Source organism: Cobetia sp. 10Alg 146, from assembly GCF_029846385.1.
GTDB lineage: Bacteria > Pseudomonadota > Gammaproteobacteria > Pseudomonadales > Halomonadaceae > Cobetia > Cobetia marina.
This window is the reverse complement of record NZ_JARWKT010000008.1, coordinates 57,672-173,014: the sequence shown is the minus strand read 5'-3', so window position 1 is coordinate 173,014 and position 115,343 is coordinate 57,672. Positions and strand designations below refer to the sequence as shown.

101 protein-coding genes and 1 pseudogene (2 of these 102 cut by a window edge) are annotated in these 115,343 nt (G+C 59.2%); 58 read left to right on the top strand and 44 right to left on the bottom strand.

Features of this window, described 5'->3' with window-relative positions; translation table 11 throughout:
* The 5 genes from QD172_RS14445 to glmS all read left to right on the top strand — a co-directional run.
* A protein-coding gene (locus tag QD172_RS14445) for a glycosyltransferase (RefSeq protein ID WP_167592981.1) crosses the window boundary here: on the top strand, positions 1 to 165 show its 3' portion. Its footprint begins 1,074 nt before the window's first position; 165 of the gene's 1,239 nt are visible here — the last part of the coding sequence; its start codon lies beyond the left edge, outside the window; the stop codon is at positions 163 to 165.
* Complete coding sequence (locus tag QD172_RS14440; RefSeq protein WP_077374105.1) at positions 158 to 913, top strand: glycosyltransferase family 2 protein; 756 nt, start codon at positions 158 to 160, stop codon at positions 911 to 913. Before QD172_RS14445 ends, QD172_RS14440 begins: the two co-directional genes overlap by 8 nt.
* A 43-nt stretch (positions 914 to 956) precedes the next feature.
* Entirely contained in the window at positions 957 to 1,823 is an 867-nt protein-coding gene (locus QD172_RS14435; RefSeq protein WP_167592982.1) for a glycosyltransferase family A protein, read from the top strand.
* A gap of 265 nt (positions 1,824 to 2,088) precedes the next feature.
* Complete coding sequence (locus tag QD172_RS14430) at positions 2,089 to 3,435, top strand: UDP-glucose/GDP-mannose dehydrogenase family protein (RefSeq protein ID WP_141392678.1); 1,347 nt, start codon at positions 2,089 to 2,091, stop codon at positions 3,433 to 3,435.
* A 223-nt stretch (positions 3,436 to 3,658) separates the two neighbouring features.
* Positions 3,659 to 5,611 (top strand): glutamine--fructose-6-phosphate transaminase (isomerizing), encoded by a 1,953-nt coding sequence (gene glmS, locus QD172_RS14425; protein WP_279856119.1) that lies wholly within the window; start codon positions 3,659 to 3,661, stop codon positions 5,609 to 5,611.
* A 124-nt stretch (positions 5,612 to 5,735) separates the two neighbouring features.
* On the opposite strand, the gene QD172_RS14420 is transcribed toward glmS, so the two are convergent.
* Together QD172_RS14420 and QD172_RS14415 are read right to left on the bottom strand one after the other, a co-directional pair.
* Positions 5,736 to 6,032 (bottom strand): hypothetical protein, encoded by a 297-nt coding sequence (locus QD172_RS14420; protein ID WP_279856118.1) that lies wholly within the window; start codon positions 6,030 to 6,032, stop codon positions 5,736 to 5,738.
* Positions 6,032 to 6,793 carry a sulfite exporter TauE/SafE family protein gene (locus QD172_RS14415; RefSeq protein WP_167592983.1) on the bottom strand — a complete coding sequence of 254 codons (762 nt, stop codon included), beginning with the start codon at positions 6,791 to 6,793 and terminating at the stop codon, positions 6,032 to 6,034. Before QD172_RS14415 ends, QD172_RS14420 begins: the two co-directional genes overlap by 1 nt.
* Before the next feature lie 500 nt (positions 6,794 to 7,293).
* Between QD172_RS14415 and QD172_RS14410 the strand changes: the two genes are divergently transcribed.
* From QD172_RS14410 to QD172_RS14335, 16 genes are all read left to right on the top strand, one after another.
* On the top strand, positions 7,294 to 8,298 hold the full coding sequence (locus QD172_RS14410; RefSeq protein ID WP_077374088.1) for a glycosyltransferase family 2 protein: 1,005 nt from the start codon (positions 7,294 to 7,296) through the stop codon (positions 8,296 to 8,298).
* Positions 8,295 to 9,476 carry a glycosyltransferase family 4 protein gene (locus QD172_RS14405; RefSeq protein WP_279856117.1) on the top strand — a complete coding sequence of 394 codons (1,182 nt, stop codon included), beginning with the start codon at positions 8,295 to 8,297 and terminating at the stop codon, positions 9,474 to 9,476. Before QD172_RS14410 ends, QD172_RS14405 begins: the two co-directional genes overlap by 4 nt.
* Positions 9,477 to 9,589: 113 nt before the next feature.
* Positions 9,590 to 10,699 carry a glycosyltransferase family 4 protein gene (locus QD172_RS14400; protein WP_279856139.1) on the top strand — a complete coding sequence of 370 codons (1,110 nt, stop codon included), beginning with the start codon at positions 9,590 to 9,592 and terminating at the stop codon, positions 10,697 to 10,699.
* A gap of 1,041 nt (positions 10,700 to 11,740) precedes the next feature.
* On the top strand, positions 11,741 to 12,031 hold the full coding sequence (locus tag QD172_RS14395) for a hypothetical protein (protein WP_279856116.1): 291 nt from the start codon (positions 11,741 to 11,743) through the stop codon (positions 12,029 to 12,031).
* A gap of 27 nt (positions 12,032 to 12,058) precedes the next feature.
* Positions 12,059 to 13,192, top strand: coding sequence for a polysaccharide export protein (locus QD172_RS14390; protein ID WP_205700481.1), 1,134 nt, complete (start codon positions 12,059 to 12,061; stop codon positions 13,190 to 13,192).
* Between the two features lie 5 nt (positions 13,193 to 13,197).
* The gene (locus tag QD172_RS14385) at positions 13,198 to 15,417 is read left to right on the top strand and encodes a polysaccharide biosynthesis tyrosine autokinase (RefSeq protein ID WP_084208242.1); all 2,220 of its coding nucleotides are present in this window, start codon (positions 13,198 to 13,200) and stop codon (positions 15,415 to 15,417) included.
* Positions 15,418 to 15,471: 54 nt separating this feature from the next.
* Complete coding sequence (locus QD172_RS14380; RefSeq protein WP_279856114.1) at positions 15,472 to 16,782, top strand: exopolysaccharide biosynthesis polyprenyl glycosylphosphotransferase; 1,311 nt, start codon at positions 15,472 to 15,474, stop codon at positions 16,780 to 16,782.
* Positions 16,783 to 16,878: 96 nt separating this feature from the next.
* A complete protein-coding gene (locus QD172_RS14375) occupies positions 16,879 to 18,021 on the top strand; it encodes a DegT/DnrJ/EryC1/StrS family aminotransferase (protein WP_077374068.1) in 1,143 nt (380 codons plus the stop codon).
* A gap of 3 nt (positions 18,022 to 18,024) precedes the next feature.
* Positions 18,025 to 18,858, top strand: a complete 834-nt coding sequence (locus QD172_RS14370; protein ID WP_279856113.1) for a WbqC family protein — start codon at positions 18,025 to 18,027, stop codon at positions 18,856 to 18,858.
* Positions 18,849 to 20,327: a lipopolysaccharide biosynthesis protein gene (locus QD172_RS14365; RefSeq protein WP_084208244.1), complete on the top strand. Its 1,479-nt coding sequence runs from the start codon at positions 18,849 to 18,851 to the stop codon at positions 20,325 to 20,327. The genes QD172_RS14370 and QD172_RS14365 overlap by 10 nt, the downstream gene beginning before the upstream one ends.
* Positions 20,317 to 21,438 (top strand): glycosyltransferase, encoded by a 1,122-nt coding sequence (locus tag QD172_RS14360; RefSeq protein ID WP_077374058.1) that lies wholly within the window; start codon positions 20,317 to 20,319, stop codon positions 21,436 to 21,438. The genes QD172_RS14365 and QD172_RS14360 overlap by 11 nt, the downstream gene beginning before the upstream one ends.
* Entirely contained in the window at positions 21,435 to 22,451 is a 1,017-nt protein-coding gene (locus tag QD172_RS14355; RefSeq protein WP_077374054.1) for a phosphoribosyltransferase family protein, read from the top strand. Before QD172_RS14360 ends, QD172_RS14355 begins: the two co-directional genes overlap by 4 nt.
* A gap of 52 nt (positions 22,452 to 22,503) precedes the next feature.
* The gene (locus QD172_RS14350) at positions 22,504 to 23,301 is read left to right on the top strand and encodes a glycosyltransferase family 4 protein (protein ID WP_279856112.1); all 798 of its coding nucleotides are present in this window, start codon (positions 22,504 to 22,506) and stop codon (positions 23,299 to 23,301) included.
* A gap of 8 nt (positions 23,302 to 23,309) precedes the next feature.
* Entirely contained in the window at positions 23,310 to 24,428 is a 1,119-nt protein-coding gene (locus QD172_RS14345; protein WP_077374048.1) for a hypothetical protein, read from the top strand.
* A 118-nt stretch (positions 24,429 to 24,546) separates the two neighbouring features.
* Positions 24,547 to 25,719, top strand: a complete 1,173-nt coding sequence (locus QD172_RS14340; protein WP_084208247.1) for a glycosyltransferase family 4 protein — start codon at positions 24,547 to 24,549, stop codon at positions 25,717 to 25,719.
* An 859-nt stretch (positions 25,720 to 26,578) separates the two neighbouring features.
* Complete coding sequence (locus QD172_RS14335; protein ID WP_279856111.1) at positions 26,579 to 27,685, top strand: glycosyltransferase family 4 protein; 1,107 nt, start codon at positions 26,579 to 26,581, stop codon at positions 27,683 to 27,685.
* A gap of 28 nt (positions 27,686 to 27,713) precedes the next feature.
* Here the strand turns inward: QD172_RS14335 and QD172_RS14330 are convergent, their stop codons facing one another.
* The 3 genes from QD172_RS14330 to QD172_RS14320 form a co-directional block, all read right to left on the bottom strand.
* A complete protein-coding gene (locus tag QD172_RS14330; protein WP_176494388.1) occupies positions 27,714 to 28,970 on the bottom strand; it encodes an FAD-dependent oxidoreductase in 1,257 nt (418 codons plus the stop codon).
* Positions 28,971 to 29,171: 201 nt separating this feature from the next.
* Positions 29,172 to 29,744, bottom strand: coding sequence for a 4-carboxymuconolactone decarboxylase (locus tag QD172_RS14325; protein ID WP_084208250.1), 573 nt, complete (start codon positions 29,742 to 29,744; stop codon positions 29,172 to 29,174).
* Positions 29,745 to 29,808: 64 nt separating this feature from the next.
* Positions 29,809 to 31,137 carry an aspartate aminotransferase family protein gene (locus tag QD172_RS14320; RefSeq protein ID WP_279856110.1) on the bottom strand — a complete coding sequence of 443 codons (1,329 nt, stop codon included), beginning with the start codon at positions 31,135 to 31,137 and terminating at the stop codon, positions 29,809 to 29,811.
* A 165-nt stretch (positions 31,138 to 31,302) separates the two neighbouring features.
* Here QD172_RS14320 and QD172_RS14315 point away from each other — a divergent pair, with 165 nt between their 5' ends.
* From QD172_RS14315 to eat, 4 genes are all read left to right on the top strand, one after another.
* Complete coding sequence (locus tag QD172_RS14315) at positions 31,303 to 32,235, top strand: MurR/RpiR family transcriptional regulator (protein WP_279856109.1); 933 nt, start codon at positions 31,303 to 31,305, stop codon at positions 32,233 to 32,235.
* Positions 32,236 to 32,530: 295 nt separating this feature from the next.
* Positions 32,531 to 33,937: an ethanolamine ammonia-lyase subunit EutB gene (locus QD172_RS14310; RefSeq protein WP_084208253.1), complete on the top strand. Its 1,407-nt coding sequence runs from the start codon at positions 32,531 to 32,533 to the stop codon at positions 33,935 to 33,937.
* Positions 33,934 to 34,821: an ethanolamine ammonia-lyase subunit EutC gene (gene eutC / locus QD172_RS14305; protein WP_279856108.1), complete on the top strand. Its 888-nt coding sequence runs from the start codon at positions 33,934 to 33,936 to the stop codon at positions 34,819 to 34,821. Before QD172_RS14310 ends, eutC begins: the two co-directional genes overlap by 4 nt.
* A 72-nt stretch (positions 34,822 to 34,893) precedes the next feature.
* The gene (gene eat / locus QD172_RS14300) at positions 34,894 to 36,312 is read left to right on the top strand and encodes an ethanolamine permease (RefSeq protein WP_279856107.1); all 1,419 of its coding nucleotides are present in this window, start codon (positions 34,894 to 34,896) and stop codon (positions 36,310 to 36,312) included.
* A gap of 93 nt (positions 36,313 to 36,405) precedes the next feature.
* On the opposite strand, the gene thiE is transcribed toward eat, so the two are convergent.
* Both thiE and thiM read right to left on the bottom strand, forming a co-directional pair.
* Positions 36,406 to 37,029, bottom strand: coding sequence for a thiamine phosphate synthase (gene thiE, locus QD172_RS14295; RefSeq protein WP_279856106.1), 624 nt, complete (start codon positions 37,027 to 37,029; stop codon positions 36,406 to 36,408).
* On the bottom strand, positions 37,019 to 37,858 hold the full coding sequence (thiM, locus tag QD172_RS14290) for a hydroxyethylthiazole kinase (RefSeq protein WP_191237381.1): 840 nt from the start codon (positions 37,856 to 37,858) through the stop codon (positions 37,019 to 37,021). Before thiM ends, thiE begins: the two co-directional genes overlap by 11 nt.
* Before the next feature lie 379 nt (positions 37,859 to 38,237).
* On the opposite strand from thiM, the gene QD172_RS14285 reads away from it, so the two are divergent.
* Complete coding sequence (locus QD172_RS14285; protein ID WP_279856105.1) at positions 38,238 to 39,326, top strand: endonuclease/exonuclease/phosphatase family protein; 1,089 nt, start codon at positions 38,238 to 38,240, stop codon at positions 39,324 to 39,326.
* Between the two features lie 162 nt (positions 39,327 to 39,488).
* Here QD172_RS14285 and yghX read toward each other — a convergent pair whose 3' ends face one another.
* Complete coding sequence (yghX, locus tag QD172_RS14280) at positions 39,489 to 40,376, bottom strand: YghX family hydrolase (RefSeq protein WP_176494380.1); 888 nt, start codon at positions 40,374 to 40,376, stop codon at positions 39,489 to 39,491.
* Between the two features lie 220 nt (positions 40,377 to 40,596).
* Between yghX and QD172_RS14275 the strand changes: the two genes are divergently transcribed.
* The 3 genes from QD172_RS14275 to QD172_RS14265 all read left to right on the top strand — a co-directional run bounded on the left by QD172_RS14275 (position 40,597) and on the right by QD172_RS14265 (position 41,742).
* A complete protein-coding gene (locus QD172_RS14275) occupies positions 40,597 to 40,773 on the top strand; it encodes a hypothetical protein (protein WP_157109441.1) in 177 nt (58 codons plus the stop codon).
* Positions 40,774 to 40,954: 181 nt separating this feature from the next.
* The gene (locus QD172_RS14270) at positions 40,955 to 41,368 is read left to right on the top strand and encodes a Lin0512 family protein (RefSeq protein WP_279856104.1); all 414 of its coding nucleotides are present in this window, start codon (positions 40,955 to 40,957) and stop codon (positions 41,366 to 41,368) included.
* On the top strand, positions 41,365 to 41,742 hold the full coding sequence (locus QD172_RS14265) for a Lin0512 family protein (RefSeq protein ID WP_279856103.1): 378 nt from the start codon (positions 41,365 to 41,367) through the stop codon (positions 41,740 to 41,742). Before QD172_RS14270 ends, QD172_RS14265 begins: the two co-directional genes overlap by 4 nt.
* Before the next feature lie 144 nt (positions 41,743 to 41,886).
* Here QD172_RS14265 and QD172_RS14260 read toward each other — a convergent pair whose 3' ends face one another.
* The gene (locus QD172_RS14260) at positions 41,887 to 42,918 is read right to left on the bottom strand and encodes an HlyD family secretion protein (protein WP_279856102.1); all 1,032 of its coding nucleotides are present in this window, start codon (positions 42,916 to 42,918) and stop codon (positions 41,887 to 41,889) included.
* Between the two features lie 22 nt (positions 42,919 to 42,940).
* A complete protein-coding gene (locus QD172_RS14255) occupies positions 42,941 to 44,479 on the bottom strand; it encodes an MFS transporter (RefSeq protein ID WP_279856101.1) in 1,539 nt (512 codons plus the stop codon).
* Between the two features lie 124 nt (positions 44,480 to 44,603).
* Between QD172_RS14255 and QD172_RS14250 the strand changes: the two genes are divergently transcribed.
* Positions 44,604 to 45,353, top strand: coding sequence for an IclR family transcriptional regulator (locus QD172_RS14250; protein ID WP_279856100.1), 750 nt, complete (start codon positions 44,604 to 44,606; stop codon positions 45,351 to 45,353).
* Positions 45,354 to 45,503: 150 nt separating this feature from the next.
* Here QD172_RS14250 and QD172_RS14245 read toward each other — a convergent pair whose 3' ends face one another.
* Both QD172_RS14245 and QD172_RS14240 read right to left on the bottom strand, forming a co-directional pair.
* Positions 45,504 to 46,199: a haloacid dehalogenase type II gene (locus QD172_RS14245; RefSeq protein WP_279856099.1), complete on the bottom strand. Its 696-nt coding sequence runs from the start codon at positions 46,197 to 46,199 to the stop codon at positions 45,504 to 45,506.
* A 289-nt stretch (positions 46,200 to 46,488) separates the two neighbouring features.
* A complete protein-coding gene (locus QD172_RS14240; protein ID WP_077373992.1) occupies positions 46,489 to 47,007 on the bottom strand; it encodes a lactoylglutathione lyase family protein in 519 nt (172 codons plus the stop codon).
* Positions 47,008 to 47,228: 221 nt separating this feature from the next.
* Here QD172_RS14240 and QD172_RS14235 point away from each other — a divergent pair, with 221 nt between their 5' ends.
* Complete coding sequence (locus QD172_RS14235; RefSeq protein ID WP_077373989.1) at positions 47,229 to 48,104, top strand: LysR family transcriptional regulator; 876 nt, start codon at positions 47,229 to 47,231, stop codon at positions 48,102 to 48,104.
* 26 nt (positions 48,105 to 48,130) lie between these two features.
* On the opposite strand, the gene QD172_RS14230 is transcribed toward QD172_RS14235, so the two are convergent.
* The 5 genes from QD172_RS14230 to QD172_RS14210 all read right to left on the bottom strand — a co-directional run bounded on the left by QD172_RS14230 (position 48,131) and on the right by QD172_RS14210 (position 52,291).
* Entirely contained in the window at positions 48,131 to 49,099 is a 969-nt protein-coding gene (locus tag QD172_RS14230) for a LysR substrate-binding domain-containing protein (protein ID WP_279856098.1), read from the bottom strand.
* 234 nt (positions 49,100 to 49,333) lie between these two features.
* Positions 49,334 to 49,810 carry a GFA family protein gene (locus QD172_RS14225; RefSeq protein WP_279856097.1) on the bottom strand — a complete coding sequence of 159 codons (477 nt, stop codon included), beginning with the start codon at positions 49,808 to 49,810 and terminating at the stop codon, positions 49,334 to 49,336.
* A gap of 124 nt (positions 49,811 to 49,934) precedes the next feature.
* On the bottom strand, positions 49,935 to 50,261 hold the full coding sequence (locus tag QD172_RS14220; RefSeq protein WP_279856096.1) for a gamma-glutamylcyclotransferase: 327 nt from the start codon (positions 50,259 to 50,261) through the stop codon (positions 49,935 to 49,937).
* Positions 50,262 to 50,522: 261 nt separating this feature from the next.
* Entirely contained in the window at positions 50,523 to 51,122 is a 600-nt protein-coding gene (locus tag QD172_RS14215) for an HD domain-containing protein (protein ID WP_271303273.1), read from the bottom strand.
* Positions 51,122 to 52,291 carry a TauD/TfdA family dioxygenase gene (locus tag QD172_RS14210; protein WP_279856094.1) on the bottom strand — a complete coding sequence of 390 codons (1,170 nt, stop codon included), beginning with the start codon at positions 52,289 to 52,291 and terminating at the stop codon, positions 51,122 to 51,124. The genes QD172_RS14215 and QD172_RS14210 overlap by 1 nt, the downstream gene beginning before the upstream one ends.
* A 638-nt stretch (positions 52,292 to 52,929) precedes the next feature.
* Between QD172_RS14210 and QD172_RS14205 the strand changes: the two genes are divergently transcribed.
* Together QD172_RS14205 and QD172_RS14200 are read left to right on the top strand one after the other, a co-directional pair.
* Entirely contained in the window at positions 52,930 to 54,258 is a 1,329-nt protein-coding gene (locus QD172_RS14205) for a maltoporin (RefSeq protein ID WP_279856093.1), read from the top strand.
* 135 nt (positions 54,259 to 54,393) lie between these two features.
* Positions 54,394 to 55,488, top strand: coding sequence for a MalM family protein (locus QD172_RS14200; RefSeq protein ID WP_279856092.1), 1,095 nt, complete (start codon positions 54,394 to 54,396; stop codon positions 55,486 to 55,488).
* Positions 55,489 to 56,587: 1,099 nt separating this feature from the next.
* On the opposite strand, the gene QD172_RS14195 is transcribed toward QD172_RS14200, so the two are convergent.
* Complete coding sequence (locus QD172_RS14195) at positions 56,588 to 56,767, bottom strand: hypothetical protein (protein ID WP_279856091.1); 180 nt, start codon at positions 56,765 to 56,767, stop codon at positions 56,588 to 56,590.
* A 239-nt stretch (positions 56,768 to 57,006) separates the two neighbouring features.
* On the bottom strand, positions 57,007 to 59,133 hold the full coding sequence (gene betT / locus QD172_RS14190) for a choline BCCT transporter BetT (RefSeq protein ID WP_279856090.1): 2,127 nt from the start codon (positions 59,131 to 59,133) through the stop codon (positions 57,007 to 57,009).
* A 428-nt stretch (positions 59,134 to 59,561) separates the two neighbouring features.
* Between betT and QD172_RS14185 the strand changes: the two genes are divergently transcribed.
* Positions 59,562 to 60,491 (top strand): LysR substrate-binding domain-containing protein, encoded by a 930-nt coding sequence (locus tag QD172_RS14185; protein ID WP_279856089.1) that lies wholly within the window; start codon positions 59,562 to 59,564, stop codon positions 60,489 to 60,491.
* Positions 60,492 to 60,778: 287 nt separating this feature from the next.
* On the opposite strand, the gene QD172_RS14180 is transcribed toward QD172_RS14185, so the two are convergent.
* The 7 genes from QD172_RS14180 to QD172_RS14150 all read right to left on the bottom strand — a co-directional run bounded on the left by QD172_RS14180 (position 60,779) and on the right by QD172_RS14150 (position 68,747).
* Positions 60,779 to 62,551, bottom strand: a complete 1,773-nt coding sequence (locus QD172_RS14180; protein ID WP_279856088.1) for a GMC family oxidoreductase — start codon at positions 62,549 to 62,551, stop codon at positions 60,779 to 60,781.
* 13 nt (positions 62,552 to 62,564) lie between these two features.
* Positions 62,565 to 63,953 carry a cytochrome c gene (locus QD172_RS14175; protein WP_279856138.1) on the bottom strand — a complete coding sequence of 463 codons (1,389 nt, stop codon included), beginning with the start codon at positions 63,951 to 63,953 and terminating at the stop codon, positions 62,565 to 62,567.
* 133 nt (positions 63,954 to 64,086) lie between these two features.
* On the bottom strand, positions 64,087 to 64,812 hold the full coding sequence (locus QD172_RS14170) for a gluconate 2-dehydrogenase subunit 3 family protein (protein WP_136938576.1): 726 nt from the start codon (positions 64,810 to 64,812) through the stop codon (positions 64,087 to 64,089).
* 866 nt (positions 64,813 to 65,678) lie between these two features.
* The gene (locus QD172_RS14165; RefSeq protein WP_279856087.1) at positions 65,679 to 65,864 is read right to left on the bottom strand and encodes a DUF2188 domain-containing protein; all 186 of its coding nucleotides are present in this window, start codon (positions 65,862 to 65,864) and stop codon (positions 65,679 to 65,681) included.
* Between the two features lie 377 nt (positions 65,865 to 66,241).
* Complete coding sequence (locus tag QD172_RS14160; RefSeq protein ID WP_279856086.1) at positions 66,242 to 67,252, bottom strand: methylenetetrahydrofolate reductase; 1,011 nt, start codon at positions 67,250 to 67,252, stop codon at positions 66,242 to 66,244.
* Positions 67,249 to 67,713 (bottom strand): methylenetetrahydrofolate reductase C-terminal domain-containing protein, encoded by a 465-nt coding sequence (locus QD172_RS14155; RefSeq protein ID WP_279856085.1) that lies wholly within the window; start codon positions 67,711 to 67,713, stop codon positions 67,249 to 67,251. Before QD172_RS14155 ends, QD172_RS14160 begins: the two co-directional genes overlap by 4 nt.
* A gap of 152 nt (positions 67,714 to 67,865) precedes the next feature.
* Positions 67,866 to 68,747: a LysR family transcriptional regulator gene (locus QD172_RS14150; RefSeq protein WP_279856084.1), complete on the bottom strand. Its 882-nt coding sequence runs from the start codon at positions 68,745 to 68,747 to the stop codon at positions 67,866 to 67,868.
* A gap of 114 nt (positions 68,748 to 68,861) precedes the next feature.
* On the opposite strand from QD172_RS14150, the gene QD172_RS14145 reads away from it, so the two are divergent.
* From QD172_RS14145 to QD172_RS14120, 6 genes are all read left to right on the top strand, one after another.
* On the top strand, positions 68,862 to 70,328 hold the full coding sequence (locus QD172_RS14145; protein ID WP_279856083.1) for an aldehyde dehydrogenase family protein: 1,467 nt from the start codon (positions 68,862 to 68,864) through the stop codon (positions 70,326 to 70,328).
* A 9-nt stretch (positions 70,329 to 70,337) separates the two neighbouring features.
* Positions 70,338 to 71,339 (top strand): dipeptidase, encoded by a 1,002-nt coding sequence (locus tag QD172_RS14140; protein WP_279856082.1) that lies wholly within the window; start codon positions 70,338 to 70,340, stop codon positions 71,337 to 71,339.
* Positions 71,340 to 71,458: 119 nt separating this feature from the next.
* On the top strand, positions 71,459 to 73,075 hold the full coding sequence (locus QD172_RS14135) for a BCCT family transporter (RefSeq protein ID WP_215823124.1): 1,617 nt from the start codon (positions 71,459 to 71,461) through the stop codon (positions 73,073 to 73,075).
* 1 nt (position 73,076) lies between these two features.
* The gene (locus tag QD172_RS14130) at positions 73,077 to 74,876 is read left to right on the top strand and encodes a hypothetical protein (RefSeq protein ID WP_279856081.1); all 1,800 of its coding nucleotides are present in this window, start codon (positions 73,077 to 73,079) and stop codon (positions 74,874 to 74,876) included.
* Positions 74,873 to 75,667 (top strand): DUF3726 domain-containing protein, encoded by a 795-nt coding sequence (locus QD172_RS14125; protein WP_279856080.1) that lies wholly within the window; start codon positions 74,873 to 74,875, stop codon positions 75,665 to 75,667. The genes QD172_RS14130 and QD172_RS14125 overlap by 4 nt, the downstream gene beginning before the upstream one ends.
* Before the next feature lie 99 nt (positions 75,668 to 75,766).
* Positions 75,767 to 76,150, top strand: coding sequence for a RidA family protein (locus tag QD172_RS14120; protein ID WP_054556192.1), 384 nt, complete (start codon positions 75,767 to 75,769; stop codon positions 76,148 to 76,150).
* Between the two features lie 167 nt (positions 76,151 to 76,317).
* Here the strand turns inward: QD172_RS14120 and QD172_RS14115 are convergent, their stop codons facing one another.
* From QD172_RS14115 to QD172_RS14095, 5 genes are all read right to left on the bottom strand, one after another.
* Complete coding sequence (locus QD172_RS14115; RefSeq protein WP_279856079.1) at positions 76,318 to 76,530, bottom strand: DUF2474 domain-containing protein; 213 nt, start codon at positions 76,528 to 76,530, stop codon at positions 76,318 to 76,320.
* A gap of 11 nt (positions 76,531 to 76,541) precedes the next feature.
* The gene (gene cydB / locus QD172_RS14110; protein WP_279856078.1) at positions 76,542 to 77,549 is read right to left on the bottom strand and encodes a cytochrome d ubiquinol oxidase subunit II; all 1,008 of its coding nucleotides are present in this window, start codon (positions 77,547 to 77,549) and stop codon (positions 76,542 to 76,544) included.
* Between the two features lie 17 nt (positions 77,550 to 77,566).
* Entirely contained in the window at positions 77,567 to 78,982 is a 1,416-nt protein-coding gene (locus QD172_RS14105) for a cytochrome ubiquinol oxidase subunit I (protein ID WP_279856077.1), read from the bottom strand.
* Between the two features lie 579 nt (positions 78,983 to 79,561).
* A complete protein-coding gene (locus QD172_RS14100) occupies positions 79,562 to 80,983 on the bottom strand; it encodes a PLP-dependent aminotransferase family protein (protein WP_279856076.1) in 1,422 nt (473 codons plus the stop codon).
* A 136-nt stretch (positions 80,984 to 81,119) separates the two neighbouring features.
* Positions 81,120 to 81,566 carry an Lrp/AsnC family transcriptional regulator gene (locus tag QD172_RS14095; RefSeq protein WP_279856075.1) on the bottom strand — a complete coding sequence of 149 codons (447 nt, stop codon included), beginning with the start codon at positions 81,564 to 81,566 and terminating at the stop codon, positions 81,120 to 81,122.
* Between the two features lie 133 nt (positions 81,567 to 81,699).
* Between QD172_RS14095 and QD172_RS14090 the strand changes: the two genes are divergently transcribed.
* From QD172_RS14090 to QD172_RS14080, 3 genes are all read left to right on the top strand, one after another.
* Complete coding sequence (locus QD172_RS14090) at positions 81,700 to 82,650, top strand: arginine deiminase-related protein (protein WP_279856074.1); 951 nt, start codon at positions 81,700 to 81,702, stop codon at positions 82,648 to 82,650.
* A 187-nt stretch (positions 82,651 to 82,837) separates the two neighbouring features.
* Positions 82,838 to 84,385 carry an alanine/glycine:cation symporter family protein gene (locus QD172_RS14085; protein ID WP_279856073.1) on the top strand — a complete coding sequence of 516 codons (1,548 nt, stop codon included), beginning with the start codon at positions 82,838 to 82,840 and terminating at the stop codon, positions 84,383 to 84,385.
* 185 nt (positions 84,386 to 84,570) lie between these two features.
* Positions 84,571 to 85,614: an ornithine cyclodeaminase gene (locus tag QD172_RS14080; RefSeq protein ID WP_279856072.1), complete on the top strand. Its 1,044-nt coding sequence runs from the start codon at positions 84,571 to 84,573 to the stop codon at positions 85,612 to 85,614.
* A 140-nt stretch (positions 85,615 to 85,754) separates the two neighbouring features.
* On the opposite strand, the gene QD172_RS14075 is transcribed toward QD172_RS14080, so the two are convergent.
* Positions 85,755 to 86,114: a hypothetical protein gene (locus QD172_RS14075; RefSeq protein WP_279856071.1), complete on the bottom strand. Its 360-nt coding sequence runs from the start codon at positions 86,112 to 86,114 to the stop codon at positions 85,755 to 85,757.
* Between the two features lie 27 nt (positions 86,115 to 86,141).
* Here QD172_RS14075 and zigA point away from each other — a divergent pair, with 27 nt between their 5' ends.
* Positions 86,142 to 87,410 (top strand): zinc metallochaperone GTPase ZigA, encoded by a 1,269-nt coding sequence (gene zigA / locus QD172_RS14070; protein ID WP_279856069.1) that lies wholly within the window; start codon positions 86,142 to 86,144, stop codon positions 87,408 to 87,410.
* 123 nt (positions 87,411 to 87,533) lie between these two features.
* Here the strand turns inward: zigA and QD172_RS14065 are convergent, their stop codons facing one another.
* Complete coding sequence (locus QD172_RS14065) at positions 87,534 to 88,136, bottom strand: NAD(P)H-dependent oxidoreductase (protein WP_200017211.1); 603 nt, start codon at positions 88,134 to 88,136, stop codon at positions 87,534 to 87,536.
* Between the two features lie 373 nt (positions 88,137 to 88,509).
* Entirely contained in the window at positions 88,510 to 89,055 is a 546-nt protein-coding gene (locus QD172_RS14060) for an EamA family transporter (RefSeq protein ID WP_279856068.1), read from the bottom strand.
* A 104-nt stretch (positions 89,056 to 89,159) separates the two neighbouring features.
* Between QD172_RS14060 and QD172_RS14055 the strand changes: the two genes are divergently transcribed.
* Positions 89,160 to 89,642, top strand: coding sequence for a MarR family transcriptional regulator (locus QD172_RS14055; protein ID WP_279856067.1), 483 nt, complete (start codon positions 89,160 to 89,162; stop codon positions 89,640 to 89,642).
* Between the two features lie 47 nt (positions 89,643 to 89,689).
* Here the strand turns inward: QD172_RS14055 and QD172_RS14050 are convergent, their stop codons facing one another.
* Positions 89,690 to 90,541 (bottom strand): metal ABC transporter permease, encoded by an 852-nt coding sequence (locus tag QD172_RS14050; RefSeq protein ID WP_279856066.1) that lies wholly within the window; start codon positions 90,539 to 90,541, stop codon positions 89,690 to 89,692.
* Positions 90,541 to 91,374 (bottom strand): annotated as a pseudogene (locus QD172_RS14045) (metal ABC transporter ATP-binding protein). The gene QD172_RS14050 and the pseudogene QD172_RS14045 overlap by 1 nt, the downstream one beginning before the upstream one ends.
* A gap of 132 nt (positions 91,375 to 91,506) precedes the next feature.
* Between QD172_RS14045 and QD172_RS14040 the strand changes: the two are divergent.
* The 6 genes from QD172_RS14040 (at position 91,507) to QD172_RS14015 (ending at position 97,316) form a co-directional block, all read left to right on the top strand.
* On the top strand, positions 91,507 to 92,454 hold the full coding sequence (locus QD172_RS14040; protein WP_279856065.1) for a zinc ABC transporter substrate-binding protein: 948 nt from the start codon (positions 91,507 to 91,509) through the stop codon (positions 92,452 to 92,454).
* 92 nt (positions 92,455 to 92,546) lie between these two features.
* Entirely contained in the window at positions 92,547 to 92,975 is a 429-nt protein-coding gene (locus tag QD172_RS14035) for a DUF4440 domain-containing protein (protein WP_279856064.1), read from the top strand.
* 140 nt (positions 92,976 to 93,115) lie between these two features.
* Entirely contained in the window at positions 93,116 to 94,015 is a 900-nt protein-coding gene (gene folE2 / locus QD172_RS14030) for a GTP cyclohydrolase FolE2 (RefSeq protein ID WP_279856063.1), read from the top strand.
* Between the two features lie 413 nt (positions 94,016 to 94,428).
* Complete coding sequence (locus tag QD172_RS14025) at positions 94,429 to 95,403, top strand: TRAP transporter substrate-binding protein (protein WP_279856062.1); 975 nt, start codon at positions 94,429 to 94,431, stop codon at positions 95,401 to 95,403.
* Between the two features lie 3 nt (positions 95,404 to 95,406).
* Entirely contained in the window at positions 95,407 to 96,036 is a 630-nt protein-coding gene (locus QD172_RS14020; protein WP_144727211.1) for a TRAP transporter small permease subunit, read from the top strand.
* Positions 96,033 to 97,316, top strand: coding sequence for a TRAP transporter large permease (locus tag QD172_RS14015; RefSeq protein ID WP_084208291.1), 1,284 nt, complete (start codon positions 96,033 to 96,035; stop codon positions 97,314 to 97,316). The genes QD172_RS14020 and QD172_RS14015 overlap by 4 nt, the downstream gene beginning before the upstream one ends.
* A gap of 263 nt (positions 97,317 to 97,579) precedes the next feature.
* On the opposite strand, the gene QD172_RS14010 is transcribed toward QD172_RS14015, so the two are convergent.
* Together QD172_RS14010 and QD172_RS14005 are read right to left on the bottom strand one after the other, a co-directional pair.
* Positions 97,580 to 97,771, bottom strand: coding sequence for a hypothetical protein (locus tag QD172_RS14010; protein ID WP_279856061.1), 192 nt, complete (start codon positions 97,769 to 97,771; stop codon positions 97,580 to 97,582).
* A 42-nt stretch (positions 97,772 to 97,813) separates the two neighbouring features.
* Complete coding sequence (locus tag QD172_RS14005; protein ID WP_279856060.1) at positions 97,814 to 98,188, bottom strand: hypothetical protein; 375 nt, start codon at positions 98,186 to 98,188, stop codon at positions 97,814 to 97,816.
* A gap of 1,015 nt (positions 98,189 to 99,203) precedes the next feature.
* On the opposite strand from QD172_RS14005, the gene QD172_RS14000 reads away from it, so the two are divergent.
* The 7 genes from QD172_RS14000 to QD172_RS13970 all read left to right on the top strand — a co-directional run bounded on the left by QD172_RS14000 (position 99,204) and on the right by QD172_RS13970 (position 108,771).
* Entirely contained in the window at positions 99,204 to 100,517 is a 1,314-nt protein-coding gene (locus QD172_RS14000; RefSeq protein ID WP_279856058.1) for an O-antigen ligase family protein, read from the top strand.
* A gap of 297 nt (positions 100,518 to 100,814) precedes the next feature.
* Positions 100,815 to 102,329, top strand: coding sequence for a CDP-glycerol glycerophosphotransferase family protein (locus QD172_RS13995; RefSeq protein ID WP_279856057.1), 1,515 nt, complete (start codon positions 100,815 to 100,817; stop codon positions 102,327 to 102,329).
* Between the two features lie 336 nt (positions 102,330 to 102,665).
* Entirely contained in the window at positions 102,666 to 103,112 is a 447-nt protein-coding gene (locus tag QD172_RS13990; RefSeq protein WP_279856056.1) for a hypothetical protein, read from the top strand.
* A 9-nt stretch (positions 103,113 to 103,121) separates the two neighbouring features.
* Entirely contained in the window at positions 103,122 to 105,599 is a 2,478-nt protein-coding gene (locus QD172_RS13985; protein ID WP_279856055.1) for a CDP-glycerol glycerophosphotransferase family protein, read from the top strand.
* A gap of 6 nt (positions 105,600 to 105,605) precedes the next feature.
* Positions 105,606 to 106,064, top strand: a complete 459-nt coding sequence (locus QD172_RS13980; protein ID WP_347882035.1) for an adenylyltransferase/cytidyltransferase family protein — start codon at positions 105,606 to 105,608, stop codon at positions 106,062 to 106,064.
* Positions 106,065 to 106,119: 55 nt separating this feature from the next.
* Positions 106,120 to 107,469, top strand: coding sequence for an undecaprenyl-phosphate glucose phosphotransferase (locus QD172_RS13975; protein WP_127734907.1), 1,350 nt, complete (start codon positions 106,120 to 106,122; stop codon positions 107,467 to 107,469).
* 18 nt (positions 107,470 to 107,487) lie between these two features.
* Positions 107,488 to 108,771 carry a hypothetical protein gene (locus QD172_RS13970; RefSeq protein ID WP_279856054.1) on the top strand — a complete coding sequence of 428 codons (1,284 nt, stop codon included), beginning with the start codon at positions 107,488 to 107,490 and terminating at the stop codon, positions 108,769 to 108,771.
* Between the two features lie 98 nt (positions 108,772 to 108,869).
* Here QD172_RS13970 and QD172_RS13965 read toward each other — a convergent pair whose 3' ends face one another.
* The 6 genes from QD172_RS13965 to QD172_RS13940 form a co-directional block, all read right to left on the bottom strand.
* Positions 108,870 to 110,456 carry an aldehyde dehydrogenase (NADP(+)) gene (locus QD172_RS13965; protein ID WP_279856053.1) on the bottom strand — a complete coding sequence of 529 codons (1,587 nt, stop codon included), beginning with the start codon at positions 110,454 to 110,456 and terminating at the stop codon, positions 108,870 to 108,872.
* Positions 110,453 to 111,505 (bottom strand): amidohydrolase family protein, encoded by a 1,053-nt coding sequence (locus QD172_RS13960; protein WP_279856052.1) that lies wholly within the window; start codon positions 111,503 to 111,505, stop codon positions 110,453 to 110,455. The genes QD172_RS13965 and QD172_RS13960 overlap by 4 nt, the downstream gene beginning before the upstream one ends.
* 43 nt (positions 111,506 to 111,548) lie before the next feature.
* Positions 111,549 to 112,484 (bottom strand): YncE family protein, encoded by a 936-nt coding sequence (locus QD172_RS13955; protein WP_279856051.1) that lies wholly within the window; start codon positions 112,482 to 112,484, stop codon positions 111,549 to 111,551.
* 104 nt (positions 112,485 to 112,588) lie between these two features.
* The gene (locus tag QD172_RS13950) at positions 112,589 to 113,635 is read right to left on the bottom strand and encodes a DctP family TRAP transporter solute-binding subunit (protein ID WP_191237337.1); all 1,047 of its coding nucleotides are present in this window, start codon (positions 113,633 to 113,635) and stop codon (positions 112,589 to 112,591) included.
* Between the two features lie 77 nt (positions 113,636 to 113,712).
* Positions 113,713 to 114,993, bottom strand: a complete 1,281-nt coding sequence (locus QD172_RS13945; protein WP_084208304.1) for a TRAP transporter large permease subunit — start codon at positions 114,991 to 114,993, stop codon at positions 113,713 to 113,715.
* On the bottom strand, positions 114,990 to 115,343 hold the 3' portion of the coding sequence (locus QD172_RS13940) for a TRAP transporter small permease (RefSeq protein WP_169477190.1). Its footprint extends 297 nt past the window's final position; only the last 354 of its 651 coding nucleotides appear in the window; the start codon falls outside the window, past its right edge; it ends in the stop codon at positions 114,990 to 114,992. Before QD172_RS13940 ends, QD172_RS13945 begins: the two co-directional genes overlap by 4 nt.

The window sequence follows — 115,343 nt, the reverse complement described above, 5'->3', positions numbered from 1 at the left end:
GCACGCGAGAGCTTTGCCCACTACAGCCGTGATGCGGTGCTGCCGGACTATCAACGCCTGATCACGCGCCTGGTGCCAGCCGATTCGCGCCAGCGCGCATTCGTGAACGGCGTCAGCGTCAGTGGATCCCACTCGCCTCATTCCAAGGAGAAGGCCCATGGCTGATGTGTCCGTCATCATGCCCAACTACGGCTATGACCGCCGCCTGCATGCCGCCGTCGATTCCGTGCTGGCCCAGAGCGAGCCGGTGCGCGAGATCCTGATCAGCGACGATGCCTCACCCGATGGTGCCGCCGCGCGACTGCGCGAGGATTTCGCGGCGCTGGAGACCGGCGACGTCGAGATCCGCATCCTCGAGACCGACACCAACGGCGGGCCGGGGCGTGCCCGCAACCGTGCCATCGCCGAGGCCCAGGGCCGCTACATCGCCTTCCTGGACGCCGATGATGCCTGGCTGCCGGAGAAGATCGAACGCCAGATCGCCTTCATGCAGGAGACCGGCGCCGGACTGTCCTACACCGGCTACGAGATGGTGGATGAGCAGGGCAACCATGTCTCCCACTTCGCACCGCCGGCGCGTCTGACGCGTGACGACATGCTGCGCTCCAACTCCATCGGCTGCCTGACCGCCATCTATGACGCGGGGCGCTTCGGGCGTTTCTACATGCCGACCATCCGCAAGCGTCAGGACCTGGCGCTGTGGCTGATCATCATCGGTCAGCTGGGCCCGGCGCAGGGCATGCCCGAGCCGCTGGCGCGTTACACGCGTCGCGAGAGCAGCGTGTCCTCCAACAAGTTCAAGGCCGCCGCCTACCAGTGGCGTCTGTATCGTGAGGTGCTGGGGATGGATGTGATCAGCGCCAGTCGCAACTTTGTCCATTACGCGGTGAACGGTTATGCAAAACATCGTTGATGAAACTATCTCCGTCGATCCCGCTCGTCATGCAGGCCGCCCCATGCAGGAATCCCGTGCTCGTGTGCTGAAGCATCAGCGTCAGGTGGAAGACAGTGCCCGTCGCCAGGTGCCGGAACTGACCTTCCTGATCTCGACTCTGGATGCCGGGATCTACAGCGTGCCGCGTTATGACGAGCTGCCCGGTGCCCGCTTCCTGATCGTGCATCAGCTGTCGGAAGCCCACCAGGACGAGGCGCAGCGCGATATCTTCCGCGAGTACGTGCTGGCCCATTTCGACAGCCGTTTCGAGTATCTGGCGGTCGCGGGGCGTGGTCTCTCCAAGAGCCGCAACATCGCGCTGGCGGCCTGCCCGACACGCTACGCCTACATCCTGGACGACGATGTCCAGCTGCATCCCCAGGCCGTGTCGCTGGTGATGGAAGCCTTCACCTGTACCGAGGCGGCGGCGATCAGCTTCCCGCACGTCAAGGCCTTCCCCTTGCACGAACGGGACCCGGATCGTCCGGCACCGCCGGTCGCCTTCAAGGCCCACACCCTGATGTCACTGGCTCGCGTGCGCTCGGTGGACATGGCGCTGGATCTCTGCCAGTTCCATGCCCGCTTCGATGAGCAGTTCGGGCTGGGCACCGACCAACCCTCCGGCGAGGAATTCATCGTGATGAGCGATGCTCGCCGTCAGGGCGCGCGCCTGATGCGCGCCAATCTGGGCATCGTCGCCCATGCGGGGGTCACCTCCGGCAGCGACTTCTACAGCTCGCCCGCCAAGGCGCGCACCAAGGGACGGATGTTCGCCCGGGTCACTGGCAGTCGCTTCTCGCCGCTGGCACTGGCCTTCCTGGTTCGCAAGGCCCCGATCGCCTTCAAGCGCGGCTATCTGGCGACCTTCGTCGGCAATTTCTTCCGCTAGTCGCCCGCGCGACACACACGTACGCCCGAATCGGCATGGGCAGACGCCGATGGATGGCAGTCTCTGCGCTTTTCTCTCTCCCCACTGACGTTGCCCGTCAGTGGGTTGGGTAACGTCACGCCGGATTCGGGCCGAGGGGCGATCTGTCAGTGGTTCACGGTCTCCCTGCAGTGGAGATCCGCCCCGACCGGTATCGCTCATGCATCGCTTTGGCGCATTGCGTTCACACTCGAGATGGCCGTCAGGCCAACAAGGATGACATTCAATGAAGATCACGATTTTCGGAAGCGGTTATGTAGGCCTGGTCACCGGTACCTGCCTGGCCGATGTGGGACATGATGTGGTGTGCATGGACGTGGACGCCGCCAAGATCGAGCGCCTCAAGCAGGGCGAGATTCCCATCTACGAGCCGGGACTCGAGAGCATGTTGCTGCGCAACGTGGAGGCCGGCCGTCTGAGCTTCACCACCGACGCCCGCGAGGCCGTCGCGCACGGCGTGCTGCAGTTCATCGCCGTGGGCACGCCGCCGGATGAAGATGGCAGTGCTGACCTCAAGTACGTGCTGGCGGTGGCCGAGAGCATCGGTGAGTACATGGATGACTACAAGGTCATCATCGACAAGTCCACCGTGCCGGTGGGCACGGCAGACCGCGTGCACGCCCGCGTGGCTGAAGTGCTCAAGCACCGCGGCGTGAGCGTGGATTTCGATGTCTGCTCCAACCCGGAATTCCTCAAGGAGGGCGCGGCGCTGGAGGACTTCACGCGTGGGGCCCGCATCGTGGTCGGCACCGATTCCGAGAAGGTGCGCGAGCGCATGCGCGAATGCTACGCCCCCTACAACCGCAACCATGAAAAGCTGATGTTCATGGATGTGCGCGCCGCCGAGCTGACCAAGTACGCCGCCAACGCGATGCTGGCCACCAAGATCAGCTTCATGAACGAGATCTCCAACCTGGCCGAGCGCCTGGGCGCGGATATCGAGGAAGTGCGCCGCGGGATCGGCAGTGATCCGCGCATCGGCTACCACTTCATCTACCCGGGCTGTGGCTACGGTGGCTCCTGCTTCCCGAAGGATGTCCAGGCGCTGGCGCGTACCGCCAGCCAGATCGGCTATGAGGCCGAGCTGCTCACCGCGGTGGAATCCGTCAACAAGCGTCAGAAGGTCACGCTGTTCGAGAAGCTGTCACGTGCCTTCGATGGCGATCTCGCCGGCAAGACCATCGCCGTCTGGGGGCTGGCCTTCAAGCCGAACACCGATGACATGCGTGACGCGCCGAGCCGCACGCTGATGGAAGCGCTGTGGGCGGCGGGTGCCAAGGTGCAGGCCTATGACCCGGAATCCATGCGTGAGACACGCCGCATCTACGGCGAGCGCGATGATCTGGTGCTGGTGGCGGATCGCATCCAGGCGGTCAAGGGCGCGGATGCGCTGGTGATCTGCACCGAGTGGAAGGAATTCCGCACGCTGGATGCCGGCTGGCTCAAGACCCAGCTGGCCTTCCCGGTGGTGGTGGATGGCCGCAACCTCTTCGAGCCGTCCGCCATGAAGTCTGCCGGCCTGATGTATTACGCGGTCGGCCGTGGCGACACCCTGGCGCTGACGCGCGACTGACCCAGGCGGCGGCCTGCGACACGTGATGTGGCAAGCCGTCGTCGCGGCATCCCGACTCAGTCTTTGACTCAGCCCTCTGGCTCAGTTCTGTGGCTCAGTTCTCTGACTCAGCCTCTCGGCAAGGCGGTCGCGTCCGTGACCTCTGCAAGGGCACCGCCTTGCCCCCCATTCGTTCGAACCGCTCCGTGCCTGGCACGGGGCGGCAGCAGACAAGGAGCTTTCCATGTGTGGCATCGTTGCCGGCCTGGCTCAGCGTGACATCAGCAAGATTCTCATCGAGGGGCTGCATCGCCTCGAATACCGGGGTTATGACTCCGCTGGCGTGGCCGTGATCGACCCCGCCGGTGAACTGCGCCGTGCGCGTGCCGTCGGCAAGGTCCGCGCGCTGGAGGACGAGCTGCGTGAAGCGCCGCTGTCCGGTGCCATCGGCGTCGCCCATACCCGCTGGGCCACCCACGGGCGTCCGGCCCAGCACAACGCGCACCCGCACCTCTCGAGCGAGCGCGTGGCCGTGGTGCACAACGGCATCATCGAGAACCACGAGGCGCTGCGCCGTGAGCTGGAGCAGGAGGGCTATGACTTCACTTCCGAGACGGACACCGAGGTGGTCGCGCATCTGGTCGACCGCGAACTGCGCGCTGGCCGTGCGCTGCCGGAGGCGGTCAATGTGGTCACCGCGCGTCTGGATGGCGCCTTCGCGCTGGCGGTGATGGAACAGCAGAATCCCGAGCTGCTGGTCGGCGCCCGTCAGGGTAGCCCGCTGGTCGTGGGTGTGGGAATCGAGGAGCACTTCATCGCTTCTGACCCGCTGGCACTGCTGCCGGTCACCGACCGCTTCATCTATCTGGATGAGGGCGACATGGTGGCCATCAGCCCGAGTGGCATCCAGGTGCTGGAACGCGGCGCCGAGCAGGATGAGCTCACGCCGGTGACCCGCGAAGTGGTGCGCTATGAGCACAGCGTCGAAGCGGCGGGCAAGGGTGAGTATCGCCACTTCATGATGAAGGAGATCATGGAGCAGCCCACCGTGCTGTCGCGTACCCTGGCCGAGCGTCTCGACCCGCAGGGCGTGCGCCTGGAGGCCTTCGAGGTCTCGCGCCATTCCTTCCTGGCCGCGGATGATGGCGCTGAGAAGGGCAGGGAAGTCGTCGATGTCGAGCGACTGACGCAGCTGCTGGCCGATGTGCGTCAGGTGCAGATCATCGCCTGCGGGACCAGCTATCACGCCGGCATGGTGGCGCGTTACTGGCTGGAAGAGGTCGCCGGCATTCCGGCGCAGGTCGAGGTGGCCTCGGAGTTCCGTTACCGCGAGCGTGTCGCGGCACCGGGCACGCTGTTCATCACCCTGTCGCAGTCCGGCGAGACCGCCGACACGCTGGCGGCCCTGCGGGATATCCAGAAGCTCAACCGCGAGGGGCCGCAGGCAGGGCATTACCTGGCGAGTCTGGCCATCTGCAACGTGGCGGGAAGCTCGCTGGTTCGTGAGTCGGATCTGTCACTGCTGACCCATGCCGGGCCGGAGATCGGGGTGGCTTCCACCAAGGCCTTCACCACCCAGCTGGTGGCGCTGATGCTGACCACGCTGGCCCTGCGCCAGAGCCGTCGACAGCCGCAGGACGAGGAAGATGACCTGCTCTCGCGTCAGCTGCTGATGCGTCTCAAGGACCTGCCGCATGTCATCGAACAATCGCTGGGGCTGAACGGGGAAATCGCCCAGTTGGCCGAGAAGTTCATGCATCGCCATCACACCCTGTTCCTCGGGCGCGGCAGCCAGTACCCGATCGCGATGGAGGGTGCGCTCAAGCTCAAGGAAATCTCCTATATCCACGCCGAAGCCTATGCGGCGGGTGAGCTCAAGCACGGCCCGCTGGCCTTGATCGATGAGGACATGCCGGTGGTGGCGGTCGCGCCGATGGATGACCTGATGGAGAAGCTGAAGTCCAACCTTCAGGAAGTCCGCGCGCGTGGCGGCCAGCTGTTCGTGTTCGCCGACCCGGAAGTCAGCCTCAAGGCCGGTGAGGGCGTGCACGTCGTCACCGTGCCGGGGGTGTGTCGCTTCCTCGCGCCGATCGTCTATGCAGTCCCGCTGCAGCTGCTGTCCTATCACGTCGCCGTGCTCAAGGGCACCGATGTCGATCAGCCGCGCAATCTCGCCAAGAGTGTCACGGTAGAGTGATCCCGCGCGGGCACTGAGTCGTGGCTCGCATGAAGACGAAAGGGACTGCCCATGGGCAGTCCCTTTTTTCGTGTGCGCGCATCATGCCGCCGGCGGTTGCCTGACGCTGCCTGCTTGATGCAGCTCAGCCCGGCAGGCCCCATGACGACAGACGGCGCCACCAGCTGCGCCGCCCGGCTGTGGTGTCCGTCTCGCAGGTGTCCGGGGGCTCGGGGGTGGGACCCTGATGACGAATGCAGAAACGATCTCCCCCCGGCCCCGTGATCCAGCGTGAACTGCCTGAGCTGACACGCCCCGCCTTGACGTCATCGTCGAGTTTCCTGCCCGCGGCCTTGATGGCCTCCAGTGTGCCTGGCGCCAGTTCGATGAAGCCTTCCTCTCCCGGCGCTTCCTCGACCTGTGACGGTGGAATCTCGCGCATCAGATCAACCCCTTGAGGATCAGATTGCCACTGGAGACCAGCAGGATGGCGTAGGCCACCTGGCGCAGGTGGTGGTCACTGAGCGGGGGTGGGAAGCGGCGTGCGAGCTCCGTGAAGGCGATGACCACGAACACGCCTGCGGCACCGATCATCAGCAGTTCACTCAGGTGCTCGCCGGCGCGTCCGGGAGAGATGATCGAGAGTCCCATGCGCATGGCGCCCCCGACCAGAAAGACAGCGAACAGGGTGCAGCGGATCGCCACCAGCGTCATCGGCTGGCGGTAGAGCATTACCACCAGCGGCGGCCCGTTGGCGGCGAACAGCCCGCCCATCAGGCCCGAGAGCCCGCCGGCGGCATGGAAGTGCCAACGGGGAGACAGCGTCTCACGCGGCTTGGGTTGCATCAGCAGCGCCAGGCAGGCGATGAGGATCACGCATCCCAGCAGCATGCCGAGCAGGGGCGCGCGCTCCTCTCCCAGCCAGGTGGCCAGGTAATAGCCGACCGGCAGCAGCGGTAGGCTGGTGACCAGCAGTCGCCGCGCGAGGCGCAGGTCGATTTCTCGCCAGTGACCCCGCAGTGCCATGCAGTTGTTGAACAGGCTCAAGAGGGCGCAGAGCAGGGCGGCGCTCTCGATGGGCAGGACATCGAGAGTGGCCAGCAGGCCCATGACGATGAGCCCGAAGGCAAAGCCGGTGAGGGTCTGGATGTAGCTGGCCAGTGCCAGGCTCAACAGGATGGCAGCGAGTTGCCAGAGGGTCATGGTGACTCCGTTGGGTGGCCCCGTTCGGCGCGAGGGAAGGGTGGAGGCATTGCGCTGCCATGATAGCGCGGGCCAGCCGCAAAAGGGCGACAGTCTCGTGGCGGCCAGCCGGCGAGGGTGAGTCATGTGAGCTTTCGCGGATGAAGCGTGTCAGCAGCTCGGCCCATCCTGCTCAAACTTGCATAGGTAATTTAGTGGTCTTGAATTGCTTAGCTTACGCATGAGATGCAAGGAGTTTGCGACATGAGCCCTCATGAATTCGGTTTTTGGCGACATGTCGCCTTGTTTGAATATCAGCAGCTTATTAGTCTGTGGTGAACAAGGGGGCATGAAGTGTCGCCATTTGCGGCCACATGATGTCGCTGGTGGCTTGGGCCGGGCTTTGGCAGGGCAAGCCAGCCGACAGATTCATTGGCCTCCTTGCTTGATGCCTGGCAGTGATGAACACGGCCTGAGCGTGAGCCCCTGATGGACAAGCACCGCCACATGGATATCCGGGCATGGAACGCAACGCAGCACAATCTCCTTTCTTCACCATCGTGACGCCGAATCACAATTCGGGTGACGGGCTCGAGCGCTGCATCGCCAGTCTCGCGGCCAACGACACCGCTTACGAACACATCATCATCGATGATGCCTCTTCGGATGATTCCTTTCTGCGGGTGGAGCGCAGTCACGCCGCCCGGCCCCCGACCTCATTGGTACTGCGCCGCAATGCCGAGAATCTCGGGCCCGGGCCGACCCGCAATCATGGCCTGAGTCTGGCACGTGGCCGCTATGTGCTGTTCTGCGATGCGGATGACACCTTCGTGGCCGGCGCCCTGGATACGCTCAAGGCGCAGATCGTGGCCTTCGATTGCCCGCAGGTGGTGGTGTTCCGTTATTGCCTGCAGGGGCCACAGGGAGAGCGGGAGAGCACGCCACTGTGCAGCCAGCCCCTTGAGCGCACCCAGATGCAGGCCTTCACCGATTTCATGCACGACCGCATCGTCTCCGCTCCCTGGGGCAAGGCGATCCGTGCCGATCTCGCCTGCGCCCTGAGCTTTCCTGACCTTCCTGTTTCCCAGGATGGTCTCTACAACCTCGAGCTGTTCGGTCGGGCGGCACGCGTGCTCTATCTGCCCCAGGTGCTGTATCGCTTCGACAAGCGCAGCGACGGTTCTCTGACTCGCAAGCCCTTCGGCAATCGCGAGCTGGCCCGATTTCACCGCAGCTGGCAGGTGTTCGATTCCCGCTACCGCGAGCAGTTCGCGGCCGCCCACGGCCTGGCACTGCTGGAGATTCGCGCCCTGCGCTTCGTCGGTGTGAGCTTCATCATGCGCCAGGCCATCAACAAGACCCACGACGATGACCAGGTGAGGCAGGTGGTGATGTCTCAGCTGCGCCAGTCATCCTGGGCGGCATTGCGTCAGCTGTCGTTGAAGGAAAAGGCGTTGCTGATGAGCTATGCGTTCAGTCCTTCCCTGTCCCGGCAATTGATTCGGCGGAGCCAATACGCGTCATGAGCACTCGCAAGCATATCCTGTTCTACACCGGCGCCCAGTCGCGCACCGGCGGCACCGAGCGTGCCTGCGCCGATACCGCCAACATGCTGGCAGCCAGCGGTGACTATCAGGTGGAGGTGGTCAGCGAGCATGGCCCTGCCGACAGCCCCTATCCCCTGCACGAGGATATCGTGCATGAATCGCTGTATCCAAAACGTCAGCATCTGGGAGCGTTGCGCGGCGTGCTGCTGTTCCTGCGGCTTTTCTGGATGGTGCTGCGCAAGCGACCGGACGTGGTGATCGTGGTCGAGAGCATCGGTTTCCTGCCATTCTTGCTGCCCAGCTATCTGCTGCGGCGCACGCGCTATCTCTGCTGGGAACACTTCAATGCCACCTCGGATCTCGGCGTGCCACGGCGCAATGTCGCGCGGCGTCTCGCGGCCAGGCGGGCCGATCGTATCGTGGTGCTTTCCCATGAGGACCGCGAATACTGGGAGCAGCTGCTCCCCCAGTCCACCGAGCGTCTGAGCGTCGTGCCCAACCTCAATCCGCTGGAGCACGAGATCCTCCAGCGTCAGGCCCGGCTGCAGGACGCCGCCGCCGCGCCGCCCGCAGTGGCGCCTTCTGAGACCGTCGCGCCGAAGGTGGCGGTGGCGGTGGGGCGTCTGACGCACCAGAAGGGCTTTGATCTGCTGCTGGAGGCCTGGGCGGCGATTCCCCCCGAATCGCGTGATGGCTGGGTGCTGCGCATCGTCGGCGAGGGTGATGCACGCGAGGCGCTGGAGGCACAGGCGGAGCGGCTTGGTATCACGCGCCAGCTTCAGATGCCCGGCCAGTGCAGCGACATCCTGCGCGAATACGCCGCGGCAGACCTGTTCGTGCTGTCGTCACGCTTCGAAGGCTTCGGGCTGGTACTGGTCGAGGCGCTCAGCTGTGGCGTGCCCTGCATCAGCTTCGCCTGCCCGGCCGGGCCTCGCGAGATCCTCAAGCATGGCATCAATGGCTATCTGGTCGAGCAGGGCAATGTGGCAGCGTTCAGTCAGCAGCTGGGCGCCGTGCTCGGTGATGATGAAGTGCTTGCGCGCCTGCGTGCCAATGTCGATTACGGCCTGGAGCGGTTTTCGCGCCGTACCGTCGAGGCCAGTTGGCAGGCCGTGCTGGAGGGACTGGAAGCCCCGGCACTGCTACGTGTCATCTGAGCTGAGTCAGGCACCAGACATGTGATTTGCGAGCCCTCCTTTCGGGGCTCGCGTTCGCGCTATCGGATACGAATCTTCAGGTACGAAAGCAGGAGGCTATCGCCGTGAGAATCATGCATGTCATCTCGACCCCCGCATCAGGAGGTGCCGAGGTCTACGTCAAGGACCTGAGCCTTGCCATGGTCGCGGCGGGGCACAGCGTTCATGTCACGTTTCTGGAAACCGCTGAGCAGTGCGGGCGAGATCTGGACTATGAAAGGCACTTCCTGGCCCAGCTGAATCAGGCGGGCATCAGTCATTCGTTTCTGGGCGCCGACACGCGTCGCCGTCCCTGGCGGGGCGGCACGCGGCTGCGCGCGGAAGTGAATCGATTCGCCCCGGATGTGGTGCATTGCCATCTCTACTACGCGCTGATGTTCGCCTTCCTGCTGCCACGAAAGCTTGCGGTGATCATGACCGTGCACAGTATCGAGCTGGGGGCGCCCAACTGGCTGTTTCGACTGTTCGATCGTCGCGTCAGCGCCTATGTCGGCATCTGTCACGCCTGCACGCGCAAGCTTGCGCCGCTGGTCAGGCGGCCGGTGGTCCAGATCGACAATGCCGTCTCGGGGGCACGCCTCAAGCACAGCGGCTGGCAGATGACGGCGCTGGATACCCCGGTGAAGCTGGCAGCCATCGGACGTCTCACCGAAGCCAAGCAGTATCCCTTGATGCTCGAGAGCTGCCGCCGCCTCAAGGCACAGGGGTTGAATGTCACGCTCAGCATCGCCGGGGAGGGGCCGCTCAAGGCCGAGTTGGTCACGCAGATCCGTGACGCCGGGCTCGAGGATCAGGTCACCTTGCTGGGCAACATCTCGGATGTGGCGGGGCTTCTGGCCTCATCGGACATCTTCCTGATGTCGTCTGCCTGGGAAGGACTGCCGATCTCGCTGCTGGAAGCCACGCTGAGCGGGCTGCCGGTGCTGGTCACCAACGTCGGTGGCTGCGCAGAAGTCGTGCATCGGGTCGGCAACGGGCTGGTGGTGGATGAGCAGACGCCGGCGCGCTATGCCGATGCTCTCACCCGCCTGGTGGCTGACGAGGAGCTGCGACGCAGCTGTGCGCGCAACGCGCGACGCCACGGCGGCAGCTACCACATCAACACGGCGCTGGCCGGGCATCTGGAGCTCTACACCAGCCGGCTGCAAGGCGAGCTGGATGCGGCACCCGAAGTCTCGGTCTGAACGCGCAGGGCGAGGGTGGCGAATGGGAGAAGAGTGCGCATGGGGCCCTGCGGGGCTGAAGAATGGGCCTGAGGTGCGGACCTGAAAGGTGCGCTTGAAAAGCGGGCTTGAGATGCGGGCTTGAGATGCGGGGCCTGGCGCTGGACATGGCAGTCAGAAGAGTGGGCAATCGATGCGATGATCGGTTGCCCTTTTTCTTGTCCTGGAAATGGGGAATGGCGCTATGCGGCCACCTGAATGAGACGTCTCATGCCAGATGATGGGGAGTGCTGGGTCATGAGGTTCATGCGGATGTCAGTCAGGTGTGGCATCAGGATGAGTGGCTCTCAGCGGTTGGCGATTCATTCATGTCATCGCTCTACTAATACTTGAGATGAGAGAAAGCAGTCTAAAGTGAAGTGCGGCAATACAATCGTCGTGAAAGAGAGTTTACGCCTTGCTGTTGTGGTCGATTAATTTATTATCAAGTCCGTAATCAGACATTGAAAATCAAGCAGATCGCCACCTCATGAAATATCGATGATGTCACGCCGATTAAGACGTGATTATTCACGATTCATCGTAGATGAGAGGGCGATTTGATGATGGTCAAGTGCCGAATCCATCACGAAATCCCTGTGACGTTCTGATCGCTGCTATCAGTCTCGATGGCGCCAGTTCGTGGCATGGGAGAAGAGAATGGAAAGGCCGACAGGAAGTCAGGCAGGTACGAACTGGTCGCAAGTTGCTGTATTTCATTGTGTCTCACCACTCCAGAATACGTGAATGTCATCTTCTCCTGGTGCCGGATGCAGAGGGTTCGCCCTTGCTAATCCGGTGATGCAATGCGGAGATTGACGTTTCACGATTCACCCAGGCCTTCTCGTGATGCGTTGTTGATACTCGGGAAAGTGTCGAGAGATCTCTGAAATACCGGCGAAAATGAGTCCTCATTTTCGTTCTGATGCCCTCCTGTAATGGCTGATCACGCTATCAGTCATCCTTCAATGACGATACTGATGATGTCGAGCATGAGAGTCATGAGTCATCGATGATGATGCCGTGATTATCTTTCATGTCGTCATGATGAGTTGTGCTGATTCTTCAGGCCGTGTCATGGATCAGGATGGTCTGATGCTGTTGGATGATTTTCATGATCCGGTACATGTCGGGATTGGGTCGATCCTGACAGGTCACCGTTCGTTCAACGGCGCGCTGGCGGAGGCAGGGAATGATTCGCGCCTGTCTCGCAAGGGAACGTCACAGAATTTCCACGTGCTGCAGGGGAGAAAGCCGATTCCTCGGGGCGGTAGCGTGTCCGGATACACGATGAATGCGCCGATCAGGATGTGATCGAGCAGAGCGCAGGGCTTACAGGGGATGACAGAGGTTATGAAGAGATCGACCAGATCGACGCTGAAGGGAGTTTCCCTGGCGATAATGCTGGCCGCCTTGGGAGGCTGTGCCTTCGCCCCTGGCGGCCATATGGACTATGAGGTCGAGACGGCGCCGCTGTCGGACCATGTCACGGTCAGCCCGATCACGCCGGCCTTGATCAGCAGTTATCGCGCACTCCCGGCTCAGACAGCCCCGGCCGATGACGCGCTGGTGGATGACATCAAGCGCTACGTCTACCGCGTGGGTGGCGGTGACATCCTGGCCATCAATCTGAGCACGCCGCTGGATCTGGCCCAGGAGACGGGCGTTCAGCGCCAGACGGTGGAAGCGCTGACCTACATCGTGCAGCCGGATGGCACGCTGTATTACCCCTACGTCGGGCGCATCAACGTCAAGGACATGACCGTGGATGAGGTGCGCGCCTCGCTGGTGCGTGGCCTGTCACGCTTCATCACCGACCCGCAGGTCAACGTCTCCGTCGCCCAGTTCCGCTCGCAGCGCGTCTATCTGAGCGGCGCGGTCCGTGAGCCGGGCTTCGTGCCGGTCACCGATGTGCCCCTGACCCTGATCGATGCCATCAGTGCCAGTGGTGGCGTCACCGAACTCGCCAATACCCACGACATCACCCTGACCCGCGACGGCCACCAGGAGCACCTGAGCCTCTATCAGCTGCTGCAGCAGGGCAACATGCGTGAGAACCGCCTGCTGCACGATGGCGACGTCATCAATATCCCGGTGGCGACCGACCAGAACGTCTTCGTGCTGGGGCAGGTCCTCAAGCCCGGCAACATGCCGGTGGGCAACGAGCGTCTGAGTCTGACCGATGCCCTGTCACGCGCCGGTGGCGTGGATGAGGACCGTGCCGACCCCTCCGGTGTCTTCGTGGTCCGGGAGAACGGCCCGGACGCTGACAAGCTCGCCACCGTCTATGTGCTCGATATCTCCGATGCCACCTCGCTGATGCTGGGGGCACGCTTCCCGCTGCAGCCCAGGGATGTGGTCTATGTCACCGCGGCGCCGGTCAGCCGTTGGAACCGCGTGCTGAGTCAGTTGCTGCCGTCGGTCACCAGTACCGGGGCCTTCGTCTCGGTCATCGACGACATCGAGGGAGATTGAGGTCCATGAATCAGTTCACTTCTCCCATGCCGCCATCTTCCGGTGACGCTGGCCGGGACGCGACGCGTCGCCTGGACTTCAGCACCCTGCTGGCACTGCTCTGGCATCGTCGCTGGTGGTTGATCGCCAGCACCGTGCTGTTGACGCTGATCGGCATCTATGTGGTCGGCAGCCAGCAGCGCATCTATCTGGCTGACTCGCTGATCCAGATCGAGGACAAGGGCGGCAGCGCCAGCCTGCTGGGCACGCTGACGGGTCAGTCCGGAGGCCCCGAGGAGGGCAGTACCAGTGACGAGCTGGAGATCCTGGCCTCGCGGCTGGTGCTCGGGCAGGCCGTGGCGCGTGAGCGTCTCAACATCGTCGTCACACCGGTGCGCTACCCCGTCATCGGCGACTGGCTGTCCCATCGCGGAATGCGTCTGCCGGAGAGTCTCGGCGGCAATGAATATGCCTGGGGGGATGACGTCCTGAAGGTCACCACGCTGGAGCTTGGCGGCCAGTGGCAGGGACAGACGCTGACCCTGGAAGTGGTCGATGAGCAGCACTATCGCCTGCTGGACGCCGAGGGCAACCTGCTGATGCATGGCACGGTGGGCGAGAATGCGCTGTCCGGTGACATCAAGGTCTTCGTCCAGCGCATGGAGGCCAGCCCCGGGGCGCGCTTCGCGCTGACCAGCATCTCGGACCTCAGTGCCATCAACTCCATCAAGTCGCGTTTCACCGCCGAGCGCAACGGCAGCGATACCGGCGTGGTGACCCTGAGTCTGTCCGGCAGCGACCAGCAGGCCATCGTCAGCACCCTGGACACCATCACCGACGTCTTCCTGCAGCAGAACATCGAGCGCGAATCCGCCGAGGCCGACAACCAGCTGGGCTTTTTGGGTGACCAGATCCCGACGCTGCGCGGCCAGCTCGACGAGGCGGAATCCGCCCTCAACGACTATCGCCGCCGCCGCGATTCCGTGGACCTGACCGCCGAGAGCCAGCAGGTGATGGAGAACCTGGTAGGGCTGGACAACCAGCTGACCGAGATCAAGCTGCGACTGGCGGAGCTGTCGCGTGCCTACACCCATGAGCACCCGGCCTATCGGGCACTGGTGGCGCGTCGTGACTCCCTCAATCAGGAAAAGGCGCGGGTCCAGAAGCAGGCGGAACAGCTGCCGGCGGCGCAGCGCGAAGCGCTCAATCTGAACCGCAACGTCAATGTCAGCCAGGAAATCTACGTCGCGCTGCTCAACAAGCGCGAAGAGGTGCGCCTCAAGAAGGCAGGTACGGTCGGCAACGTGCGGATTCTGGATCCCGCCGTCCTGCAGCCTGGCCCCATCTCGCCGAGAACCTCGCTGATGATGGTGGTCTTCGCGATGGCCGGTTTCCTGCTGGGCGTGCTGGGCATCCTGCTGCGGCATTCCATGCGCAAGGGCATCGACAGCGCCGAACAGATCGAGTCCCTGGACCTGCCGGTCTACGCCACCATCCCGCTCTCGCCGCTGCAGCAGGGCATGATGCGTCGCGTGCGCCTCAAGGGCGAGAAGTCCGGGCGCGAGATCTATCAGGGCGTGCTGGCGACCTCGCAGCCTTCCGACATCAGCATCGAGGCGCTGCGCAGCCTGCGCACCAGCCTGCACTTCGCGCTGCTGGACAATCAGCGCAAGTCGGTGATGTTCACCGGCCCGAGTCCGGGCATCGGCAAGAGCTTCGTGAGCCTCAACCTGGCCGCGGTGAGCGCCGAGGCCGGCCAGCGCGTGCTGCTGATCGATGCCGACATGCGGCGCGGACATCTTCACCACGCCTTCCAGCGCACCTCCGAGCAGGGCGGCCTCTCGGATGTCCTCAGCGGCGCAAGTCCTCTGGAAGAGGTCATCTATCACACGCGCATCGACAACCTGGACTTCCTGGGCCGTGGGGTGGCACCACCGAATCCGTCCGAGCTCCTGATGCAGGAAAACTTTGCCCAGTTGCTGGAGCAGCTGGGAGAGCGCTATGACCTGATCATCATCGATACCCCGCCGGTACTCGCCGTCACCGAGGCGCTGATCATCGGGCGGCATGTCGGCGCGAGCCTGATGGTGGCGCGCTTCGGCATGAACCAGGTGCGTGAGCTGGAACATGCTCGCAAGAAGCTCGAGAACAACGGCATCCACGTCAAGGGCGCGATCTTGAATGCCATCGAGCAGCAGGCCGGGGATAAGCAGCACTACGGGTATTACAACTACAGCTATACCTGATGCCGTGTCGCGGCACGGCTCTCATGACGCTTGAATCACGGAGGAGATGGCACGATGAGCGGTTTACCCTTATCGATGGAGCACCAGCGTCGTTACTCGCATCATTACGAGCGCTTGATCGCCAGCAAACGCCTGCAGCTGGTCTTCGGCATGCTGGTGGTGGTGATCGCGCCGGCACTCTACCAGGCGGGGCTCAACGAGCTGGTACCCGGTGACCACGGCTGGTGGCTGACCAGCGATGCCCAATGGCACGCCATGATCGGCACGGGGGGGGCCTATACGCTGTCCATCACCGCCGTCAATCGCCTGTCGCGCCTGCCGGGGACCCGCTCCTACCTCTACGTGGTACCCACCATCGTCATCTGCTATCTGATGCTGATGCTGGCGCTGGGGGTCTTCGATCTCGACTACTCGCGTCATCAGGTCGGCCTGTCCTTCCTGCTCGCCGTAAGCCTGTGCACGGCCTACTACTACATCGACACCCATGTCCGGCGTATGCGCTTTGCCGTGGTGCCGTTCGGCAAGGCGCCGGCGCTGTGTCAGCGTCGCGAGGTCGAGTGGCTGACGCTCAAGGGGCCGGACCTCGTGGGCATGCGGCGCATCGATGGCGTGGTGGCAGACCTGCGTGCCGAGATGCCCCGTGAGTGGGAGAGCTTCCTCGCTGACTGCACGATCCACCGCATTCCCGTCTATCACGCCACCCAGGCCCACGAGATGATCACCGGCCGCGTGCTGCTCGATCACCTCTATGCCAATGAATTCGGCTCGCTGATGCCGCGTGAGGATTACGAGGTCATCAAGCGCTGGATGGACTTCAGCGTGGCGCTGGTGCTGCTGCCGCTGCTGGCACCGGTGATGCTGCTGACCGCGCTGGCCATCCGACTGGACAGTCCGGGCCCCGTGGTCTTCCGTCAGCCACGCATGGGCTTTCATTGTCGTCCCTTCACCGTCTACAAGTTTCGCAGCATGTATGACGGCATGAAGGGGGCCGGCTTCACCCAGGAAGGCAGTGACCCGCGCATCACCCGGGTCGGGCGCTTCATCCGCAAGTGCCGTCTCGATGAACTCCCGCAGCTGTTCAACGTGCTCAAGGGTGACATGAGCCTGATCGGGCCGCGTCCGGAATCGATGAATCTGGCGGACTGGTATCGCAAGGATGTGCCGTTCTTCCATTACCGCCATGTGGTACGCCCGGGCATCACCGGCTGGGCGCAGGTCGAGCAGGGCTATGCCGCGGAAGTCGAGGGCATGATCCGCAAGCTTGAATACGACTTCTTCTACATCAAGCACTTTTCCTTCTGGCTGGATCTGCTGGTGGTGATTCGCACCATCCGGATCGTGATCAGCGGGAACGGGTCGCGCTAGCCGACCCTCCTTCCTCCGGTTACCCCTGGCACTCGCGACCTGACAGGGGCCCATGAGCTACCACCCATTGTCTGATGCACGAAAGGAGTCGAGATCATGATCACGGTGACGCGCCCCTATTTTCCCGAGCGGAAGAATTTCGATCGTTATGTGGATGCCATCTTCCAGAGCCGCTGGTTGACCAATCATGGCCCGCTGGAGCAGGAGCTGACCCGGCGCCTGGAGACCTATCTGGGCGTCAAGCATCTGCTGCTGGTCAGCAATGGCACCCTGGCACTGCAGGTGGCCTATCGCGCGCTGGGGATCAACAACGTGGTCGGGCAGCGCGAACCCGCCGAGGTCATCACGACTCCCTTCACCTTCATCGCCACGGCCAGCAGCCTGAAGTGGGAAGGGATGCAGCCGGTCTTCGCGGACATCGATCCTGCCACCCTGTGCCTGGACCCCGCACAGGTCGAGGCGGCCATCACGCCGCGTACCCGCGCCATCGTGCCGGTGCACGTGTTCGGCAACGCCTGTGACGTGGAAGCCATCGATGCGCTGGGGGAAGAGCACGACCTCAAGGTCATCTATGACGGCGCCCATGCCTTCGGCGCGACCTACCGTGGCAACAGCCTGCTGTCGTACGGGGATGCCAGCACCCTGAGCTTCCATGCCACCAAGCTGTTCCACAGCATCGAGGGCGGCGCGATCATCTTCAAGCGCAAGGAAGACCTGGAGCGTGCCCGCAAGATGATCAACTTCGGCATCACCGGTCCCGAGTGCATCGAGGAGCTGGGCATCAATGCCAAGATGAACGAGTTCCAGGCCGCCATGGGGCTGTGCGTGCTCGACGAGATCGAGGGCAACCTCGAGAGCCGCGCGCTGGTCTGGCATGCCTATGCCCAGGCGTTTCAGGGCAACGTGCAGCTTCAGGCACGTCAGCCGGGCGTCAGCCTCAACTACGCCTATTTCCCGATCATTCTGGAAAGCGAAAGTGTCCTGCTGGAGGTGATGCAGCGTCTGGAGCGGGAAGGCTACCAGCCGCGGCGCTATTTCTGTCCGTCGCTGGAGTCACTGGCATTTCTGGGGCGACCGGCGGCAGACCTGCAGGACGCGGACTTCCAGCAGCCCGAGATCGTGCATTCCAGAGACATCGCCAGCCGTATCCTGTGTCTGCCGTTGTTCTCGGGACTTCAGGTCAGCGAGATTCTCGCCGCGGTGCGCGTCATCGTCGATCGGCATCAGAAGGCAGCCTGAACGATGAACATCGCGATCATGCAACCCTACCTGTTGCCGCATCTGGGCTACTTCCAGCTGATGCACGCCTGTGACGAATTCCTCATCTATGACGACGTCGCCTACATCCCGCGTGGCTACATCAACCGCAACAGCGTGCTGCTGGGCGGCAAGGCCCATCGCTTCACGCTGTCGGTGCCGGATGCCTCACCCAATCGGCGCATCAGCGAGCTGTCGTTCGCACCGACCCCCCAGTCACTGTTGACCACTCTGCACCATGCCTATGCCAAGGCGCCGCATTACGCAGAGGTCATGCCGCTGCTGCAGACGATTCTCATGCATGAGGATCGCCGCATCGGGGCACTGTGCCAGTTCAGCTTCGAGACGATCTGCCGCTATCTGGGGCTCGAGTGTCGCTTCGCGCTGACCAGCGAGATGGATTACGAGCGCAGCCAGTCGGCGCAGGACCGTCTCATCGAACTTTCCCGCCAGCGCGGCGGGCGCGGCTACGTCAACAGTATCGGCGGGCGCAAGCTCTACCGGGGGGAGGCCTTCGAGCAGGCAGGGCTGCGTCTGTCCTTTCTCTCCAGCCATCCGCGTGATTACCGCCAGGCAGCGCCCGGCGCACGTGAGGGCGAGTTCGTCGGCAGTCTCTCGATCATTGATGTGCTGATGTGGTGCTCACCCGCTGACGTCGTCTCGCGGCTGGCGGAGTACACCCTGCTGTCGGGAGATGCACCCTGGGGGCCCGCCGCTGAGGGCATGGATCAGCTCTGGCAGCCGTCGCTTGCAGAGCCTGCTTCGCGCCCGCGCGCCTCTTTACGAGAAGCAGCCGGAGGCGTCGCCGCGTGTCACTGACCCACAAGACGACCATCGGCATCCTGTGGAATTTCATGGATCAGCTGTTGCGCCGTGGCATGGCCAGCATCGTCACCTTGCTGCTGGCCCGTCTGCTGCTGCCGGAAGACTTCGGGCTGCTGGCCATGGTACTGGTCTTTCTGACCATCGCCTCGGCCATGATGGATTCGGGCCTGCAGCAGGCCATCCTGCGTCTGCCGACTCTCGGCCCGCGTGATGCCAGCACCGCCTTCTTCAGCAACATCGGCTTCGGGGTGGTGGCCTATGCGCTGCTGTACTTCAGCGCCCCGTTGATTGCCGATTTCTACGCCGAACCACGGCTTGTCGTGCTGGTGCGTATCGGCGGGCTGGTGGTGCTGATCAACGCCTTCGAGGTAATCCAGGGGGCGATGCTCAACCGGGCGCTGGATTTTCGCACCCGCATGAAGGCCGGCATCCCCGGCAGCGTGATCTCGGGCAGCGTCGCGGTGTTGCTGGGCTGGCTGGGCTTCGGGGTCTGGGCGCTGGTGGGCCAGATGCTGACGGCGGCCTTCGTGACCACGGCACTGATGTGGTGGTGGGGCAGCTGGCGTCCGCACCTGACCTTCGACATGGACGCCTTCAAGGCCATGTTCAGCTTCGGCTACAAGATGTTCCTGTCGCGCATGCTGGACGTGGTGTTCGTCAATCTCTACGTGCTGGTGATCGCCAAGCTGTTCGCGGCTTCGGTGGCGGGGCTGTTCTTCTTTGCGGATCGCCTCAAGGAGCTGGTGCTCAATCAACTGGTCGCCGCGATCCAGAACGTGACCTTCCCGGCCCTGGCCAGCATCCAGCATGACCCGGTGCGGCTGAAGGATGCCTATCGACGCATTCTGCAGCTGATGGTCTATCTGCTGTTCCCCGGGGTGCTGCTGATGGCGGCGCTGGCCCGTCCGCTGTTCGAGGCACTGTTCCCCGACCGCTGGCTGGACGCCGTGCCCTATCTGCAGTTGATGTGCATCGCCGCCGTCATGTATCCGCTCAGTTCGCTCAACCTCAATGTGCTCAAGGTCAAGGGGCGCTCGGACCTGTTCCTGGGGCTTGAGGTGATCAAGAAGCTGCTGATCTGTGTGGTGCTGGCGCTCACCTGGCAACACGGCGTGATCGCGATCCTGATCGGTCAGATCGTGGTGGCGGTGCTGTCCTACATCCCCAATGCGTGGTTCTCGCGAACGCTGATCGATTACAGCATCCGCGAGCAGTGCGTCGACTTCCTGCCGAGCCTGATGCTGTCATCGGTCATCGCGCTTTGCTGCTGGCTGGCGGTGGAGCATCTGGCGGCATCGCCAGACTGGTCTCCGTGGGCGGCGCTGCTGGGACTGGGATGTCTCTCCGGCGCAAGTTACCTGTTGCTCTCTTGCCTGCTGCGCTTTCCGGCCTGGCAGTCGGGTGTTGGTCTGATACGAGATCGTCTTTCACAACGGAAAGTGGAGAATCTTCATGCTAGCTGAATTGAGCTATTCCCAGGCGCAGGGTACCCCGGTCACGGGGGGCGCCCTCGAGGAAGGGCCGATTCCGGTTCCCCCGGCGCCGGCGGATGAAGCCACCATCATGGCGGACTGGGAGGGGAATCTCTCCACGCCGCGTGTCTCGGTGATGTGCTTCGCCTTCAATCACGGCGACTACATCGCGATGGCGCTGGATGGTTTTCTGATGCAGCGCACGCGGTTTCCCTTCGAGATCGTGGTGCATGATGATGCCTCCACCGACGGCACGCGCGAGATCATCGAGGAGTATGCCGCGCGTTACCCCTCCATCATCCGGCCGATCCTGCAGGACGTGAACCAGTACTCGCAGCACGTGTGGCCCATCACCTTCTGCATGCCGGTGATGCGCGGCGACATCATCGCTTACTGCGAAGGGGATGATTACTGGGTCAAGGCCGACAAGCTGGCGCGTCAGGTGGCGCTGTTCGATGCCAACCCGCGTGCCACCGTGTGCTTCCACCCGGCCATCGAGTATGACGAGCATCGCGATGAGCATTCGATCATCTGCCGCTATGCCGACAGCGTCGCGCGTCTCTCCCCCGAGGCCATCATCGGGCTGCGGGGCGGCTCCATTCCGTCACCGGCGCTGACCTTCCGCCGCGTGGAGTCGCATGTGGACGCCATGCTGGAATCCTACCGTGGTGCGCCGATCATGGACTTCTTCCTGCAGGCCTACATGGCGCTGCTGGGTGAGACGCTCTATTACGAGGATGCCGCCTGCGTCTATCGTCGCAACGCCAAGGGCTCCTGGACCTCCCAGCAGCAGGATCATGAGGTCGAGCAGCGCTACCAGCGCGACATGCTGGCCGCCATCGACACCTTCTATGGCGCCACGCGCACGCTGCCGGAAGCCGACACCCTGTATATCCCGCTCTATCACTATTTCAAGCAGTACGTGATGGCGCCCGGCACCACCCAGCAGCGCCTCGCCAACTTCCGCCGCGGGCTGGGCTATCTGCACCACATGCAGCGCAACAAGGTGCTGTCGCTGGTCCGCCGCGACATGTTCGCCAAGCTGACGCGTCGAAAGGCTGCCACGCCCGGGCAGGCGAAGGACACGGAGGCAGCGGCATGAACTATCGCAGCTACGGCGATCTGGGCCGTGACATCGCCAGTCAGATGTCACGCCTGCAGGCAGGGGACTTCGACCTGATCGTCGGCATTCCGCGCAGTGGCATGGTGCCGGCCTACATGATCAGCGCGATGCTCAATCGCGCCTGTACCGATCTCGATACCTTCCTGGCGGATGGCGTGCCCGGCAAGGGCATCACGCGCAAGTTGCGCGAGTCCACCGCCGGCGAGGTGTCCGAGGAAGGCACACGTTCCGCCTGGGCCTATCGTCGCGTGCTGCTGGTGGATGACAGCCTCAACAGCGGTGCCTCGCTCAAGGCCTCCCTGGCGCGCATCCCGGCGGATTGCCCCTGCGAGATCATGACCTGCGTGATCTACGCCAACCCCGGGGTCACCAATGAAGTGGATCTGGCGCTCGTCGAGCTCGAACACCCGCGCGCCTTCCAGTGGAACCTCTTCCACCATCCGGCACTGGAGGATGCCTGCGTGGATATCGATGGCGTGCTGTGTCTCGATCCTTCTCCCGAAGACAACGATGACGGCCCGCGCTATCGCAGATTCCTGCTCGAGGCGACCCCGCTGCATCTGCCCACCTACCGGGTGCACTCGCTGGTCACCAACCGTCTCGAGAAGTACCGCCCCGAGACGGAGGCCTGGCTTGCGCGCCATGGCGTGACCTATGAGCGACTGATCATGCTGGATCTGCCGAGCAAGGAAGCGCGACTGAAACTGGGCTGTCATGCCAGCCACAAGGCCGGCTATTACCGCGAGTCGGGCTGTCGGCTGTTCATCGAGAGTGAAGTGGGACAGGCCAGCAGCATCGCGCAGATGACCGGCAAGCCGGTCTACTGCGTGGATGCCCAGCAGATGGTCAACCCCGAATGGCTGGCCATGCTGAAGTTGCAGCGTGGCAAGTGGATGACACGCCAATGCAAGCGTGGCATCCGCCGGGTGATGAAGCTGCTGCCAGCTTCCTGGGAGCGTCAGGCACGGGGCGTCTTCCAGCGAGTGGCATGAACCTCGCGCGGACACCCCCTCGGGGGTGTCCATCCACTGCAAAGGAATCGTTATGAAAACGCACAGGATGGCGCTATTCGTCTCGGCCGGCTCCGATCATGGCGAGACTCGTCAGATGCTGGCGCTGGCCGCGGGGCTGACCCGCCTGGGACACGAGGTGGATGTGGTACTGCCGCATGCCGAGGAAGACGTCGTCACGTCGCTGGCGCATGGCGTGCGTCTGGTGGAGCTTGGCAGGCAGGGGCCGTTGGCCCTGTCATTGGCCCTGACGCGCTACCTGGCGCGCCACAAGCCCTGTGTGCTGATGTCCAGCGGTCTGGAAGCCAACCTGACGGCGCTCAAGGCGGCGCGCCTCAATCGGCGGCGCGTGCCGGTGGTCATCCACCACGTCACGGCGCTGGCGCAGGAGCTGGCAGCGACGGGGAATCGTCGCGACGCGGCAAGACGTGCGATGGCGCTCAAGTATCCGCAGGCGGCATTGGTGATCGGGGCCAGCGAAGCGATCACTCAGGCACTGGCCAGCGAGGCAGGCATCCCGCAGGCGAATACCGCGCAACTGGATCTCGCGCCACAGCGCATCGGTGGCGCGGCGCACGCCGGGGAATCGTCTGCGGCGCTGGAAGAAGGGCCCTTGATGCGGTGTCTGTGGCTCTTGATGCAGGCGGCAGGCATGAACACGCAAGAGCTGGAAGACAGCCCGTCAGTCGCGTCCGCGACTCCCGCACGCGTGCAGGGACGGGACACGCAGGCCGTGCCAATCACCGCGTTTGCGGGTGACAGGGCATCGGCGACGTATCGCGTCACGGCCAATGCCGGCCTGTCTGCCTCACACACCGACGTCAGGGACTGAGCCGTTTCATGGAAGCCATACTGCTCGACCTGCCCAATCTGCTCGTCTGTCTGGTACTGGTGATGGTGGGCTTCGTGCGCGGGTGGGTGACCCGCAACGTCGCGATCATCCTGAGTCTGAGCAGCCTGGTGCCTTACCTGCTCAACAATGTGCTGTTCTCGCCGGAATACATGCCGGACCAGTTCCGTTACTGGGAGCAGGTACTGGCCATGCGCAGCATGGACTGGGACTCGATGGATCACTCGCTGACCGTCTCGTTCTCCTCGAGCCTGCTGGCCCTGCTGCCATTGCCGCTGGTGGAGACGATTTCCAGTCTGGGATTCTTCAACAAGTTTCTCTACATCGGCGGGCTGATGGTCATGCTGCGCCGCGGGATCATCTCGCATGCGGTGCTGCTGTTCCTGCTCTGCTACCCGAGTCTGGTGCTCTATAGCTCGCTGAGTCTGCGCGACACCCTGGTGACGGGCTTCATGCTGGCCAGCTTCCTGCTGGCCATCGAACGGCGACCGGGCTGGGCACTGCTGATGCTGATGCCGCTGTGGCTGATCAAGTTCCAGAACATGCTGATCATGCTGGTGTTCCTCGGCGTCTACGTGGTCTACGACGTCAGCCGCCGTGGCCTTTCCACCAAGCGCTTCTGCTGGTTGCTGGTCGGTCTGGTCGCCAGCGTACTGATCATCTATCCGCTGGCGGTGGACCAGATCAACTTCTTCCGCGCGGCCATGTACATCGAGGATGGCGGCAAGAAGGAGGATGTCGAGATCATCCAAGGCTTCGGCGACTTCGTGGTCACGGGCATCCAGGGGGCGCTGTACTTCCTGATCAAGCCGCTGCCCTGGGAGGCGGCCAACCCGCTGCAGCTGATCCAGGCCGGCGAGAATCTGCTGGTGGTGGTCTTCCTCGTCTGGCTGACCCTGCAATGCTGGCAGGTCCAGCGCGAGAAGACGCTCTTCTGGCTGCTGTACCTGATCGGCGCCTTCACCATCTATGGACTGGTGGTCTTCAACTACGGGACGGCAGTGCGCTACCGCTTCCCGTTCCTGGTCATCTACGTGGTCTGCATGGCCTACGACACCGGGCTGATTCGCCGCTGGCAGCAGGAACGCCGCCCGGCCTTGCTCGACTGACGCCTCGCGCTGATCGCCTGCCCGCACACTTCCCGCCGCTCATGTGGCTGGCAGATCACCGGGCAGGCGATCCGTGCCCCTCGCTTGTTCCTCTGCATCACATGCCAAGGATAGCCACATGCCGACATCAGATTCCCGGCCCGCCACGGTGGTGCTGGTCTCCAACTCGTCCTTCTTCCTCTACAACTTCCATCGCGGTGTCATCGAGGGCCTGCGCGACACGGGCTATCGCGTGGTGTGTCTCGCTCCCACCGATGCACACAGTGCGCGCCTGGTCGATGAGCTCAAGGTCGAGCATCGGCCGCTGGGGATGGAAGGCAAGGGCACGTCACTCGTGGGTGAGGGCAAGAGCCTGATGGCGCTGTTGATGACGCTGCTCAAGCTCAGGCCACGCTATGTCCTCAACTTCACCATCAAGGCCAATATCTACTCGGGGCTTGCCTGTCGCCTGCTCAACATCCCCTACACCAACAACGTCTCGGGACTGGGTACCGCCTTCCTCCACGACAGCTGGCTGTTCCGCCGGGTACGGGCGCTCTACGGCATCGCCAATCGCGGCGCACGCTGCGTGTTCTTCGAGAACCGGGATGACCAGGCGCTGTTCCTGCGCATGGGGCTGCAGAAGTCGACACCTTCCGTGGTGCTGCCCGGTGCGGGGATCGACCCTGAACGCTTCGCCTTCACCGAACAGCCCCAGAGCCCGCCGCTGACCTTCGTGATGGTCGCGCGGCTCATTGCCGACAAGGGCGTGCGGGAATACGTGGCAGCGGCGGAACGCCTGCATGAGCGTTATCCCCAGGCACGCTTCTGGCTGATCGGGCCGTCGGGCATCAGCAACCGCACCGCGATCAGTGACGAGGAAATCGCCCAGTGGCGTGCGCGGGGCGTGCTGCATTATCTGGGGGAACAGCGTGATGTCAGGCCGTTCCTGGCCGAGTCCAACATCCTGGTGCTGCCGTCCTACCGAGAAGGCATGCCGCGTACGGTACTCGAAGCGGCCTCGATGGGGCGTCCCGCCATCGTCAGCGACGTGCCCGGCTGTCGCAGCTCGGTGCTGCCGGGGGCCACTGGCTGGCTGTGCGAGGCCGGCAGCATCGACTCTCTCGAGCAGCACATGCAGGCCTGCCTGGAAATGCCCCGCGAGGCCCTGGAGGCGGCGGGGCTGGCCTCACGGGAGCGTATCGAGCGCGAGTTCGATCAGGCCATCGTGGTACGGGCCTATCTCGGGTGCATGCAGCACACCCTGGCGCCGGAAATCGGACGGGGACGCGGCGCGATGTCACCGGCCTGAGCGGCGAAAGCATGACGGATTTGCTGCTATGCAGTGCGGCGAATATCGGAAACGGCGTGCGCGCGAGAGGCGCATAATGGACAGACCACGTTACCTGTCAGGCCGTCATCCTTCTGGTGCCTGCGCCGCCGTTACCTTCACGTCGTCATCGCCTTGTCGTTACCACGCCCACACGGCGCGAGCCCGCGGTGTCAGTCTGCCGAGTAGAGGGCAGCGCATGATGGCGATTGCGCCATTTGACTGTCCTGCCAGTTGCCATGCACGTAATGGAAGCATCTCGGGGTCGTGCCCGGGATATCTGAGAATACATGGAGTAGAGAGTCATCATGCGTGGATATCGTTTCTGCACCCAATGTGGCGGTGCCAGCGTGCACCGTATCAAGCGCCACTGGTGGCAGCGGCTGATCGGGCTGCCGCCTCGCTATCATTGCGAGGACTGTGGCGTGATTGACCAGGTCTCCGACAGGGAGCATCACCCAGCTCTGCATGAGGCGAAGCTGGGCGGTAGAGCCTCCTCCTGAGCGACGCATGATGTCTGGTGACACCGCGATCGTGGGCCGAGCTCGCGATTGTCAGGCGAGACAGCGCGATGGCCATGCGTGATCGACCCTCGCCAGAGCCCCCGGACATGGCTTCTCGCCAGGGCCCCTCGAACTGGCTTACGAGCTAGCCTTTCGAAATGGCTCACTCGATATCGTCCACTCGAAATAGCCCTTCAAAATAGACCCCGCCATCGACACTCGTCGGTGGCGGGTTTTTTCTGCGCCGGAGATTGTCATGTCTGGTGCACCGCGCCCCTGGCTGCGCCTGCCGGACACGGCTCTCCTGCGTGAATTTCCCTGCACGGAGCGCATGAGAAATGAAGATCCTGTTCATCGTCGGCAATCTTTCCAGTGACGGCGGTACGGAACGCGTGACCTGCGAGATCGCCAGTGGACTGGCACGCGCGGGACATGATGTCACCATCGCCAGCCTGTTCGGTCCCGCGACCACCACCTTTCATCTCGATGACGCTGTCATGACCAGTGAGCTCAAGCTCAAGGAAGCGCGCGGTGGCGTGCGCCGCTTCATGGGCATCAGCTCGGGTCTGCTTGCCAAGGTGCGCCGCCATCAGGCGGATGCGGTGATTCTGGTGGACTCCATCCTGTTCGCCTTCTGTGCGTCATGGGCACCTTTCGTGCGTTCGCGACTGGTGTGCTGGGAGCACTTCAATCTCGGCACGCATCATGGCTCGCACCTGCGCACGGTGGGGCGCTCGACCGCGGTGCGTCTGGCGGATGCCATCGTGGTGCTGACCGAGCGGGACGCCACGGCGTGGCGTGCACGCTATGGCATCACCGACAAGGTGCAGGCGATCTGGAATCCGGTGCCGCGCATCCCCCAGGAGAATGCGCCGACTCAGGCATCGCGCACCGTGCTGGCCGTCGGCCGCCTCACCGAGCAGAAGGGATTTGATGTCCTGCTGGAGGCCTGGGCCAGGGTCGCCCGTCAACATCCGGACTGGCGACTGCGCATCGTCGGCTGGGGAGAGGATGAGAACGCCCTCAAGGCCCAGGCCTGGACGCTGGGTCTGAGCGAGAGCGTGGTCTTCGTCGGTCGCACCTCCCGGGTGGAAGAGGAGTATCAGCGGGCGGCGCTGTTCGCGATGAGTTCGCGCTGGGAGGGATTGCCGATGACGTTGCTGGAGGCGCAGTCCTTCGGTCTTCCCGTGGTCTCCACCAACTGCGAGACCGGCCCGGCGGAGATCCTTCAGGGCGGCAGTGGCGTGCTGGTGGATGTGGAAGATGCTGCGGCACTGGCGCGTGAGCTCTGCCTGCTGATCGAGGACGCGCCGCGGCGCCAGCAGATGTCCCTGCTGGCGCGCGAGAACGCGGCACGCTTCGATGCCGACGTCCTGTGTGACGAGTGGCAGCAGCTGCTGGCGCGCATGCTGCCCGGGCAGCGGGTGCTGGACAAGGCATCCTGAGGCTCGGCCTCGAATGCCTCGCGCAGTGTCAGAAACGTGCCGGGGAGCAGGGTGCCAGCCAGTCAGGTAAGCCTTCGGCTAAACACTCGCTGACAAGTCGCCCGGTCACGCCCGCCAGGGTCACGCCGATATGCTGGTGGCCATAGGCATGGATCACGCGCGGCTCGTTGGGTGACGGGCCGATCACCGGCACGGAGTCCGGCAGGGTGGGGCGAAAGCCCAGCCAGCGCCGGGCTACCGGGGCATCCAGTCCCAGCACCCTACGCACTCGGGTTTCCAGATAGTCGAAGCGGGCCGGGTTGGCGGGCCCCGCAAGCGAACTCAACTCCACGGTGCCTGCCACTCGCAGACGCGGCCCTTCGGCGCCTCGCAGAGGCGTCATGTAGAAGGCGCTCTCCACCGGACAGGTCGGGCGGTTGAGCGGCGAGTGCTCGAGATCGAATTCGATGTGGTAGCCACGCTCGGTATCCAACGGAATCCTGTCGCCGATCTGGCGGGCGAGATGTGCCGACCAGGCCCCGGCTGCCAGTACCACGCGGTCCGCCATCAGCCGTCTGCCGTCGGCGTACTCCAGCAGCATGCCGGAGGCCTGAGAGCTCAGGCGGGTGACCTCGGCGGTGACGAGTCGGCCCTCCTCACGCAGCGGAGCGGCCAGGGTATCGATGAACACCTGCGGGTCATCCAGATGACAGGAGGAGGGGAACAGCACGCCGCCGGCGGTATGGCCTGCCATGGCGGGTTCCAGCGCGATCAGCTCGTCCGCTGTCAGTACCTGCTGCTGGATGCCGAGCTGGTCACGCAGCCGGATATCGCCCTGTGCGGCCTGCAGGTTCTCGGCCTTGCCGTAGGCATATAGACAGCCCTTGCGCTGAATCATCCCGGCCGCCGCCGGGGCAGCGTCCAGCAGCGGCTGATAGTCCTCGTAGGTGTGACTGAGCAGACGCGCCAGCATCTCGCTGTTGGCTCGAAAGCGCGTGGCGTTGCACTGACCCATGAAGCGCATCAACCACGGCGAGAGCCTCGGCAGGCACTTCCAGTCGATGACGAAGGGGGAGTCAGGTGACAGCAGCAGCGAGGGCATGCTGCGCCAGATCTCGGGGCGAGCGATGGGCAGGCAGCCATAATCCGCCAGGGTACTGGCATTGCCGAAGGAGGTGCCGCTGGCGATGCCCTCGCGCTCGATCATCGTCACCTCGTGGCCGCTGCGCCGCAGCCACAGGGCGCAGGCGACACCGACGGCGCCCGCGCCGATCACGGCCACTTCCGTGTGTTCGCTATCACTCATCGAATGCTCACCATGTTGTCTTGTCGTTGTTGTCGGGGTGCTTGCGCCGCAATGCATCGCGCCCCGGAGTCAGCCGGGGCGCAGAGTGTGACAACTCGAGCATGCCTCGCAGGGGAAATCTCGGCAAGGGCGTCCTGCGTCTCGGCAGCGTGTCCGCCAGGGCGATGGGCGCCAGGCGATGAGCGACTTGCGGCGAGCGGTTCAGGAGCCGTTCGGCTCCTCGAAGGGCAGCGGGATGTCATCGCCACGCCGCACGGCGAAGACATTCAGCGTCATCGCCACCAGAGCGTAGTAACCCAGTATGCCAACCAGTTCGACCACGACCGTCTCGCCGAACATCGCGACGGCCTCGGCATACAGCGCATCATCGATACGCCGCTCGGCGTAGAGCGCGCGGGTGAATCGGTGGATCAGCCGCTCATCATCGCGGTCGAACTCAGGCTCCCGCTCCTCGCGCAGTGCCGTGATGACATCCGGCGAGAGGCCGGCCTGCTCGGCGATCGGCGCGTGGATCTGCCATTCCGCCTGGGACTTCCACCACACCGCCGTGGTGAGAATCGCCAGCTCGCTCAGGCGCAGCTCAAGGCCGGTAGCGTAGCGGCAGAAGGCGCCGAGTCGCTGGGCGTGATTGGCAAGCTCCGGACTGTGGACCCAGGCCAGAAACGGGCCGTCGAGGTTGCCGCGCGGGCCGCTGAGAATCTCGGCGATCACCTCACGTTGGGCTGCGCTCATGCTGGCCTCATCCAGTTCGGTCAGGCGCGATGTGATCGCCATGAAAGTCACTCCATTCAAATCCATTCAAAGATCGTGGGTAGTCAATGCGCCTGCAGCTGAGCCGTCACAGGCTGGCCAGGGTGGTGTCGATGGCACGCCCCAGCCTGTCGGTGATCTCGTCCAGATGCGACTCCTGCAGAATAAACGACGGTGCCAGCAGGATGTGATCGCCCTGGCGGCCATCCAGGGTGCCGCCCATCGGGTAGCACATCAGGCCTTCGGCCATGGCGGCCTTCTTGAGGCGAGCATGCAGCTTGAGCGCAGGGTCGAAGGGCAGCTTAGTGTCGCGGTCGGCCACCAGCTCCACGCCCTGGAAGAGACCGCGACCACGGATGTCGCCGATGTGGGGATGGTTCGCGAAGCGCTCGCCCAGGCGTGCTTGCAGTCCCTCGCCGAGGACGTTGACACGTGTGAGCAGCTCGCGGGACTCGATGGTCTGCTGGACCGCCAGCGCCGCGGCACAGGCGGTGGCATGGCCGATGTAGGTATGGCCGTGCTGGAAGAAACCGGAGCCATTGGCGATGGCATCACGAATGCGCTGGCTGACCAGGGTCGCGCCGATCGGTTGATAGCCGGCGCCCAGCCCCTTGGCGATGGTGATCAGGTCCGCCGTGACACCTTCCTGCTCGGCGGCGAACAGGCTGCCGGTGCGTCCCATGCCGCACATCACCTCGTCGAGAATCAGCAGCACGCCGTAGCGGTCACAGACCTCGCGGATGCGCGTGAAGTAGCCCGGCACCGCCGTGACGGCCCCCAGGGTGGCACCCACGACGGGCTCTGCCACGAAGGCCATCACGTTCTCACCGCCCAGCCGCAGGATTTCCGCCTCAAGCTCGGCGGCGAGACGCACGCCCATCGCCTCGGGCGTCTCGTCGGGTTGCTGGTCCCGATAGGCGTAGCAGGGGCTGACGTGACTGACGTTGATCAACAGCGGCTCGAACTGCTGGCGGCGCCAGGCGTTGCCGCCGGTGGCCAGCGCGCCCAGCGTATTGCCGTGATAGCTCTGACGCCGCGCGATCAGATGCTTGCGTTGGGGCTGGCCGATCTCGACGAAATACTGACGGGCCAGCTTGAGCGCTGCCTCGACCGCTTCCGAGCCACCGGAGACGAAGTAGACGGACTCTAGCCCCTCGGGGGCGCGCTCGATGAGGAAGTCGGCCAGCTGCTCCATCGGCTCGCTGGTGAAGAACGAGGTATGCGCGTAGGCCAGTCGGCTGACCTGATCCTTGATGGCCTGAGCTACCGCTTCATCGCTGTGGCCCAGGCATGACACGGCAGCGCCACCGCTGGCATCCAGATAACGGCGACCCTCTCGGTCGACGATGTAGGGGCCATCGCCTTGCACGGCGGTGGGGTAGTCCTGATGGAGGTTGCGATGGAAGACGTGGCTCATGGGGGCTCCGTGGGGCGGGGGCGCGAAGGCGTAATGCAAATATGTAGTGCATTTGTCGTTTATGCAATCAATAATTGCATGTTGTCGCTTGTGCCTTCGGACTCGACCCGCCAGAGATGCTACCGTTGCCGCCATCTGTCCTGTCCCTTGCCAAGGAGGCATCCCATGCCCCCATCCTCCCGAGCCCCCGGGCCCGCATCCCCTGACTCGCCGCCGGAGACCCTGGAAGGGTTGAAGCAGCTGCTGGTGGCGATCGATCGTCGTGAGGTGGAGATCCGCCTCGGCGCGAGTTCCCGACGCGTGCTGGCCGTGCTGATCGAATCGCCGCAGCGCACGGCGGTATCTTCCATCAGCCAGCTGGCGGAGATGACCGGCGTGAATGCCTCGACCTTCTCGCGTCTGGCGCAGCGCCTGGGATATGAGGGCTTCAGCCGGTTTCAGGCTGTCTTCCGTCAGGCCGTGACGGATGGCCAGCATTTCTACAGCGCCCAGGCGGCGCAACTCTCGTCACGTGATGCGGATAGCACCGCCATGGCGCAGCTGGCGCGGTTGGGGCGACAGGAAAGCGCCAATATTCTCGGCATGTTGGAGAGGGTGGACGCCGCGGCCTTCGAGGCCGCGACCACCTTGCTGGCAGAAGCCCCGCGCGTGCGCCTGCATGGCATGCGCCAGTTCAATTCCTTGGCACTGTTCATGGCCTATGGACTTGGCATGCTGCGCTCGGATGTGGCGCCGCTGGATGCCAGTCGTCAGGGCGTGGCGGATGCGCTGGCCCAGCTGGCGGCCGGCGACGTGCTGGTGGTGGCCAGCTGCTTCCCCTACACCCCAAGCGTGGTGGCCTGCGCCGAGGTCGCGGTGAAACGCGGTGTCGTGGTGATCGCGTTGACCGATTCGGCCAGCTCCCCGCTGGAGCCGCTGGCGCGCCACAGTTTCCATGTGCCCAATCACAGCCTCTTCTACAGCAACAGCATGAGCGCCTTCATGTTTCTCGCCGAAGGCCTGCTCAGCGAGGTGGCCAGCAAGCTGGGAGAGGCAGGCGTGGCCTCGCTCAAGCAGCGCGAGGCGATCATCACGGAGCTGGGTGGCGCACGTCGCTGATCTGGCGCCGATGCACTTGTCCCATCTCATGCGACATGGCTGGGCGGGCGCACCAATTGGCAGCATCTGTCTGCTCGCCTCCGTTCGCGAATGACTGAAGGCGCGCCAATCTGGTGCGAGGGTGTCGCCGCGGTGATGTTCACTCTCGCCGTGCAGGCGTGTCAGTCATGAAGGCACGCCTTGCAGCGTAGGGTCTGCAGGCATGTGCAGGACCAAAGAGGGGCCTGAAGAAATTGGCGTGATTCCTGCAAAACGACTGAGATGAAATGACATCTGTCAGTGCAAGGAATCACCCATGAGTCGCGAATACCGTTACACCCTGGGCAGTCAGGTCCATCGCTTCGCCAGTCTGGCCGAGCTGATGGCCAAGGCGACCCCCGCCCGCTCCGGAGATCGCCTTGCTGGCGTGATCGCGGAAACTGCCGAGGAGCGAGTGATCGCTCAGCTGTGTCTGGCCGAATTGCCCCTCAAGACCTTCCTGAACGACGTGCTGATTCCCTACGAACAGGACGACATCACCCGCCTGATCATTGATGAGCATGATCCGGTAGCCTTCCTGCCGATCGCCCATCTCACCGTCGGCGACTTCCGCAACTGGCTGCTGAGTGACCTCGCGACGCCGGCGGTGCTGGCGCAGGTGCGTGCCGGCATCACCCCGGAAATGGCCGCGGCGGTCAGCAAGCTGATGCGCAATCAGGACCTGATTCTGGTCGCGAAGAAGTGTGAGGTGGTCACGGCCTTTCGCAATACCATCGGCAAGAGCGGCCATCTCTCCACGCGTCTGCAGCCCAACCATCCCACCGATGATGTCACCGGCATCGCTGCCAGCATTCTCGATGGCCTGCTCTACGGCAACGGCGACGCCGTGATCGGCATCAATCCGGCCACCGACAACGTGGCCCAGAGCATCAAGCTGATGCGTCTGATGGATGAAGTGATCCAGAAATACGAAATCCCCACCCAGTCCTGCGTGCTCACCCACGTCACCAACACCATTGAATGCATCGAGCAGGGCGCTCCGGTGGATCTTGTCTTCCAGTCCATCGGCGGCACCCAGGCCACCAACGAGAGCTTCGGCGTCGAGCTTTCCGTGCTGGCGGAGGCCCAGCAGGCCGCGCTGTCACTCAAGCGCGGCACGGTGGGCGACAACGTGATGTATTTCGAGACCGGCCAGGGCAGTGCGCTGTCCGCCGATGCCCATCACGGCCTGGACCAGCAGACCTGCGAGGCACGCGCCTATGCGGTGGCCCGCAAGTACTCGCCGTTGCTGGTGAACACCGTGGTCGGCTTCATCGGTCCCGAGTATCTGTTCAATGGCAAGGAGATCATCCGCGCGGGGCTTGAGGACCACTTCTGCGGCAAGCTGCTGGGCCTGCCGATGGGCTGCGACATCTGCTACACCAATCATGCCGATGCCGACCAGAACGACATGGATACCCTGCTGACGCTGCTCGGGGTGGCGGGCTGCAACTTCATCATGGGCATCCCCGGCTCCGATGACATCATGCTCAACTATCAGACCACCTCCTTCCACGATGCTCTCTATGCACGACGGGTGCTGGGCCTGGGCCCGGCGCCGGAATTCGCCGCCTGGCTCGAGGAGATGCAGATCTTCACCGATGTCGCCCAGCAGAAGCTGCCCGCTGACATGCCATCCTGCTTTGCCGACTCCCTGCGTCAGGTATCCGGAGGTGACGCATGAGCCACGACTCCTCCCCCAGTGATGCGTCATCCGCGGCTCGCGAGGGCCAGCAGGGAACGGCTGTCAGCGAATCGCCCGCCATCGTCACGCCCAATGCCTGGCAGTTGCTGGGGCAGTTCACGGATGCGCGCATCGGCCTGGGCCGCGCCGGCATCAGCCTGCCGACCCAGCGCTCGCTGGAATTCCAGCTGGCGCATGCCCGCGCGCAGGACGCCGTCCATCTGCCGCTGGAGATTTCCCGGCTGACCGAAGATCTCCAGCAGCTGTCTGCGCTCGAGAACGCCCCGCAGATCCAGCGACTGCACAGTCGCGCCGTGGATCGCACCACCTATCTGCAACGCCCCGACTACGGGCGACGGCTCGATGAGGCCTCGTGTGAGCAGTTGTCCAGCCTCGCACCGGAGCCTGCGGATCTGGCCATCGTGATCGTCGATGGGCTGTCGTCTCTGGCGGTCCAGAACAACGCCGCGCCCTTCATCGCGGCATTGCTGGAAGCGCTTGCCGAGGAGGGCCCGGATGCCTGGACGCTGACACCCATCAGCGTGGTGGAGCAGGGACGGGTCGCGATCGGCGATGAAGTCGGTGAACTGCTCAAGGCGCGGGCGGTGCTGGTGATGGTCGGCGAGCGCCCCGGCCTCAGTTCTCCGGATAGCCTCGGCCTCTATCTCACCTGGCAGCCGCGCGTCGGCCTCAGTGATGCCAGTCGCAACTGCATCTCCAACGTGCGCCCGGCAGGGCTCGACTTCGCCATGGCCGCCCAGCGGCTGCATTACCTGCTGCGCGAGGCCCGCAAGCTCGGCCTCACCGGGGTGGGGCTCAAGGACAGAAGTGGTGACAACTCGCTGGAGAGCGGGGGCGGTATCCAGAACTTCCTGCTGTCCTGAGGGGATGGCAGCGCATCAGCGGGAATCTCCCGATCCAACAATGACAATGCTTGACGGAAACTAGGCGGCACCATGACTCGCGACACGAATCACGACACCAACGAGCAGGACTATCTGGCCAGACGGCAGTTGAAGAAGGGCACGGCGGGCTGGATTCTGCTGGCGGGACTCGGGGTCTCCTATGTGATCTCCGGTGATTTCGCCGGCTGGAATTTCGGTATCGCGGAGGCGGGCTGGGGCGGCTTCGCGATCGCGGCGCTACTGATGGGCATCATGTATCTGGCGCTGGTACTGTCGCTGGCGGAAATGTCAGCGGCGATACCGGCCGCCGGCGGCGGTTACAGCTTCGCGCGCCAGGCCATGGGGCCTGCAGGAGGCTATCTCACCGGCCTTGCGGTATTGATCGAATATGCGCTGGCCCCCGCAGCCATCGTCATCTTCATCGGCAGCGCGGTGGAGTCGCTGCTGGGCATCAATGGCCCGATCATCTACGCCATCTTCTACCTGGTGTTCATCGGCATTCACCTGGCGGGGGTCGGCGAGGCGCTCAAGGTGATGATGGTGATCAGTGGTCTGGCGGTGTTCGCGATCATCGCCACCGCGGTCGCGCTGATCGGTGACTTCGACAGCAGTCGCCTGTTCGACATCGCGCCGACGGATGCCTGGGGCGCCAGCGATTTCATGCCCAATGGCTGGTATGGCATCTGGGCCGCGCTGCCCTTCGGCATGTGGCTGTTCCTGGCCGTGGAAGGGGTGCCGCTGGCGGCAGAGGAGTCGCGCAACCCGGCTCGTGATGTCCCGCGTGGCATCATCGGCGCCATGCTGTTTCTGATGTTCACCGCCGTGCTCGTCGTCTTCCTGCTGGCCGGTGCCGCCGGTGCCGAGGCGATCGGCAGCAGTGCCGTGCCGCTGGTAGATGCGCTGAACGCGACCGGCAGCGAAGGGCTGGCGACGCTGGTCAACGTGCTGGCACTGGCCGGGCTGGTGGCCTCGTTCTTCTCGATCATCTACGGCTACAGCCGCCTGGTATTCGCGCTGTCACGGGCCGGCTATCTGCCCAAGACGCTGTCGCTGACCAGCAAGCGCAAGGCGCCGACCTGGGCGCTGGTGGTGCCGGGCGTCTTCGGTTTCCTGGTCTCGCTGACCGGTGAAGGCGATCTGATCCTGGGCATGGCGGTGGTGGGGGCGACCGTCTCCTACGCACTGATGGCCGCCAGCCACATCCTGCTGCGCCTGCGCCAGCCGCAGATGGCGCGCCCTTATCGCACGCCGGGTGGCATCGTGACATCTTCCATCGCGCTGGTGCTGTCGCTGATCGCGCTGACCGGGGTCTATGCCTTTGACCCGCGCGCCTTCAACTACACTCTGGTGCTGTTCGTGGTGGGCATCGCCTACTACGCCATCTTCAGTCGCCATCAGCTGGTGGCGAAGACCGCCGAGGAAGAGTTCGCGCTGGTGGCCAATGCCGAGAGTGATCTCGCGGCCAGCTGATCCGCTCAGGCAGACCCTTTAGCAAAGACGACAACGCCCGCCATGGCTGACCATGGCGGGCGTTGTCGTCTCTAGCTGATGGGCAGGATCAGCTCAGAAAGGATACTGCGCCAGAAATTGCTGGGCGGCGGCGGCGGGGTCCTCGGCACAACACAGCGCCGAGACCACGGCGAGGCCGTCAGTGCCGCTGCTCATGACGTCTCCCGCATTGGTCAGCGAGATGCCGCCGATGGCCACCGTCGGCAGCGGGCTTGAGCGCACCAGCTGGGTGAGTCCTTCGATGCCCAGCGGTGCGGCGTGATCGGGCTTGGTCGCGGTGGCATAGACCGGGCCGAGGCCGAGGTAGTCGATGCGCTCGACATCGACGGCCTTGAGCTGCTCAAGCGTCTGGACCGACAGGCCGATCAAGGCGTCCTCGCCCAGACGGCGACGCGCCTCGACCGGGTCGCCATCGCTCTGGCCGATGTGCAGGCCATCGGCGCCACTGGCCAGCGCGACCTCGATGCGGTCATTGATGATCAGCGGCACCTCGTACTCGTCCAGCAGCGCCTTGAGGCGGATGGCCTGGGCGGTCATCTCCTCGTCGCTGGCGTGCTTGTCGCGCAGCTGCACGACACTGACGCCGCCGCGCACGGCGGCCATCACGGTGGCTTCCAGGCCGCGCTCGGCGCACAGCGCGGGGTCGGTGACCAGGTAAAGGGATAGATCAAGTGACATCGGTCAGCTCCAGGCGAGAGGCAAGCAGGGTGGAATCGGCGTCGAGAGTATACAGGGCATCCAGGAAGCGTGGCACGAAGCTGCCCGGGCCCTCTACTGACTGGCCCGCCGTCTCACCGGCCTCGGCGTAACAGGCCAGCGCGGCGGCGGTGGCCTGCAAGGTGTCGTCATGTCCGTCGAGTGAGGCGGCGAGGAAGGCGGCGACCACGCTGCTCAGTGCGCAGCCCATGGCGGTGACGCGGCCCATCAGCGCATGGCCGCCCTGAATCGTGATTTGCCGCTGGCCATCGGTGACGACATCGACGTGGCCGGTCATCGCCACCACGCAGTTCTGCGTGCGCGCCAGGGCGACGGCGGCGCGGCTGGCGCGCTCCAGCGCATCCTCACTGTCATCGCCGCTGTCCACGCCACGGCCCTGATTCATCTCGCCGGCCAGCGCCAGCACCTCCGAGGCATTGGCACGTATCACGCTGGGGCGATATTCCAGCAGCGCGCGGCACGCGTACTGGCGCAGGCTGGAGGCGCCGATGCCGACGGGGTCCAGCACCCAGGGTTTGCCATCGCGGTGGGCGCACATCGCCGCCAGCTGCATGGCCTCGATCCAGCTGGGCGACAGGGTGCCGATATTGATCGACAGCGCCGCACTGATGGCGGAGATTTCCTGGATCTCCTGCTGCGCATGCGCCATCAGCGGCGAGGCGCCAATGGCCAGCAGGGTATTGGCGGTCGGGGTCATGGCGACATGGTTGGTGATGTTGTGTACCAGCGGCGTGCTCTGGCGCAGACGGCGCAACGCGTTGCCGGGGGAGTGGGATGGCGATGGGGTCATGGGAGCTCGTGGTGGAAGACAGGGAAGACGCTGTGAGTCGAGGGTAAGAGCTTGCGCTGCAAGGTCAAGCGACGACCGTCGTGAGCGTGTGGCTGACCCGGTAGTCATCGAAAGTCGCGCAAAGGGTAATAAATAACATCATGGTTCTATAAACCTTGACGACAAGTCCATAAGATACAGGGCCTTACGGTCTTTTGTGTACGAGTTATCAGTCAAGGGTCATGCAGTGATACGCACAGGTCATCGCGGTAGCGTCAGCAATTCGAGCAGCAGTCACTCAAATATCGCTAGCAACAGCAGCACGAGTAGCATCAGCAAGAACACGCGCGGCCGGCAGCCCTCTGATGGCTCTCGGCTTGAGCGGATTGTCAGGCGGGTGGTGACGGCGCTGGCAGTCCCCGTGCTGTTGGGCGCTGCGGCCACCAGTCAGGCGAATGCGGTGATTGCCAGCTGGAATCTGAAGCATGCCGGCTGGAACAACGGCAAGCATCTCGAGCAGGTCGCGGCGGTGGCCAGCCACATGGATCTGATCGGCCTGCAGGAGGTGATGAAGGAGGAGGTCGTCAGCGAGCTCGAGCAGCAGCTGGAGGCCCTGACCGGCGACGAGTGGGACAGCCTGGTCAGTCATGCGGTGGGGCGCAGCACCTATACCGAGCGCTACGCCTATCTGTATCGCGACAAGACGATCGCCTATCAGGGCGGGGCTACCGTCTATCTCGATCCCGAGGATGTGTTCTCGCGCGAGCCGCTGCTCGCCACCTTCGTCGAGAAGGACACTGGGCGGGCCTTCAGCGCCGCCAACGTGCACATCGTCTATGGCGACAGCAAGGCGGATCGCTCGCCGGAAATCCGCGCGCTGGCGGATATCTATGACCTGATGAAGGAAATCTTGCCCGGCACTCCGGCGATCATCATGGGCGACTTCAACATGGCACCGACCGAGCCTGCGTGGGGAGATCTGCGTACCCTCGGCCTGCGCCCGTTGATCACCGAGGGTGCGACGACGCTCTCCAAGACCGATGGCCGCTATGCCTCGCTCTACGACAACATCTGGTATGTGCCGAGCGAATGGCCCAAGGCCAGCGGCGATGTGTTCCGCTTCCCGGACTATCTGGGCATCAGTCATGAGACAGCGCGTGCCGATGTCTCGGACCACGCCCCGATCTATCTGTCGGTGACCGGCGAGACACTGGCGTTGCTGCCGCTGGAGGGTGGTCAGCCGCAGGCAGCCGGGGCAGAGGTAGCCAGTCGTGCGTCCAACACCTCCAGTTCAGCGAGTCAGACCTGCATTGACCTCAACACCGCCAACGCCGATCAGCTGGATCAGCTGCCCAATATCGGGCCGGCGCGTGCCGCAGACATCATCCGTCAGCGTCCGTGGAGTTCCAGCGGCCAGCTGACCCGTATCAGCGGTATCGGCCAGGGCACGCTCAGCGAGATCGTCGCCAGTGGGCTACTGTGCAGCTGAGCTTTTTTCAGAACTGGCCTGTGCTGAACTGATCAGGCCTGAGCCTGAGGAAGTATCGGCCCCGGTCACACGGAAATGACGAAGCCAGCCATCACGCAATCCAAGTGATGGCTGGCTTCGTCGTATCGAGTCTGGTGGCAGTTTCCCCGGTGCCGCCTGAGGTCAGCTCAGATACTTCTCGAACCAGGCAAGGGTTCTGTCCCAGGCGAGCTTGGCGGCCTGTTCGTCATAGCGTGGGGTCGAGTCGTTGTGGAAGCCGTGGTGGGTGCCGGGGTAGAGATAGGCCTCGTAGACCTTGTCGTGCTCCTTGAGCGCGGCTTCATAGGCGGGCCAGCCAGCGTTGACGCGCTCGTCATGCTCGGCGTAATGCAAGAGCAGCGGCGCCTGGATGGCGGCGACTTCCTCGGCGCGTGGCTGGCGGCCGTAGAAGGGCACGGCGCAGGCCAGTTCCGGATAGGCGACGGCGGCCGCATTGGAGACGCCCCCGCCGTAGCAGAAGCCGGTGATGCCGATCTTGCCGGTGGTGCGGTTCTCGGCCATCAGGTAATCGATGGCGGCAAAGAAGTCGTTCATCAGCTTTTCCGGGTCTACCTGTGCCTGCAGCTCCTTGCCCCTGGGGTCGTTGCCGGGATAGCCGCCCACCGAACTGAGGCCATCCGGCGCCAGCGCGACATAGCCGGCCTTGGCCACACGCCGCGCCACATCCTCGATATAGGGGTTCAGGCCGCGGTTCTCGTGCACCACCACCACGCCGGGCAACGGCCCGCTGGCATTGGCCGGTGTCACTCGATAGGCGCGCACCTCGCCGTGGCCTTCGGGAGAGGGGTAGGTGATGTACTCGGCCACGATGTCGGGGTCGGTGAACTCGACCTGTGAGGCCAGCGCGTAGTTCGGGCTGAGGCTGGCCAGTATCGAGGTGGCCGTCATGCCCGCGACGGCAAAGGCTGCCGCGCGATCCAGAAACTGGCGGCGGGTGATCTGGCCGTGCACATAGCCGTCATACAGCTCCAGCAACTCGGGGGCAAAATCCTTTGCGGTCAGGCGGGTCATGTCAGACTCCTGTGATCAAGGGAATTCTGAACATAGCAACCCTGAGGTGACGCCACCATGTCAGCGCGAGTCTTTTTGTCGGATAGGCGAAGGGAGGCTGAATTCGGCATTCTTCCTGTACTACGCTCACCAGAGCGGTGGCCAATCGCTTGAGGCAAGCAGCGGGTGAGCGGTGAGCCGCCTGAGAAGCGTGCTCAAGACGTCTGACGTGGAGGCCAGCATGACAGAGGCGGAGTATCAGAGATTGCGCTGGAGAAGCATCGCGCTCACCAATGCCCAGTTGGTGTCGGCCGGTCTGGCGGTGGTGAATCTGTTTCGCGGCGATTTCGCCTCGGTGGTGGTGCTCGTCGGGGTCTGCTGGGTGCTTGGCTGGTTCAAGCCCCGCTGGGATGTCTAGCGCCGATGGCGGGCCTATCGCGCCAGTTGTGGATGGATATTCATGAAAGTGGAACGTATTGTATGGAAAAGTGATGTTTGATGGCGGATGATGGCGGAGCAGGCCGAGAGATTGCTCTGACTTGCCTTCATTTCCGTGCCATCGCCATGGCGCGGTGCACGACGTTTCTCAAGGAGGCCACATGTCCAGGACACGCATGGTGACCCAGTTCGGTATGGGCACTTCCATTCGCAGCCAGAACTACACCGAGGCGGCGGCCCGCGGGATACGTGATGCCCTGTGGCACAACTCCCTGAATGTGGCGGATGCCTTCGGCTTTCCCAAGGAGGCGATGCTGATCGAGGTCGAGATCGGCGTGCAGCAGCCCGACAAGGTCGACAGTGACGCCCTGCTGGGGATCTTTCCCTATGGCCAGCCCAGCGTGAAGGTGGTCAAGGGCGGGTTAGACGTGACCAAGCCGGATGGCAGCGGGGTGAGCGTGATCGCCAATGTCGCCCTCATCGTGTCGTTTGACATGCTGGCGAGCGGTACCGACATGCCGGAGCACCCTCAGGCTTCGCGACAGACCCGCCATCCGTCAGGAGGTGAGGCATGAGCGAGCAGCGCATCATTCTCGAGATGGGCACCGGCAATGACCTCTACGGAGAGGACTACACCAAGGCCGCCTGCCGCGCAGTGCAGGATGCCCTGCATCATTCCTCCATCGTGCTGTTTCAGTCCCTGGGCATCGACCATCGTCAGATGCGTGTCGAGGTCACCATCGGCGTACAGACACCGGAGGCCGTGGATGTGGATGTCGTGACACGCGAGTTGCCACGCGGGCGCGCCGAGGTCACGGTGGTGCACGGTGGGCTGAATGTGCATGATGAGGCCAATGGCCAGACCCATGTCATCGCCTCGGCCGCCATCGCGGCAATGCTCGATATCGAGCACGACGACTGGCAGCTGTGCCCGCCATCGTCTGGATAGTCCGTAGTGTCCAGGCAGGCCGTATCGCCTGCATCGCCTGTCTGCAAGGGCACGCAAGACAAGACGCCCCATCTGTCACTGACAGATGGGGCGTCTTGTCTTGCCGGCTAGCCGGCCGTCGCGTCCGGGAGCGAGTCCCTTGGATCAGGAGGCGTCCCGAGTGGTGACGTGGGTGATCACCGACATGCCGATGCGCACCTTGTCGAAGTCGGGTTGATCGGGGTCAAACGCGATCTTGACCGGCATGCGCTGGGTGATCTTGGTGAAGTTGCCGGTGGCGTTCTCGCTGGCCACTGCCGAGAAGGCGTTGCTGGAGGCCGGTGCGATGCTCTCGACATGACCATGGAAGGTCTTGCCCGGCAGGCTGTCCAGCGTCATCTCCACCGGCTGGCCCGGCGCCATCTCGGCCATCTGGGTCTCGAGATAGTTGGCGACCACGTAGGCTTCCTTGTGTGGCACGATGGCCAGCAGCGAGGAGCCCGGCTGCACGTAGGCACCGACACGCAATGAGCGCTGGGTGACGATGCCATCCTTGGGGGCGCGGATGGTGGTGTAATCGACGTTCAGTGCTGCCTGCTCAAGCGTGGCGCGCGAGCGCTCGACCTCGGCGCGGGCCTCGACGCGTTGAGCCTGCAGGACACCGATCTGTTTCTCGGCCGAGCGCTGAGCGGCCTGATACTGCACGAGTCGTGCCTCCCAGATGCCCTGTTCCTCATCGGCCTTTTCCTTGTCCTGCTGGGAGGCGGCATTGGTCATGCGCAGGCTGCGATAGCGTTTGGCATCATTGCGTGCGTAACGCAGTGACGCCTCGGTCGCCTTCACTTCGGCGAGGGCTTGCTGCACCACCGCGCGCTGACGTTCGATGTTGGCGTCCAGATCTCCTATCGCCGCCTGACTGGCGGCGAGATCCGCCTGGGCGGAATGCAGGGAGGCCTGGTAATCACGGTCGTCCAGCGTGGCCAGTATCTGCCCCTCGTGAACCACCTGGTTGTCTTCCACCCGTACCGTGTCGATCTGGCCGGCCACCCGTGGGGTGACCATCACGCTATCGGCACGCACGTAGGCGTTGTTGGTGGCCTCGCGGCCATCGTGACCCTTCCAGTAGAGCGCTGCATAGAGAATCAGCAGCAGCAGGGCCAGTCCGCTCAGCAGCAGAGTCGTGCGTGTCTTGTTCATGGCAGTATCGTGTTCTCGCTTTTCAGGTCGCAGGAGAGTGGGTGTGCTGGCGGGCGGCAGGTGCCGGTTGCGGCGGGTAGGCGCGCACCGGCAACACCATGACCAGCACCAGCAGGGCCACCACGAAGGGAATGATGGCGAGGTAGGCATCCGCGTAGCTCATCACCGCGGCCTGCTCGGAGAGGCGCGTGGCGATATCGCGCGCGGCGTCCAGCGGGATGAGGCCGGCAGGCTGATTGCCCTGCAGGCCCAGCGCCTCGCTCAGACGGGTCGAATGCAGGGCATCACGCTGGATGATGAAGCTGCCATAGACGGTGGCGGCCACCACCGTGAACAGCGCCCGCAGCGAGTTGACCATCGCGGTGGCGAAGGGGCCGTCCAGCGGACTGATGGCGCCGGTGGCATTCATCAAGAGCGGCACGACCACCATCGGTTGGCCCAGGGTATTGAGCACCTCGATGAGCAGGAAGTTGTCACGGTTCCAGTCGCTGGTGAGCTGCGAGCCCAGCAGGCAGCTGATCAGGATCAACCCCAGACCCGTGGCCATCACATAGCGGCTGTCGACGCTCCTGCGGTTGATCAGTGTCGCCACCAGCGGTGCCAGCACGAGCTGCGGCAGAGCCATGGTCAGCATCACCGGGAACAGCTGCATGGGGCGATAGCCCTGTACCTCGCCCAGGAAGGCGGCGGGAATGGTGCCGGCGGCCAGGGTCAGGAACATGAAGGTACACAGGGTGAGAATGCCGAAGGCGAAGTTGCGATGGGCCAGGAGCTGCAGCTTGTAGAGCGGCAACGGGTGGAACCATTCATGGATCAGGAAGGCGGCGAAGGCCAGTCCGCCCGTGCCCAGCAGGGCGATGATCACGGGGGAGTTGCCCCAGTCGAGACGCTCGCCCTGGGTCATGCCGGCCACCAGAGCACAGAGACCGGTGACGCCAAGCAGGGCGCCGAGCCAGTCGAACTGCTTGAGGCGCTCCAGCTTGAGCGGGTCCTGTGGCAGGCCCCAGGACACCAGCGCCGCCGCGATGAGACACATCGGCGCGGTTTCCCAGAACACCAGATTCCAGTCGCCCAGGTCGCCATAGAGCGCGGCCAGCGGTGCCGACAGATAAGGGCCGAAGGTGGCCGTCATCGCATAGGCCGACAGGCCATAGAGCTTGCTGTGCCACGGCAGAAAGCGCAGCGCCGACATCATCAGCAGCGGCAGGATGCTGCCGGATGCCAGCCCCTGGGCAACGCGCAGCCCCGCCATCAACGGGAAGCTCTCGGCCAGTGGCACCAGAAGCGAGAACACCGCCAGTGACAGGCAGGCACCGATGGCGAAGCGGCGCAGGCTGAAGGTGACGGCCAACCAGCCGGCCAGCAGCATCATCGAGACTTCAGCGGCGCTGTAGAGGGTGGTCAGCCAACTGCCTTCATCATGGGAAAAGCCGAAATGACCGATCACATCCGTCAGCACCGTCTGAGTGACTCGCTCGCCGACACCGGACATCAGCGAGGCGAGCAGGATACCCACGAGGCCGAGAGCGATTCGTAGATTGAAGGGTTGAGCAGCAGCCACTGGCAGGTTCTCGCGTCTGACGGAAAGGACAGGAAGATATCGTGGTGGGTGTTTCGTTATGCGGTACACTGTACCATTCAGTGGTTTTGTTGAGCAAGTAGTTAGCTTGTTAAGGAGATGTGACTTGACCACACGTGAAGGCGGTGGCGTACAGGTCGTGGCCAGGGTCGCGGCGATTCTCAAGAGCCTGGAAGGCAATGAGCGGGGCATGAGTCTGGGGGAGATCGCGCAGCGCAGTGAGCTGCCGCGCTCCACCGTCAAGCGGCTGGTGGACGCGCTGGCGCAGGAGGATCTGCTGGAGATTCACGGGCATGGCGGTATCCGGCTGGGGTCTGCCTTGATGCGACTGGCGCGGCATAGCCAGCTCGACATCACCACGCACGCCAAGTCATTTCTGGAAGCCTTGAGTGTCACCACCGAGGAGACGGTGGTGCTCTGCAGCCTGAGCGGCAACGAGTTGCTGATACTGCACTCCGTATTGTCCCCGCAGCCCCTGCGGGTATCGCCGATGGCCGGCAATTTCCTCTCACTGCACGCGACGTCCAGTGGCAAGGTCCTGCTGGCACACCTGCAGGACGCGCAGGTCAAGCACTTGCTGGGAACCGCGCTCACGGCCTACACGGACAAGACCGCGAACATGCCCGAGCTGCTCGAGCAGCTGGCGGAGATTCGTCGCTGTGGATACGCGTACGACGCCGGTGAGCACACCCGCGGGGTCGCGGCCATCGCCACGGGTCTCGAGACCAGTCAGGGGCATTACGCCATCTCGGTTCTGGGCCCAGAGTGGCGCATTGCCAGCCGGCATGCCGAGATCAAGACGGCCCTCGGCCAGACCCGTGACGAGATGCTCAAGACGTTCCGGTCACTGGAGTGAAGGCATCGACAAGAGGCAGGGGGCAGAAGAAGGCTGCAGATCACCAGGGAGGTGGAGGTGAGGCGGGGGGAAGAGGTAAATCAGACACGCCACGGGCCTTGAGTAGGCGCCGTGGCGTGTCTGTCATGCGGCTTTCACCGGCGGGGGAGATCAGGCGTGTCGGGTGGCGATCAGGTGATCGGCCAGGGTCATCAACTCATCGGCCACATGGTCCGGTGTCGGGACATTGCTTGCCGGCAGCACGGCATTGTGCGGACGCGTCAGGAGTGCACCCTGCATGCCGGCTGCCTGGGCGCCGATGGTATCCCAGACGTGACAGGCGACCATGCACATGTCATCGAGCTTGACCTCGAGTTGCTCGGCCACGTGCTGATAGGTCGCGGGCGCCGGCTTGAACTGTTCCACGGCTCCGACACTGAAGTGCTGCTCGAAGGCCTCGCTGATGCCGGCCTTTTCCAACGGTGTCGGTGAGGCACCGGCGGGAGAGTTGGTCAGAGTCACCAGACGGAAACCGGCCTGCTTCAAGCGCTCGAGCGCCGGTGCGACGTCGGGGTGAGCCGGCATCTCGGCCATGCGCGACTTGAGCTCATCGATATCGCTGTCCTTGAGCGTGACCTGATGGATATCGGCGACCATCTTCAGGACACCCACGCCAAGCTCACCGAAGGGGGTATAGCGATGCGCAAGCGTCAGGGTCTGGGAATACAGCACCAGTTGCGCGAACCATTCACGCAGCACGCCTTCATCGCCGAAGACGCGCCCGAACAGAGGTGAAAGGGTGGTGATGTCGAGCAGGGTCTCGTTGACGTCGAATACCAGAACGGAGACGGGCTTTGGGGTGGACATGAACACTCCTGGACAGACTGGGTGTGGGGTGTGGGTCTGGGGAGGCAGTACAGCGGATGTCGGTGAAAGGAGTATCCCTGCATTGCTGGTCCGGTAGCGCCCATCGATTGCCTACCAGCTTACGCAAATTTGAATGATTGCTCAACAATCGGCAGGAGGCGACCGTGATGGGGCCTGGCCATGACGAAAAAAGCCCCTTGCCCCCTGATGACAGGGGGCAAGGGGCGCTGGTTCGATGCACGCATGCGCCGGTCATCGACTCATTCGTGCATCGCTGCCTGGGGCTTGATCAGTCGTTCTGATAGGCACCGGCGGCATAGGTCATTTCATAGCTGTGGCTGTAGACCTCGAGGATGTTGCCGAACGGGTCTTCCATGTAGACCATGCGGAACGGCTTCTCACCCGGGAAGTACTCGCGTACCGGCATGCGCTGCTTGCCGCCGGCGGCCACGATGCGTTCGGCCAGCCCTTCGACGTCCGGGTCCTGAACGCAGAAGTGGAAGATGCCGGTCTTCCAGTACTCGAAGTTGTTCTCCGGCGTCTCGTGGTTCGGGAATTCGAAGATCTCGACCCCGATACGATCACCGGTGGACAGGTGGGCGATGCGGAAACTGCCCCAACCCGGACCGAAGACATCGCTGCACATCACGCCGATGGCGGAGTCGTCTTCGGTGATGGTGGTCGGCTCCATCACCACGTACCACCCCAGTACCTCGGTATAGAACTTGACGGCGGCTTCGACATCACCGACGGACAGGCCGATGTGGGAGAAGGTGCGCGGATACGGTGTGTGCTTTTCGCTGCTCATGATTCACCTCGTGAAGGGAGTCGTGAAGGGAATTGGCTCAGTCACTGTCTGCGTGACGTTGGATGCCATCTTGGGCGTCATGAGCAATAATGAAAACTACGTAGCTGTTATGATAGTGATAAGAGTTCGTTATGGCGGGCCGGCGTAGTCGCCGATCAGGACTGCCTGCTGTCAGGCCAGACACGTCCCGGGCGCCATGACTGTCGCAACGAGGAGCCGACATGCTGCAACCCCAGTGGTTACGTACCTTCCGCACTCTGGTGAGTGTCGGCAATTTCACGCGCACCGCAGAGCAGCTCGATCTGACCCAGGCCGCTGTCAGCCAGCATGTGCGACATCTGGAAACCCAGCTGGGCAAGCTGTTGATTCGACATCCTCGCAAGCTCGAGCTGACACCGGCCGGCCATGCGTTGCTGGATTACGCGCGCGAGATGGAGACGGCGGAGCAGCGCCTGGCCCAGCGCCTGGCCGGCAATGAAGACAGTCACGGGGATATTCGGCTGATCACGCCGGGCAGCATCGGACTGGCGCTTTACCCCCGCTTGCTGGCGCTGCAGCAGGCGTCACCCGGTCTCAATATCCATCATCGCTTCGCCCCCACGCGCGAAGTGGTGGAGTCAGTGCTTGAGAATCGCTTCGAGCTGGGCATCGTCACCCAGAAGCCGGATGACCCGCGCCTGAGCGTGACGGAGCTGACCCGCGAGCCACTTGAGCTGGTGGTGCCGGCGGGTGTCGAGATCCATGACTGGCGCGATCTCGAGACGTTGGGCTTCATCGATCATCCCGATGGCCAGGACATGGCGTCACGACTGCTCAGTCGGCGTTTCCCGGGCAATCCGGGGGTTCGCTCATTGCCGCGCAGTGGCTCCACCAATCAGATCAGCCTGATTCTGGAACCGGTGGCCTGCGGGCTGGGCTTCAGTGTCGTGCCTCGCCATGCCCGTGAGGCCTTCCAGAATCCTCAGGCCATCAAGGTGGTGGCACCCGCAGACGGGGATGTCGAGGTGGTGGATACGCTGTGGTGGATTACACGGGCGGAGTGGCCGCTGTCAGCGCGCGCCAGACGGGTACAGCGCGATCTTCAGGCCGGTCTCTGAGAGCTGATGAGTGAGGAGGGCGGGCGTCAGGCATCAGGCAATGTCAGGCCTGAGAATTCGCGCATCAACCAGCGGGTGATGGGCTGGATCACGGCGCTGTTGGGATGGCGGACACTCATGCGATAGCCATGACGGTCACGCGAGATATGCGGCGTCAGGGCGATCAGCGAGCCGTTGTCGAGCAGGTCCTGAATGACGTGGCTCCAGCCCAGCGCGACCCCCTGATGGTTGACGGCGGCGTTCAGCGTCAGCGGGAAGTTGTTGAAGGGAAAGGCCTTGTCGAGACGTGGTACCGGCAGTCCCGCATGACGACACCAGGTGGCCCAGTCCAGCCAGCGGCTATCGCGCATGTCCAGATGCAGCAGCGTGATGCGCGACAGCGCCTCGGCATCCAACCCCTTCTCCAGCCCATGACGCCGCGCGTAATCCGGGGAGCAGACAGGAAAGGCGCGCTCCGCGACCACCAGCGTATCGCGATGATCGCCCGTCAGCGGCGGGCCGAAGCGGATCGCGATATCGGCCTGCTGCATCTGCGGGTCTTCATCGCGATCGATCGGCAGCAGCGTGAAGTGACACTCCGGAAAGGTCTGCTCCAACCGCTCCAGCCGCGGGCGCAGCCAGACGTGGGCGAAACCGGCACCCGCGGCAATGGTGATGCGCGGTGTCGGCTTGTGCACCTTGCGACGTGCTTCCGTGACGGCGCTGCAGACCTGGCCAAGTCCGCCTGCCAGTTCGGCATGGAAGCTCTCGCCGTAGTGGTTGAGGATCAGCCTGCCGCCCTGGCGATCGAACAGCGGATGGCCCAGGTGCTCCTCCAGCGCGCGGATGCGCTGGGAGATGGTGGGCTGGGTGGTATCCAGCTCATTGGCCGCAGCCGTCATCGAGCCCAGGCGAACCGTCACGTCAAAGGCGACCAGCCCGCGCAGGGAGGGCAGGTCATCCAGGCTACTGGCGGTATCGTCTGGCGCAGGGGAGCGTGTCTTTCGGGCCGGCACGGGAGTCCTCGCTGTGATGCACTGTCACGGCGACCCTGTCCTGGAATATCCGGGCCTGCGAGAGGCTTCACGCCGTACACCGCGGATATCAGGCAAGAGCGCCGCCTTGTATAGGCGGCACTTATACGCGACGCAGCGAGTGACATCAACGCTCAGCCCGGCGAATCAGGGCGCGAGGTCGCACCTGATCCTGACCAGGGTCGCACCTGTTCCTGTTGGAGGGCGTCCCTGAGCTTACTGAGTGCCGCGCTCGGCAATTCGCGCATGCCAGGCCGCGATGCTCTCGTTGGGATACTCGGCGTGATGGGCATCACGCGCCTCGTGCGCGACTTCCACCCAATTGGCCTTGCTGTCGAGCATGATGTGGACATGCTCCGGTGGCACGGGCAGCGGGGTGTCTATCGCCCCCGCCTGCGGGTGGATCAGTTCTGGCCAGCGGGCATCGTAGAGCCACAGTGCACTGCCGCAGTGCTTGCAGAAATGACGTTCCGCCGGGCTTTCGACCCCGTCGATCACCGCGTGATAGATCGAGATGTGCTCGCGGCCTTCCACCTTGAGGGTGCCGGCGTCGCCCGCCAGGTTGATCGCATGGCCGCCGCTGCCTGCCGTCTTGCGACAGATCGAGCAGTAGCAGCGCTGGTACGGGTAGGGATGCGGCGACTCAAGCTGGAATGTGACGGCCTTGCAGTGGCACGAACCTTCAAGCTGCATGAGAAATTCTCCTTGTGATGCCTGGGCGAGGGCGCTGGCGAGGCTGGGGCCGAGAGGGTGACGCGATCCAGAGGCAGGGGGATCGCTCTGTCACTTGTCGCTCTACCTGCCCGGCAGGAGATTCTCACATCGCCAGCGCATAGACATAGACCTCGAGCTCACGATTGTCGTCGAGAATGACGGTGGTGACGCGACGCTGATAGATGGGGCCCTCGAAGTCATCGAGAGCGTCCCAATGCTCGGGCAGCTGCGGTGAGGAAAAGACGTGACCGCGTATCACCTGCCCCGTGTTGTCGACCACCAGCCCGGGGAAGTTGTGCTCGGTACCCTGATCGCTGTTCTCGAGTCGGCCCCGCAGATAGGCCGGGCACCATTCGCCATCGATGTTGGCGATGACATGTTCGTTGAGTCCGCCTGGCCCCAGCGGGCCATAGATGAAGAGGTGTTCCATGTGTCTGCCTGTCGGGTCGGGGAGGGGGAATGCGTCTCAAGGAGCGAGACTGCCGCATCATCAGGGACAGTCTTCATGGATACTTGCCTTGCCCCACGATGATGAAGGCTGAGTGGCGAGGTTCAACCCCCTGTTGGCGTGGTGCGCTCAACGCAACGCCCACAAACCACATTGCCCCCACTGGGCGAGCCAGTGGGGGCAATGGTCAAGCACAGGAGTGGAGCAGGTCAGGCGCGATTCATGCGCCCGCCATCCACACGTTCAGACGCGGCTGTCGAAACCGCCGGCGGGCTCTTCGCCGATCACGTCCGGATCGAAGGGCTTGCGTGCGAAGACGCGACGCAGAGCCGGCTCGAAGTGCTCCAGCGGCGGGGTCGGATAGTCCGGATCGAAGGCCGCCTGATCATAACGCTCGCAGAAATCCACACACTTCTGATACCAGGGGTGATCCTTGTAGATCTCGCGCTCGTTGCGGTCCTCGCCGTAGAAGTGACCGTAGTAGAACTTCTGGAACAGTCCATGGTGGTGGATGATCCAGGTCACTTCGGCACGCACATAGGGGCGCACGATGGAAGCGGCCAGCTGCGAGTGATTGTAGGGCGCCAGCTCGTCACCCAGGTCATGCAGGAGGGTCGCGACGACGAGATCATCATCGCCACCGTCGGCTTCGGCACGTGCCGCTGACTGCAGGGAGTGCTCCAGACGGCTGACCTTGTAGCCGCTCAGACCATCATCGAGCTTGCGCAGGGCAAGCTTGAGGCGCTCCACCAGCCCTTCATTGAACTGATCCTCAAGACGCTCGAGCAACGCATAGTCTTCTGCGGTGCCGTCCTTCATCTGGGTGAATGAAACCTGATCCATTACGCCATTTCCTCACGGTTTTCTTGTTGTGCCTGCTGCTGACGCTGACGCATCAGGGTCGTGGCGAAGCGCTCACGCGGGCCGTCGCTGTCCATGTAGCAGCCCTGCAGGTGACGATGCCCCTCATTGGTGTCGAACGCCGTACGGCCATGCAGCACGCGGGTGTTATCGAACATCATCAGCTCACCGGACTCGAGCTGGAAGCGAATCTCGTTGGCCGGGTCCTGGAACAGTTGTCCAAGACGCTGGCGGGCCTGATGGTAGCGGCGTGTGTTCTCCAGCGACATGTGCGGCAGATGATCAAGACGCGGGCTGTAGTTGACGCCGATCGGCTCACCATCGGCGCTCTCACGGATCACGCAGCGACGGGTGGTCAGCTCGGTACCGGCATCCAGGAAGCGGAAGCCCACCGGGGTGGTGCGCAGCAGTTCATAGCCTTCCGGCATCTCGGCCTTGAGCTGCTTGAGCGCATTCAGGCTGTCGACCAGCGTGGACAGGCCGCCAGTGGTCTCGTTGACCAGGCAATGCAGCATCTGGATGCCCGGCACCGGATCACGATACGGATTATCGGTGTGCGGTCCAAGTGCCACGCTGCGATAGGCCAGATCGTTGCCGGTCGGGCGCGAATACACCTCGAAGTAGCTGCCGAAGTTGGTGTCCTTCACGTAACCGAAGTGACCGGCCACTTCCAGAATGCGCTCCGGATCGGTCGGCACGTTCTGCACGATGATGTAGCCAAAGCGCAGATAGGCCTCCAGTGCCTTCTGGAAGTCCTCATTGTTGCCCATCTTCTCCCAGTCGACGCGCTGCGCCTGCTGATCGATGCCCGCATCCCAGCTCTCGGCCTTGGGGAACGGCGTGATGCCCTGCAGCTCATGCGCCAGCAGGGTGAGGTCATACACCTCGCAATGCCCGTCACTGAAAGTGAATTCCACGTGCGTCTCATCGACCGGGCGCGCCGCGGTCAACTCGAGATTGACGTCGATGGCATGCGAATCGAACAGACGCTGGGTGGTGACCTCATCGAGCTGCTCCGGGTCCTGGGTGCGCTCGCGCAGCCACAGCGGGCTGACCGGCTCGAGGCCTTCAGCAGTGATCAGGTTCAATGACAGCGGCGACTCGCTCAGGCTCAGCGGCAGCGCGTCAGACAGGGCATTGGTCAGGGACATGCAGGCATCTCTCCATTAGTACGGTTGTATATCGAGGCCATTATGGGAGGGAGGCATGTGACCTAAGTAGGGGGTGAGTGTTATCGGAGGGCATGCATTTTTCTTATGGTGCAAAGACAGTGAGCAGGAAAGGTTATAGCATGATCTGTTGGTATTAATTCGTGGCTATTTTGTTTGATTGCCCCATGACTTTAGCAGCCTTTGAATTTACCGAAAGGAATATTGGAATGAATTCGTGATTCAAGTGTTTTATCAATGCTTTATTGGACGCGCGCTATAACAATGGCATATGAGGTGCTCAATTTACGGCGGATGATCTTGAAATATGGATGTTGGTCATTTCACCCTTCAAGTTACGCTTTATGAGTGAGTTGATTCAAATAAATATCTGGTTTTTCCTGATGTTTATTGTTTGTCGATCTTGAACATTTGTGCCTTAAGTCGAATTTTTATAAAAATCCTTCTACAACTTTGGTCAATTTTTATAAAATGTCTGACAAAAGCGATGGATATACCTGACATGTTGGGGCAGGGTGTTGTGGTTCATGAAGCACCCTCCCTGCTCGTGAGCCAACGCCCCATGTTTCACAATAATAATCAGAGTCTACTCTGCCCAGCCGTTTGAAAGGATGATTATGTTGAACATTCATCAATACACAAGTCGCCCTCTGTTCTCAAATAATTCCAGTCCTCTTTCCATTGCTCTCAAGAGTAGAAAAAAATCATTGGCGAGCTTGGCGCCGCTTGCGCTAATTGCCATTTCGGCACCCGCCATGGCGGTAGATGTCGATTTCCATGGCTATGCGCGTTCTGGAATTGGCGGGACCCAGGGCGGTGGAGATCAGGCGTGTTTCCAGGCGGAAGGAGCAGGAGCAAAGTATCGTCTTGGTAATGAGTGCGAGACCTATGCGGAGCTTGGCTTGGGTTCCACACTCTATGAGCAGGATGACAAATCTTTCTATTTTGACAGCCTTATTGCTTATGTCAGTGATCAATCCAATGATTATGAGCAACTGGATAGTGATACTGATGATGATAATACAATTGCGTTGCGCGAGATTAATGTCAAAGCCAAGGGTGTGATTGAAGCAATACCGGAAGCTACCTTGTGGGCAGGCAAGCGTTTCTACCAGCGTCACGATATTCACATGAATGACTTTTATTACTGGGATGTTTCCGGGCCAGGTGGTGGTATTGAAAACATCGATGTAGGGCTGGGGGACCTTAGCCTGGCCTGGGTTCGTAATACCAGCACCGATGATGATTTCCCTGATGATGATCAGAACCTGGCAAATAACACTGTCGATATACGTCTAGCGAATATCGAGACCAATCGCGGTGGTACATTGGAAGTTGGGTATGATTACGGTGCTGCTACGCTGACCGAGCGTCAGGATGATGCAGGAATTGACCCGGAAAATGGCCATATGCTCACGCTGGAGCACACTCAGGGCCAATGGTTTGGCGGCTTCAACAAGATGGTCATGCAATATGCCACAGATGGATTGATTGCCACGACCGGACGCATTGATACGGCCAGTGCTGCCCCAGAAGGACATATGTGGCGCTTCATTGATCATGGCTTGATCAATCTGACTCCGAATATCGACATGCTCTACGCTGCCATTTATGAGAAACGCACGCTGGATGATGACCGAGGGCAGACTTGGATATCGAGCGGAGTGCGGCCGACGTATTACTGGACGGACACTATGAGCACCGCTGTAGAGCTTGGTTACGATCGCGTCAGCTTTGATGATTCCGGGCGTGACGATGCCCATCTGACCAAGCTGACGTTGGCGCAGCAATGGCAAGCCGGGCGCGGTGCCATGGCGCGTCCCGTTATCCGTGCTTTCGTGACGTATGCCAACTGGAATGGCGATGACTACAACGCTGCCAGTGAGTCGGTAGAAGACGGAGATGATGATGGTTTGACGTACGGAATGCAGATCGAAGCCTGGTGGTAGTCAGTCTTTCCCTATCTGGTGCCTGCGGATGGGCATCACATGGCAAACAACTTTCCCCATCATTCTCATGCCTGGTGACCGACAGGAGAGACGATGATGGGGATTTCTGCTTCATGTTCCGTATGAGGAATCATTATGTCTCGTGACATGCGTACCTTGGATACCTCTCTCGCCGAGAGCTTTTCCAGAATGAAATTGGGCGTCAGCATACGAAATCTCAGCACGGCCTTGACCGGTGCCGTCTTGATTGGTGCGGTGCTGAGTGGTTGTGCGACCGGGGGACAGGGATACCTTCTCGGTGATCAGCCCACGGCAGTGGCCGTCAGTCGTGCTGATGCTCAGTGGCTGAGCACGACATCAGCGTGCTGCAGCAACCTGATGCAATTGCCTGTGCAAGCGGTGAGCAGTCAGGAAACACGCACGCTTGAGTTCACTCGGGATACGCCGGTGTTTGATTTTTCCACCGGTAAAAGCCCATTCCAGGCTTTGATGTTGCCACGTGGGCAGGGACCGCTCACATTGCGCCTGGAAAGTGATGTCATCCGCAGTGAACAGGGGCTGTTGAGTGTCTTCGTGCCCCAGGTCCTTGTGCTTGATGAACAGGGGGCAGTGCATCGCCGTATTGCTGCACAAGAGATGGTATATCAACCAGCACGGGGACTATCACCGGATCGCCTGAGTGGCAGCATTACTGTGACTCCCGAAGTGGATGGCCAGCGAGTCGTCATCGCGACGACAGCCGCAGCACTCGATACAACGACGGAAATCCTGCACCCCGCTCGTGCTCAGGCTCGTGCAAGGAATCTGGCCGAGCCGCAGGTAGAGAATGCCAAGGCCCGGCATGCACTGACAGGACATGTGAGGGTGAGGATTTCTCGCTTGAGTGACAGTCAAGGACTGTTGATGCCGCTGATGAGTTCGGGCACTGGCCACTCACACCAGCAGGAAGTTGTGGAACATGCACAGACCCCCGACTGGGGCGAAGAACGCAATGTGGGCGTCCACAATGTCGTTGGCGGAAGTGGCACTGGAGAGAATGGCGTAGACCTTGATGCGACTTCCAGAAGCAAGGTTGTAGATAGCACTGCGGACTTTGACTTCAAGCGCATGATTCGTGCAGCACTAACGGCAGGAGATATCTCGCTCGCACTTGAGTTGGCCGAGCGCGCGGAACAGGCGGGAGAGCAAGGCACACGCCAATGGCTGGCCGATAAGCTGCGCACCAGATAGGCGTAGTCGTGGACTATTTGAGGCAGCCTTCTCGCCGGCAAACGCAGCTTCTGATTAGCAGGATGAACGAGAACAGGACTCTGCATACTGAGATCTGGATAATAAAGACTGTTTCGATAGATCTCCCATGGAACAGCCAGGCAGCTTTGAGGGGGCGGGGAGCCACGCCTCCTGAAGGGTATGGGCAAATGTCGCTGCCTGGCTAGCATCGGTGGTGTGATGCTCGAAGCCCTCAACCCTTGGTCACGGACTCATTAGAGAGTCGCTTCACAAGGTGTTGCTCTAGAAAGTCTATGCCAGTGGCTATTCGGGGATTCTTGAAGCGTGGTTCGGTAAACACTAAATGTATCGACACAACCGGTGGTCAGTAGTCTAGGAGGGCACGCTTCAAGATTTCACCTGACATCTGCCGAGTGTAAAATCTATCATACCGTATATTGCCAATGCGTAAGGCAGTATCAAAATTATTGTCGGAGAAATTGATAAAGCCGTCATCAAGTTTGACGCGAATAATTCAGCATTATCGAAATCGTTTGGACATTCCCGGAATCTTCTGGCAAGCATGAGCGGAATCCATATGATACGAGTCTCGCTGGAAAGGATGAAACTCAATAGACTCATGGCAGTAAAGATTTAGACAATCGGTTGTGATTGACACTGTTTTCATATTTTTATCAAGATGAACTGATTGTAGATACACATTGATGAGATGGATGTTGTTGACTTTCCTTGACGGTTTTTGTGGCGTATCAAACATGCAAAGCATGTTTTCGTTGGTATGATATAGACCATTTTTTATGATAGCTTCATTGACGATTATACTATCATATTTCAAAGTTAATGAGATGCATGTTGTCGAGTGCCAATGATGATATGATTGCAAACATGCAAGAAGTTTTGAGAGTTATCAATTGATGATGCAGCAAATGAAATTCACTTTATTGGATACCAATGAGACAAAAAAGGCCATCGTGATCGAGTCACTGTACTGGTAGTGGATGGTGATATGCAGGATCAAATATTGATATCTACAATATCGTCAGTTCTTGTTGTAGTTACGCTGATTCTGAATCCAATCTGCGCAAGGAGAGCTGGTATTTCAACAGCTTGCAATTCTTCTGGTTTCTTGAATGGTCTTGTTTTCTAGCTGGTAAAGCAGCCGATATTCGGGGAAGTCAATTGCTGCATGTTCTGGGGCTTCTGCCGGATTCAACTTGGCTGTTACGTCCAGGAAAGAGCCGAAGGACAGGCTGTCTGATACATGATAGGCCTTGTTCAATCCACTATCCTCGGTGATAGTAGTGATACTGTTTCAGGCGTAGAACCATTAACATGACATCAATCAGCGACGCCACCGGGATTATCTCTATCACGCTCAGGAATGACAGCATGGAGATGGGCATCGAGGTAGCTGACATTCGGCCACTGAAAACGATACGGGCACCCTGATCAGGGTGCCCGTATCGTTTTCATGCCAGTAGCGTTGTCAGTGAAAGACGCTTGATGGAGTCGCGGATATCAGGTGCGTCCTGCCAGTGGTGCCGAGGGAGGTTGCGCACCCGGCACCGGTTGCTGGGAGGCGTCATCGACCGGCTCATTTATCATGTGCCCCCCGGGGATATTGGCCAGGTTGAGGGTGGCATCGACCTGGCTGAGGAACTGCAAGTGGCGCTGATATTCATTCAGCACGTCATGGATAACCTGATTACGAGTGAAGCCATTGAGGTCCTGACCGATGCCGCCTTCGGCGAGATGCACATCCAGCCGTAGATAGTAGTCGTCGTCTGCGGGCAGGAAGCTCGGGGTACGCATGCGGCATGGACGCACCTGATACAGGAAGCTGGGGGCGCCGGGAAAATCAACCTGCAGGGTCGGGCACCCGCCCTCGACCTCTTCACTGTCGCGGTCCGTGACCGAGGCTTGGTGGCCATGTGCCTGCAGTTCGCTAGCGAGCAGTTGCAGGGCTGGACGCACGGAATGCTTGAGTAGACTGTCAGCCCCATGTCGCGTCGAGCCATCAAGGGTACGGGTGAGCCGCTCACGCCAATCCCCCCCTTCGCCACTGATGACAGAGACCAGCTGGCGGGCCTCGGCTTTCTCACTTTCAATGTTCAGCGCGCGATACATACTGATCATCACCAAGAAGATGACGAAAGAAAAGGGAAGCGCCGTGATCACGGCAACGCTTTGCAGGGTCTTGAGCCCGCCTGCCATCAGCAGCGCGATAGTGATCACTCCAATGAGGACGGACCACAAGATGCGCAGTCGAATGGGAGCATCGTGATTCACGTCACGCAGCACGTAGGTGAAATTGGCGAGCACGAGTGCTCCGGAATCCGCCGATGTCACGAAAAACACGATACTTAGCAGTGTCAGCAGGCTCGCAGTAAAACCGACACCGGGCAATTGCTCAAGGAAGGTGTAGATGCTGGTCTGAGGCGTGTTGAGCGCCTGCTCCCCCAACTCCACAGCACCGGATTGCACCAATTCGATGGCGGAGTTGCCGAAGACACTCATCATGATCATGACGAAGGACAACGGAATGAAAAGGGCGCCAGCCACGAACTGGCGAATGGTACGACCGCGAGAAATTCGCGCCAGGAACAGACCCACGAACGGGGCCCAGGAAATCCAGAATCCCCAGAAGAAGACGGTCCAGCTGTTGAACCAGGATTGCTTGTCGGGGGCGTAGGCATAGGTTTCGAAGCTCAACCCCAGATAGGCGGTGGCATAGTCCCCAACATTGGTGACCAGTGCATTGAGCAGGTGTAGCGTGGGCCCCTGGAGTAACACGAACAGCACCAGCCCTCCGACTAATAGCAGATTCAGTTCTGACAGGCGGCGAATGCCTTTCTCGACACCGGTTATCACAGACATTGTGCCCAGTACGATGACCATGATGATGATCAGAATCTGGGGGACCAGCCCCTCACCGATGCCGAATAGATAGTTCAGCCCGTAGTTCATCTGCATCACGCCGATCCCGAGTGCAGTGGCGATCCCGAATACCGTCGCCAAAACCCCCGTGATGTCTACTGCATTGCCAATGGGGCCATAGATTCGCTTGCCGAGCAGTGGGAAGAGCGTCGAGCGAATTGCCAATGGCAGCCGATGACGATAGCTGAAATAGGCCAGCGCCATTCCCATCACCACAAAGACTCCCCAGCCGGAAATCCCCCAGTGCATGAAGGTCTGCACGATGGCACGACGTTGCGTCTCTTCTGTCGTCCCTGAGCCACCTGGCGGTGTCAGAAAGTGCGACAGTGGCTCGGATACCACGAAAAAGAGGATCGCGCCGCCGATACCTGCGGCGAACAGCATGGCTGCCCAGGAGAGTGTCGAGAACTCCGGGCGCGAGTGGTCAGGCCCCAGCCGTATGCGCCCGAAACGTGACATGCCAATCCCGGCCACGAAGATGACATAAAGTGTGACGGCCAGCATGTAATACCAACCGAAGGTATTGCCTATCCAGTCAAGGCAATACCCGAAGAAGGCGGTGGCCTGCTCCGTGAAGCCCATGGCATACGCCACAAGCAGTACGATGGCGATCAGTGAATAGCGAAAGACCGCGTGGTTGAGATGATTGCTTGAATCCGTTTGAGATGCATCATGCGTCGCAAGATGCGCTACATCCTTTGGTGTCATGCTCAATCTCAAGCTCCTGCGATAATGGGGAGGGAGTCGATGCGACAATTATTTTAGAGTTGCCGTGTCAGCCGGAAAGGGCAGTCCAGGCATGGGGGCGCTGCTTGCAATAGGGATCTGGCGGGAATACGTGCACTCGCAGGCGGCATGCCTCAAGGCCTGATGGTGCAGGCAAACTGGAGACGACGTCGCTACCCAGGCATGGGGGGAGGCAGCGCTGTAGCAGGCCGTAATCGGATGTGATGCAGGAAATGAGGGGCTAAACGAGTCATAGGCTCTATGCATTACATTTGATTATGGAATATGGCGAAACGACGTCTTCTGAGAGGACCGGGTCATCACAAGATATTATGCAAGTCGCGAGTCTCCATGAGCGGCATGAATCTGTAAACTGGCCCATTGTTAATCAGAGGGTATTACCTGAACTTATGGCAAACATCGGTCGTCATGTGTCACCCAACCTGTTGCGTGTTTTCGAGGTGGCTGCACGTCATCATGCTTTCACGCACGCTGCTCAGGAATTGCGCTCAACCCAATCTGCCGTCAGCCAGCAGATTCGAGCGCTCGAAGATGCGTTGGGGGTGGCGCTCTTCAAACGAGTGCATCGTGGGGTTCGCTTGACGAAAGCAGGTGAGCAGCTGTTCCAGAGCGTGCAGGAGGGGTTTGCTGTCATCGAGAGAAGCATCAGTGACATTCAGCAACTGACGACGTCCCCGGCTCTCAATATCTTGACCGATTTCGCCTTTGCCAGTGCGTGGCTGATGCCAAATCTGCCCGAGTTCCGACGGCTCAATCCGGGCATTGACGTTCACTGCATGACCAATCAGGGCGTGCTCGATCATTCGATGCAGGAGATCGACGTTGCGCTGTTATTCTGCGGTGAAGAGGACCGACGGCCTCGGCTATTGCGCGAGCGGGTCTTTCCCATCTGTAGCCCTGACTTTCTGGCGCGCCATGGGCCCATTGAGCAACCTGAGCAGCTATGCCAGCTTCCGCTGCTGACCTTGACGGCCGCACACGGACAGGTCTGGATGGATTGGCCAGCGTATTTCATGGCCCATGGGATCGGCCATGTCTCCGGGCAGCGTGAGCTGGTCATGAACAACTACCCACTTCTGTTGCAAGCTGCAGCTGCGGGGCAAGGCATGGCGTTGGGATGGGATGGGTTATGTGATGAGGCCCTATCCTCTGGGCGTCTGGTGGCGCTTCGTGACTTTTGTCATGACACACGCCACGGGTACGCATTGATCGAGGTCAATCCCACCGAACCTTCTCCGGCCAAGCAGGCGTTGATTGACTGGATCACCGCTCGGTTTGGTGATCCCGATGCTGTTACACAGGTAGCCTTAGACAAGTGATACAAGAGTGAGCCGTCTGCACGAAACCCGCTGTGGAAGTTGCTGTGCGAGATACGTAGCCCTGTTGGGGTATTAACGCTTCCAGGGGGGGCCTCAGGCGTGTGACACCTTCCTCGGCAGCGCTGGAGGGCGTCGAGGATGTCATGGAAAGAGAGCTTGTCGTTTTTCTACGTCTGGCCATTCTGCCCCTGAAGACGCACCAGGCGTAGTGGCATCGAGTGACATGTCACGATGAGGTTGGTACATCTCATCGGACACAGGGTATGGGGTGTCGTGGCGTGGGGCAGTCAACTGCGTGACATCAGAGGCCCCGGATTATCAAGATAGCGTTCTCGAATATGCTGTGCCGACCAATAGGTGAGGGCTGCGACCGTCCCCGTGGGGTTGTGTTGCATATTCTGTGGGAAGGCACTGGCCCCCATGACGAAGAGGTTATGCGCATCCCAGTGCTGTAGATATCGATTGAGGACCGATGTCTTGGGGTCTGTCCCCATGATGGCGCCACCGGTTATGTGGGTTGATTGATAGCTCGAAGGATCAAAGTGATCGCCTCGCTGTTTGACACTCTCGGTATGGTAGTCCGGCTGTAACTGGGCGACGATTTCACGCATCCGCTCTGCCATGAATTCCGTCATTCGTAGGTCGTTATCTTTCCAGTCATAGGTCATGCGCAGCAAGGGATCACCATGCGGATCCTTGTACGTGGGATCCAGATCCAGGTAGACGTCTCGATAGGACATGTTCGTTCCGGTCGTGCCCAGCATCATGTGATGTCCGTAGTGCTCGCGTACCTGCTTTTTCCATTCACTGCCCCACTGCGGCGTTCCCGGAGGCGTGCGCAGTGCACCGATAGCGCCTCCCGGACCTTGGGTGGTATAGATGTAGGAGCCTCCAATGAAACCGTGTTGCTCGGTATCGAAGGTATCGGGGCTGAAGTCATCAATTACCTGTCCACTGCCACCAGCCGAGATGAAGGGGTTGAATTGATGATCCTTGAAGTAAAGATCCATGGAGCCCGTGATCTGGTAGGAGAAGTTGCGTCCCACCACCCCGGTGTTGCTTTCCGGGTCATAGGGTTTTCCAATCTCGGACAACAGCAACAAGCGGACATTGGATAAGGGAAATGAGGCAAGAATGACCATGCCCGCAGGCTGAAAGACCTCATTGCCATCAGCATCGCGATAGATGACCCCTTTGACCGTGTCATCTTCCTCGTGCTTCACGATACGTGTGACTTCACAGCCCGTCCGATACGCGAAGTTCTCGCGTTGCTTGAGTGCATCAAGCGTGCAGGTCTGTGGGGATGCCTTGGAATAGTTGAGGCATCCGTAGTTGCTGCAAAAGCCGCAGAAGTTGCAGGGACCCAATTGCATGCCGTAAGGGTTGGTCCAGGCGCCTGATACATTGGCAGAAGGGTAGGGATAAGGGTGCCAGCCCAGTGCCTTGGTCGCCTTGGTGAACAAGGTATCCGTCAGGGTTCTCGGCAAGGGAGGGAGCGGGAACGGGTTCTTGCGCGGCCCTTCGAAGGGGTTCCCCCCTTCAATCATTTCCCCTTGGATATTGCCAGCCTGACCGGATAAGCCTGCGACCTTTTCGAAGAAGTCATAGTGAGGTTCCAGCTCGTCATAGCTGACGCCATAGTCCTGAATGGTCATGTCTTCAGGCAGAAACCCGGGTGAAAAGGTGCGATCGGCAAAGCTCTTGAGTGCCAGTTCGTTTGGTGTGGCGCGATACAGCACACCTGTCCAATGCGAACCTGCACCGCCCACGCCATCACCGGGATGGAAGGTAGTCCAATGACGCTGGGGAACGGCCTGCTCCTGGCGATTGCGTCGTATCGTGACAGTGCTCTGACGTGGGCGCTGCATCATCTTGAGGCGTACGCCGTACTTGAGCTCATCGGCAGGCTTGGGATACAGGAAGTCTTCTTTGCTCCGATCTTCCCCGCGCTCAAGCGCCAGCACGTTCAATCCAGCGCTCGTCATTTCCAGGCCCATGATGGACCCGGTCCAGCCAAGACCAATGATGACGACATCGACGTCTGGTTGTGTAACGGACATGTCGTGATTCCTTTCAGTTCGACAGAGGAGTGGACGTGGCGCCTTCGGGCGCGTGGCCTAGGGAGTCTGGTCGGCCTTGTTGCGCATGATTGGCAGGCCCGTGTGCCTGCCTCACTTCCGCCACCTGCTCAGGAGTCACCCTGGAGGCGTCATTGCTCCAGCTCTGTCGGACAAAACTTGCCAGGCTGGCGGCTTCCTCGTTGCTCAAGCGCCAATCAAAGCCCGGCATTTGCAAGCGTTCCGGGCGTTTTGGCGTCGACGGCAACTGTGCGCCATACAGAATGGTACTGATCAGGGCTGTCGGATTGTCAGCGTTGACCTGGGTGTTACCGGAAAGCGGGGGGAAGACGCTATCGGCCCCTCTGCCATTGGCGAAATGACAAGCATTGCAGTTGTCCAGATACAGACGAGCCCCCTCGTCCAGGGAAGTCGCGCTCGTCAGTTGCCGTGTCGTGGCATCCGGTGCTGTGTGGGAAGGTGGCGTCGATGCGGGGGCGGACAAGGCACGTTGCTTGTCCGTGGCGCCCAGAGTCGTCAGATAGGCAGCGATGGACGTCAAATCTGCCTCAGTGAGGTGAGACGTGCTGTGCTGAATGACAGAGGTCATTTCGCCGCCAGTCGCGGCGTGGCGATTGCGCCCAGTGGCCAGATAATCGATGACATCGCCTTCCGACCAATCGCGTAATCCTGATGCGTCGCCCCCACGCAGAGAAGGTACCTGCCACTCGTTCAGCTCAGTTCCCGCCAGGTACTCGTCGCCGTCCTGGTCGTTGAGCGCTTTTTCCTGCATGAACAGACCGCGGGGCGTATGACAACTGCCGCAATGTCCCGCACCTTGCACCAGATAGCGCCCACGCTCCAACAGTTGCTGTCGATCACCTGAGAGATCACTGGAATGATTGGCGGAAGAGGTATTCGATACCTCATCGACGAACAGCCAGTTCCAGAACCGAATCGCCCAGCGCTGATTGAAGGGGAAGCTGAGAGAGGTCTCCGGTGCGGGTTCGGTGACAGGGGCTACTCCCTCCATGAAATAGGCATACAGTGCTTTGATATCGTAGTCACTCAGGCTGGCGTAAGACGGGTACGGCATTGCCGGGTACAGATAACTGCCATCTGCACGTATCCCTTGTCGCAGAGCAGCGGCGAAATCCTGCTCACGATATTCCCCGATCCCTGCCTTGGGCGCTGGCGTAATATTGGTGGCGTAGATGGTACCGAAGGGGCTCTCGATGGGGCGTCCCCCTGCGTACGCGTCACTCGCGCCCTCACGGGTGTGGCACGCCATGCAATCTGCTGCTCGGGCCAGGTAGGCGCCGCGCTTGACCCGTTCGGCGCTCGCCGTGGTATCCGAGTCGATATGGGGCTGATGTGCGGTGGGCCTGTGGCCCTGTACCGTCATCGCCACACCTGCGGCACTGATGGTAGCCACTGCGAGAACCCAGCCTATTGGCCGTTTCAAATAAGGGGGCATCCTTTGCTCCTGTGACCCTGGTTCCTGTGGGCGGTGGTATCTGGCGGTGAGGCAGGAACGATCAACCGCGTTTGCCCGCCAGGCTCACCGGGCCGAGCGGGTAGGGGACATCATGTTGTGTGACCCACTCACGGAAGCTGGCGCGAGCGCCAGTGAATCCCAGCATCTTCCAGCCGACCATGTCCCGGTTTCCGCCATACATGGGATCCGAGAGATACCCTTCACGCGTGTTTTGCAACAGAAACGCAAAGAAGGTGTTCGAGGGCAGGTCTTCGACACCGGCAGCGGCGAAGTCAGCTTTCCCGTTTTCCAGTTCGGACAGCAAGGCATCCTGTTGATCTGGCGCGAGATCGATGAACTCCTTCCCTGTTTGTTGCCTTGCATGGTGGCGGGCGCCCTGGATACCCAGGCGATAAAGCGCCGCGGGAGTATGGGGAAGTTGATAGCCGAAGACCGGATCGGCGTCTGGATGAAAGGGACCTTGCATGTACCAGTCGCTTGCCTTGCCGTAATCGCCGCTCAGTTCCTTGTCGATGAAGACGGGCACGTTGGCCGTCAAGGCGCCGGCACCATGGTCATCTTCGGGGATCAGGCGATCGGTGGCGGCGAGAAGAAATTGCCATTCTTCGTCATTGAAAAACACCGGGGTGTATTGCGGTAGCGGCGGAGCTGCCGCATCAGATGTCTGGCTGAACAGCAGGCCCGGCGCCAAGGTAACCGCAGGGATGACGGTCAATGAGTTCCGCATGAACTCACGACGCTTTTGACCTTCGGGATTGAGCGACATCTTGTCTCCTTGAGCGCGAGTGACGGTGAATCGTTTGGCATCTCAGCGAGTGTTCAGGTGCGATATCTGTCTTGCGCCTTCGGGCGAGGGAGCAGCACATGACGCTTCATATCGCTTCCCTTTGATGCCATTCCGTTCATGGGCTGCCGATGCCAAGGGAATGCAGGGCGTATCTCAGTATGCTGTGCTGCAATATTAGAGTAACAACATGAGACGTTGTGTTTGAGAGGAAGAGGTGAAAGAGAGGTGTGACGCGGCGTTGCGTTTACCGGTCTGCTTACCTCCGGGTCTACTTTCAGGCAGGTGGCGCCAAGTGCTGTGCTTCCGGGATTCTGGTCATCCATGCGGTGGATTAGATCGCCGCTGTCCTCGCAGTGGCACATGATCTAGAAATGTCGTTCCCGCTCTCGTGAATCCAGATGGGAAGCTGTCAGTCTGGGGGGCGGGGGGGCAAAGGACTTGCGAAGACGTTCCCCGGTTCGCATTAGAGGTTGCGGGCACCGTTACCATATTGGATCGCCCGGTTGGAGAAGATCGCCAGAGAGTAATACCGATGGCAAGACCTTATCGCCAGAGAAACACCGAACTCAGGCGCTGGAAGGCCGATGTCATCAGCGTAAGCGAGTGAAAATACAATTAAAATATGTCTACTTTCTTGAGATAGGATGAGGCAATCATTAGCGCTGAGAGATCGGGGGGATCATGAAGTTGGCTAGCTGACCCATGAAGTGTGAGAATCGACCACTAGGTTATGACGCGTGTCGTCAATGAGTCTGCTGCCGAGGTACTGAGCGATGAGCACCCATTGTGCAGGGGTGCCGGTATACGGGGGAAGAAAGCAAGCGAAGGAGAATGAGAAGAATAGGCTACTTATTATCACTAGTATTGACATTTGTTCGAATAACAAGATCCGCCTTCAGCATCTTGGCAACTTCTCGTGCATAGGCAATGGCGGCCTTTTGCGAGGTGAAGAGTTGAGTCGGATGATTGCGTTCTTCACTCTTGACTAGCCATATACCAGACTTGGCGATTACAAAGACGGTGCGAAACATGGTGGTCCCTTATATAAAAGAGAACACCTTACATTGCCGAACCGAAAAATAATATAAGAAGATTGCCTATCTCCCGATGTATGACTTCCACTACCACAGAAGTATTTTCGGCATCATGGCTGGCGTGAAAAAAAAGTGATAGTAATGGTTAGTGAATTATGAATATTAATATCTGCATGGAAAAGAGCACGCCGCAAGTGGTGACATGTAAAAACATTTTCAACTGGTAATGTCCGTTTTATCACAAGCAGGAATGTCAGTTGGGCGCGATCCCCGTTGGCTGCGGTAAGCGAAAAGCCTGCGGCAGCTTGGCAAAAGGTGTCTTGCTGCACACGTTAGGGGGCGCCGTTATCACTGTTATCGCCGTCAGGGGCAGCTCACCAGGCGTAACTGTCGTTTGAGACGGGAGAAGATGGCGGGGTGCTTCTTCCCTGCAAGATGCCTGCACGCTGGATGATTTCCGGCACAAGCGCTTCTTGACGATGCGCCATGATATGTACACCACTCACACCCTCGATCTCACGCAGCTGCTGGATCATCTCGATGCAGAGATCACGGCCCTCCGCCTTCTGGTCCTTGGCGCTCTTGAGGCGTTTGATCACGTCGTCCGGGATATGTACGCCGGGGACATGGCGGCGCATCCATTCGGCGGTACGTGCCGAGGCCAGCGGGCCGACACCGGGCAGGATGAAGCATTTCTCCACCAGGCCCAGATCACGAGCGTGATGCATGAAGTCCTGAAAGCGTGGGAGGTCGAAACAGTACTGTGTCTGGATGAACTGAGCCCCGGCGGCGATCTTCTTGGCCAGACGATGAGGGCGAAACGCGAAAGGCGGGGCAAAGGGATTGGCGGCGGCACCCAGAAATACCTGGGGGGCAGAGGTCAGTGATCGCCCGCTGGCAAAGGCGTGCTTGTCACGCAGTCCGGCGACGATTTCCAGCAGCGACAGGGAGTCGAGGTCGAACACCGGCTTGGCCTCGGGATGATCCCCGACCTGCACGCCATCCCCGGTCAGACACAGCAGGTTGCGGAGGCCCAGCGCTGCAGCGCCCAGCACATCGCCTTGGATGGCGATGCGGTTTCTGTCACGGCATGAGATCTGCATCACCGTTTCATGGCCTTCACGGGCCAGCAGGGCACACATCGCCACGCTCGACATGTGGCAGTTGGCGCCCGAGCCATCGGTGGCGTTCATGGCATCCACATGGTTGGCAAACAGCTGCGCGCGTGCATGCACCTCCTGTGGGTCGGCCGAGTCGGGCGGTGCCAGCTCGGCAGTGACGGCAAACTGACCACTCCTGAGTACTCGCTCCAAGTGACCGACGTTGCCATCGCGCTCGGTAGGTGGCGGTTGGGTGTTGTCCGGGATAGTGAGTCTGGAGGTCATTTCAGGCTCTCTCGACGTTCAGCGGCTTGTCGGGCCACGCGCAGCCAGGATGAAGTGCCCTGCAGGCGGTGGTCCACCGGCAGCTGAACGATCTGGATCGCATCGCTGCCCTTCATCCGCTGGTTGCCCTCCCAGGCTTCTACCCAGACGCAGCGCTTGTCAGGCTCGACTTCACAGTTGCCGTTTTGCATGACACCGCCGCAGGGGCCGTTGCGCAGGTGCTTGGGGCAGTTCATGGAGCAGGACATGCCGGTCGAGCTCAGAATGCACTGGCCACACATCTGACAGTCAAACAGCAAGCCCTTGCAAGCTTGCTCCAGCTTGGCGACGGGCTTCTCGGCGCGTGCGTAACCGATGGACTTCCACAGCGGCTGCAGTTTGATGATCACCGGCTCGACAGCCTGATAGGTGAGCTCCAGCAGTCGCGCGTGACGTGCGGCCCACAGACGAATCGAATACAAGGATGTCTCCTGTCAAAACCTGGCGGGGGTAACGCCCTGAGCGTTTCAAAGCGTTATCTTCGCATGGCCGCCACCCGAGTCGACATCCCATGAGCGACAGCGTCACGATTGAAAGGCGCAGGCCAAGGCTCAGGCGACGGGGCAGGAAGGGCTCATCGCTCGGCGCTGAGGCTTTCAATGATGAAGCTCTCCATGGCCTGTGCCGCCGGCGACAAGCTGGCGCCTTTGCGGCGAATCAGGCCCACTTCGCGACTGACCCGCGGTTCAGCGAGCTCAATGAACCGCAGGCGCTCATATTCCTGCGGAAACGCCAGGCGTGGCAGCGTCGTGATCCCCATCCCGGCGACCAGCGTGGCTGTCAGCGAAATCATGTTGGAGATATACAAGCCGTGCATCTCAAGCAGTGACTCAGCCGCTGTGCCCTGCAACAGCCGCGAGGTGCCATTGCCGATCAGGGATTCGGTCTCCAGTGCTTGCCATGTCAGGGTCTGTCGCTCGGCAAAGGGGTGATCGTCACGGCATACCACGCCGACTTCGTCATGAAACAACGGATGAAAGCGCAGTTCTTCCTCTACCCCCCACAAGCTGGTGATGCCGATATCGACCTGACCGCTGATGACTTGCTCGCGCACGAAATCGGCGTTGCCATCATGAAGGCCGACCTTTATCCCCGGATAGCGACTGACGAACTCGGAGAGCAGTTTCGGCATCAGTCGGCTGGCCACTGACGGCACCACTGCCATGTCCAGTTGGCCTGCCTCCTTGGCGGCGCGCGCCTGTAGTTCCCGGCTCAGACGATCATGCTGATTGATCAGCTCCCGAAAGCGCGGCACGCAGTAGCTGCCATAGGGTGTCAGAGTCGCCTTGGCACCCTTCTCGAACAGCGCCTCCCCCAGGCGGTTTTCCAGCTCGCGGATGGCCATCGACAGGGCAGGCTGCGTGCGATGCAGATAACGAGAGGCAGCGTGAAAACCGCCGTGATCCACCACTGCCAGGACATAGCGCAGCGGCGTGATCTTCAGCTCTGCGACCATCGCGTCGATCCTCTTCAGAGTGGTAAGGGAAATTTATCATAGGGTATTTATTATTGATTATCTTTATCCCTCTGGGCCTCCTAGTCTGTTGTCACCGCGTTCAAGGAGGTTCACATGTCACACCACACCACTACCGCCACTCACGCCGCTGTTCACGATCTCTACATCGATGGTCAGTGGGTCGCAGGTCAGGGCAGCATCGCCAATCTCAATCCGTCCGATACCCGTGATGTCATCGGCCATTATGCGCAGGCCAGTGTCGATCAGGTCGCCGATGCCATCCAGGCGGCCAAGCGTGGCCAGGCACAATGGGCCCAGTCAGGCCTCGAGCAGCGTTATTCCGTGCTGATGGCCATCGGCGATGAGCTGATCGCCCGCAAGACGGAGCTGGGTGAGCTGCTGGCGCGTGAAGAGGGCAAGACCCTGGCGGAGGGAGTGGGTGAGGTACATCGCTCCGGGCAGTTCTTCCATTACTACGGCGCTGAAGTGCTGCGCCAGATTGATGAGCGCGCAGACTCGGTGCGTCCTGGCGTTGAGGTCGAGGTCCGTCGGGAGCCTGTCGGTGTCGTCGGTGTGATCAGCCCCTGGAATTTTCCGATGGCGACAGCGGTCTGGAAGATTGCGCCTGCGCTGGCCTTCGGCAACTCGGTCGTCTTCAAACCGGCCAATCTGGTCCCTGCGAGCGCATGGGCGCTGACCGAAATCATTCATCGCCAGTCACTCCCGGCAGGCACTTTCAATCTGGTGATGGGCCCGGGCAGCAGCATCGGGGATGAACTGATCTCCAGCCCAGACATTCATGCCCTGTCCTTCACCGGTTCTCTGGAAGTGGGGCGTCGAGTGGCGGCGGCCACTGCCGCCAATCTGGTCAAGTGCCAGCTGGAAATGGGCTCCAAGAACGCCCTGATCATCGCCGATGATGCCGACATGGAGCTGGCCGTCGAGGCAGCCTTCAATGGTGCCTACTCAGGCACTGGCCAGAAATGCACGGCATCTTCGCGGCTGATCGTGATGGAATCAGTCCATGACGAGTTCGTGGAAAAGCTGACTCAGCGCCTGTCTCAGGTCCGCGTCGGCCACGCGTTGGAAGAGGGCGTGCACATGGGGCCTGCTGTCGATGCCAGACAGCTCGAGTCCAACCTGTCCTGGGTGCAGCGCGCACAGCAAGAGGGGGCAACGTTGGTCTGCGGCGGCAAGCGTGTGGAGTGCGCCACCGAGGGCTACTTCATGAGCCCAGCGCTGCTGGTAAATACCAGCAACGACATGGCCATCAATCGCGAGGAGATCTTCGGCCCCATCGCCTGTGTCATCAAGGTGAGCGATGCAGAAGAGGCCATCAATGTGCTCAATGACACGCACTTCGGGCTGACGGCGGGCATCATCACCAACTCCCTGAAACTGGCCAGCAGCTTCAAGGCGCGCGCCGAGACCGGCTGCGTGATGGTCAATCTGCCGACTGCGGGGACGGATTACCACGTGCCCTTCGGCGGACGTAAGGCTTCAAGCTTCGGGCCTCGTGAGCAGGGGCGATACGCGCGCGAGTTCTACACCATCGTGAAGACCTGCTACATCAAGGCGTGAGGAGGCCCCATGTCAAAGACAATGCTGACGATCGATGGCCTGCAGTATTCCAACTGGTCACGCGAGATATTTGAACAGATGCGTGAAGGCGGGCTGGACGCCGTGCACGCCACCCTCGTGTACCACGAGACGACGCGAGAGACCTTGTCGCGTCTTGGCGAGTGGAATCGCCGTTTCGAGGCCTGGCCTGATCTGATCATGCCCGTACATGTGCCGCAGGACATCGCGGTTGCGCAGGCCAGCGGGCGTGTCGGCATCATCCTGGGGGCGCAGAACTGCTCCCCCATCGAGGACGATATCGACATGGTCGAGGTGATGCGTGACCTCGGGTTGATGATCATGCAGCTGACCTACAACAACCAGAGTCTGCTGGCCTGCGGGTGTTATGAGGCGGAAGACAGCGGGATCACACGCTTCGGACGCCAGGTGATCCGTGAGATGAATCGCGTCGGCATGGTCATCGACATGTCACACAGCGCAGAGCGCTCCACGCTCGAGGCGATCGAGATATCCGAGCGCCCCGTGATCATTTCCCACGCCAACCCGGAAAGCTTCCATCCGGCAAAGCGCAACAAGTCCGACAAGGTGCTCAAGGCCATCGCGGAGAGTGATGGGCTGTTGGGGTTCTCGGCGTATCCCTTCCATCTGCGCAATGGCTCCGACTGTACCCTGACCGAATACTGCGAAATGATCGCCAGAACCGCAGACCTGATGGGCATCGAGCACCTGGGGATCGGTACCGACCTGTGCCAGAACCAGCCGGTGTCCATTCTGGAGTGGATGCGCAATGGTCGCTGGTCCAAGGACATGGATTACGGTGAAGGCAGTGCCAGCAACGCTGACTGGCCGCGTCCGCTGTCCTGGCTGCGAGACAGTCGTGACTTCCCCAATCTGATTGCCGGTTTGCGCAAGGTCGGCATGTCCGAGGACGAAGTGGCCGGCGTCATGGGCAAGAACTGGGTCGCGCTCCTCGAGCGCGCCGCGACCCGTCAGGAGACCGCGCCTGCCTGATCGCCGTAACGCTATGCCATGGCACCTGTGCCGAGCCAGGAATCCTCAGGGTATCGCTCGGCAACCAACAACCATAATAAATGCCTGCCAATGACGAGAGCTCGTCAGAGGAATGCCACATGACTTCATCTCGCAAGACCACGACGTCTGCCACGTCGGATGCGTTACCACAAGGTCAGTACCGCTTTGGTGACCCTGTCGTTCTGACCTGCAGCATCGGCTTCATACTGCTGTTCGTCGGCCTGTCCCTGTTTGATCTTGAAGGGGTCGCGCAAGCCATCAGTGCCGGCTTTGCCTGGACCGCCAGAACACTGGGCAGCTACTTCCAGATTCTGTTGCTGCTCACCTTCTTCATTGCCCTGGGGCTGACCGCAACGCCTGCGGCCAGTGCCCGTATCGGTGGCACGCGAACGCCTGAGCTATCCACCTTCAAGTGGGTGTCGATCATCATGTGCACCTTGCTGGCGGGAGGCGGGGTCTTCTTCGCTGCCGGCGAACCGGTGTACCACTTCCTGGTGACGCCGCCTGCCTTTGATACCGAGCCGGGTACTGCGAACGCCATCGCGCCTGCACTGGCGCAATCCTTCATGCACTGGGGCTTTCTTGCCTGGGCCATTCTGGGCAGTCTGACCGCCATCGTGCTGGCGCATGCCCATTACGACAAGGGTCAGCCCCTGCAGCCGAGAACGCTGCTGTATCCCGTGTTCGGCGAGAAGATCATGAAGGGCAAGTTGGGCGGCGTGGTGGATGCCATGTGCGTCATCGCCGTGGTGGCAGGAACGGTGGGCCCCATCGGTTTTCTGGCCACCCAGGTCAGCTTTGGCCTGCATGAACTCTTTGGCGTGACCAATGACTATTCGACGCAGCTGAGCGTGCTGGTAGTGCTCGGGGTGATCTACGTCACCTCGGCCGTGACCGGCATCGACAAGGGCATCCAGATCATGTCGCGCTTCAACGTCTTCCTGGCGCTGGGTGTGGCGGCGGTGATCTTCGTCTTCGGGCCGACCCTGTTCATGGTCAATGCCTTCACCCAGGGCTTTGGCGAGTATCTGAGCTCGTTCTTCACCATGTCGACCATGACGGCACAGAGCGCTCCAGACTGGTGGATGCAGTGGTGGACCGTCTTCTTCTTTGCCTGGTTCCTCGGCTATGGCCCGCTGATGGCGATCTTCGTGGCGCGCATCTCGAAGGGCAGAACCATCCGTCAGATGATCCTGACCGTTGCCGTGCTGGCGCCACTGGCCACCGCCGTCTGGTTCACCCTGCTGGGCGGGGCGGGCATCTTCTATCAGTTCACCGGCGTGATCGACCTCACCGAAGCACTCAACAACTTCCAGTTCGATGTCGCGACCCTTACCGTGGCGCAGGCATTGCCCGGCGGAACCGCAATGGCAGCTGCCATCCTGACGCTGACCACCATCTTCGTCGCCACCACCGGTGACTCGATGAGCTACGCGATCGCCGTCGTCAGTGCCGGACACGATGACCCCAGCCCGCTGGTGCGTGCCTTCTGGGGCATCAGCATGGCGTTGATGGCTGCGATACTCCTCTATATGGGGGCCGGTCAGATCAGTGCGCTTCAGCAGTTCATCGTCATCACGGCCATCCCTGTCTCGCTGGTGCTGCTGCCCTCATTGTGGACAGGGCCTCAATCAGCCTTCGCGATGGCACGTGCGCAGGGAATCACCAGCCAGCGGTCAGCCATGCCGGCCCCGGAAGACGCAGGAGAGCGTTGATATGTCTCGCAATCACCAGGGCGCGCGCCTCTCATCCACCGAGCAACGTCTGCGACTGCGGGCACCGGACGATGTGATGCAGCTGGAGCGTCTCGGCAGCCTGCATGCCAGTCGCCTGAGTTTCGTGAGAAGTCTGGTGCGCCAGATGGCACATGAAAAATGGAAGATCACGACGCCCCGCTTCGAACTGGATGCCCTCGGTCACGGGGTGGCGATCTACTGCCTTCAGACGCCCAGCAAGCGCTATCACGGCGTCATATTTTCTCAGGCGCTTGAGGATTCCGCACGCTCTGACCGTGTCATCGCCGAGGCCTGGGATGTCACCTTCGGCGTAGTGGAGGGGGATGTGGATGATGCGCTTCTCGAGCAGATGGCGGCCAATGTGCCGTTGCAGGAAGCCGGGCGCCAGCACCCGAGACTGCTGGTCCTTTCACGTGCCAATCGCAGCTTGCGTAACTTCGCAAGCTTCCTGGAGGCACTGAGTGCAGGCCAGCAACCTGATCCTGAGTGGCTGACCCGGGTCGGCTATCTGTATCGAACCACGGCCGTCTATGGCAATGGCAAGTTCGGCATCGCGGATTATGACCGTCTCAAGGACAACGCGGATTTCCATCGGCCATTTTCTGCCCAGATGCTGGGCGTCTATCTGCTGCGTCACTTCTCGATCCAGCAGATAGAGCACATGGCCCGTGCCCGGGCACCCAAGACCGCCGCACCTCTGGCAACCTCGTTGAAGCGCTATCTGGGCATCGGCAACTCCACCGGCCTCGGGATGGCGCCGTTTCTGATCAATCATCCGCAGTTGGTACAGCGCTGGGTGGAAAGCCGAGAACTGGCGCTTGCCGAGGTGACGGCACAGGTGCCGGGAGAGCTGGAGCGTTCACGTCTGCTGGCACTCCTCAAGCGCGCCGAGACTCATCTGCGCCAGACGGTCACGGACGATCACGAGCAGACCCTGCGTAACCAGGCCACAGTGGCGTCCTTGCCTGAGCTGATGACATGGCTCGAACTCGTGCCGCTGTCGCCGGAGCTCTGGCAGGAGCTGATCGACTGGAGTCACCAGCAGCATGGGCTTGAGGCTCAGGAGCTGGTGAACACTCTGCTGCTGGAGCTGTATCCAAGCATCGTCGACCGCTATGAGGACCTGATGGCGGTGGAGGAAAGCCTCGAGCTGACCCCTGACATGCCGCTGGTTCACCTCAAGCAGGTGATCGAAACGCACTACGACTGGGCGTTGCGCTTCGATTTTTCACTCGCCGAGAATCGCCACTGGTTCTGGTATCGCTCGGTCGAGAAGGAGGAGCCCCGTCTGGGAGTTCGCGACAGGGAGGTGGGGGCCGACAAGGAAATGAAGCTGGCGATTGCCCCGCGTGTCGCGGATACCCATGCAGCGATCAGTCAGTACCTGGATGACCACCCTCGTGCCTTGGTGGTGGAATTCCTGATCCATTGCCCGCGCCACAAGGATATCGTTCGCCGCATTCAGAGCATGGCCAGCACGAGCTTTGGCGAGATACGCGCCAATCTGTGGGCCCGTGACATGAAGCCCATGCACTTGCTGCGGACCAAACTGTCGTTCTTCGGTGCCAGTCGTTTCGATCCGAGGTCTGACCGTTGGGTGCGTATCACGCTCTTCCAAGGGGCTCCGCTGGTGGAGGAACTCAACGCCGAGCCGCAGGACCCTGTCGCGTTTGATGATTGGAGCTTCCCGCTGGCACCGCAGATTGCGCGCACGGCGCGAACAGAAATAACCGCCGACCCTAGGCAGGGCAATACCACGACAGTGGGAGGAATGTCATGAAGGTCTCCTACAACGAACTCCACGGCCTGTGTCGCAAGGCCTTTCAGGCGATGGGCTTCGAAGACGGTGACGCCGGTGATGCCGCCGACATGGTGGCCTGGATGCAGCTCTATGAGTTGGAAGGGCTGGCAGCGCTCAATCGCGGACTGCGTTTCTTGCTGGAGGATACTGAGGAGCGTCCGCCGGAAATCGTCTATGCCGATGGCGACCTCGCAGTACTCGACAGCCACGGTCACAGCGTATTGAAGAGCTCATCGCTGGCGCTGGAGCTCGGCTTCGCTAAGGCACGTGCGCGTGGCCTCGCTGTCATCAAGATCCAGCATTGCCACAATCGGCAGCTGATCATGGGCTACCTGGCGCGCCTTGCGGGGCGCGGCATGAATGTCACCGCCTTCTGGCGCAACGCCCAGGATGTCGACGAGGCGGTCGGCTGTCCCATGATCGAGCAGGTCGTGGGCTTCAGAGCCAACAGCTCGGTCCCCGAGATACGGGTCTATGCCGTGCGTGAAGTGCCAGAAGAGAATGAGCCCAATGATGGCATCACGCTGGTGATGGCCAACCACGTCGACCTTCTGCCATCCCTTCGCTCCGACTATGACGTCGATCTGCTGGCCTGTCATGAGGAGTCGAAGCTGCTCGCCTGTCGCCAACGTGCCATGCAGGAAGGCATCGAGGTGGATGACGAACTCTGGTTACGCCTGAAAGCGCTTTCGACACGCCTGTTGGTCGAGGCAACGGAAGATTCTCGCAGTGGTGCCGGTGCCGGTGCCGGTTCCACCGACAACGACTGACCTCTCGCGTCCCAATACGCCCCATCACTTCATGATTCGCCGCTCTTACGCCGGCGGGTCATGGAGTGCGCCCATTGAAAGATTCTCGAGGAATAGCCCATGGTTCATCCCGTCAAGACTGATCTGTTTGCCTCTCGTGCGCCCCTGTCGTGGGCGAGTGTCGGCAATGGCATCCTGTTCACTGCGCAGATCCCGATCGATGCCGCTGGCAATGTCGTGGAGGGCGGGATTGCTGCCCAGACCCGCCAGACGCTGGATAATCTGATTCATACCCTGGAATGCGCCGGTGGTGACGCCTCCTCGCTGACTCAGGTGCTGATCTATGTGACTGATCGCGAGCACCTGGCGACAGTGAATAGCCTCTATGCAGAATATGTGCGTGAGCCCTATCCCAATCGGGCTGCCATCATCGTCTCCGGGTTTGCACGCGAAGAGATGCTGGTCGAGATGGTCGCCTACGCCGCACTGGAGGTTGATGTCTAAATCCACCGGGATGCGGGCGAGGGAGTGCCTCGTCACATCTGCGCCCTGAATTGACTGGTCATTCAGGCCCATCGGTTTATCAAGCCCTCAGGCCAACAAGAAAGACGCCGGAGCATTCGCTGCTCCGGCGTTTTTATTTGCCTACGTCATGTCTTCTTTAAGGGCTTTCAGGGCGTAAGGCCCGCGGTCTGCATGAAGCGACGCAGTGCCAGAGAGACGAGCCCCAGCGCGCTGACGCTGCCTCCCCAGATCACCACCAGCCATCCGATCTTGCTGAGCCAGCTGGCCGGGCGCGCAGGCGTCTCGGATGGCTCACCGCCGAGTCTGGCTGTGGGGGCATGCAGTGGCGCTGAATGTGACTCGCGTGTCGGGGATGTCATGTCAGCACCTCTCAATGGTAGCCATCGGTATGACGGACCTTGCCCTTGAACACGAAGTAGCTCCACGCCGTGTACACCAGGATGATCGGCAGGATGAAGAGCGTGCCGACGAGGGCAAAGCCCTGGCTTTGGGGCGGAGAGGCCGCTTCCCAGATCGTCACATGACCGGGAATGATGTCAGGCCACATGCTGATGCCGAAGCCGCTGTAGCCCAGGAAGATCAAGGCCAGCACCAGCAGGAAGGGCTGGGCATGATATTCAAGGGCGACGGCGCGGATCAGCGCATAACCTGCCAGCACTACCAGCACAGGCACCGGCAGGAACCAGAACAGCTGCGGCAGCGTGAACCAGCGCTCGGCGATGGCGGGGTGCGCCAGCGGTGTCCACAGACTGACGGCCGCGATCATGATCAATACCCACAGCGTCAGCGGGCGCGTCAGGGCAAACATGCGCGCCTGGAGAATGCTTTCGGTCTTCATGATCAGCCAGGTGCTGCCGAGAAGCGCATAGGTGAACAGCAAGGCAACACCGCAGAACAGTGGGAAGGGTGATAACCAGTCCAGCGACCCACCGCTGAAGTGAACCCCATCGAAGGCGATGCCCTGGATGTAGCCTCCCAGTGCGACGCCTTGACTGAAGGTGGCCAGCACCGAGCCGCCCACGAAGGCCTTGTCCCACCAGTGGCGACTCGCGTCCGAGGCCTTGAAGCGAAATTCGAAGGCGACACCGCGGAAGATGAGGCCGATCAACATGGCGACAAGAGGAATGCTCAGGGCTTCCAGCAAGACGGCGTAGGCCAGCGGAAAGGCCGCGAACAGCCCCGCGCCGCCCAGCACCAGCCATGTCTCGTTGCCATCCCACACGGGGGCCACGGTATTCATCATCACATCGCGGTCCACCTTTTCCTCCACCCACGGGAAGAGAATGCCGATGCCCAGATCAAAGCCGTCCATGATCACGTACATCATCAGGCCGAACAGGATGATGCCCGCCCAGATGACAGAAAGGTCGATACCCATAGCGTTCATCGCTCCGGTCAGTGAGTGGTGCCGTCGAGAGATTCCTCGATGGCCGACAGTGGGCGGGAAGGTGTGCGTGGCTTGCCGGGGCCGCCGCTGGGGGCGTGGCTGTCATCACCCGCCGGCCCTTTCTTGATCAGCTTGAAGAGGTAGTTGATCCCCGTGCCGAAGACGATGAAGTAGATCGTGACAAAGGCCGTCAGGCTGATGCTGAGGTGAACGGCGCTGTGAGCAGAGACGGCATCTTCCGTTCTCATCAAGCCGTAGATCACCCACGGCTGGCGGCCGACTTCGGTGGTGAACCAGCCGGCGAGTATCGCGATCAGACCGGCCGGCCCCATGGCGACGGCCAGCCTCAGCCAGCGCCGCGAGGTGAAGAGCCTGCCCTTGCGGGCCAGATAGACACCGGAGAGGCCGAGAAGAATCATCGCAAGGCCCAGGCCGACCATCAGGCGGAAGCTCCAGAACACGACGGTCGAATTGGGGCGGTCCGCGGCGGGGAAGTCCTTGAGCGCCGGTACCTGCTTGTCGATGTCATGCATCAACAACAGGCTGCCGAGAGCCGGAATCTCGAGCGCGAAGCGCGTCTCTTCGCGCTGCATGTCGGGCACACCAAACAGGATCAACGGCGTCGGTTCCCCATGGCTGTTGTCCCAATGCCCTTCGATGGCCGCGATCTTGGCCGGTTGGTGCTTGAGCGTATTCAGGCCATGCATGTCGCCGACGAAGGCCTGCAGCGGGGCGGTCACCATCAGCATCATCACCGCCATGACCAGCATCTTGCGCACTTCCGGAGTGTCGCGTTTCTTGAGCAGCAACCAGGCGGCGGAGGCAGCGACGAACAGCGAGGTGCTCAGGAAGGAGGCCAGTGCCATGTGGGCCAGGCGATAGGGGAAGGAGGGATTGAAGACGATCGCGAACCAGTCGACCGGCACGACGATGCCATCGATGACCTCATGCCCCTGAGGGGTCTGCATCCAGCTGTTGGAGGACAGGATCCAGAACATCGAGACCAGGGTGCCGAGCGCGACCATGCAGGTCGAGAAGAAGTGCAGACCGCGGCCGACGCGATTCCAGCCAAACAGCATCACGCCGAGGAAGCCGGCTTCGAGGAAGAAGGCGGTCAGCACTTCATAGGTCAGCAGTGGCCCGGTCACGCTGCCGGCAAAGGCCGAGAAACCGCTCCAATGCGTGCCGAACTGGTAGGCCATGACCAGACCTGACACCACGCCCATCGCGAAGTTGACCGCGAATATCTTCGACCAGAAATGATAGAGGTTGCGGTAGACCTGTGTGCCTGTCTTCAACCACATGCCTTCCAACACCGCCAGATAGCTGGCGAGGCCAATGGTGATGGCCGGGAAGATGATGTGAAACGAGATGGTGAAGGCGAACTGTATCCTGGCCAGGTCGATGGCCTCGGTGCCGAACATGGCAATGTCTCCTGAGTAGGCGGCAAGGGGGACGGCCCTGCCTGAATCTTCGCCGCTACTCTAGGGAGCCGCCGGAAGCCATAACAGGCTCAGTTGTGCGAGAAAAAACCATATCAGTTGCGAGCTGAACCTTGGCCGGGCGTTAACTGACCGTGAGCCAGTCAGCCGTTCAGCCAGGTGGTATGGCGAGAAGTCAGCAAGGCGAGCCGGGCAGGAGGGCGCACTCTGATTCACGTCAGCACCATGACCGGATCAGATGCTTGCCACATCGCCCTTGGCGGCAGGCCCCGCCATGGCGGGCTCTGGTGCACTCTGCAGAGACACACATGCGGCATCAGGACAGGCAGTCAAGGAGCGCAACAAGGTGCGCAATCCAAGCGTAGCAAGAGGATCTCGAGCGAGGACATACGCCGCAAAAGGCTATTTTCGCCCCCGCGGATGAAGAGTGAAGACTGTGTGACAAGGCGGCCACAAGGGCTGCGGCATTTGCGCGCACTCATGGGCGCACATGCTCAAGGCGCTCTTCGCACCTCGCACCTCGCACCTCGCATCTCGCATCTCGTCTGAGCGGTCCGTGTTTCAGGCTGCCTTGAGCAATTCACCCAATGTCTGCATGGCGTGCTCTGACGCCGCGTCCCACGGATGGCCGTAGCTCAAGCGAATGCAATGCTTGAAGCCCTGGGTGGCCGAGAAGATGGGCCCCGGCGCCAGACTGATGCCGTGGGCCAGCGCCTGCTGAAACAGGGCCAGCGAATCGATGTGCTCTGGAAGCTCGCACCACAGGAAGTAGCCCCCGTGGGGATGGGTGACGCGGGTGTCTTCGGGGAAGTAGCGATCAATGGCCGCCAGCATGGCTGTCTGCTGGGTCTCGAGCGCCAGGCGTAGCTTGCGTAGGTGGCGGTCGTAGCCGCCATGCTGAAGGTAGTCGGCCAGGGCTACCTGGGCGGGCAGCGATGGCGAGATGGTTGTCATCAGCTTGAGGCGCGAAATCTCCCGGGTATGCCGCCCCGCGGATATCCAGCCCACCCGATAGCCCGGCGCCAGGCACTTGGAGAACGACCCGCAGTGCATCACCAGACCCTCGACATCCAGCGCCTTGACGGGCTGCGGGGGCGACACCTCGGCACGTTGATCGAAGTACAGTTCCGCGTAGACATCATCCTCCAGCATCGACAGCTGATGACGGCAGAGCAGCGCATACAATTGGGCCTTGCGCGCATCGCTCAAGCTGGCCCCCAGCGGATTCTGCAGATGGCTCATGAACCAGCAGGCCTTGATGGGCAGCGTCTCCAGACGATTCTCGAGCACCTCGAGATCGATCCCTTCGCGCGGGTGTACCGGAATTTCCACCGCGCGCAGCTTGAGTCGCTCAAGCACCTGAAGCGTGGCATAGAAGGCCGGCGCCTCGATGGCGACAAGGTCCCCGGGCTGGGTGACACATTGCAGGCCGAGATTGAGCGCCTCCATGGCGCCATTGGTGATCACCAGCTCCTCCGTCGGCAGCTGCATGCCGTTGACCATGTAGCGCTGAGCGATCTGTCGGCACAGGTCAGGATGGCCAGTGGTCATGTCGGAGATCACGGCATGCGATGACAGCTGGCGCAGCCCGCGCGTCATGCTGGTCGCAAGCCGCGCAAGCGGAAAGAGCTCCGGGCTCGGGAAGGCAGAGCCGAAGGGGACGGTATCGTTGTCGCGCAGTGAGCCCAGCACCGAGAACACCAGTTCACTGACGGCGACATCGGAAGGGGCTTGCTGCTGCAGGGCGACATGCGGCTCCTCGAGTATCCGCGAGGCGTTGTCACGCACGAAATACCCCGAGCGCGGCCGCGCACTGATCAATCCCTGATTCTCCAGCAGGTAATACGCCTGGAAGACGGTAGAGGGGCTGATGCCATGCGCCTTGCTGGCCTGACGCACCGACGGCACGCGCTCACCCGGCGCGAGAATGCCGGTACGAATCAGGTTGGAGATCTCGGCGGCAAAGCGTTCATAACGCTTCATGAGGGCTTTCCTGGAGAAGTCGAGGAGGCAAGGATACCTGAGTCTCGATGTGGCAGGGTGTCTCGGGATAGCACCGTCCAAAAGGAAAAGAACAGCATGTAGTGTCCAAGAGGTCTCCCAAAGCTCTAGTTGCAGCCTAAATGCTTGATAGCAGGATACTGGTCTCACTGTTGAGTACGCCCTCGACCAGCCGTACCTCACGTAGTACACGATCAAATTCGCTTAGACTGTTTACTTGAACCTCGGCGACAAGATCCCACTTCCCGCTGGTGGTATGCAGTTTGTGAAGCTCGGGTAGGCCGCGAAGCTTGTTGATAACATGTGATGTGTTCCGCCCCATAACCTCGATCATCATTATTGCCCTGACGGCATTGCTTTCGTAGTCCTCTCGTACCCTGGCGGTGAAACCCAGTAAAGCACCAGAGGAAAGCAGACGATCCAGGCGTGTCTGCACCGTCCCTCGCGATACGTCCATGATCTCGGAAAGTTTCGAGACAGGGGCTCGTCCATCCTTGCGCAACAGGCTGATAAGCAACCTGTCAATATCATCGAAGACGTACTTCGTATCAGTCGCCTGTTTCATTACTGGTTCTCAGTTTGTGCAGCTAGTCTACGCAAAGTGCTCATTTATTGGTCATAGATCAGGCTGGTTGGCTGTTTTTCATGCGACATGCTGCTCCTACAATAGTGGAAACACTTTATTCGAGGAAACAAGTATGTCGAATCATTTGTCTTCAGTTCAAGCTCCATCCGCTATCGTTATGGTGCGGCCTCATCACTTCGTCGTGAATGCGGAAACAGCTCTTGACAATGCCTTTCAGATAAAGTTCATCAGCGATGAAAGTCTTGTTCAACGTGCTTATGAAGAACACAGCGTTGCTGTGAAAGAGCTTGAGCATCATGGGGTTAGAGTCCATGTTTTCGAGGGAGACAACCCGGAAACCCCGGATAGTGTTTTCCCGAACAATTGGTTTTCTACACATCCTGGCGGGCATGTGGCGATCTATCCGATGAAGGCAAACAATCGGCGAAAAGAGCGTCGTATCGATGTGATTGAGATGCTAAAAGAACAGTATCGCGTGCAGGACGTAATTGATTATTCAGGGCTTGAATCAGATGGCTTGTATCTTGAAGGTACTGGAGCCATGGTGATTGACCATATAGATCGCGTAGCCTACGCAGTAGAATCGGATCGCACCAACCCGCTAATACTTGAACGCTTCTGCACACATTTTAATTTTGATCCTATGGTGTTTTCTGCAGCGGATTCACAGGGAGTCCGCATCTATCACACCAATGTTCTCATGTGCATTGCGACTGACTACGCTCTCATTGGCGAAGACATGATCGTCGATAAAGAACAGAGAGAGGCGGTAGTGAGTCGTTTGAAAGAATCTGGACGCCACGTGATTTCGCTTAACGAGCACCAGATTGCATCCTTTGCGGGAAATGCTATCGAGTTACAGGGGCGTGAAGGACGATTGCTTGCCTTATCGAAAACGGCCTTTGACTCACTACATCCAGATCAGATATCCATCATTCAAGAAAGTACGCGTCTGGTACCTCTTTCGATTCCGACAATCGAAAAAGCAGGAGGGTCGGTACGTTGCACAATTGCAGGAATTCACTTGTCTTCACGGTATAGTTCTGCAGGGTATAAGAGTTGAAGAATACTGTCTGGGTGATGGATAGACTTTGAATATCTCTGCGAAAGTAGTTAAGGAAGTTATAAATCCTCGCCTTCGTCAGACCCTGTCATGTTATTGATCAATAATGACTTTGAATGTGTTCAATGTGAAGCAGTAAGTTTTTGGAGTTAATGAATAACGTATGTAGCGAGAAAAGGATGGAGTAATGATGATAAGATTTATGCTTGTTGGATTTTTGTTATTGTTTACCAAGCTCGCTTGGGCGCATGGCGAGGTAAGTATTGATACAACCATAAATTCAATCATGGGGCCAATCGCTAGTACTGCTGTATCAATCATATTCTATTCTGTCACCTTTCTGGGGGTTCAGATTCCACTTATTGTTATATGGCTGGCAGTTGCTTCGGTCTTCTTCACTTTTTATTTTAACTTCGTGAATTTCCGCTCTTTCTTTCATGCTTTGAGACTTGTTCGAGGTGACTATGTTGATTCCTCTGCTGAGGGGGAAGTGACGCATTTCCAGGCGTTGGCGACGGCACTTTCCGGTACCGTTGGTTTGGGAAATATTGCGGGCGTGGCTGTCGCTATTTCCCACGGAGGACCGGGGGCCACTTTCTGGATGATCGTTGTCGGGCTGTTTGGTATGTCTGCCAAGTTTTTGGAGTGCACACTAGGGGTCAAATATCGCAACGAGAATCCTGATGGTTCGATTTCAGGTGGTCCTATGTATTATCTGAGTAAAGGGCTGGCGAAACATGATATGTGTGGCTTCGGGAAGTTTCTGGCAGCGCTGTTTTCCATCTGCCTGATCGGCGCTTCGCTGGGCGGAGGAAACATGTTTCAGGTCAATCAGGCGTATCAACAAATCGTTAGTGTTACTGGTGGAGATAGTAGCTTCTTCGCTGATAAAGCGTGGCTATTCGGGGTGATCGTTGCAGTGCTCGTAGGCTTGGCAACCATCGGTGGTATAAAGCGTATTGCTCAAATTACCGAAGTTCTGGTTCCGTTAATGGGCGGCATCTATTTGTTATCTGCACTGATCATCATTTTTTTGCATATTGACCAAGTTCCGGCAGCCTTCACCACTATCATCTCCCAGGCTTTTTCACCAGAGGGAGTAGAAGGTGGAGTTCTAGGCGTTATGATTCAGGGGCTGCGCCGAGGGACATTTTCCAGTGAAGCTGGAGTTGGCACTTCTGCGATTGCACACTCTGCAGTGCGAACCAAAGAACCAATTACTGAAGGCATGGTGGCGTTGCATGAGCCTTTTATCGATACGGTCGTGATTTGTACAGCCACAGCACTCGTTATTGTCATTACCGGTGCTTATACTCATCAGGAAGTTGGAGGAGTGCAGCTGACTTCTATGGCATTCGGAACAGTTATCGATTGGTTTCCTTATCTCCTTGCAATTGCGGTCATCGTGTTCGCACTCTCAACCATTCTTGCGTACTCCTACTACATCGTGAAAGCTTCAACCTATCTGTTCGGTGAAAGCTCCAGAAATGAGCTTATATTTCGGCTCATATTTTGTGGATTTACCATTGTCGGAGCCACTTTGAAGCTTGGGGCAGTTATTGATATTTCTGATGCAATGTTCTTCTCGATGGCTATAGTGAATATTATAGGGCTTTATCTCTTGGCGCCTGAGATAAAACAAGACCTTATCTGTTATAAAAGACGTCTAAGGTCTGGGGGAATCAAGCCATCCACTTCTTTCTTTAGGAAGAGGGAAATGAAGTGCAAGGGATAACTTTTAGCTATGCTATATTTCGAAAATACGGAAAAAGTGACTTGTGACGGTTGCTCATGGAAATTTGTATGCCAGGCTCAGGTGCTGTGCTGAGATTTTCTCTTTAATGTAAATGTAATCAAGGAGGTATGTAAGGGGTATAGTTTTTTGTGGATAAGTAATCATGCCTTTGAGAGGAGTTTTATATGACGCGTTTCGTAGATGTTCCTACCCTAAGCCGTATGGTTGACCATATCGGTGAGATCAAATTTTTTAATTTCCTTGTCGATTACCTTGAATCTGATTATCAGCGCTGGTTTGAATTTGATAAAAGTGCTCGGGTAGCTGCACATAGTGAAATCGGTGTGATTGAGTTGATGCCGGTAGCGGACTCGGAGCGATACACTTTCAAGTACGTCAACGGCCATCCCGGCAACCCGACCCAGGGGTTGATGACAGTGATGGCCTTTGGTGTGCTGTCTGATGTTGATAGTGGTTATCCAGTCCTGCTCTCGGAGTTGACCTTGAGTACTGCCTTCCGCACAGCCGCTACTTCCGTGATGGTAGCTAGGCATATGGCTCGTTCCGATTCTACTGTAATGGCCTTGATTGGCAACGGCTCTCAGAGTGAATTCCAGGCATTGGCCTTTCATCATTTGCTGGGGATTCGCGAGATTCGTTGTTTTGATGTCGATAGCAATGCAAGCGAGAAACTAGCCTATAATTTGTCTGGCTTGCCTGGGTTGAGAGTCATCTTGTGTGAATCAGCTCATGAAGCCACTAAGGGTGCCGATATCATCACGACTGTCACTGCCGATAAGTGCAATGCTACCATTCTCACTCCAGATATGGTCAGTCCAGGGGTTCATATCAATGGCGTTGGTGGTGATTGTCCTGGAAAGACTGAGATTCATGTGGATATCTTGCAGAAATCACGGATCATTGTTGAGTATGCACCTCAGAGCCGTATCGAAGGTGAGATTCAGCAGATGCCAGAAGACCATCCGGTGACAGAGTTCTGGGAAGTCTTGGCTAATAAATCAAAGGGGCGAATCAATGATACTGAAATCACGATATTTGATTCTGTTGGCTTTGCACTGGAAGACTATTCTACGCTTCGGCTGATCAACGACTGTGCTCGTGAGTTGAAGTTGGGTGAGGATATTTTGTTGGTGCCGGTGCCTGATGACCCCAAGGACCTTTACTCATTATTGGGGAGAGCCCGCTCGAGATTGAAGAAGGCCGGCTGATACATGGCTGAGCAAAAATTAAGCTACATGAATATCGGAAATCCTCCATGCTGCACCGACCTTGTTTGCTGCGTTGTAGGGCTTGTTCGTGAGTTATTTTCCCCTGGTAGCATCCAACTCGTCGCAGCCAATAATTCTATTCATGCTTGCGTCATTGCTATGCTCTTTGATGTTTCATGGCGATGCATGAAGTGCTTTTGCTCTGGATTTTCAGTCTTTACCGTGATGATGGCGGTCTGATCGTCACCTGACATTCTGCTCACGACGAGAAATGCCCCGCTGGCTTGCCAGCGGGGCGTTTTCTTTCTTTCTGATGCTGATGAGACAAGAAGGTGGGGCGGTTCATCAGAAAATGGCTGACGCAAGATTATGTTATAACGTATCATTTGCCGCATCTGATGATCGAGAAACCAGCGGTCCCCCACGTCCAGGCACTCACCTGTCCCTCGCCCTGACCCTGCGCCGGCAAGAATGCCTCCAGGCGAAAGCGACGTGGCCAAGACCCTATCCTATCGAGGTACCGCCTGATGACTTCCCCCCGAGTGTCTCCAACGCAATCCCCGTCTCAAGCCCTGTCGCGGCCCCTGCCACAATCCCTGCCAGTCACTGTGCTGTCCGGTTTTCTGGGCGCCGGCAAGACGACACTGCTCAATCACATCCTGGCCAACCGCGAAGGGCGGCGGGTGGCGGTGATCGTGAATGACATGAGCGAGGTCAATATCGACGCCGCCATGGTGCGTGGCGCACCCGGCACAGGCAGCGAGGTGGCGCTCAATCGCGCCGAGGAGCAGCTGGTGGAGATGAGCAATGGCTGCATCTGCTGCACGCTGCGCGAGGACCTGCTCATCGAGGTCCGCCGGCTGGCCGAGGAGGGGCGCTTCGACTGCCTGGTGATCGAGTCCACCGGCATTTCCGAGCCACTGCCGGTGGCGGAAACCTTCACCTTCGAGGATGAGGATGGCCAGTGCCTCTCCGATGTCGCGCGCCTCGACACCATGGTCACCGTCGTGGATGGTGCCAACTTCCTTGCCCAGTATCGCGAGGCGCAGTCACTGGCCGAAGCCGGGGAAAGCCTCGGCGAGGACGATGAGCGCAATGTCGCCGACCTGCTGGTTGACCAGATCGAGTTCTGCGATGTGCTGTTAATCAGCAAGACGGACATGATCGAGGCAACCCAGCTGGATGAGCTGACGGCCGTGCTGCGCTCGCTCAACCCGGAGGCCGAGATTCTGCCCATGGCGCAGGGCGCCGTGCCGCTTTCCAAGGTGCTGGATACCGGTCGCTTCAGTTTCGATCGTGCACAGCAGGCACCGGGCTGGCTGAAGGAGATGCGCGGCGAGCACGTGCCGGAGACCGAGGAGTACGGCATCTCGAGCTTCTCCTACCATGCACGCGTACCGTTCCATCCCGAGAAATTCCACCAGCTGCTCCACGGTGACTGGTTCGGTGGCAAGCTGTTGCGCTCCAAGGGCTTCTTCTGGCTGGCCACGCGCCCGCAGTTCGCGGGGCAGTGGAACCAGGCCGGTGGCATCGCCCACTACGGGTTCGGCGGCATGTTCTGGAAGGCGGTACCGAAGGTCGAATGGCCCGAAGACCCCAAGTATCTGGCGTCGATCCAGGAAAAATGGCAAGAGCCCTTCGGCGACATGCGCCAGGAGCTGGTGTTCATCGGTCAGAACCTGGAGGAAGCCCGTATCCGCCAGGCGCTGGACGACTGTCTGCTCGATGACGCCACGCTGCTGGCGGGCAAGGAAGCCTGGCGTGACCTGCCGGACCCGTTCCCCGCCTGGGAATGAGTGATGGGCAGATAGTGCCCGATGACTCTCGCGCCCCATGACAACGCCCCACTGATCATTGGTCAGTGGGGTGTTGTCATGGTGGATGAGAAGACGTCAGAGCCAGCCCTGCTGGCCAGAGCATTACATCCCGAAGGCAAAGCTCCTTGAGGGGACGCCCGGCAAGTCTCTTATCGGCGTGAGGGCGCGTGCATAGTGGGCCAGCAGGCTCATGGTGTAGCGGCTCCGAGCCTCGAACGGTTCATCGTGACACAACGAATCAGCATCAATCAGGCTATCGACCTGACGAAAGATCAGCTGCTCCGGAATCAGGCACAGGTGATTGTTCTTTGTCCCGCTCATGCGCAGCTCGGCAATGGGATACACCCCGTTGTCTGCCGCAGATACCCCCGCCAGCAATCCAGCCTTGTGACCCAGCTCATGTTGGGTGCACAGCATGAGAAAGTTCTTGGCCGCCGGTGTGGCCATGCCATGCCACTCGGGCGTGACCAGAATCACGGCATGGGCTGCCTGCACCCGTTGTCGAAGGTCCGGCATGTCGGACCAATGGCCTACATGACTGTCAAGATCAGTGTCCCACAAGGGGAGTGGTGTCTTGCCAAGGTCAAGAATGTCACAGTCCGCAAAGCCGCTAGAAAGGGCCTGACGTTCCAGAAATCGTGCGCATCGCAGGCTGGCGGATTCAGGGCGTTGACTGGCGACGATGATCATCAGGTGCAAGTTCATGGTGAGTTCCTTGGGAGTGTCATTGGGTAGGTGCAGGTTGGCTGCGTTGAGCGACATGTCGCTTGAGTGAGAATCCGAGAGGGAGTGTCAGGGCCGTGAGAATGCACAAGGTGCCAAGCCATTGAAGCGGTCCGAATGACTCGTCCATCCATAGGAAGCCCAATACCGTCGCGGTCAGTGGACTCAAGGTCCCCAGCAGAGAGGCGGAGAAGGCGGACATTTTCTGGATGCCGGCGAACGAGAGCCCATACCCGAGCACGCCCCCCAGAAGGATCAGGTATCCGTAGCCAAGCAGATGACGAGGATCGAGGGAGGTGGGGATCCCTTCCGACCAGGCAGCCAGGGGGAGCAGCAAGAGCCCGCCGAACACCAGTTACCAACCAGTCAGGCTCAATTGACTGACGTCGGGCGGACGTGCCCAGCGTTTGCTCAAGACGATGCCGGCTGCCATCGAGAGCGCGCCGAGCAGGGCAAATCCGAGTCCCGCCGGGTCCAGCCCGTTCTGATCGGGAGTGACCAGCAGCACCACACCCCCCACGCCGAAGCCACATTGCAGTACCGCCGTCACGCTGAAGCCGGTGCCTAGCCACCAGCGGCTCAATAGCAGTACCCACACCGCCTGGCTGGCCAGCAGCAGTGCGGCCAGGCTACCGGGAATGCGGTAGGCAGCGGCGAACAGGCAAGTGAAGAACAGCCCGATATTGAGCGTGCCGAGCACCATGGCCTTCAACCACCACCCACCTGTCAGGGTCTGCCGAGTCCAGAGAAGTATGAGTATCCCAGCGGGGATGGCGCGGATGGCCGCTGCAGTGAAGGGGGTATCCAGGGGCAGCAGGGTCTGCGTCACCAGATAGGTGCTGCCACATATGATCGGGCCCATGGCGGTCATGGCCAGGCTCCTGGCGTTGGTGAGTGGCATAGCTGTCTCTCCTGAAAGTATCTTTCTTAAAAGATATATTTACAGTACTCGCAAATCTCCAGAGATCAAAGTATCTTTTTGAAAAGATATTCAGGAGAGACATGATGACGGATGGTGTGGATCGTATTCTTGCGCAGTGGGAGGTGGCTCGCCCCGACCTGGATTGTCGGCCGATGGGCATTTTCGGACGTCTTCGCCGAGCTGGTCGATTGTTCAGTCCAGCCATGGAGCAGGTGTTCGAGAGGTTTGGCCTGTCTGCTGTCGAGTTCGATATCCTGGCGACACTGCGACGTTCTCGAGAACCGCTGACGCCGACTCAGCTGTATCAGACGTTGATGCTCTCTTCTGGCGCCATGAGCACGCGGATTGATCAGTTGGTAAAGCGAGGGCTGTTGCAGCGACAGGCCAGTGATGAAGATCGGCGTAGCAATCGCGTCGTGCTGACGAAGGAAGGGCGTCATCTGATCGACGATGCCCTGGCGGGGCATGTCGAGAACCTGCATCAGATGGCGAGTGTGCTGGACAGTGAGGAGCAGGAGCAGCTTGCCCGTCTATTGCGCAAGCTGCTAATTGACGCAGAAAAGTAGTCGTCTCGCCATTCGGCGTTCCGGCATCCTGTCAGTGTCTGAGAGGCTCACTCGACTCGCTTTCGTGGATCAGGTGCGTCGGGGGCTGTGCGGGAGGCCAGACGCGAGAGCTGTGCCGATACTCTGCTCAGGGCAAACAGCGAGGCGGCGAGACACACGATGGTCGGGCCGGTGGGCGTATCCAGCCAGTAGGCCGCCTGCAGTCCGCCGGTGGTGGAAATCCCGCCGATGATGGCAGCGGCAACCGCCATGAGTTCGGGGGTGTGGCAGAAGCGGCGTGCCGTGGCCGCCGGAATGATCAACAGGGCGGTGATCAGAAGCGCCCCGACCACCTTCAGGGCGACCGCGACCACCACGGCCAGCGACAATGTCAGCACCAGCTGCTCGCGTCGCGGGTTGATACCGCTGGCACGCGCCAGGTCTTCGTTGAGCGTGGCGGTGAGCAATGCCGACCAGCGCCAGCGGAGCAGCCCGAGGACCAGCAGGCCGCCTGTGGCGATGATGGCGAGATCCGTCTTGCTGACGGCCAGGATATCGCCGAACAGATAGGCCATCAGGTCGATCCGTACGCCAGGCAGGAAGGAGACGGCGACCAGCCCGAAGGCGAGCGCGGAGTGCGCCATGACGCCAAGCAGGGTGTCCATGGCATAGCCGCGTCCGCTGAGCAGGGTTACCAGCGTCGCCATGATCAGCGAGACGATGAGCACGCCTGCCAGCATCGAGGTGGACATCAACAGTGACAGCGCCACCCCGAGAATTGCGGCGTGGGCCGTGGCATCGCCGAAATAGGCCATGCGCCGCCAGACGACGAAACAGCCCAGGGGCGCTGCCGCAAGCGCCACGGCAATGCCTGCCAGAGCGGCGCGGACCATGAAGTCGTCCATGAGGGCGTCAAGCATCAGTACAATCTCTCTGTGATCGGTGTCGCGGGTGTCGTGAGGGGCTGTGCAGGCGGCACCCTGTCATCCATCGGCGGCACCCTGTCATCCATCGGCGGCGCCGTGTGGCTGTGGTGATGACTGTGGTGATGGCTGTGTCGATGGTCATGTCGGTAGAAGGCGAGGGCGTCAGCGGTGTCGAGCCCGAACAGATCCTGATAGGCCGGTGAGGCCATGACGCGCTCTGGCGTGCCCTGACAACAGACGTGCCCATGCAGGCAGACGACGCGGTCCGAGGCGCGCATCACCACATGCAGTTCGTGGCTGACCATCAGCACTCCGCAGCCGAGGGTGTGACGGACACGGTCGATCTGACGATAGAAATCCGCGATGCCTCGGTGATCCAGGCCTTGGGTCGCCTCATCCAGCAGCAGGAGATCAGGCGAATCCAGCAGTGCACGGGCCAGCAGAATGCGCTGGAACTGACCACCGGAGAGACTGGCGATCTGCTGAACCTCGGCACCGGGAATGCCGGCCTGCAGGAGGGCATGCGCCACGGCATCCAGCGAGTGTCGATGTGGCAGGTTCAGGAAGCGTTCCACCGTCATCGGTAGCGTCGGGTCAAGGCTCAGACGTTGAGGGACATAGCCGATCTTGAGTCCCGGCTCTCGTTGTATCCGACCGTGCTATGGGGCAATGGACCCGATGATGCTGCGAAGCAGCGTGGACTTGCCGGACCCATTGGGGCCTACGAGGGTGACGATTTCACCGCGTTCCACCTGTAGCTCGATCTCCTCGAGAATGCGGTGCTTGCCGAGGGTGACGCAGAGGTTCTCGATCGATAACAGCGGCATGGGAAGCGGGCCCTTGAAGAATGACAACGTTGACGGTTCAGTGTCTGTAAGTGTTATGTTATAACATATTGAGTCGAGGCGGTAGCGTCTCCAAACTTCCTTCCGTGTCATCGCATCTTCTGGAGAACCGTCATGCGCAATCGGTTGCTGCCCTTACTCTCGCTGCCAGTGTTGATGCTGCCCGCCGTGGCCATGGCGGAGGTGCCATCCGTCGCGGTGGACATCCCCCCGGTGCATTCATTGGTCGCGCGCGTCATGGGAGAGCTGGGCAGTCCCGAGCTTGTCATTCAGCCGGGTGCCTCTCCGCATGGATATTCCATGCGGACCTCCGAAGCCAGATCACTCGCCGACGCGGATATCGTGTTCTTCGTCAGTGATGACCTGACACCCTGGCTTGCCAAGGCGCGTGCGTCGCTGGCGGCGGATGCCGATGTCGTCGAGCTGATGGAAGTGCCCGGCACCCTTCATCTGCGCTATCGCGAGGGCGCCACCTTCGAGGCGTATCATGATGAGCATGACGACCACGACAGCCATGATGATCACCATGAGCATGCCCACGCTGGCATGAACCCGCATGGCTGGCTGGACCCGATGAATGCGCGTCTCTGGCTGGCGGCGATCGCGGAATCGCTGGCAGCGCAGGACCCGGAGCATGCTGCGACCTATCGCAGCAATGCCCGGGCCGGCCAGCGGGAGCTCGAGACGCTGACAGAGTCACTGTCGGCGCGTCTGGCGCAAGTTCAGGGCACTCGCTACATCGTCTTCCATGATGCCTACCAGTACTTCGAGCACCGCTTCGATGTCCCCGCGTCCGGTGCCATCTCGCTGGGGGATGCCTCCACGCCCAGCCCGGCGCGCGTCAAGGAGATCCAGACGCGCGTGGCGCGGGACAACATCCAGTGCGTCTTCCGTGAGCCACAGTACAACCCGGCGTTGATCGAGAGTGTCTTCGAGGGGACCGGCGTCAAGACCTCCATCGTCTTCGAGCCGCTGGGTGTCGGGCTGCCGCTGGGCGAGACACTCTATCCGCAGCTGATCAAGCGTCTGGGGCAGGGCATCCTGCGGTGTGCCGACGCCTGAGCGATCACGTGACATCAGGGCGGGGAGGCCGGCAGCCCCCCGTCTTTCTTTCCATATCCTCAAGAGCACCATCCTCAAGGGAGAGCCACTGCATGCCTCATCCGACGTCCCTTCCATTGACGGAACGTGACGCTGAATTTTGCATCAATGCCGCGACTCGCACGCTCGAGCGCTGGGCGATCGCCGTCACGCGTGGGGAAAAGGAAACGCTTCTCTCGCTGTATGCCGAGGACGCGATTCTGGTGCCGACGGTCGCCGATGATGTGCGTGAGAATCGCCAGCAGCGGCAGGCCTATTTCGATGGTTTTCTCGCCAATGAGGCGCTGGCCTGCGAGCTGGGTGAGTACTCGCCACGGGTCAGTCGCAAGCTGGGCACCGTGGTGATCGGCGGCCATTACACCTTCGAGTATCGCGTCGCTGACGAGACGGTCACGATTCCGGCCCGTTTTCTGTTCACCTTCGAGGAGATCCTCGGCGAGTGGAAGATCACCGGCCATCACTCCTCGCGACTGGCGGGATGATCCTGCGCTGACGGCGAGTCGTCCGCGCTGTGTTCTTCACCTCTCCTGACACTCCCCCTCACTTCGGCGGAACTCAGTGCCTGCCTCCCACCGGCGTGAGGGAGGTGGCACTGAGGAGAGCCGCTCTGGATATCTGACGAATGACCGCAATACTCCCCGACGTTTCCCTGACCGAGCGCTCCCGTTCCCTGAGCCCCCTTGAGTGGGTGGGCATGCAGGGCATTGATCTGCCCGTACTCATCGAGGAGGGCGATTACCGCCGTGAATTGCATGCCCACGTGGATGCGCAGGTCGACCTGCCGATGCCGCACACCAAGGGCATTCACATGTCGCGCCTCTACCGTCTGCTGGATGGGCTGGCGGAGGGCAAGGCGCTGACCCCCGGCAGTCTGCGGAATGTGCTCGCTGCAATGGTCGAAAGCCACCAGGACTGCACCTCGCGCAATGCCCGCGTGAAGATGGCGTTCGCACTGCTGGTGAAGCGTCCAGCGCTAGTCACGCCGGCACTCTACGGATGGAAGTCGTATCCCGTCACGCTGGAGGCCAGTCTGCGCGAGGACAGGTTCACGCTGCAGGCCAGTGTCACGGTGGGCTATTCCTCCACCTGTCCCTGCTCGGCGGCCCTGTCGCGTCAGCTGATCGAGCAGGCATTCCTGGAGGCTCACCGCAATGATGCCGCGCTGACGCCTGAGCAGGTCGCCGAGTGGCTCACCCACTATGCCACCCTGGCCACGCCCCACAGCCAGCGCAGTGAAGCGATTGTCCAGGTCACGCTCAAGCCTGAGGCCCACGACCTGGGGCTGATCGCGCTGATCGATGCCATCGAGCAGGCCGTGGCGACGCCCGTCCAGACGGCCGTGAAACGCGCCGATGAGCAGTCGTTTGCCGCGCTCAATGGTCAGAATCTGATGTTCGTCGAGGACGCCGCGCGCCGCTTGATCAATAGCCTGGCGGTCTCACAGGGTGAGGCGCATGTCCATGTGCGGCATATCGAGAGCCTTCACCCCCATGATGCCGTGGCCTGGGGAGGTGGTGCGTAAGACCCCCCCTGCGCCATGGTGAGTGCCAGCTCATGGCCCCGCTGAAGAGATATCGAGGTTGATGTCTGATCTGTCCAGGCCCTGCCGGCGATGCCGGTGGGGCCTTCGCGTCTGGAGCACCGCCATCAGGCATCATGTGGTTTGCAAAACAGGCCAGATGTTATGGTGTAGAGCGATATGTTGCGTATTTGTCTAGACAAAGGTCTATTTCTGCGCCAATTGGATTGACCCTTGAGTCGGAAGGCGTCTAAGTTCTGCTCTATCTGGTATGGTTTGCAGTCCACTTGAGGGAAGCGGCTCTTGCGCGTGAAGCGCTCGAAGCTCCGTCGCCAGCACACGCTCACCGTCCTCAAGCGTCATGCCAGACGCGATACGTCCATACCCATAATCAGAACAATCAAAGGGATTCGACAATGAAGCGAGTCATGCTTGCCGCCACGCTGTTAGCCGCCGCCTTGGGTACCACGACTGCGCATGCCGAGAAGATCGTGTTTGCCATCGGGGGAAGTCCCAACAGTCTGCAGGGCCAGACCGCGCAGTACTTCGCCGATAGCCTGCAAGCCCGGCTCGGCGATGAGCATCAGGTCGAGTACTACCACAGTGGGCAGCTGGGGGATGAGCGCCAGCTGATCCAGAAGCTGCGCCTGGGTACGGTCGACCTGGCCGCGATTTCCTCGGTGATGTCGTCCGTGTCACCAAGCTTCGCCCTGTTCGACATGCCGTTCATGGTCAAGGACCGTGAGCACCTCAAGCGCATCGATGACGAGATCGTGATGACGGATCTGGCCGAGGATGCCAAGTCCAAGGGCCTCAAGCTGGTCTCCACCTGGGAGAACGGCTTCCGTCAGATCACCAACAACGAGCATCCGATCGTTGCGCCAGAAGACCTGGACGGGCTGAAGCTGCGTACCCCACAGAGCGAATGGCGGACCGGCATGTTCAACGCCTGGGGCGCCAACCCGACACCGATGGCCTTCTCGGAAGTCTTCGTGGCGCTGCAGACCGGGGTCGTCGATGGTCAGGAGAACCCGCTGTCCAACATCGATGGCGCCAAGTTCCAGGAGGTGCAGAAGTACCTGTCACTCTCCAATCATGTCTATTCGCCCATCTGGTTGACCAGCAGTCAGGCCGGCTGGAACAAGATGCCCGAGGACGTGAAGGCAGCGATTGCCGAAGTCTCCGCCGAGACCCAGAGCTGGGCCTTCGCCAAGGGTGCGGAGCTTGATGACAAGCTGCTGGCAAGCCTCAAGGCGGGTGGCATGGCCGTCAACGAGGTGGATCGGGATGCCTTCGTCACTGCAAGTGCGCCGGTCTATCAGGCGTTCTCCGACAAGGTCGATGGCGGGCAGGCGCTGGTTGACCGGGCCATGGCACTGGCCAAGGAGTAAGTCATGAGCTCGCATTCCCATGCGGCCAAGGCAACCTTCCCCACCGAGAGTGGGGAAGGACTGACGGCCAAGGCTGACTTGACAGTGCTGGACAGGATCAACCGTGTGGTAGAACGCTGCCTTGAGGTATTTACCGTCGGCCTGCTGTTGTCGCTGACGGTGATCGTGCTGGCGGCAGTGGCCTTGCGTACCTTTGGTGGCTCCTTGCCGTGGTATGACGAGGTCGCCTCGATCAATTTGGCCTGGCTCAGCTTCTATGGCGCTTGTCTCGCGGCCTTGAAGCGTTCGCATATGGGCTTTCCCGGCTTGATCACCAAGGCGCCTATCGCACTGCGCAGTACGCTGTTCATTACCTCTGAGCTCATCGTGATCGGATTCTTTGCCGTGGTTGGCTGGTTTGGGTATCAGGTGCTGGACGTGCTGGCCTGGGATGCCTTGATCGCCTTGCCGAGCATCGGCCTGGATGTCACCCAGTCGGTGATCCCGCTCAGTGCGGCACTCTTCATCGTGTGTGAGCTGCTGAGCCTACCCCACGCATGGCGCAAGATGTGTGAAGGCGTCAACAGCGAAGAGGAAGAGATCGCGGAAGCCATCCGTCTGGCCGAGGAAGACCTCAAGGAGCACCGCTCATGACGCTACTGATCATTATCGCGGCCCTGTTCGCACTGGTGCTGATCAACGTTCCCATCGCGGTTGCCATCGGCACGGTGGGGGTCGTGGGTGTGGTGATCTTCATGGGCGTGGACGCGCTGGTGAACGTGCCGCTGACGCTCTTCAATGGCGCGACCAAGTTCCCGCTGATCGCGATTCCGCTGTTCATCCTCGCCGGTGCACTGATGAACACGTCAGGCATCTCCATGCGGCTGATCAATCTCGTCACGGCGATGGTGGGGTTCGTGCGCGGTGGCCTGGCCATGGTAAATGTCGGGGTGTCACTGTTCTTTGCCGAGATTTCCGGCTCGGCTGTCGCGGACGTGGCAGCCACGGGGTCGGTGTTGATTCCCGAGATGAAGAAGCGCAAGTACACGCCAGAGTTCTCGGCGGCCATCACGTCATCCTCCGCGTCACTGGCGATCATCATTCCGCCGTCGCTGTCGATGATCCTGTATGGCGCCATCGCGGATACCTCCATCGTCAAACTGTTCGTGGCGGGGATCATTCCGGGCCTGTTGGGGGGATTCGGCCTGGCAGTGCTCTGCTACTACTATGCCCGCAAGTACGACATGCCGCGTGAGGCTGCCTTCTCGCTATCAGCGCTTGGTAAGGCGTTCCGGGAAGCCTTCTGGGCGCTGACGTTGCCGGTCATCATTCTGGGCGGAATCTTCGGCGGCTTCGTGACTGCCACGGAAGGGGCGGGCATCGCCGTGCTGGCGGCGCTGGTCATCGGTGGGCTGGTCTATCGCGAGTTGAATCTGCAGGTGCTGTATCGGGCGGTGATCGATGGCGTGATCCAGACGTCCGTCGTCATGTTGCTGGTCGCGACCTCAGCCGTCCTGGGGCTGTTCCTGACCGAGATGCAGCTGCCGCAGCAACTGGCGCAGGAAATCACCTCACTGACCACGGACCCGGTGGCGGTGCTGGCGTTGCTCAATATCCTGCTGCTGTTGCTGGGGATGTTCCTGCATGGTGCAGCGGCCATCATCCTGGTCGTGCCGATCGTGATGCCGCTGATCCAGCAGATCGGGATCGATCCCATCCACTTCGGCCTGATTCTGACGCTCAACCTGGCCATCGGTCAGCAGACACCCCCCGTCGCCTCGGTGTTGGCGACCTCATGCTCGATTGCCAGAACGGACATGTGGGAAACCACCAAGGTCAATCTGCCGATGATCTTCGTGCTCTTCCTGGTGCTGATGCTGGTCACCTACGTGCCGGCGATTCCCATGAGCCTTGTCGAGCACTTCTATGGGTGAGTGTTTGATTGATTGATAGGTAGATAGGTAGATAGATAGGTAGATAGGTAGATAGATAGGTAGATAGGTAGATAGGTAGATAGGTAGATAGGTAGATAGATAGGTAGATAGGTAGATAGGTAAGTAAGTAGGGCAGTGATGGAGACTGCTCACCAGACACGCCAAGGCCGCCCTTTGAGGCGGCCTTGGCGTGTCTGAAGCCAGCAAGCGAACCCCGAGGTGCATGCCCCTCAGGCAATCCACGCTGCATCAGGCGGGGGATTTCACTTTTCCGGTCCAGCAACCGGCACGCCTTGTGCTATCTGGCGGGGGCTGGACACATGCTGTTCGGCACGGAGAACCCAGGTGACACCTCCAGGCATCAGCAGCATGCCCAATACTTCGTTGGTCTGGGGCCATTGCCATGCCAGCAGGTAGCCGTAGAGCAACACACAGCAGGTCTCGAAGACGGTCATCTGCCCACCCACGGAGACCTGCAGTCGCTGGGCGGAGGAGTTTCACAAGGCATTGGCAATCCACGAACCGCCCACCGACATGAAGACGACTGCGGCACCGAAAGCCCACCAGCGCTCTGATGACAGCTCCAGAGGCAGTATTCGCGGCTGCATGACGGCGACCAGCACAAGAATCATGATTGCCACGACCCCGGTCGCGATGCCCTGCAGGGTGGACCACTCTCGCGCGGAAAAACGTCCGGCCTTGAGTTGTTGAGCATTGCGCAGTGCGAACCATGTCCAGGACATCACGCCGAGCGAACCACACAGCATGCCGATCAGGTCTCGCCACTCTCCCGAGCCCTGCAGGAAGCGAAGCAGAACAGGCACGTTCATGCAGACGATATCCACCCCGATCAGCGTCAGGGACAGGCTCATGGACAGGCGGCTCGCGCGCTGGGAGCGTCACTTGGCACGCCGCTATTCGTGCGCAAGACGCGAGGCGTTGTGCTTTCCGGTGCGGGAATGCTCTACCAGCAGCACGTTCACCCAGAGCTGAAAGGACTCGAGATGGGAGGGCGACGCCTGCGCGCGACAGCACCCTGACACCGTCAGCGTGCTGGCAATGCATGCCGCCATTCAGCGAGGCGCCGGCATCGGTCTGGCCTGGGATTTCATGGCGGGAGACGCCATCGCAAAGGGCGAGCTGGTGCGTGTCACAGTCCATCGCGCGATTATTGGCCTGGCTGAGCATCTTGTCCACGGCCTTCATCGACCGTTACCGGCCTCCGCGCGATTGTTCAGGGGTTGGCTGATCGCAATATCAAGTCACTGGATGGCGGATACTGACAACCAAGGTCTAGATTGGAGGTCAGAATCATAGCTCAAGACGCAAAGTCGAATGACGGACATCGGATTAGTTGCCGAGGTGTCGACGCAGTAGTGACGTATTCAGACATCATCTCACCCTGGAGTTCTTGTCTCAGGGACGAGCTCAATCCATGACCTGTTATCGCTCAACAGATGAGGTGAATCTTTTGTAACAGAGAGTGATTTAACGTATCATTCAAGTAATCATAAGTTATCTTTGTCATGTGAATCCCGGCGTAGTCATGACTCAGATAATATTGTGCGTGACGTCGTCGTGTCTGCAGACCTGCTTCATTTTGCCAGGTCTTGGTAAGGCTGACCCGATGATGGGCAAGCAGGGCTTTGCGATGGCTTTACTAATGGCAACCTCCTGTTTCACTACTCAAAAAGTGGGTGGCGTCTCCTCCTTTGAGCGGTCTTCATTGTGGTGGCAGGAAAGACTGTGTAAAATTCCGCGTCCAGAGTTCGTTATTCGATAACTCAGCTTGAAAGAGTCTATCTAGTTCGCATAGAGACAAGACTCTTTGATATCCCCAAGATAAACCCCAGTGTGATAAAGACACCTTGGATAAGTAGAGTCATTATGCAACCTGTAAAGTGTTGGTATTCGATTGATGATCGTCTCGGAGCTCGTTGGCTGGCTTATATAGGCATCATATCGTTATTATTATATGCCGCTTTACAATTTGTCTTGCCAAACACTCAAGAAGTGATGGAACGAGTCTTGGCATTTTCGGGGCTTGTCGCATTCTGTGTATACGGTAAAGGCTTGCGCAAGGCCCCCCTCTTATTACTTCTGGGGTTTCTCTGCGTACAATTGTTTTCCTGGAGCCTGGGATTATGGCAGTACCCGCAATGGGCGATAGATGACCCAAGGCTCCAGGATCTGGCCAAATTGTTTATCTTCATCAGTGTGGCGTGGTGGTTGAACGGAAGTACACGAAATACTCTCATCGTGTGGGGACTGGCAGTCTGCGGGGTCTTGGTCACGACGCTATTTGCACCAGGTGACGACGGATGGCTCACTGGGTTTACTGGGGAAAGAGTGGGATTCGGAATCCGTAACAACCAGCATGCATCCATGTTGTTTGGGGTTTCGCTATTGGGTTTGCTCTGTTTTGCTCGTCGCTTTTGGAGCAACGGTAACGCGCGGTATTTGAGAATAGCGCTTTGGTGCCTGGCGATGGTGATGGTAGTGACTGGCATCGCCGTTGGTCAGACAAGAGCCGTCTGGCTCAGTGCAACGATTGCGAGTGGCATTGGTCTGATACTCTGGGTTATCAAGTCCGTACTGGAGGGTAGAACCAGACATTTGACAAAGTATCTTGTCACAATTCTATTATCTATCGTAATCGGGGCAGGGGTATTGGTCTCTACACTGGGAGACTCTCTCAATCATCGCTTCCATAAAGAGAGCAGTGTGATATCTCAGTTGGTAGATGGCGAGATCACGGAAGTACCTTATACAAGCATCGGGATTCGTATCAATAGCTGGATTGCGGCGAGCCAGTGGATTGCGGAACGCCCGATGACAGGGTGGGGACCTGAAGGCCGTCAGTTGGTCATGTCGGAAACGACCTGGCTGCCAGATTGGGTACTGGCAAAATATGGCCACCTGCATAATTACTTCCTGGAAACCTGGGTCGAATATGGAATTGTTGGACTTGTCGCGATGTCTCTATTGGCATTCTGGATTGGCCGTGCCACCTGGCTCGCATGGCGGGGTAATACGATGCCTGATGACATTGCCTGCTTCGGCCTGATGTTCTTCATCTATTGGATGATAATCAGTAACTTTGAATCCTATAATTCATTCCCGACAGGCCTGTTTGTGCATAACCTGATTGTCGGTGGTTTGGTAACACATTATTGGCGTTGGAAAATTAGAAAATATTGAGTGTATGTATCCATAGAAAAAAGCACTTCGGTATATCGAAGTGCTTTTTATTAAGAGTTCTTTGATCACTCGATCGGAAAGCATCAATAAAGACTATTTTATAAATTTTACATTATGCGCTTGAAGTTATCTTTGGTCTTGTATGCAAGCTGGATTTACTCTTAATCTCTGGCCTAATACGTCAGAATTGTGTATAATCGATGAAGCTTTTATGAATCTATATCGCTATTTTTGTGCGTCGATCAAGGAACTGTTTCAATTCTTATGGTTCCTTGATTGTGCCTCAGGCTTCAGGAAATGCCCTTTAATTCTGGGGCGGTAGCGTGTCCAAAACTTGGGAAGAGACCAGCAAATATGAAAGGTTCAATAGGAAAATTATTTAAGCACAGTTTATTCCCAACCTTCTTATCTTTACTATCTTTACTTTTTGCAAGTGTAATAAATTCATCAGTTAGTTTTTTGACAGTAGCTATATTCGCTCTGATATGTTGCTTCCAAATCTTAACGGCTAAATTATCTAAAATAGATTTCCGAATTGCTGGTCTAGAGATACAAAAGGAAAAACGTTTCCGGAAGTCACATAGTTACTCTTATAAATTATCTCTTGTAAGCTCGATCGTGCCATTTCTTGTTGCATTAACACCATCTTATGTGGCCATTATTGTTTTTGCAGTTTATGTCATACTATCCGTTTATTACTTTGCTCCTTTAGTTCATAGAATAGCTAACAGAAAGTGTATACGAGAGTATGCAATAAATCGTATTAAAAATGAAAGGCCTGTGATCGCAGTATATGTGACCGGCATGCAGGGCGTTGCATATCAGATAAATCAGTGGTTGCCAGTATTAGAGAAGTTAGAACAAAGAGTAATTATCGTTGTTCGAGAATCAGATGTATATTTAGGAATGTTGCCTACTAATATAACAGTGATTTCAGCCAGGACTCAATTAGATCTAGAAGTTATATTTGGCCAACCTACATCGATAAAAAAAGTTTTATATCCTGCTAATACAATGAAAAACGTACAAGCCTTACGTTATCATCATTTGGAGCATTGCTTCATTAATCATGGGGAAAGTGATAAAGCGGTAAATCAAAGTAAATTCTTAATGGCTTATGATAAATTATATATAGCAGGCCCTTTATCAGAGCGTCGGCTACATGATTCAGGCATTCCCGTACGTACTGAGCAGATAAAGTATGTGGGTAGACCACAGGCTGATATGTCATTAAACATAAGATCAGAAGTCGAGAAAATTAAAACAGTGTTGTATGCACCTACATGGGAAGGATATGTAGAAGGAGTCAACTATAGCTCTATTAACCAAGAGGGATATAAATTTTGCCATAGATTGCTTTCTTCAGGTAAGTATAAAGTATTATTTAAACCTCATCCCTATACTGGAAAAGTAAATAGAAAGAACAAAATATTTCTCGAAAAGATAAAAAAGTTATTCTCAGATCATCACCAAGAAATCTATGGTAGTGAGACATCACTTCATGAGTTGATGAATAAGAGCGATGTCTTAATATGTGATATTTCTAGTGTTTTAAATGAGTATTTGGTAACACAGAAGCCGATAGTATTATATAAGCCTGGTTGCAATAATGAAGAGCAGTTTATGCAAGATTTCCCATCTAGCAAAGCAGCGAGTTTAATAGATAAAAATATAGATGTTATAGAAATATTAAAAAAAATAGAAGTTGATGATAGTTTATACGAAGCGAGGCGTAAGATTAGGCTTGAATCTTTAGGTGAATTTCCTGAAGGTGCCTTGGCTAGATTTAAAAAGATAGTTGAAAATGATTGATGTTGGAGATGAAATTTGAACATTACATTACTTGAACATTATAGATTTATAAAAGTCGTCTTGTTTGAATTCATATTCAATTCGCGCTCTTACCAAATGAGTAGCGTATTTCTATCTGTATCTAGACTCTTACAAGTAATAAGTTTCTTTTTACCACTTAAGATATTAATATTGTTATCTTCACCCAATAGTATACCGGTTTCTTTTTCTTACTTGCCTTTCGATATTAATCATAACTATATTATGTTGTTGATGTTTGCTTTGGTGCCGATAACATATCTTGGTTATATTATGTTTGGAGTGTTGCATAGATACTATCTAGATAAAGATATTTCAATGTGGGTCAATAGTAATAATACGGTAGAAGCTTTTAAAGTTAAATCTAAATCTAGTTTCGAAAAGCTACATGGACATATTGCAAAATTGATGTCCGAAATATACTTGCTTATTATTTCCATGCTGTTAACTATTATTGTCGATCCTTATACTTTTCTATTTGTCGTATTTTTAGTAGTAGGAAATTATTTGGTTTTTGTTAAAAAAGTATTTTATGTGAAGGAGCATGATCGAATAGGAATACTTCGACTGCATAGGAAGCAATATATTGAATATCTTTCATCTGTAAGTTTTATAGCTATATTCGCAATGTTAGCCTTACAAGTTGAGATAAATAATATTGGAGTCTTTAATGCATTGTTTTTACTATTGATTGGAAGAATGATTTTTCAATCAGTGCAAAGATTTTCGATGGAAAATATTTATATAATTTTACATGCTAAATAGGGGTGACATATGTTTGATAAATTAAGTAAAGAGATCGACAGTAAACAAATGAAAAAACCTATATGGTTATTTGGTGAAAATTTAGGAAAGACAGCTAGAGATAACGGCTTTCTTTTTTTTAAATACTGCTTAGAGCATAATACTCAAGTTGATTGCTATTTTGTATATGATGTTAAAAATTTCAAAGATAATAATAAATTAAAGTCGATCAGCAATGATAAATTGATAAAAAGGAATACGCGTAGGCATAGTCAGATTTACTTGAAAGCACGTTTTTGCATAGTCTCACACGGCATAAAAGATGCCGTACCCGATATATTTATATCAAGAAAAAAGAAGAACGTTAAGCCTATAATTTATTTGCAGCATGGAGTTATAAAATATAAAAAAATATTTTATAACTCGGAGTCATATAATAAAAATATTCTGAGATTTGTAGTATCTTCAGAATCAGAAAAAGAAGTAGTAACAAATAGAATGATGCCCCGACGAACGGAGCATCGACTTAAATTTTTAAGATGGAAGTTATATTCTCACGATGCGTTAGTTTCGAATAATTCTCAGGTAGAGCTAGGTGAATATATTGAGTCGACTGGATACAGAGAAAAACTGAGTGCAAGTCTTAAATTTGAAGAAAAAAAAATTGGTATTGCAGAAGGACGAGTAATTAATTCTGGATTGCCAAGATATGATAGATTAAGAGAGTTAGCTGGTGATATTAAGCGAACAAAAACAATCTTAATATTCCCTACCTGGAGAGAGTGGTTAGCTAATAAAGATGAGAAAGGCTTTGTTGAGTCTGATTTTTTTAAAAGCTATTTCTCCTTACTTTCGAATACGAAGTTATGTGATGAATTAAGATCTAAAGGTTGGAGAATTTTATTCTTACTACATGTAGAGAAAGATAATTTTGTCCAATTATTCGATGATGTAAAAAGCGACATAGTTGAAGTTATCACAGGTGACGTTGACGTTCAGAAAATAATTTGTCAGTCGACCATTTTGATTACTGATTATTCTAGCCTTTCTTGGGACTTTAATGCTCTCAACAAAGAAGTTGTTTTTTATCAATTTGACTATGAAGATTATTATGCTAAAAGAGGTTCTTACGTAGACAATGATTCTGATTGGATTGGTAGTGTTTACTATGATGAAGAGTCACTAATAGAGTCGATTGGTAATAAGTTAGATAATGAGATCGAAAGTAATAGCTTAAAAAGTCAATTGTCTTTGCCTTCTAGTTGCTCAGCTAAATTACTTGATAGTATTTCTAATATAAAGAAAAAAATATACTTTTTTGTCTATAATATATATGGTGTCGGTGGAACTGTTAGAACTGTAACAAATTTTGCTAACTGGCTTTACACCAAAGGCTATGAGGTTGAAGTTGTTAGTGTTAGAAGGACGTCAAAATACCCTAAGATGGGATTGCATCCAGGCATACGAGTTACTCATTGCTACGATGCTAGGCGCAATATATATAAAATTGACTCAAAGCAAGGGTTAAAAAAACTCACATACCACCTAGTGGTTAGTGGCTTATCTCGCTTTAAATCATTTGCATTTCATAAAGATGAAGAGCTTTATGATAACTTAAGCTTTTTAACAGATGTAAAGTTATTGAGAAAAATAAAAAACTTAGATGACTGTATCGCTATCGGAACCCTGCCTAGTATTAATATCATGCTCGCTAAATGGACTAACTCTACAGTTAAAGTTATTGCTCAAGAGCATCGATATTTTGATGCTCATAGTAAGAGCATGCAAGATAGTATAAAAAATTATTATTCCGGTTGCGATATAGTAACAGTATTGACACAAGACGATAAGTCAGTATATGAAAAGCAAGTCGGCGGGAAGATATTAATAGCTCCAAATGGTACTCATTGCCCAGAGAGTCCAGTTAAATTAAATAATGAGTTTATAGAAATCGCGCACGAGGATAATCGTGTTTTCAATATAGTCTGTTTAGGTCGCTATGTAACATTGAAACAGATCGACTTATTGATATTAGCTGCTGATATATTGAAAAAGCAAGAATACAATATAAGCCTTAATATATATGGGCATGGCGAGTTAAAAGCTGAGCTTGTACAACAAGTTAAACAGTTAGGACTTGAAGATTGTGTAACGATAAATGGCGCTATTGATGACGTTGCCACAGTGTATCGTAACTCTGATTTATGTGTATTGACATCTTCATCTGAATCTTTCGGAATGACTATTATTGAGGCTAATGCAGAGGCTGTACCAATAGTTTGTTTTGATATTGATTATGGACCTAAAGAACTTGTTATAGATGGTATTAATGGCCTTAAAGCATCTTGCTTTGATTATCATGACCTGGCTAATAAAATTTCATATCTAATTGATAATCCAGATGTATATAAGGAAATGTGCTATAGATCTCACGAACATGTTAAAAATAACTACTCAATTGATAAGTCATCTGAGAATTTGCGCAACATAATACAAACTTTGGAGTGATCAACCATGAAGGTAGTTATTACATATGGAACATTTGATATGTTTCATGTTGGCCACCTGAATTTACTAAAAAAACTTAGCTTACTTGGTGATCAGTTAATTGTCGGTGTTTCGACAGATGAGTTTAATTTACTTAAAGGTAAGAAAACTCTGATTCCCTACGATCAGCGTGCCAAGATTGTGGAAGCGATCGACTGTGTAGATCTTGTCATTCCCGAAAATAACTGGGAACAAAAAGTACACGATGTCAAGGCATACAGCGTTGATACTTTCGCTATAGGGGAAGACTGGAAAGGCAAGTTCGATTTTCTGCAGGAGTATTGTGAGGTACTGTATCTGGAGCGCACCAAGGATATTTCCACGACGGATTTGAAGCGCTCACTGAAGCGGTTCTTGTCAATTCCTCATGAAGATCTCATCAAGGCTTTCGAAGTCTTGGAATTGCTCCGTAGAGATCTTGAATAATGATTATATTACGAACGCTATGAAAGCTCAAAATCGTGTCTTGAGTGGCTATACCATGTATACCACTGAATTGGTACGCTTGGTTGATTTCTGTATTATCTTTCTGGCAGGGTTCAGTGCACACTGGTTCCATTTTGGGGGGCTGGATGTTTCCGAAAGATATGGATGGGGCATGTTGCTGGGGGGGATATTAGCTCTTCTGGTACTGCCGCATTTCAATATCTATCGTTCCTGGAGAGGGCAAGTCCGCTTCCGCCTGGTATTCCAGATCATGGCCGGATACATGATGTTGGGAGGGCTGTTGGCGCTGGTCATGTTCATGACCAAGACAGGTGACAAGTTCTCCCGGCTGTGGGTTGGTTACTGGATGGTAAGTGCTACGACCTACTCCATCCTGATACGTGCGATTGCTTATCCTGTCCTCAATCATTTGCGAGCCAAGGGCAAGAATCGCAAAAGTGTCCTCTTGATTGGCGATGCCTTAACCTGTGTTGGTGCTGTGCGTCAGCTGGCCAAGATCCCGACAGCAGGCTTTGATGTAGAACGAGTCATCTTGACTGGGGGGATTGAGCATTGGGGGTGGAGCGCGATTGAGCCAGAGCGCTACCAGCCTGACCAACAGATCGTCCATCAGGAGCAGGAAGTCTGGATCTGTCTCCCATTGACGCAAGGTAACCTGGTTCGTGATATCCAGTCAGAGTTGAGCCTGACGACCTGCAATGTGCGTTACATGCCCGATATGCGTGATTTTCGCCTTATCAACCATGATGTATCAGATGTTGCCGGTCTGTTCATGCTTGATCTGAGTTGCAGTCGCATGTCGCTGGGGGCAAAGCTTCTCAAGTGGATCGAGGATCGCCTGCTGTCATTGATCATCGTGATTCTGCTGTCACCTTTATTGGCGCTTATCGCGCTATTGGTGAAATGTACCTCTGCGGGCCCGGTGTTCTATACCCAGGAAAGGGTCGGGTTGAACGGAAAGCCCTTCAAGATGCTGAAATTCCGCTCGATGCCAGTCGACAGTGAAAAGGGTGGGGTGCAATGGGGAAATGCCCAGGCAAAACGAACTACCCTTGTGGGCAGGTTCCTTCGCAAGACCAGCCTGGATGAGTTGCCGCAGTTCCTCAACGTGCTCAAAGGTGACATGTCAATCGTGGGGCCGCGTCCGGAACGCACGATCTTCGTCGAAAAACTTCGTCACGAAATTCCTGGTTATATGCAAAAGCACATGGTCAAGGCCGGTATCACGGGCTGGGCACAGATCAATGGTTGGCGAGGCGATACGGACCTGGCCAAGCGAATTGAATGCGACCTGTGGTATGTAGAGCATTGGTCATTATGGCTGGACTTACGTATCATCATGCTGACTCTCTTCAAGGGTTTGATCCATAAACATGCGTACTGACACATTGGTGAAAGTGAAATGAATATCGAAGTCGAAAAATCCTATCGGCTTCTACGGTTTTTGAATAAACCACGCCACCCATTACTTCGTTATCCTTTGGCCTTGTTATCCGGCATTGGTGTGTGGATGCTGGGTGCGCCTCTGGCCGTAGCGGTAGACAGTATCAAGCTTGCATCGCGAAGTAATGGGCTGAAAATCGTCGTGCGGCGAGGCATCTGGTTTGCGCATACCGGGTGGCTGCCAGTGTCGACCAGGTCAGATTTCTTTTTCGATATTTCTGAAGAAATGTCTACCAAGGCGGCCGACTGCCTCATTGCCTGGTTGGCTGACAACCGGCGCATCACTGACTTTGAGCGCCATATCTGGCAGGCTGATCTGCATGGTGGGAAGCTGGAAAAAGCCGATTTCTCAGAGTGTGATAATGATCGTGAGACGTCTACCAGCAGTCTGGTCATCTCTCCGCAAGACTCACTCTGGCAATATGACAAATCCTTCTGCGCCAGCGTCAATCATGCATTGTCGATCATCAGCGCTGACATGGACAATCCGACAGCAGCGCCTGTCGTGGCGCATAAGTTCCAGAAGTCAGCACAGTCGTTTGACAAGAATGATGCCTATCGCACGATCAAGGATTGCGATAGTTTGATGGGTAGCCTTGAGTGGCCCTGGTATGTCATCAGTGGCACGCTTCTTGGAGCCGTGAGAGAACAGGATTTCCTGGGACATGACTACGATATTGATATCGGTGTCGACGTCAAGGACTTCGATATCAAGCAACTTCGAGATGCTGTTGCTGGATCCAACAATACCTGGTTCATAAAGTCAGAAAGTTATTGTACTTTCCGGGAAGTCGTATCCGAGCGTGCCGTGCGATATTCCAGATTGACTCAGCCGATACTTGTCAAACTCGTGCACCATACCGGCCTTGTCGCTGACCTTTTTGTTCATGTGCAAGAGGGGAGCGTCGTCTGGCATGGCTCCGCTATCCACCGGTGGGACAACTCGGAGTTTTCGTTGACTGACTACACCTTGGGCAGTCAGGTAGTCAAAGGTGCTGCAGATGCAGATCGTTACTTGACTGAGAACTATGGCGATTGGCGTACCCCCGTGACGCGTTTCGATTGTAGTATTGATCCTCCCAATATCCGTTATTCTCGAACTGCGCGTTCAATCACGTACTTGAGCAAGGTCATTTATCGCTATCTGCTTGACGGTGATGTCGAGAAGGCACGTCAATACCTCTCTGCACTGGAAAGCGATGGGATGATCCTCAAGCAAGACGGTGTCTATCGTTATTGTTAGAGGATCGCGAAGATTCGGCTTCTCGCATAGTGGGAAGGCTGACGGTATCAAGGATATGAATGACAGAAGCCCGCCAAATTGGCGGGCTTTTTTGTTTGTCATCGCATGACCTGGCGCATCCCATCCACCAAGCGGCTGATGTCGGAGGGCGCGTCGTGCTTGAGCTCCGGCGGGAGCAGGGCATCCGGCAGGTCCTGATAGCAGACCGGGCGCAAAAAGCGGTGAATGGCGGCGGTGCCGACCGAGGTGGTGCGGCTGTCGGAGGTGGCGGGCCAGGGGCCGCCGTGCACCATGGCGTCACAGACTTCGACCCCTGTCGGCCAGCCATTCACCAGGATGCGGCCTGCACGACGCTCCAGCACTGGTAGCAAGTGGCAGGCCGCGGTGTGATCTGCCTCATCGAGATGCAGCGTGGCGGTCAGCTGGCCTTCGAGTGCACTGCAGACCTGCTTGAGCTGAGCGAGATCCACGCATTCGACGATCAGCGAACTTGAGCCGAAGACTTCCGCCTGCATGGCCTCATTGGCAAGAAAGTCACTCGCCTGGGTGCTGAACAGCTGTGTCTGACACGGGCTGGCGATGGGGGAGTCGCTTTCACCGCTGGCCAGACAGGTGATGCCTGGCTGTTCGGACAGGCTCGCGACGCCTTGGGCATAGGCCTTGTGGATGCCGGGTGTCAGCATGGTCTGCACCGGGCTTGCCTGGATGGCAGGGATGGCCGCCTGCTTGAAGCGTTCCAGCGCTGCGCCTTTCACTGCCAGTACCAGGCCCGGGTTGGTGCAGAACTGCCCGGCGCCCATGTTGAGCGAGCCGACGAAGGCCTCACCCAGCAATTCGGCGCGGGCTTCCAGGGCCGCCGGCATCAGGATGACCGGATTGATGCTGCTCATCTCGGCGTAGACCGGAATCGGCTGCGGACGCGATTGGGCAAGCGTCAGCAGGGCGGTACCACCACTGCGCGAGCCGGTAAAGCCGACCGCCTGGATCTCGGGATGCTTGACCAGTGCCTGACCGACCTCATTGCCGGGGCCGAACAGCAACGAGAAGACGCCTTCCGGCATCTGACAACGCTGGGCGGCGCGAGCGACGGCCTGACCGACCAGTTCCGAGGTACCCGGGTGGGCCGAGTGTCCCTTGACCACGACCGGACAGCCTGCAGCCAGTGCGGAGGCGGTATCGCCGCCGGCCACCGAGAAGGCCAGCGGGAAGTTGCTGGCACCGAAGACGGCCACCGGGCCAAGCGGGATCTGACGCTGGCGCAGGTCTGCCCGCGGCAGGGGAGTGCGCTCCGGCAGTGCAGGATCGACGCGCACATCCTGCCACTCACCGCGGCGCAGCACCTTGGCGAACAGCTTGAGCTGGCCGCAGGTGCGACCGCGTTCACCGTTCAGGCGTGCCTCAGGCAGGCCGGTTTCCTGCATTCCGCGCTGGGTCAGGGTCTCACCGAGTGCCTCGATCTCCTCGGCGATGGTCTCGAGGAAGAGGGCTCTTTCTTCAGGCGTCGTGGCGCGATAGGCATCAAAGGCCTGGCCGGCCAGTCGGCAGGCGTCTTCCACATCCCCTGCATTGGCCCCCGGGTAGCCGGGCGCCAGGCGCTCTCCGGTGGCCGGGTTGATGGCGTGGATCACCTCGCCCTTGGCGGCGAAGCTGCGCTGTCCGATGAGCTGATGGCCGTTGAGTGTCATGGTGCCTCCTGTCTGGCATGTTGGGTGGGTCTGGCATGTTGGGTGGGTCTGGCATGTTGGGTGGGTCTGGCATCGTGGGTGATAGCGGCAATCGGCAGCCGATACCAGTGAATGGCGTTGTCGTGCAGAACCTGGTCGAACGCGACCTGGCGTTGGTCGTGAGACGCCGTCTGCGCAATGGCACCGGTCACCAGTGATAGCCAGTCGCCATAGCTGACCTTGAGGCCGGAGACCGGGAAGTTGCTGGCGAACAGGCAGCGACGGGGGCCGAAGACGTCCAGTACCTCGCAGAGCAGCTCGTGATTGGCGCTGGTATCCCAGGCATGCCAGGGCGTGCCCAGTTCCGAGAGCTTGACGGCGACATTCGGGTTCTCAGAAAGCGCCCGCATGCCTGCGCGCCACTGGGCGAGGCCTTCCGGCGTGCGATCCCACGGCAGGCCGCTGTGATTGAGAATGACGCGCAAGCCGGGGTAGTCCTGAAGCGTCGTGGCCGCCTCTTCGAGATGCCAGGCGGGCACGCGCAGGTCCCAGCTCAGGTCACGCGCTTTGAGCAGCGCCAGTCCCTCGCACCAGCGTGGGTCCTGCAGACTGCCGCTGGTTCCCGTTACCGACTGGCGGGTCTGAGGTGTGGCGGCGGTGACCGGCTTGGCACGCACGCCACGAAACAGCGGTGAGTCACATTGCGCGTCCAGCTGTGCGACGCACGCCTCAGTGCCGAAGGCCACCCAGCCGACATGCGCACTCGGCAGGCCATGAATGGCTGCTTGCTCGGTAATCCAGCGCGTCTCTTTCTCAGCCTGTGGGCGTGACGCTTCGGCTTCGCAGTGCACGCTGCCTACCAGGCGATAGCCCGCGGGGATCAAGCGCTTGATATCCGCGACCTGAAAGGGCTGGCGGATCGCGGTGTAATCGCCGAGAAAGAAGTTCTCCACCGGCGAGTCTTCCAGCCAGGGATACGCCACCTGGCCATCCAGCGCCCAGAGATGGTGGTGCGCATCGATCAGCGACTGGCTTTGTGAAGGTTCGCGTTGTATTGGGGTATCCGTCATGACTGGCTCGTGTCCTGGCAAGAAGTATCAAGTGCCCACTGACTCAGTGGTCACGCACCAGCAGGCAAGACACGTCCGGCTCGGCGCGCGTCGCGAAGCTTCGGCGTACCTGGCCGCTCTCCAGATCCAGCACCGCGATGCGATCACCCTTGAGCGAGACAAAGGCTTGCTCTCCATCCGAATGGAAGCTCATCGCGATGGGAATCGCCTCAAGCTGGATAGTGCCCAGCGGCGCCAGCGTTTCATCGAACAGCGATAGCGAGCTTTCGCCGTAGTTGGTGGTGATCAGGCGGCCCCTGGGGTCACGGTAGATACGATTGGGGTCACGACCGGTGGTCGCCGAGGCGCGCACGGTCATCGATTCGGTATCCACCGCCACGATGCTGTCGTCATCGCGATTGCTGATGAACAGGGTGCGGCCATCGGCGGACAGGCTGTTGCCCTCCGGCTTGCGGCCCGGAATCATCGCGATGGGCGCGAAGGTGGCATCGTGCGGCTTGAACTTGGTGATGGTGTTGCTGAGCAGGTTGATGCCATAGGCCCAGTCGCCGGTGCTGGTCAGCGCGAACAGGTGGGTCTTGTAGCCACCGGAGGACACGGCCAGGTCCGGCGTGGTCTGGGTCAGGGGCGTGTTGAACAGCAAGAGGGTGTTGTGGCCCTCGCTCATCGCATACAGACGATCCTGCTCATCGATGCCCAGCCCATGGATGCGGTAGTACGGCCAAGTGCTGAGCGTGTTGACCAGCGTGAAGGTCTCGAGATCGACCACGAACACCGAGCAGCCGCCCTGGTCACCGATGCAGTCGGCACCGAGGATGCCGTAGTGGCCCACGAAGGCGTAGCGGCCGGTGGAATCCACCACGAACTCATGCGGGTAATCCGGCAGGCGCAGATGGTTGAGCTCCTCGCCGCTGGTGGCGTCGTAAAGGCTTAGGGTGTGCGCGCATTTCTGGTTGAGCAGCAGAACATCTCGGGACATGACATTTCTCCAGTCAGCGAGGGCCTGGTTATCAGGCTCTGGTTATCAAAGGCCTGTGCCCTCGCTGGAGTGACAGATAGGGAAAACGACAAAGCGCTTGTGCGTTACTGAGTCACGGCGGCCGTGGTCTTCTGCGTGCCTTGCGGCTGGGCATCGGTCGCGACATCGGCACTGGCCTGACTGGCGCCCTGGATGGCATCGATCCAGTCACGGCCATTGGCGGCGATATAGCTGTCCCAAGTGGGCAGCACGACTTTCTGGAAGGCGGCGGTATCGACCTCGGTCTCGATCTTCATGCCCTTGGCGGCCAGTTCAGTGAGAATCTTCTGCTCGTTCTTCGCGTTCAGTTCGCGCTGATAATCACCGGCCTCACGTGCTGCGCTCACCAGCACCTGCTGATACTCCGGTGACAGGCTCTCGAAGGTGTCGTCGTTCATCACCATCAACAGCGAGGTATAGGCCTGATTGGTCAGCGACAGGTAGTCCTGCACTTCGTAGAAGCCTGCCGACCAGACGATGCTGATCGGGTGGTCCTGCGCATCGACCGTGCCCGTCTCCATCGCGGTGTAGAGCTCACCCAGCGGCATCGGCACCGGGTTCGCGCCGAGCAGGGAGAAGGCCTCGATCAGTGACTTGTTGGAGTTGGTGCGCATCACCAGGCCATCGACATCCGCGGGTGTCTTGATCGGGTGCTTGGAGTTGGTCATCGCGCGGAAGCCGACCTCCCAGAAGGCCAGGCCCTTGAGGTTGTCCTGCTTGAGCAGTGCCAGGGCATCGTCGCCGACCTTGCCATCCAGCACCTGATAGGCCGTCTTGCGGTCCGGGAAGATGTAGGGCAGATCGAAGGCGCCCAGCGCCGGCTGCAGGCCCGCGAAGTTGGGGTTGCCGGACAGCTCGATATCGATGGTGCCGCTGCGCACGCCGGCGATCATCTGCTGGTCACCGCCGAGCACGCCGTTGCCGAAGATGTTGACGGTGATCTCGCCATCCGTGCCTTCCTTGACCAGCTCGGCGAAGCGCTCGGCCGCCTGTTGCTGGGTATCGGTGGTCGGGGCCGCGTGGGCCAGCTTGAGCACGGTGGCTGCGTGCGCGGCGCTCATTGGCGCAAGGAGAAGCAGGCTGGCGAGGGAGGTCTTGAGCATTGGTGTCATGGAAAGGCTCTCTTGTCGTTGTTGTCGTGAATGGCTCGGTTTTCGTGAGTGGCGCTGGCGACCTGCAGAATTGCGGGTCAGTCGGTCATCCAGTACAGGGGCACGGTGATGATCTGCGGGAAGGCCACGAACAGCAGCAGAATCACTACATAGGCGAGGGCGAAGGGCGCGACGCCACTGACCGCCTTCTCGAACTTGAGGTTGCCGACGCTGGTGATCACGTTGAGCACGTTGCCGACCGGCGGGGTGATCAGGCCGATGGCGCAGTTGAGGACGAACATGATCCCGAAGTAGACGGGATCGATACCGGCCAGCTTGACGATGGGCATCAGGATCGGCGTGAGCACCAGAATGGTCGGGGTCAGGTCCATCACCATGCCGACCACCAGCACGATGCCCATGATGGCGAGCATCAGGATGCGCGGATCATCGGCCAGCGGCTGCAGCAGACCGGCGACCATCAGCGGCAGCTGGGCGATGCTGATCAGCCAGGAGGCGACCATGGCAGCGGCCACCAGGAACATCACGATGGCGGTGCTGCGCGCGGCCTGGGCGAGGACGGCGTAGAGCTGGCTCAAGTCCAGTTCCCGGTAGACCACGGTGGCGACGAAGATGGCGTAGACCGCGGCGACCACGCCGGCTTCGGTCGGGGTGAAGATGCCGCTCTTGATGCCGCCGATGATGATGACCGGCAGCATGATGGCCCAGAAGCTGTCCTTGAGTGCCTTGAGGCGCTCACGCCCGCTGGCCTTCTTGGTGACGACCAGATCTTCCTTGCGGGTCATGAACAGCCACATCACCACCAGAGTCACGCCCATGATCAGCCCCGGCACGATCCCGGCGAGGAACAGCTTGCCGATCGAGATGCCACCGGCGACCCCGATGATGATCAGAGGAATCGAGGGCGGGATGATCGGCGCGATGATCCCGCCGGCAGCCATCAGGCCGGAGGAGCGACCCAGCGGATAGCCCGCCTTGCGCATCATCGGCAGCAGCATGCTGGCAAGCGCGGCGGTATCCGCGACCGCGGAGCCGGACAGACTGGCCATGACGATGGCAGCGAAGATGGCCACGAAACCCAGTCCGCCCTTGCGGTGACCTACCAACGACATCGCCAGTGTGACGATGCGCTGGGAGAGCCCGCCACGCGACATCACTTCCCCGGCGGTGAGGAAGAAGGGAATGGCCAGCAGGGTGTAGCTGTCGGCGCCGTTGACGAGGTTCTGGGCCAGGATCTGCGAGTTGAACAGATCCAGATGCAGCATCAGCACGATGGCACTGACCAGCAGGGCAAAGGCGATGGGGAGGCTCAGGCCGATGGCGGCCAGCAGGGAGCCGAGGAAGAGCCCGATGGTCATGGCGTGTCTCCTTGCTGATCAGATGAGGGGCTGGCGGCATTCGGTGGCGTGATGCCATGTAGGGCAAGGGGCGTCAGCAATCGCCACAGCAGGATCAGCGACATCAATACGCCTGCCATCAGGCCGGCGAGATAGAAGACGCCGACGGGAATGCCGCTGATGGGAGAGAGATTGCGCCAGTTGAGCACCGTCTGATCGAAGCTGCCCTTGAGCAGCATCAGGCAGCAGCCGAGCATCACCAGGGTGACGACGCGATCCAGCACCCTGCGACATGCCGCCGGCAGCTTGTCGGCGAAGGTGTTGACGCTCAGGTGCTCCTGGCGGATCAATGCTGTCACGGCGCCCATGAA

Excerpts from the sequence above, each read along its gene's own strand:
- QD172_RS14140 (WP_279856082.1), top strand. The coding sequence starts at position 70,338 with ATGTCAAAGACAATGCTGACGATCGATGGCCTGCAGTATTCCAACTGG.
- QD172_RS14440 (WP_077374105.1), top strand. The coding sequence starts at position 158 with ATGGCTGATGTGTCCGTCATCATGCCCAACTACGGCTATGACCGCCGC.
- yghX (WP_176494380.1), bottom strand. The coding sequence starts at position 40,376 with ATGACCCGCCTGACCGCAAAGGATTTTGCCCCCGAGTTGCTGGAGCTG.
- QD172_RS14270 (WP_279856104.1), top strand. The coding sequence starts at position 40,955 with ATGTCCAGGACACGCATGGTGACCCAGTTCGGTATGGGCACTTCCATT.
- zigA (WP_279856069.1), top strand. The coding sequence starts at position 86,142 with ATGACTTCCCCCCGAGTGTCTCCAACGCAATCCCCGTCTCAAGCCCTG.
- QD172_RS14370 (WP_279856113.1), top strand. The coding sequence starts at position 18,025 with ATGAACATCGCGATCATGCAACCCTACCTGTTGCCGCATCTGGGCTAC.
- cydB (WP_279856078.1), bottom strand. The coding sequence starts at position 77,549 with ATGGGTATCGACCTTTCTGTCATCTGGGCGGGCATCATCCTGTTCGGC.
- QD172_RS14215 (WP_271303273.1), bottom strand. The coding sequence starts at position 51,122 with ATGGATCAGGTTTCATTCACCCAGATGAAGGACGGCACCGCAGAAGAC.
- QD172_RS14115 (WP_279856079.1), bottom strand. The coding sequence starts at position 76,530 with ATGACATCCCCGACACGCGAGTCACATTCAGCGCCACTGCATGCCCCC.
- QD172_RS14175 (WP_279856138.1), bottom strand. The coding sequence starts at position 63,953 with ATGACGGTACAGGGCCACAGGCCCACCGCACATCAGCCCCATATCGAC.
- QD172_RS13985 (WP_279856055.1), top strand. The coding sequence starts at position 103,122 with ATGTTTGATAAATTAAGTAAAGAGATCGACAGTAAACAAATGAAAAAA.
- QD172_RS14415 (WP_167592983.1), bottom strand. The coding sequence starts at position 6,793 with ATGACCCTCTGGCAACTCGCTGCCATCCTGTTGAGCCTGGCACTGGCC.
- QD172_RS14315 (WP_279856109.1), top strand. The coding sequence starts at position 31,303 with ATGCCCCCATCCTCCCGAGCCCCCGGGCCCGCATCCCCTGACTCGCCG.
- QD172_RS14040 (WP_279856065.1), top strand. The coding sequence starts at position 91,507 with ATGCGCAATCGGTTGCTGCCCTTACTCTCGCTGCCAGTGTTGATGCTG.
- QD172_RS14400 (WP_279856139.1), top strand. The coding sequence starts at position 9,590 with ATGCATGTCATCTCGACCCCCGCATCAGGAGGTGCCGAGGTCTACGTC.
- QD172_RS14390 (WP_205700481.1), top strand. The coding sequence starts at position 12,059 with ATGACAGAGGTTATGAAGAGATCGACCAGATCGACGCTGAAGGGAGTT.
- QD172_RS14340 (WP_084208247.1), top strand. The coding sequence starts at position 24,547 with ATGCCGACATCAGATTCCCGGCCCGCCACGGTGGTGCTGGTCTCCAAC.
- QD172_RS14005 (WP_279856060.1), bottom strand. The coding sequence starts at position 98,188 with ATGAGCCTGTCCCTGACGCTGATCGGGGTGGATATCGTCTGCATGAAC.
- QD172_RS14320 (WP_279856110.1), bottom strand. The coding sequence starts at position 31,137 with ATGAGCCACGTCTTCCATCGCAACCTCCATCAGGACTACCCCACCGCC.
- QD172_RS13995 (WP_279856057.1), top strand. The coding sequence starts at position 100,815 with ATGCCCTTTAATTCTGGGGCGGTAGCGTGTCCAAAACTTGGGAAGAGA.
- QD172_RS14405 (WP_279856117.1), top strand. The coding sequence starts at position 8,295 with ATGAGCACTCGCAAGCATATCCTGTTCTACACCGGCGCCCAGTCGCGC.
- QD172_RS14275 (WP_157109441.1), top strand. The coding sequence starts at position 40,597 with ATGACAGAGGCGGAGTATCAGAGATTGCGCTGGAGAAGCATCGCGCTC.
- QD172_RS14260 (WP_279856102.1), bottom strand. The coding sequence starts at position 42,918 with ATGAACAAGACACGCACGACTCTGCTGCTGAGCGGACTGGCCCTGCTG.
- QD172_RS14420 (WP_279856118.1), bottom strand. The coding sequence starts at position 6,032 with ATGCGCGAGATTCCACCGTCACAGGTCGAGGAAGCGCCGGGAGAGGAA.
- QD172_RS14060 (WP_279856068.1), bottom strand. The coding sequence starts at position 89,055 with ATGCCACTCACCAACGCCAGGAGCCTGGCCATGACCGCCATGGGCCCG.
- QD172_RS14310 (WP_084208253.1), top strand. The coding sequence starts at position 32,531 with ATGAGTCGCGAATACCGTTACACCCTGGGCAGTCAGGTCCATCGCTTC.
- QD172_RS14180 (WP_279856088.1), bottom strand. The coding sequence starts at position 62,551 with ATGTCCGTTACACAACCAGACGTCGATGTCGTCATCATTGGTCTTGGC.
- QD172_RS14385 (WP_084208242.1), top strand. The coding sequence starts at position 13,198 with ATGAATCAGTTCACTTCTCCCATGCCGCCATCTTCCGGTGACGCTGGC.
- QD172_RS14020 (WP_144727211.1), top strand. The coding sequence starts at position 95,407 with ATGAGCTCGCATTCCCATGCGGCCAAGGCAACCTTCCCCACCGAGAGT.
- QD172_RS13960 (WP_279856052.1), bottom strand. The coding sequence starts at position 111,505 with ATGACGGATACCCCAATACAACGCGAACCTTCACAAAGCCAGTCGCTG.
- QD172_RS14245 (WP_279856099.1), bottom strand. The coding sequence starts at position 46,199 with ATGTCCACCCCAAAGCCCGTCTCCGTTCTGGTATTCGACGTCAACGAG.
- QD172_RS14375 (WP_077374068.1), top strand. The coding sequence starts at position 16,879 with ATGATCACGGTGACGCGCCCCTATTTTCCCGAGCGGAAGAATTTCGAT.
- QD172_RS14200 (WP_279856092.1), top strand. The coding sequence starts at position 54,394 with ATGTCTCGTGACATGCGTACCTTGGATACCTCTCTCGCCGAGAGCTTT.
- QD172_RS14150 (WP_279856084.1), bottom strand. The coding sequence starts at position 68,747 with ATGGTCGCAGAGCTGAAGATCACGCCGCTGCGCTATGTCCTGGCAGTG.
- QD172_RS14085 (WP_279856073.1), top strand. The coding sequence starts at position 82,838 with ATGATGATAAGATTTATGCTTGTTGGATTTTTGTTATTGTTTACCAAG.
- QD172_RS14345 (WP_077374048.1), top strand. The coding sequence starts at position 23,310 with ATGGAAGCCATACTGCTCGACCTGCCCAATCTGCTCGTCTGTCTGGTA.
- QD172_RS13955 (WP_279856051.1), bottom strand. The coding sequence starts at position 112,484 with ATGTCCCGAGATGTTCTGCTGCTCAACCAGAAATGCGCGCACACCCTA.
- QD172_RS14095 (WP_279856075.1), bottom strand. The coding sequence starts at position 81,566 with ATGAAACAGGCGACTGATACGAAGTACGTCTTCGATGATATTGACAGG.
- QD172_RS13980 (WP_347882035.1), top strand. The coding sequence starts at position 105,606 with ATGAAGGTAGTTATTACATATGGAACATTTGATATGTTTCATGTTGGC.
- betT (WP_279856090.1), bottom strand. The coding sequence starts at position 59,133 with ATGACACCAAAGGATGTAGCGCATCTTGCGACGCATGATGCATCTCAA.
- QD172_RS14100 (WP_279856076.1), bottom strand. The coding sequence starts at position 80,983 with ATGAAGCGTTATGAACGCTTTGCCGCCGAGATCTCCAACCTGATTCGT.
- QD172_RS14000 (WP_279856058.1), top strand. The coding sequence starts at position 99,204 with ATGCAACCTGTAAAGTGTTGGTATTCGATTGATGATCGTCTCGGAGCT.
- QD172_RS14265 (WP_279856103.1), top strand. The coding sequence starts at position 41,365 with ATGAGCGAGCAGCGCATCATTCTCGAGATGGGCACCGGCAATGACCTC.
- QD172_RS13990 (WP_279856056.1), top strand. The coding sequence starts at position 102,666 with ATGTGGGTCAATAGTAATAATACGGTAGAAGCTTTTAAAGTTAAATCT.
- QD172_RS14325 (WP_084208250.1), bottom strand. The coding sequence starts at position 29,744 with ATGGCGATCACATCGCGCCTGACCGAACTGGATGAGGCCAGCATGAGC.
- QD172_RS14225 (WP_279856097.1), bottom strand. The coding sequence starts at position 49,810 with ATGCAGCTTGAAGGTTCGTGCCACTGCAAGGCCGTCACATTCCAGCTT.
- QD172_RS14090 (WP_279856074.1), top strand. The coding sequence starts at position 81,700 with ATGTCGAATCATTTGTCTTCAGTTCAAGCTCCATCCGCTATCGTTATG.
- QD172_RS14380 (WP_279856114.1), top strand. The coding sequence starts at position 15,472 with ATGAGCGGTTTACCCTTATCGATGGAGCACCAGCGTCGTTACTCGCAT.
- QD172_RS14350 (WP_279856112.1), top strand. The coding sequence starts at position 22,504 with ATGAAAACGCACAGGATGGCGCTATTCGTCTCGGCCGGCTCCGATCAT.
- QD172_RS14065 (WP_200017211.1), bottom strand. The coding sequence starts at position 88,136 with ATGAACTTGCACCTGATGATCATCGTCGCCAGTCAACGCCCTGAATCC.
- QD172_RS13945 (WP_084208304.1), bottom strand. The coding sequence starts at position 114,993 with ATGACCATCGGGCTCTTCCTCGGCTCCCTGCTGGCCGCCATCGGCCTG.
- QD172_RS14105 (WP_279856077.1), bottom strand. The coding sequence starts at position 78,982 with ATGTTCGGCACCGAGGCCATCGACCTGGCCAGGATACAGTTCGCCTTC.
- QD172_RS14170 (WP_136938576.1), bottom strand. The coding sequence starts at position 64,812 with ATGTCGCTCAATCCCGAAGGTCAAAAGCGTCGTGAGTTCATGCGGAAC.
- QD172_RS14360 (WP_077374058.1), top strand. The coding sequence starts at position 20,317 with ATGCTAGCTGAATTGAGCTATTCCCAGGCGCAGGGTACCCCGGTCACG.
- QD172_RS14160 (WP_279856086.1), bottom strand. The coding sequence starts at position 67,252 with ATGACCTCCAGACTCACTATCCCGGACAACACCCAACCGCCACCTACC.
- QD172_RS14010 (WP_279856061.1), bottom strand. The coding sequence starts at position 97,771 with ATGACCGTCTTCGAGACCTGCTGTGTGTTGCTCTACGGCTACCTGCTG.
- QD172_RS14430 (WP_141392678.1), top strand. The coding sequence starts at position 2,089 with ATGAAGATCACGATTTTCGGAAGCGGTTATGTAGGCCTGGTCACCGGT.
- QD172_RS14235 (WP_077373989.1), top strand. The coding sequence starts at position 47,229 with ATGCTGCAACCCCAGTGGTTACGTACCTTCCGCACTCTGGTGAGTGTC.
- folE2 (WP_279856063.1), top strand. The coding sequence starts at position 93,116 with ATGACCGCAATACTCCCCGACGTTTCCCTGACCGAGCGCTCCCGTTCC.
- eat (WP_279856107.1), top strand. The coding sequence starts at position 34,894 with ATGACTCGCGACACGAATCACGACACCAACGAGCAGGACTATCTGGCC.
- QD172_RS14055 (WP_279856067.1), top strand. The coding sequence starts at position 89,160 with ATGACGGATGGTGTGGATCGTATTCTTGCGCAGTGGGAGGTGGCTCGC.
- QD172_RS14355 (WP_077374054.1), top strand. The coding sequence starts at position 21,435 with ATGAACTATCGCAGCTACGGCGATCTGGGCCGTGACATCGCCAGTCAG.
- QD172_RS14220 (WP_279856096.1), bottom strand. The coding sequence starts at position 50,261 with ATGGAACACCTCTTCATCTATGGCCCGCTGGGGCCAGGCGGACTCAAC.
- QD172_RS13970 (WP_279856054.1), top strand. The coding sequence starts at position 107,488 with ATGAATATCGAAGTCGAAAAATCCTATCGGCTTCTACGGTTTTTGAAT.
- QD172_RS14410 (WP_077374088.1), top strand. The coding sequence starts at position 7,294 with ATGGAACGCAACGCAGCACAATCTCCTTTCTTCACCATCGTGACGCCG.
- QD172_RS14035 (WP_279856064.1), top strand. The coding sequence starts at position 92,547 with ATGCCTCATCCGACGTCCCTTCCATTGACGGAACGTGACGCTGAATTT.
- QD172_RS14130 (WP_279856081.1), top strand. The coding sequence starts at position 73,077 with ATGTCTCGCAATCACCAGGGCGCGCGCCTCTCATCCACCGAGCAACGT.
- QD172_RS13950 (WP_191237337.1), bottom strand. The coding sequence starts at position 113,635 with ATGACACCAATGCTCAAGACCTCCCTCGCCAGCCTGCTTCTCCTTGCG.
- QD172_RS14015 (WP_084208291.1), top strand. The coding sequence starts at position 96,033 with ATGACGCTACTGATCATTATCGCGGCCCTGTTCGCACTGGTGCTGATC.
- QD172_RS14330 (WP_176494388.1), bottom strand. The coding sequence starts at position 28,970 with ATGAGTGATAGCGAACACACGGAAGTGGCCGTGATCGGCGCGGGCGCC.
- QD172_RS14050 (WP_279856066.1), bottom strand. The coding sequence starts at position 90,541 with ATGCTTGACGCCCTCATGGACGACTTCATGGTCCGCGCCGCTCTGGCA.
- QD172_RS13965 (WP_279856053.1), bottom strand. The coding sequence starts at position 110,456 with ATGACACTCAACGGCCATCAGCTCATCGGACAGCGCAGCTTCGCCGCC.
- eutC (WP_279856108.1), top strand. The coding sequence starts at position 33,934 with ATGAGCCACGACTCCTCCCCCAGTGATGCGTCATCCGCGGCTCGCGAG.
- QD172_RS14135 (WP_215823124.1), top strand. The coding sequence starts at position 71,459 with ATGACTTCATCTCGCAAGACCACGACGTCTGCCACGTCGGATGCGTTA.
- QD172_RS14165 (WP_279856087.1), bottom strand. The coding sequence starts at position 65,864 with ATGTTTCGCACCGTCTTTGTAATCGCCAAGTCTGGTATATGGCTAGTC.
- QD172_RS14435 (WP_167592982.1), top strand. The coding sequence starts at position 957 with ATGCAGGAATCCCGTGCTCGTGTGCTGAAGCATCAGCGTCAGGTGGAA.
- thiE (WP_279856106.1), bottom strand. The coding sequence starts at position 37,029 with ATGTCACTTGATCTATCCCTTTACCTGGTCACCGACCCCGCGCTGTGC.
- QD172_RS13975 (WP_127734907.1), top strand. The coding sequence starts at position 106,120 with ATGTATACCACTGAATTGGTACGCTTGGTTGATTTCTGTATTATCTTT.
- QD172_RS14120 (WP_054556192.1), top strand. The coding sequence starts at position 75,767 with ATGGTTCATCCCGTCAAGACTGATCTGTTTGCCTCTCGTGCGCCCCTG.
- QD172_RS14185 (WP_279856089.1), top strand. The coding sequence starts at position 59,562 with ATGGCAAACATCGGTCGTCATGTGTCACCCAACCTGTTGCGTGTTTTC.
- QD172_RS14025 (WP_279856062.1), top strand. The coding sequence starts at position 94,429 with ATGAAGCGAGTCATGCTTGCCGCCACGCTGTTAGCCGCCGCCTTGGGT.
- QD172_RS14145 (WP_279856083.1), top strand. The coding sequence starts at position 68,862 with ATGTCACACCACACCACTACCGCCACTCACGCCGCTGTTCACGATCTC.
- QD172_RS14080 (WP_279856072.1), top strand. The coding sequence starts at position 84,571 with ATGACGCGTTTCGTAGATGTTCCTACCCTAAGCCGTATGGTTGACCAT.
- QD172_RS14335 (WP_279856111.1), top strand. The coding sequence starts at position 26,579 with ATGAAGATCCTGTTCATCGTCGGCAATCTTTCCAGTGACGGCGGTACG.
- glmS (WP_279856119.1), top strand. The coding sequence starts at position 3,659 with ATGTGTGGCATCGTTGCCGGCCTGGCTCAGCGTGACATCAGCAAGATT.
- QD172_RS14125 (WP_279856080.1), top strand. The coding sequence starts at position 74,873 with ATGAAGGTCTCCTACAACGAACTCCACGGCCTGTGTCGCAAGGCCTTT.
- QD172_RS14240 (WP_077373992.1), bottom strand. The coding sequence starts at position 47,007 with ATGAGCAGCGAAAAGCACACACCGTATCCGCGCACCTTCTCCCACATC.
- thiM (WP_191237381.1), bottom strand. The coding sequence starts at position 37,858 with ATGACCCCATCGCCATCCCACTCCCCCGGCAACGCGTTGCGCCGTCTG.
- QD172_RS14210 (WP_279856094.1), bottom strand. The coding sequence starts at position 52,291 with ATGTCCCTGACCAATGCCCTGTCTGACGCGCTGCCGCTGAGCCTGAGC.